This is a genomic window from Streptomyces griseorubiginosus, assembly GCF_001514195.1.
Classification (GTDB): domain Bacteria; phylum Actinomycetota; class Actinomycetes; order Streptomycetales; family Streptomycetaceae; genus Streptomyces; species Streptomyces griseorubiginosus.
Window position 1 is genome coordinate 289,091 of sequence record NZ_KQ948735.1, and the last position, 115,343, is coordinate 404,433.

General features: G+C 71.4%; 98 protein-coding genes and 2 tRNA genes (2 of these 100 running past the window's edge). 75 read left to right on the top strand and 25 right to left on the bottom strand.

Annotated features, from left to right (window positions below; genetic code table 11):
• The 15 genes from AQJ54_RS07875 to AQJ54_RS07945 all read left to right on the top strand — a co-directional run.
• Window positions 1-723, top strand: partial view of a TIGR03936 family radical SAM-associated protein gene (locus AQJ54_RS07875; protein WP_062027621.1) — the 3' portion only. The gene continues 42 nt to the left of window position 1, outside the view; the window shows 723 of its 765 coding nt (coding positions 43-765); its start codon lies off the left edge, out of view; its stop codon occupies window positions 721-723.
• Between the two features lie 263 nt (window positions 724-986).
• Window positions 987-5,108, top strand: a complete 4,122-nt coding sequence (locus tag AQJ54_RS07880) for an Rne/Rng family ribonuclease (RefSeq protein WP_062235422.1) — start codon at window positions 987-989, stop codon at window positions 5,106-5,108.
• A 264-nt stretch (window positions 5,109-5,372) separates the two neighbouring features.
• The gene (locus AQJ54_RS07885; RefSeq protein ID WP_062235425.1) at window positions 5,373-6,440 is read left to right on the top strand and encodes a glucose-1-phosphate thymidylyltransferase; all 1,068 of its coding nucleotides are present in this window, start codon (window positions 5,373-5,375) and stop codon (window positions 6,438-6,440) included.
• The gene (rfbB, locus tag AQJ54_RS07890) at window positions 6,437-7,423 is read left to right on the top strand and encodes a dTDP-glucose 4,6-dehydratase (protein ID WP_030314622.1); all 987 of its coding nucleotides are present in this window, start codon (window positions 6,437-6,439) and stop codon (window positions 7,421-7,423) included. Before AQJ54_RS07885 ends, rfbB begins: the two co-directional genes overlap by 4 nt.
• Window positions 7,420-8,316, top strand: a complete 897-nt coding sequence (gene rfbD / locus AQJ54_RS07895; RefSeq protein WP_062235428.1) for a dTDP-4-dehydrorhamnose reductase — start codon at window positions 7,420-7,422, stop codon at window positions 8,314-8,316. Before rfbB ends, rfbD begins: the two co-directional genes overlap by 4 nt.
• Window positions 8,313-10,310 (top strand): glycosyltransferase family 2 protein, encoded by a 1,998-nt coding sequence (locus AQJ54_RS07900; RefSeq protein WP_062235431.1) that lies wholly within the window; start codon window positions 8,313-8,315, stop codon window positions 10,308-10,310. The genes rfbD and AQJ54_RS07900 overlap by 4 nt, the downstream gene beginning before the upstream one ends.
• 7 nt (window positions 10,311-10,317) lie before the next feature.
• Entirely contained in the window at window positions 10,318-10,911 is a 594-nt protein-coding gene (rfbC, locus tag AQJ54_RS07905) for a dTDP-4-dehydrorhamnose 3,5-epimerase (protein ID WP_062027630.1), read from the top strand.
• 206 nt (window positions 10,912-11,117) lie between these two features.
• Entirely contained in the window at window positions 11,118-11,438 is a 321-nt protein-coding gene (gene rplU / locus AQJ54_RS07910) for a 50S ribosomal protein L21 (RefSeq protein ID WP_007381993.1), read from the top strand.
• Between the two features lie 14 nt (window positions 11,439-11,452).
• Window positions 11,453-11,707 (top strand): 50S ribosomal protein L27, encoded by a 255-nt coding sequence (rpmA, locus tag AQJ54_RS07915; protein WP_015660411.1) that lies wholly within the window; start codon window positions 11,453-11,455, stop codon window positions 11,705-11,707.
• Between the two features lie 117 nt (window positions 11,708-11,824).
• Window positions 11,825-13,261, top strand: coding sequence for a GTPase ObgE (gene obgE, locus AQJ54_RS07920; RefSeq protein ID WP_062235434.1), 1,437 nt, complete (start codon window positions 11,825-11,827; stop codon window positions 13,259-13,261).
• Between the two features lie 154 nt (window positions 13,262-13,415).
• Window positions 13,416-14,924 (top strand): FG-GAP-like repeat-containing protein, encoded by a 1,509-nt coding sequence (locus AQJ54_RS07925; RefSeq protein WP_062235438.1) that lies wholly within the window; start codon window positions 13,416-13,418, stop codon window positions 14,922-14,924.
• Between the two features lie 202 nt (window positions 14,925-15,126).
• Complete coding sequence (locus tag AQJ54_RS07930) at window positions 15,127-16,677, top strand: alkaline phosphatase D family protein (protein WP_062027635.1); 1,551 nt, start codon at window positions 15,127-15,129, stop codon at window positions 16,675-16,677.
• Between the two features lie 320 nt (window positions 16,678-16,997).
• On the top strand, window positions 16,998-18,497 hold the full coding sequence (locus tag AQJ54_RS07935; protein WP_062027637.1) for a bifunctional cytidylyltransferase/SDR family oxidoreductase: 1,500 nt from the start codon (window positions 16,998-17,000) through the stop codon (window positions 18,495-18,497).
• 111 nt (window positions 18,498-18,608) lie between these two features.
• Complete coding sequence (locus AQJ54_RS07940) at window positions 18,609-20,657, top strand: CDP-glycerol glycerophosphotransferase family protein (RefSeq protein WP_243659735.1); 2,049 nt, start codon at window positions 18,609-18,611, stop codon at window positions 20,655-20,657.
• A gap of 109 nt (window positions 20,658-20,766) precedes the next feature.
• The gene (locus tag AQJ54_RS07945) at window positions 20,767-21,960 is read left to right on the top strand and encodes a glycosyltransferase family 2 protein (protein ID WP_062027641.1); all 1,194 of its coding nucleotides are present in this window, start codon (window positions 20,767-20,769) and stop codon (window positions 21,958-21,960) included.
• Window positions 21,961-21,963: 3 nt separating this feature from the next.
• On the opposite strand, the gene AQJ54_RS07950 is transcribed toward AQJ54_RS07945, so the two are convergent.
• Complete coding sequence (locus AQJ54_RS07950) at window positions 21,964-24,000, bottom strand: hypothetical protein (protein WP_062237022.1); 2,037 nt, start codon at window positions 23,998-24,000, stop codon at window positions 21,964-21,966.
• Window positions 24,001-24,277: 277 nt separating this feature from the next.
• Between AQJ54_RS07950 and proB the strand changes: the two genes are divergently transcribed.
• From proB to AQJ54_RS07975, 5 genes are all read left to right on the top strand, one after another.
• Window positions 24,278-25,384, top strand: coding sequence for a glutamate 5-kinase (proB, locus tag AQJ54_RS07955; protein ID WP_062235445.1), 1,107 nt, complete (start codon window positions 24,278-24,280; stop codon window positions 25,382-25,384).
• A 193-nt stretch (window positions 25,385-25,577) separates the two neighbouring features.
• Window positions 25,578-26,045: a hypothetical protein gene (locus tag AQJ54_RS07960; RefSeq protein WP_062235448.1), complete on the top strand. Its 468-nt coding sequence runs from the start codon at window positions 25,578-25,580 to the stop codon at window positions 26,043-26,045.
• A gap of 115 nt (window positions 26,046-26,160) precedes the next feature.
• On the top strand, window positions 26,161-27,447 hold the full coding sequence (locus AQJ54_RS07965) for a glutamate-5-semialdehyde dehydrogenase (protein WP_062028060.1): 1,287 nt from the start codon (window positions 26,161-26,163) through the stop codon (window positions 27,445-27,447).
• Window positions 27,448-27,593: 146 nt separating this feature from the next.
• Window positions 27,594-28,160: an SCO2584 family spore wall biosynthesis protein gene (locus tag AQJ54_RS07970; RefSeq protein ID WP_391213535.1), complete on the top strand. Its 567-nt coding sequence runs from the start codon at window positions 27,594-27,596 to the stop codon at window positions 28,158-28,160.
• A gap of 89 nt (window positions 28,161-28,249) precedes the next feature.
• Window positions 28,250-29,320: an SCO2583 family membrane protein gene (locus tag AQJ54_RS07975; RefSeq protein ID WP_062235450.1), complete on the top strand. Its 1,071-nt coding sequence runs from the start codon at window positions 28,250-28,252 to the stop codon at window positions 29,318-29,320.
• A gap of 31 nt (window positions 29,321-29,351) precedes the next feature.
• Here AQJ54_RS07975 and AQJ54_RS07980 read toward each other — a convergent pair whose 3' ends face one another.
• Window positions 29,352-30,470, bottom strand: a complete 1,119-nt coding sequence (locus tag AQJ54_RS07980) for a M48 family metallopeptidase (RefSeq protein WP_062027649.1) — start codon at window positions 30,468-30,470, stop codon at window positions 29,352-29,354.
• A gap of 161 nt (window positions 30,471-30,631) precedes the next feature.
• Between AQJ54_RS07980 and AQJ54_RS46030 the strand changes: the two genes are divergently transcribed.
• The 10 genes from AQJ54_RS46030 to AQJ54_RS08015 all read left to right on the top strand — a co-directional run bounded on the left by AQJ54_RS46030 (window position 30,632) and on the right by AQJ54_RS08015 (window position 35,990).
• Window positions 30,632-30,790 carry a hypothetical protein gene (locus AQJ54_RS46030; protein ID WP_162952103.1) on the top strand — a complete coding sequence of 53 codons (159 nt, stop codon included), beginning with the start codon at window positions 30,632-30,634 and terminating at the stop codon, window positions 30,788-30,790.
• A 156-nt stretch (window positions 30,791-30,946) separates the two neighbouring features.
• The gene (locus AQJ54_RS46035; RefSeq protein ID WP_020136208.1) at window positions 30,947-31,111 is read left to right on the top strand and encodes a hypothetical protein; all 165 of its coding nucleotides are present in this window, start codon (window positions 30,947-30,949) and stop codon (window positions 31,109-31,111) included.
• A gap of 79 nt (window positions 31,112-31,190) precedes the next feature.
• Window positions 31,191-31,832, top strand: a complete 642-nt coding sequence (gene nadD, locus AQJ54_RS07985; protein WP_028809384.1) for a nicotinate-nucleotide adenylyltransferase — start codon at window positions 31,191-31,193, stop codon at window positions 31,830-31,832.
• 16 nt (window positions 31,833-31,848) lie between these two features.
• Entirely contained in the window at window positions 31,849-33,684 is a 1,836-nt protein-coding gene (locus AQJ54_RS07990; RefSeq protein WP_062235453.1) for an LCP family protein, read from the top strand.
• Between the two features lie 77 nt (window positions 33,685-33,761).
• Window positions 33,762-34,205, top strand: coding sequence for a ribosome silencing factor (rsfS, locus tag AQJ54_RS07995; protein WP_020136211.1), 444 nt, complete (start codon window positions 33,762-33,764; stop codon window positions 34,203-34,205).
• Window positions 34,202-34,861: a histidine phosphatase family protein gene (locus tag AQJ54_RS08000; protein WP_062027653.1), complete on the top strand. Its 660-nt coding sequence runs from the start codon at window positions 34,202-34,204 to the stop codon at window positions 34,859-34,861. The genes rsfS and AQJ54_RS08000 overlap by 4 nt, the downstream gene beginning before the upstream one ends.
• Before the next feature lie 105 nt (window positions 34,862-34,966).
• Window positions 34,967-35,039, top strand: a tRNA-Ala gene (locus AQJ54_RS08005).
• A gap of 369 nt (window positions 35,040-35,408) precedes the next feature.
• A complete protein-coding gene (locus AQJ54_RS44865) occupies window positions 35,409-35,582 on the top strand; it encodes a hypothetical protein (RefSeq protein ID WP_020136213.1) in 174 nt (57 codons plus the stop codon).
• A 3-nt stretch (window positions 35,583-35,585) separates the two neighbouring features.
• Window positions 35,586-35,819, top strand: coding sequence for a hypothetical protein (locus tag AQJ54_RS08010; protein WP_019523121.1), 234 nt, complete (start codon window positions 35,586-35,588; stop codon window positions 35,817-35,819).
• A 98-nt stretch (window positions 35,820-35,917) separates the two neighbouring features.
• Window positions 35,918-35,990, top strand: a tRNA-Ala gene (locus AQJ54_RS08015).
• A 130-nt stretch (window positions 35,991-36,120) separates the two neighbouring features.
• Here the strand turns inward: AQJ54_RS08015 and AQJ54_RS08020 are convergent.
• Together AQJ54_RS08020 and AQJ54_RS08025 are read right to left on the bottom strand one after the other, a co-directional pair.
• Window positions 36,121-37,734, bottom strand: a complete 1,614-nt coding sequence (locus tag AQJ54_RS08020) for an NADH-quinone oxidoreductase subunit NuoF family protein (RefSeq protein ID WP_030314664.1) — start codon at window positions 37,732-37,734, stop codon at window positions 36,121-36,123.
• The gene (locus AQJ54_RS08025) at window positions 37,731-39,068 is read right to left on the bottom strand and encodes a ferric reductase-like transmembrane domain-containing protein (RefSeq protein WP_243659736.1); all 1,338 of its coding nucleotides are present in this window, start codon (window positions 39,066-39,068) and stop codon (window positions 37,731-37,733) included. Before AQJ54_RS08025 ends, AQJ54_RS08020 begins: the two co-directional genes overlap by 4 nt.
• A 448-nt stretch (window positions 39,069-39,516) precedes the next feature.
• On the opposite strand from AQJ54_RS08025, the gene leuS reads away from it, so the two are divergent.
• The 9 genes from leuS to AQJ54_RS08070 all read left to right on the top strand — a co-directional run bounded on the left by leuS (window position 39,517) and on the right by AQJ54_RS08070 (window position 51,387).
• A complete protein-coding gene (leuS, locus tag AQJ54_RS08030) occupies window positions 39,517-42,390 on the top strand; it encodes a leucine--tRNA ligase (protein WP_062235456.1) in 2,874 nt (957 codons plus the stop codon).
• 151 nt (window positions 42,391-42,541) lie between these two features.
• The gene (locus tag AQJ54_RS08035) at window positions 42,542-43,276 is read left to right on the top strand and encodes a hypothetical protein (protein ID WP_079069783.1); all 735 of its coding nucleotides are present in this window, start codon (window positions 42,542-42,544) and stop codon (window positions 43,274-43,276) included.
• A gap of 96 nt (window positions 43,277-43,372) precedes the next feature.
• Complete coding sequence (locus AQJ54_RS08040; RefSeq protein WP_020136219.1) at window positions 43,373-44,218, top strand: DegV family protein; 846 nt, start codon at window positions 43,373-43,375, stop codon at window positions 44,216-44,218.
• Between the two features lie 153 nt (window positions 44,219-44,371).
• Complete coding sequence (locus tag AQJ54_RS42955) at window positions 44,372-45,538, top strand: ComEA family DNA-binding protein (protein ID WP_063806404.1); 1,167 nt, start codon at window positions 44,372-44,374, stop codon at window positions 45,536-45,538.
• 152 nt (window positions 45,539-45,690) lie between these two features.
• Complete coding sequence (locus tag AQJ54_RS08050; protein ID WP_062235465.1) at window positions 45,691-48,474, top strand: ComEC/Rec2 family competence protein; 2,784 nt, start codon at window positions 45,691-45,693, stop codon at window positions 48,472-48,474.
• Between the two features lie 4 nt (window positions 48,475-48,478).
• Complete coding sequence (locus AQJ54_RS08055; RefSeq protein WP_062235471.1) at window positions 48,479-49,333, top strand: arylamine N-acetyltransferase family protein; 855 nt, start codon at window positions 48,479-48,481, stop codon at window positions 49,331-49,333.
• Between the two features lie 56 nt (window positions 49,334-49,389).
• Window positions 49,390-49,635: a hypothetical protein gene (locus tag AQJ54_RS08060; RefSeq protein WP_078616656.1), complete on the top strand. Its 246-nt coding sequence runs from the start codon at window positions 49,390-49,392 to the stop codon at window positions 49,633-49,635.
• Between the two features lie 150 nt (window positions 49,636-49,785).
• A complete protein-coding gene (holA, locus tag AQJ54_RS08065) occupies window positions 49,786-50,775 on the top strand; it encodes a DNA polymerase III subunit delta (protein ID WP_199821175.1) in 990 nt (329 codons plus the stop codon).
• A gap of 213 nt (window positions 50,776-50,988) precedes the next feature.
• Complete coding sequence (locus AQJ54_RS08070) at window positions 50,989-51,387, top strand: nuclear transport factor 2 family protein (RefSeq protein WP_062028064.1); 399 nt, start codon at window positions 50,989-50,991, stop codon at window positions 51,385-51,387.
• 184 nt (window positions 51,388-51,571) lie between these two features.
• On the opposite strand, the gene rpsT is transcribed toward AQJ54_RS08070, so the two are convergent.
• A complete protein-coding gene (gene rpsT / locus AQJ54_RS08075; RefSeq protein WP_020136226.1) occupies window positions 51,572-51,832 on the bottom strand; it encodes a 30S ribosomal protein S20 in 261 nt (86 codons plus the stop codon).
• 230 nt (window positions 51,833-52,062) lie between these two features.
• Between rpsT and lepA the strand changes: the two genes are divergently transcribed.
• Window positions 52,063-53,931, top strand: a complete 1,869-nt coding sequence (lepA, locus tag AQJ54_RS08080) for a translation elongation factor 4 (protein ID WP_062027670.1) — start codon at window positions 52,063-52,065, stop codon at window positions 53,929-53,931.
• 236 nt (window positions 53,932-54,167) lie between these two features.
• Complete coding sequence (locus tag AQJ54_RS08085) at window positions 54,168-56,042, top strand: AMP-dependent synthetase/ligase (protein ID WP_062235474.1); 1,875 nt, start codon at window positions 54,168-54,170, stop codon at window positions 56,040-56,042.
• 91 nt (window positions 56,043-56,133) lie between these two features.
• On the opposite strand, the gene AQJ54_RS08090 is transcribed toward AQJ54_RS08085, so the two are convergent.
• Window positions 56,134-56,679, bottom strand: coding sequence for a response regulator (locus AQJ54_RS08090; protein ID WP_062235477.1), 546 nt, complete (start codon window positions 56,677-56,679; stop codon window positions 56,134-56,136).
• Window positions 56,680-56,692: 13 nt separating this feature from the next.
• On the bottom strand, window positions 56,693-60,823 hold the full coding sequence (locus AQJ54_RS08095; RefSeq protein ID WP_211278507.1) for a HAMP domain-containing protein: 4,131 nt from the start codon (window positions 60,821-60,823) through the stop codon (window positions 56,693-56,695).
• 100 nt (window positions 60,824-60,923) lie between these two features.
• On the opposite strand from AQJ54_RS08095, the gene AQJ54_RS08100 reads away from it, so the two are divergent.
• Entirely contained in the window at window positions 60,924-63,260 is a 2,337-nt protein-coding gene (locus tag AQJ54_RS08100) for an ATP-binding SpoIIE family protein phosphatase (protein WP_062235484.1), read from the top strand.
• A gap of 31 nt (window positions 63,261-63,291) precedes the next feature.
• Window positions 63,292-64,524, top strand: a complete 1,233-nt coding sequence (gene hemW / locus AQJ54_RS08105; protein ID WP_062237025.1) for a radical SAM family heme chaperone HemW — start codon at window positions 63,292-63,294, stop codon at window positions 64,522-64,524.
• Between the two features lie 195 nt (window positions 64,525-64,719).
• Here the strand turns inward: hemW and AQJ54_RS08110 are convergent, their stop codons facing one another.
• Window positions 64,720-65,526 (bottom strand): DUF3097 domain-containing protein, encoded by an 807-nt coding sequence (locus AQJ54_RS08110; RefSeq protein WP_062235487.1) that lies wholly within the window; start codon window positions 65,524-65,526, stop codon window positions 64,720-64,722.
• Between the two features lie 31 nt (window positions 65,527-65,557).
• Window positions 65,558-66,289 carry an MBL fold metallo-hydrolase gene (locus AQJ54_RS08115; RefSeq protein ID WP_062235490.1) on the bottom strand — a complete coding sequence of 244 codons (732 nt, stop codon included), beginning with the start codon at window positions 66,287-66,289 and terminating at the stop codon, window positions 65,558-65,560.
• A 151-nt stretch (window positions 66,290-66,440) separates the two neighbouring features.
• Here AQJ54_RS08115 and hrcA point away from each other — a divergent pair, with 151 nt between their 5' ends.
• From hrcA to AQJ54_RS08165, 10 genes are all read left to right on the top strand, one after another.
• Complete coding sequence (gene hrcA / locus AQJ54_RS08120) at window positions 66,441-67,457, top strand: heat-inducible transcriptional repressor HrcA (RefSeq protein ID WP_020136235.1); 1,017 nt, start codon at window positions 66,441-66,443, stop codon at window positions 67,455-67,457.
• Window positions 67,458-68,597 carry a molecular chaperone DnaJ gene (gene dnaJ, locus AQJ54_RS08125; protein ID WP_007381949.1) on the top strand — a complete coding sequence of 380 codons (1,140 nt, stop codon included), beginning with the start codon at window positions 67,458-67,460 and terminating at the stop codon, window positions 68,595-68,597.
• Window positions 68,598-68,831: 234 nt separating this feature from the next.
• Window positions 68,832-69,908: a nitronate monooxygenase gene (locus AQJ54_RS08130; protein ID WP_062027684.1), complete on the top strand. Its 1,077-nt coding sequence runs from the start codon at window positions 68,832-68,834 to the stop codon at window positions 69,906-69,908.
• Complete coding sequence (locus AQJ54_RS08135; RefSeq protein ID WP_062027686.1) at window positions 69,905-70,654, top strand: 16S rRNA (uracil(1498)-N(3))-methyltransferase; 750 nt, start codon at window positions 69,905-69,907, stop codon at window positions 70,652-70,654. Before AQJ54_RS08130 ends, AQJ54_RS08135 begins: the two co-directional genes overlap by 4 nt.
• Before the next feature lie 17 nt (window positions 70,655-70,671).
• Window positions 70,672-71,064 carry a VOC family protein gene (locus AQJ54_RS08140; protein ID WP_062027688.1) on the top strand — a complete coding sequence of 131 codons (393 nt, stop codon included), beginning with the start codon at window positions 70,672-70,674 and terminating at the stop codon, window positions 71,062-71,064.
• Window positions 71,065-71,153: 89 nt separating this feature from the next.
• On the top strand, window positions 71,154-71,687 hold the full coding sequence (locus tag AQJ54_RS08145) for a hypothetical protein (protein ID WP_062235493.1): 534 nt from the start codon (window positions 71,154-71,156) through the stop codon (window positions 71,685-71,687).
• Window positions 71,688-71,732: 45 nt separating this feature from the next.
• Window positions 71,733-74,948, top strand: a complete 3,216-nt coding sequence (locus AQJ54_RS08150; protein ID WP_062235495.1) for a S41 family peptidase — start codon at window positions 71,733-71,735, stop codon at window positions 74,946-74,948.
• Between the two features lie 31 nt (window positions 74,949-74,979).
• Window positions 74,980-75,333: a histidine triad nucleotide-binding protein gene (locus AQJ54_RS08155; RefSeq protein ID WP_020136241.1), complete on the top strand. Its 354-nt coding sequence runs from the start codon at window positions 74,980-74,982 to the stop codon at window positions 75,331-75,333.
• A gap of 6 nt (window positions 75,334-75,339) precedes the next feature.
• Window positions 75,340-76,245 carry a ribonuclease Z gene (locus AQJ54_RS08160; protein WP_062235498.1) on the top strand — a complete coding sequence of 302 codons (906 nt, stop codon included), beginning with the start codon at window positions 75,340-75,342 and terminating at the stop codon, window positions 76,243-76,245.
• Window positions 76,246-76,265: 20 nt separating this feature from the next.
• Complete coding sequence (locus AQJ54_RS08165) at window positions 76,266-77,255, top strand: adenosine deaminase (RefSeq protein ID WP_062235501.1); 990 nt, start codon at window positions 76,266-76,268, stop codon at window positions 77,253-77,255.
• A gap of 88 nt (window positions 77,256-77,343) precedes the next feature.
• Here the strand turns inward: AQJ54_RS08165 and AQJ54_RS08170 are convergent, their stop codons facing one another.
• Window positions 77,344-78,534, bottom strand: a complete 1,191-nt coding sequence (locus tag AQJ54_RS08170; protein ID WP_062235504.1) for an MFS transporter — start codon at window positions 78,532-78,534, stop codon at window positions 77,344-77,346.
• Between the two features lie 191 nt (window positions 78,535-78,725).
• Entirely contained in the window at window positions 78,726-79,508 is a 783-nt protein-coding gene (locus tag AQJ54_RS08175; protein WP_062235507.1) for an IclR family transcriptional regulator, read from the bottom strand.
• Between the two features lie 158 nt (window positions 79,509-79,666).
• Here AQJ54_RS08175 and AQJ54_RS08180 point away from each other — a divergent pair, with 158 nt between their 5' ends.
• The 3 genes from AQJ54_RS08180 (at window position 79,667) to AQJ54_RS08190 (ending at window position 83,132) form a co-directional block, all read left to right on the top strand.
• On the top strand, window positions 79,667-80,563 hold the full coding sequence (locus tag AQJ54_RS08180; RefSeq protein WP_062237028.1) for a 5-dehydro-4-deoxyglucarate dehydratase: 897 nt from the start codon (window positions 79,667-79,669) through the stop codon (window positions 80,561-80,563).
• Entirely contained in the window at window positions 80,560-81,849 is a 1,290-nt protein-coding gene (locus tag AQJ54_RS08185) for a glucarate dehydratase family protein (protein ID WP_062235510.1), read from the top strand. The genes AQJ54_RS08180 and AQJ54_RS08185 overlap by 4 nt, the downstream gene beginning before the upstream one ends.
• 170 nt (window positions 81,850-82,019) lie before the next feature.
• On the top strand, window positions 82,020-83,132 hold the full coding sequence (locus AQJ54_RS08190) for a carbohydrate kinase family protein (RefSeq protein ID WP_062027702.1): 1,113 nt from the start codon (window positions 82,020-82,022) through the stop codon (window positions 83,130-83,132).
• Between the two features lie 223 nt (window positions 83,133-83,355).
• On the opposite strand, the gene AQJ54_RS08195 is transcribed toward AQJ54_RS08190, so the two are convergent.
• Window positions 83,356-84,078, bottom strand: a complete 723-nt coding sequence (locus AQJ54_RS08195) for an FAD binding domain-containing protein (protein ID WP_062235512.1) — start codon at window positions 84,076-84,078, stop codon at window positions 83,356-83,358.
• Between the two features lie 236 nt (window positions 84,079-84,314).
• Between AQJ54_RS08195 and AQJ54_RS08200 the strand changes: the two genes are divergently transcribed.
• The 4 genes from AQJ54_RS08200 to AQJ54_RS08215 are packed head-to-tail and all read left to right on the top strand — an operon-like array spanning window position 84,315 to window position 87,544.
• Complete coding sequence (locus AQJ54_RS08200; protein ID WP_079069786.1) at window positions 84,315-85,373, top strand: PhoH family protein; 1,059 nt, start codon at window positions 84,315-84,317, stop codon at window positions 85,371-85,373.
• Between the two features lie 13 nt (window positions 85,374-85,386).
• Window positions 85,387-85,884, top strand: a complete 498-nt coding sequence (gene ybeY, locus AQJ54_RS08205) for an rRNA maturation RNase YbeY (protein ID WP_062027708.1) — start codon at window positions 85,387-85,389, stop codon at window positions 85,882-85,884.
• On the top strand, window positions 85,881-87,188 hold the full coding sequence (locus AQJ54_RS08210) for a hemolysin family protein (protein WP_062027710.1): 1,308 nt from the start codon (window positions 85,881-85,883) through the stop codon (window positions 87,186-87,188). Before ybeY ends, AQJ54_RS08210 begins: the two co-directional genes overlap by 4 nt.
• Complete coding sequence (locus AQJ54_RS08215) at window positions 87,185-87,544, top strand: MmcQ/YjbR family DNA-binding protein (protein WP_062027712.1); 360 nt, start codon at window positions 87,185-87,187, stop codon at window positions 87,542-87,544. Before AQJ54_RS08210 ends, AQJ54_RS08215 begins: the two co-directional genes overlap by 4 nt.
• Here the strand turns inward: AQJ54_RS08215 and AQJ54_RS08220 are convergent.
• Window positions 87,506-88,939: an MFS transporter gene (locus AQJ54_RS08220; RefSeq protein WP_062235515.1), complete on the bottom strand. Its 1,434-nt coding sequence runs from the start codon at window positions 88,937-88,939 to the stop codon at window positions 87,506-87,508. The genes AQJ54_RS08215 and AQJ54_RS08220 overlap by 39 nt on opposite strands.
• A 142-nt stretch (window positions 88,940-89,081) precedes the next feature.
• On the opposite strand from AQJ54_RS08220, the gene AQJ54_RS08225 reads away from it, so the two are divergent.
• The 5 genes from AQJ54_RS08225 to AQJ54_RS08245 all read left to right on the top strand — a co-directional run bounded on the left by AQJ54_RS08225 (window position 89,082) and on the right by AQJ54_RS08245 (window position 93,450).
• On the top strand, window positions 89,082-89,897 hold the full coding sequence (locus tag AQJ54_RS08225) for a helix-turn-helix transcriptional regulator (protein ID WP_062028071.1): 816 nt from the start codon (window positions 89,082-89,084) through the stop codon (window positions 89,895-89,897).
• Window positions 89,898-89,925: 28 nt separating this feature from the next.
• Window positions 89,926-90,279: a cytidine/deoxycytidylate deaminase family protein gene (locus AQJ54_RS08230; protein WP_062027716.1), complete on the top strand. Its 354-nt coding sequence runs from the start codon at window positions 89,926-89,928 to the stop codon at window positions 90,277-90,279.
• 199 nt (window positions 90,280-90,478) lie between these two features.
• Window positions 90,479-90,952: a hypothetical protein gene (locus AQJ54_RS08235; protein WP_062027718.1), complete on the top strand. Its 474-nt coding sequence runs from the start codon at window positions 90,479-90,481 to the stop codon at window positions 90,950-90,952.
• A 156-nt stretch (window positions 90,953-91,108) separates the two neighbouring features.
• Window positions 91,109-92,428: a WxL domain-containing protein gene (locus AQJ54_RS08240; RefSeq protein WP_062027720.1), complete on the top strand. Its 1,320-nt coding sequence runs from the start codon at window positions 91,109-91,111 to the stop codon at window positions 92,426-92,428.
• Window positions 92,429-92,487: 59 nt separating this feature from the next.
• A complete protein-coding gene (locus AQJ54_RS08245) occupies window positions 92,488-93,450 on the top strand; it encodes a WxL protein peptidoglycan domain-containing protein (protein ID WP_062235521.1) in 963 nt (320 codons plus the stop codon).
• On the opposite strand, the gene AQJ54_RS08250 is transcribed toward AQJ54_RS08245, so the two are convergent.
• Together AQJ54_RS08250 and AQJ54_RS08255 are read right to left on the bottom strand one after the other, a co-directional pair.
• The gene (locus AQJ54_RS08250) at window positions 93,447-93,785 is read right to left on the bottom strand and encodes a P-II family nitrogen regulator (RefSeq protein ID WP_062027724.1); all 339 of its coding nucleotides are present in this window, start codon (window positions 93,783-93,785) and stop codon (window positions 93,447-93,449) included. The genes AQJ54_RS08245 and AQJ54_RS08250 overlap by 4 nt on opposite strands.
• Window positions 93,782-95,089, bottom strand: coding sequence for an ammonium transporter (locus tag AQJ54_RS08255; protein ID WP_079069830.1), 1,308 nt, complete (start codon window positions 95,087-95,089; stop codon window positions 93,782-93,784). The genes AQJ54_RS08250 and AQJ54_RS08255 overlap by 4 nt, the downstream gene beginning before the upstream one ends.
• Before the next feature lie 174 nt (window positions 95,090-95,263).
• Between AQJ54_RS08255 and era the strand changes: the two genes are divergently transcribed.
• Window positions 95,264-96,223 (top strand): GTPase Era, encoded by a 960-nt coding sequence (gene era / locus AQJ54_RS08260; protein ID WP_062235527.1) that lies wholly within the window; start codon window positions 95,264-95,266, stop codon window positions 96,221-96,223.
• Window positions 96,224-96,249: 26 nt separating this feature from the next.
• On the opposite strand, the gene AQJ54_RS08265 is transcribed toward era, so the two are convergent.
• Complete coding sequence (locus AQJ54_RS08265) at window positions 96,250-97,104, bottom strand: helix-turn-helix transcriptional regulator (RefSeq protein WP_062235530.1); 855 nt, start codon at window positions 97,102-97,104, stop codon at window positions 96,250-96,252.
• A gap of 118 nt (window positions 97,105-97,222) precedes the next feature.
• On the opposite strand from AQJ54_RS08265, the gene AQJ54_RS08270 reads away from it, so the two are divergent.
• Window positions 97,223-98,077 (top strand): NAD-dependent epimerase/dehydratase family protein, encoded by an 855-nt coding sequence (locus AQJ54_RS08270; protein ID WP_062235533.1) that lies wholly within the window; start codon window positions 97,223-97,225, stop codon window positions 98,075-98,077.
• Between the two features lie 90 nt (window positions 98,078-98,167).
• Here the strand turns inward: AQJ54_RS08270 and AQJ54_RS08275 are convergent, their stop codons facing one another.
• The 4 genes from AQJ54_RS08275 to AQJ54_RS08290 all read right to left on the bottom strand — a co-directional run bounded on the left by AQJ54_RS08275 (window position 98,168) and on the right by AQJ54_RS08290 (window position 102,195).
• Window positions 98,168-99,406: an MFS transporter gene (locus AQJ54_RS08275; protein ID WP_062027733.1), complete on the bottom strand. Its 1,239-nt coding sequence runs from the start codon at window positions 99,404-99,406 to the stop codon at window positions 98,168-98,170.
• Window positions 99,403-100,725 (bottom strand): GH1 family beta-glucosidase, encoded by a 1,323-nt coding sequence (locus AQJ54_RS08280; RefSeq protein WP_062235536.1) that lies wholly within the window; start codon window positions 100,723-100,725, stop codon window positions 99,403-99,405. The genes AQJ54_RS08275 and AQJ54_RS08280 overlap by 4 nt, the downstream gene beginning before the upstream one ends.
• Window positions 100,726-100,783: 58 nt before the next feature.
• Window positions 100,784-101,050 carry a protealysin inhibitor emfourin gene (locus AQJ54_RS08285; protein ID WP_062027737.1) on the bottom strand — a complete coding sequence of 89 codons (267 nt, stop codon included), beginning with the start codon at window positions 101,048-101,050 and terminating at the stop codon, window positions 100,784-100,786.
• 74 nt (window positions 101,051-101,124) lie between these two features.
• Window positions 101,125-102,195: a M4 family metallopeptidase gene (locus AQJ54_RS08290; RefSeq protein ID WP_062235539.1), complete on the bottom strand. Its 1,071-nt coding sequence runs from the start codon at window positions 102,193-102,195 to the stop codon at window positions 101,125-101,127.
• A 303-nt stretch (window positions 102,196-102,498) separates the two neighbouring features.
• Between AQJ54_RS08290 and leuA the strand changes: the two genes are divergently transcribed.
• The 5 genes from leuA (at window position 102,499) to AQJ54_RS08315 (ending at window position 109,262) form a co-directional block, all read left to right on the top strand.
• Window positions 102,499-104,220: a 2-isopropylmalate synthase gene (gene leuA, locus AQJ54_RS08295; protein ID WP_062235542.1), complete on the top strand. Its 1,722-nt coding sequence runs from the start codon at window positions 102,499-102,501 to the stop codon at window positions 104,218-104,220.
• A 185-nt stretch (window positions 104,221-104,405) separates the two neighbouring features.
• Window positions 104,406-105,101, top strand: a complete 696-nt coding sequence (locus AQJ54_RS08300) for a TerB family tellurite resistance protein (RefSeq protein WP_062027742.1) — start codon at window positions 104,406-104,408, stop codon at window positions 105,099-105,101.
• Between the two features lie 137 nt (window positions 105,102-105,238).
• Window positions 105,239-107,311 (top strand): MMPL family transporter, encoded by a 2,073-nt coding sequence (locus AQJ54_RS08305; protein ID WP_107121028.1) that lies wholly within the window; start codon window positions 105,239-105,241, stop codon window positions 107,309-107,311.
• Entirely contained in the window at window positions 107,308-108,600 is a 1,293-nt protein-coding gene (locus AQJ54_RS08310; protein WP_062235545.1) for a sensor histidine kinase, read from the top strand. Before AQJ54_RS08305 ends, AQJ54_RS08310 begins: the two co-directional genes overlap by 4 nt.
• A complete protein-coding gene (locus AQJ54_RS08315) occupies window positions 108,597-109,262 on the top strand; it encodes a response regulator (RefSeq protein ID WP_062235548.1) in 666 nt (221 codons plus the stop codon). The genes AQJ54_RS08310 and AQJ54_RS08315 overlap by 4 nt, the downstream gene beginning before the upstream one ends.
• 15 nt (window positions 109,263-109,277) lie before the next feature.
• On the opposite strand, the gene AQJ54_RS08320 is transcribed toward AQJ54_RS08315, so the two are convergent.
• The 3 genes from AQJ54_RS08320 to AQJ54_RS08330 form a co-directional block, all read right to left on the bottom strand.
• Window positions 109,278-110,213: a dihydrodipicolinate synthase family protein gene (locus AQJ54_RS08320; RefSeq protein WP_062027748.1), complete on the bottom strand. Its 936-nt coding sequence runs from the start codon at window positions 110,211-110,213 to the stop codon at window positions 109,278-109,280.
• A gap of 118 nt (window positions 110,214-110,331) precedes the next feature.
• A complete protein-coding gene (locus AQJ54_RS08325) occupies window positions 110,332-111,261 on the bottom strand; it encodes a hypothetical protein (protein ID WP_062235551.1) in 930 nt (309 codons plus the stop codon).
• Window positions 111,258-111,785, bottom strand: coding sequence for a SigE family RNA polymerase sigma factor (locus tag AQJ54_RS08330; RefSeq protein ID WP_030314817.1), 528 nt, complete (start codon window positions 111,783-111,785; stop codon window positions 111,258-111,260). Before AQJ54_RS08330 ends, AQJ54_RS08325 begins: the two co-directional genes overlap by 4 nt.
• Before the next feature lie 81 nt (window positions 111,786-111,866).
• Between AQJ54_RS08330 and AQJ54_RS08335 the strand changes: the two genes are divergently transcribed.
• Window positions 111,867-112,292: a protein-tyrosine phosphatase family protein gene (locus tag AQJ54_RS08335; protein WP_062235553.1), complete on the top strand. Its 426-nt coding sequence runs from the start codon at window positions 111,867-111,869 to the stop codon at window positions 112,290-112,292.
• Between the two features lie 18 nt (window positions 112,293-112,310).
• On the opposite strand, the gene AQJ54_RS08340 is transcribed toward AQJ54_RS08335, so the two are convergent.
• On the bottom strand, window positions 112,311-113,792 hold the full coding sequence (locus tag AQJ54_RS08340) for an alpha/beta hydrolase (protein ID WP_062237031.1): 1,482 nt from the start codon (window positions 113,790-113,792) through the stop codon (window positions 112,311-112,313).
• Between the two features lie 303 nt (window positions 113,793-114,095).
• Between AQJ54_RS08340 and AQJ54_RS46625 the strand changes: the two genes are divergently transcribed.
• Window positions 114,096-114,368: a hypothetical protein gene (locus AQJ54_RS46625; RefSeq protein ID WP_079069833.1), complete on the top strand. Its 273-nt coding sequence runs from the start codon at window positions 114,096-114,098 to the stop codon at window positions 114,366-114,368.
• Here the strand turns inward: AQJ54_RS46625 and AQJ54_RS08345 are convergent.
• Complete coding sequence (locus tag AQJ54_RS08345) at window positions 114,259-114,639, bottom strand: hypothetical protein (RefSeq protein WP_211278508.1); 381 nt, start codon at window positions 114,637-114,639, stop codon at window positions 114,259-114,261. The genes AQJ54_RS46625 and AQJ54_RS08345 overlap by 110 nt on opposite strands.
• 143 nt (window positions 114,640-114,782) lie before the next feature.
• On the opposite strand from AQJ54_RS08345, the gene recO reads away from it, so the two are divergent.
• Window positions 114,783-115,343 carry the 5' portion of a DNA repair protein RecO gene (gene recO / locus AQJ54_RS08350; RefSeq protein WP_062027757.1) on the top strand. The gene runs 192 nt beyond the window's last position, so 561 of the gene's 753 nt are visible here — the first part of the coding sequence; its start codon is at window positions 114,783-114,785; the stop codon falls past the right edge of the window.

Genomic DNA, 115,343 nt, shown 5'->3' on the forward strand with positions numbered 1-115,343 from the left:
CGGTTCACCAGCCACCGCGACTTCCAGCGCGCCTTCGAGCGTGCGTTGCGCCGCGCCGAGGTGCCCATGGCGTACTCGGCGGGGTTCACACCGCATCCGAAGGTGTCGTACGCCAATGCCGCACCCACCGGCACGGGCAGTGAGGCGGAGTACCTGGAGATCGCGCTCACCCAGGCGCGCGACCCGGAGAAGCTGCGGCTCCTCCTCGACGAGTCGCTGCCCACCGGGCTCGACGTCGTCGACGCGGTCGAGGCCAGGACCTCGGGGCTCGCCGACCGGCTCACGGCTTCCGTCTGGGAGCTCAGGCTGGACGGAGTGGAGCCGGCCGAGGCCGAGCAGGCGGTCGCCGCGTTCAACGCCGCCGAGGCGGTGGAGGTCCAGCGCACCACCAAGAACGGCCTCCGGACCTTCGACGCCCGCCCCGCGGTCGTACAACTCGAAACGCACAGTGAACCTGCTGATAGGCCGACGGACCAGCCCTGTGCGATACTGCGGCTGGTTGTTCGGCACGTGACGCCTGCCGTACGACCCGACGACGTCCTGTCCGGTCTCCGCGCCGTGGCCGACCTGGCGCCGCCGGTCCCCGCTGCGGTGACCAGGCTGGCGCAGGGGCTGCTCGATGAAGAGACCGGCACGGTGACCGACCCGCTCGCGCCCGACCGCGAGGCGGTCGAGGCCCCCTCAACGGCCGAACCGACCGCCACCGCGAAGGCGCCGGCGTAGGGAAGGTCCCGCGAAGGACGGGCGTCGTAGCGCAGCCCTCGTACTCGGGAGCCACCTGGGTCGGGCAGCGCACCCACACAGAAGACTTTCGCCAGGCCGTAGCCAAGAGGGCGTACGGAACCGGCGAGACAGGACACAGAGAGCTCCCGTGCGGCGCCCGCGCCCCGGACGGCGGCACCGCGCATCGCGCGAGCCGCGGACGTCACCGGCAACTCCGCCGGACCAGGCGCGGCGCCCGGGAGCCTGACGGGAGACAAGCCCGCATGCTCGAACCGACCGAAGCCGCAGAGTCCGCCACGGACTCCGAAGCCAACACCACCCCTAGCGACACCCTGCCGCCGCGCCGTCGGCGCCGTGCCGCGTCCCGGCCGGCGGGTCCGCCGACCGACGCCGCCGCCCCGGCCGAGGAGGTCGTCGCCCCGGCCATACCGGCCGCGGAGGCCGAGGACCTCGTCACCGACGAGGAGGAGAAGCTCGACGAGAGCGTCGACACCGTCGACTCCGTCGAGAGCACGGAGACCGAGGCACCGGCCGAGGCCGCCGCGCCCGCCGCGCGACCGCGTCGGCGTGCCACCCGCCGGGCGTCCGCGCCCGCCGGTTCCCCCGCGGCGGCCGAGGCCGCCGAGACCGTGGTGCCCGTGGCCGCCGAGGCGCCCGCCGAAGACGTGACCGCGCAGAGCGCACCCGCCGTCGAGGCCACGACCGAGGACGCGGCTCCGGCGCGCCCGCGTCGGCGTGCGACCCGCCGTGTGTCGGCGCCGGCCGCGGCTCCGGCCGAGACCGCGGCAGCCGAGACCGGGACCGAGACCGAGGCCGTGGTGCCGGTCGTCGCCGCCACCGAGGCCGCCGACGAGACGCCCGCCGCGGAGACCCCCGCCCCCGCCGCGCGCACCCGGCGCCGGGCCACTCGGCGTGCCGCCGCGCCCGCCGGGGCCCCTGAGACCGCCGAGCCGGTGACCGCGGAGGCGCCCGCCGAGGCCCCCGCGCCCGCCGAGGCCCCCGCGCCCGCCGAGGTCGCGGAGGCCGAGGACGCGGCTCCGCGTCGCCGCCGCCGTGCCACCCGTCGCGTGTCCGCCCCGGCCGCCGAGAGCGCCGCGCCCACGGAGAGCGCCGCGCCCGCCGAGAGCGCTGCCGAGGAGAAGCCCGCCGCCGAGGCGCCCGCCGAGCCCGTCACGGAGGCTCCCGCCGCGGAGGCCACCGTCGAGGACGCCGCCCCCCGTCGTGGCCGTCGCCGGGCCGTGCGCCAGGCCGCCACCGGATTCTCCGAGCCCGCGCGGCGAGCCGCCGGCACCGGGGACGAGGAGAACGGCTCCCGGCGCCCCGCGCGGCCCGCGGTCGCCGTGTTCCAGGCCCCCGTCTTCACCGAGCCGCAGTTCCAGACCCCGCAGCGGGCGGCCGCCGAGGCCGCCGCCGAGGCGGAGGCCGGTCGGGACGAGCAGGCCGAGGCCGTCGCGTCCGCCGAGCCCGTCGAGGCCCTGGAAGCCGTCGCGGAGACCACCGAGGAGCAGACCGGGTCGCGGCGCCGCCGCCGGCGCCGTGGTGCCCCCGAGGAGCCCGAGGCGCGGGAGACCGCCGTGTCCGCCACCGAGGCCGTCGTCGAGGAAGAGGAGACGGACGAGGGCGCCGAGGACTCCGTCGACGAGGACGAGACCGAGGACACCGGTTCGCGTCGGCGCCGTCGTCGCGGTGGCCGTCGCCGCCGCCGGGGCGAGTCCGCCGAGGCCTCCGGTGACGAGGACTCCGACGACTCGGACGAGCCCGCCGCCGAGCAGTCCTCCCAGGACGACGAAGAGGACGAGGACGACGAGGACGCCCGTTCCGACGAGTCCGGCGGGTCCAGCTCCAGCAGCCGTCGCCGCCGTCGCCGCCGGCGCCGGGCCGGGGACGCGTCCACCGACGCCGAGCCCGGTGACGGCGACCCCGAGCGGACCGTCGTCAAGGTGCGCGAGCCCCGTCCGAAGGCCGAGCCCTCCGACGAGGTGCAGTCCATCAAGGGCTCGACCCGTCTGGAGGCCAAGAAGCAGCGCCGTCGCGAAGGCCGTGAGCAGGGCCGCAGGCGTGTGCCGATCATCACCGAGGCCGAGTTCCTCGCCCGCCGCGAGGCCGTCGAGCGGGTGATGGTCGTGCGCCAGCACGGCGAGCGCACCCAGATCGGCGTGCTCGAGGACGGCGTGCTCGTCGAGCACTACGTCAACAAGGAGCAGGCCACCTCGTACGTCGGCAACGTCTACCTGGGCAAGGTCCAGAACGTCCTGCCGTCCATGGAGGCCGCCTTCATCGACATCGGCAAGGGCCGCAACGCGGTCCTCTACGCCGGTGAGGTCAACTTCGAGGCGCTCGGCATGGCCAACGGGCCGCGCCGCATCGAGAGCGCGCTGAAGTCCGGCCAGTCCGTGCTCGTCCAGGTCACCAAGGACCCGATCGGGCACAAGGGCGCGCGTCTGACCAGCCAGGTCTCCCTGCCGGGCCGCTACCTCGTGTACGTCCCCGAGGGTTCGATGACCGGCATCAGCCGCAAGCTGCCCGACACCGAGCGGGCGCGTCTGAAGACCATCCTCAAGAAGATCGTCCCCGAGGACGCGGGCGTCATCGTCCGCACCGCCGCCGAGGGCGCCTCCGAGGACGAGCTGCGCCGCGACGTCGAGCGGCTCCAGGCGCAGTGGGAGGACATCCAGAAGAAGGCCAAGAGCGGCAACGCCCCGACGCTGCTCTACGGCGAGCCGGACATGACCGTCCGGGTCGTCCGCGACATCTTCAACGAGGACTTCTCCAAGGTCGTCGTCAGCGGTCAGGACGCCTGGGAGACCGTCCACGGATACGTCTCCCACGTCGCCCCCGACCTCGCCGAGCGGCTTCAGAAGTGGACCTCCGAGGTCGACGTCTTCGCCACGTACCGGATCGACGAGCAGCTCGCCAAGGCGCTGGACCGCAAGGTCTGGCTGCCCAGCGGCGGCTCGCTGGTGATCGACCGGACCGAGGCGATGGTCGTGGTCGACGTCAACACCGGCAAGTTCACCGGCCAGGGCGGCAACCTGGAGGAGACGGTCACCAGGAACAACCTGGAGGCGGCCGAGGAGATCGTGCGTCAGCTGCGGCTGCGCGACCTCGGCGGCATCATCGTGATCGACTTCATCGACATGGTCCTGGAGTCCAACCGGGACCTGGTGCTCAGGCGTCTGCTGGAGTGCCTGGGCCGGGACCGGACCAAGCACCAGGTCGCCGAGGTCACCTCGCTGGGTCTGGTCCAGATGACCCGCAAGCGGGTCGGCCAGGGCCTGCTGGAGTCCTTCTCCGAGACCTGCGTCCACTGCAACGGCCGCGGCGTCATCGTGCACATGGAGCAGCCGAGCTCCGCCGGTGGCGGCGGCAAGCGCAAGAAGCGCGGGCGCGGCGGCGACGGGCACGAGCACACCCACGAGGCCGCGGTCGCCGTGGAGGCTCCCGAGGCTCCGGAAGAGGTCGAGACCGAGGCCGAGCTCGCCGCCGAGGTGGCCGAGCCGATCTCTCTGGCCCCGACCGAGTTTGCGCCGGACGAGGAGCTGTACAGCAGCGTCGCCGAGGCGGAGGCCGCGGCCACGCGCGGACGGGGTCGTCGCAGGACGAGCCGTCGGGCGTCGGCTCCGGCCGGTGCGCCGCGCGGCGGGTCGCGCAGGTCGGGCGGGACCGAGGAGCCGGCCGTCGAGGAGGGCCCGGTCTCCGAGAGCACCGAGGTGCCGACCGCTCAGACGGTGCCCGCCGAGGTCGAGGCCGAGCGTCCCGTGCAGCCGGAGACGGCCGCCGAGGCCCAGGCCGCGCCGGCCGCCGCGGAGGACCCGGTGGTCGAGGCGGCTCCCGCGGCCGAGGAGGCGGCACCGAAGGGCCGTACCCGTCGTCGGGCCACCCGCAAGGTGTCCGCACCCGCCGGGTCGCCCGCCGGGGCGGAGGCCACCGTGGTGACGGTCGCCGAGGCCGCGCCCGAGCCGCAGGCGGAGGAGGCCCCGGTGGCCGCGCCGACCGAGGCCGAGGCCGAGTCCGAGCCGGTCGCCGAGAGCGCCGCCCCGGCACGTCCGCGTCGCCGGGCCGTCCGCAAGGCCACCGCGCCCACCGCGTCCGAGGAGGCGGCCGTCGTGGTCGTGCCTTCCGCGGAGGCCCCGGCCGAGCCGGCGGAGCCCGTCGTGGAGGGGGAGTCCGCCGAGGAGGCGGCTCCGGCCAAGAAGACGGCCCGCAAGACGGCCAAGAAGGCCACGGCGAAGAAGGCCGCGACCAAGAAGACCGTCGCCAAGAAGACGGCGGCGAAGAAGACCGCCGCCAAGAAGACGACCGCGAAGAAGGCGGCGTCGAAGAAGACGGTGGCGGCCGAGCAGTCGTCGCAGCCGTCCGTCTCGTCCCAGACCGACGAGGCCTGACGGACGAGGCCTGACGGACGAGGCCTGACGGACGAGGCCTGACGGACGGTCACCGCATGATTTCGGCCAACTGAAGATCGTCCGGAGATCGAATTCCGCCCCCGGTTCGCCGGGGGCGGATTTCGTGATTCTGTGGCTATTGCGTCCGACAGACAGTTGTCAACCGGTGATCGCTCATGTGAATGGCCGGTGAATCCCCGGCCTGCCCCCAGGGTTATGATGTGAGCCGAGATTGACGCTTAATTTAGACAAATAGGGATTTTCGTGAAGGCTCTCGTGCTCTCCGGGGGAGCGGGCACCCGCCTCCGCCCGATCACCCACACCTCCGCCAAGCAGTTGGTGCCGGTCGCCAACAAGCCCGTGCTGTTCTACGGCCTGGAGGCGATCGCCGAGGCCGGGATCAGCGAGGTCGGCATCGTGGTCGGCGACACCGCGGACGAGATCCGCGAGGCGGTCGGCGACGGCTCCCAGTTCGGGATCAAGGTCACCTACATTCCGCAGGACGCGCCGCTGGGCCTCGCCCACGCCGTGCTCATCGCGCGGGAGTTCCTCGGTGACGAGGACTTCGTCATGTACCTCGGCGACAACTTCATCGTCGGCGGTATCACCGGTCTGGTGGACGAGTTCCGCGCCGAGCGCCCCGAGGCGCAGATCCTGCTGACCAGGGTCCCCAACCCCACCTCCTTCGGTGTCGCCGAACTCGACGCCGACGGCCGGGTGGTGGGCCTGGAGGAGAAGCCGAAGCAGCCCAAGAGCGACCTCGCCCTCGTCGGCGTCTATCTCTTCACGCCGGCCATACACGAGGCCGTCCGCTCCATCGAGCCGTCCTGGCGCGGGGAGCTGGAGATCACCCATGCGATCCAGTGGCTGATCGACCAGAAGCGTGACGTCCGCTCCACGACCATCTCGGGCTACTGGAAGGACACCGGCAACGTCACCGACATGCTGGAGGTCAACCGGTCGGTCCTGGAGACCGTCGATCCGGTGAACGAGGGCACGGTCGACGAGTCCAGCGAGATCATCGGCCGGGTCCGCATCGAGGCGGGCGCCAGCGTCAGTGGCAGCCGGATCGTCGGGCCTGCCATCATCGGCGCCGGCACGGTCGTCAACGACGCCTACATCGGCCCGTTCACGTCCGTCTCCGAGGACTGCCGGATCGAGGACAGCGAAATCGAGTACTCCATCGTGCTGCGCGGCTCGTCCGTGACCGGCGTGCGCCGCGTGGAGGCCTCCCTCATCGGACGTGACGTCGAGGTCACGCCCGCGCCCCGTAACCCCAAGGCACACCGGCTCGTGCTCGGTGATCACAGCAAGGTGCAGATCTCTTCATGACCACTCGGATTCTGGTGACCGGCGGTGCCGGCTTCATCGGCTCGCACTACGTCCGTACCGTGCTCGGCCCCGAGGGCCCCGGTGACATCTCCGTCACCGTCCTCGACAAGCTGACCTACGCGGGCAACCCGGCCAACCTCGACGAGGTGCGCGAGCACCCGGGCTTCGCCTTCGTGCAGGGCGACATCTGCGACCCCGAGCTGGTCGGCAAGCTGATGGCCGAGCACGACCAGGTGGTGCACTTCGCCGCCGAGTCGCACGTGGACCGCTCCATCGACGGCGGCGCCGAGTTCGTGCGCACCAACGTGGTCGGCACCCACACCCTCATCGACGCGGCCCACCGCGCGGGCATCAAGACCTTCGTGCACATCTCCACCGACGAGGTCTACGGCTCGATCGACGAGGGCTCCTGGCCCGAGACGCACCCGCTGGAGCCCAACTCGCCGTACTCCTCGGCGAAGGCGTCCAGCGACCTGATCGCGCTGTCGTACCACCGCACCCACGGCCTGGACGTGCGCGTGACCCGCTGCTCCAACAACTACGGGCACCACCACTTCCCCGAGAAGGTCATCCCGCTCTTCGTGACCAACCTCCTCGACGGCAAGAAGGTCCCGCTGTACGGCGACGGCGGCAACGTCCGCGACTGGCTGCACATCGACGACCACGTCCAGGGCATCGAGCTGGTGCGCACCAAGGGCCGGGCCGGCGAGGTCTACAACATCGGCGGCGGCACCGAGCTCTCCAACAAGGAGCTCACCGGCCTGCTGCTGAAGGCCTGCGGCGCCGACTGGGAGACCAGCGTCGAGTACGTCGAGGACCGCAAGGGCCACGACCGCCGCTACTCCGTCGACTGCACCAAGATCCGCGAGGAGCTCGGCTACGAGCCCCGCAAGTCCTTCGAGCAGGGCCTCGCGGAGACCGTGCAGTGGTACCGCGACAACCGTGCCTGGTGGGAGCCGCTGAAGGAGCGGGCCGCGCTGTGACCGACAACCGCACCTGGCTGGTCACGGGCGCGGGCGGCATGCTGGGCCAGGACGTCCTGGCCCGGCTGGACCGGTCGGGGGAGCGGTATGTCGCCCTCGACCGCAAGGCGCTGGACCTCACCGACGCCGACGCCGTGAGCGCGGCTCTCGAAGAGCACCGGCCCGCCGTGGTCGTCAACTGCGCGGCCTGGACCGCCGTCGACGACGCCGAGACCCGTGAGGACGAGGCCCTCGCCATCAACGGCGACGGCCCGCGCCACCTCGCCGAGGCCTGCGCCCGCACCGGCGCCGTCCTGCTGCACGTCTCCACGGACTACGTCTTCGCCGGGGACGCCACCACGCCCTACGCCGAGGACGCGCCGACCGCGCCCCGCAGCGCCTACGGCCGCACCAAGCTGGCCGGGGAGAAGGCGGTCCTCGCGAACGAGCGCGGTTACGTCGTCCGCACCGCCTGGCTCTACGGCACCGGCGGCCCCAACTTCGTCAAGACGATGATCAAGCTGGAGGGCGTCAAGGACACCCTCGACGTCGTCGACGACCAGCGCGGGCAGCCCACCTGGAGCGCCGACCTCGCGGGCCTGCTGGTCGAGCTGGGCCGCGGCGCCCTGGCCGGCACCGCCCCGGCCGGCGTCTACCACGGCACCAACTCCGGCGAGACCACCTGGCACGGCTTCACCCAGGAGATCTTCCGGCTGCTCGGCGCCGACCCGGACCGGGTCCGCCCCACCACCAGCGAGGCCTTCGTGCGCCCCGCGCCCCGCCCCGCCTACAGCGTCCTCGGCCACGGCCGGTTCGCCGAGGCCGGCATCGAGCCGCTGCGCGACTGGCGTACGGCCCTCACCGAGGCCTTCCCGGAGATCCACCGGGTCCATCTGAAGGAGAACACGGCGTGACGGTCAAGGTCAGCGTCGTCATCGCGGTCTACAACCCCGGCAAGTACGTCGAGGACTGCATCACGGGCCTGCTCCGGCAGAGCCTGACCCCGGACGAGTTCGAGGTCTTCTTCGTCGACGACGGCTCCACCGACGAGACGCCGGCCCGCCTGGACCAGCTCGCCGCCGAGCACCCGCACTTCCACGTCATCCACCAGGAGTCCTCCGGCTGGTCGGGCAAGCCCCGCAACACCGGCATCGAGGCCGCCCAGGGCGAGTACGTCATGTTCGTCGACCACGATGACTGGCTGGGCGACGAGGCTCTCGAGCGGATGTACGACTACGGCAAGGCCAACGAGGCCGACGTGGTCGTGGGCAAGATGGCGGGCATCGGACGCCCGGTCCCGCAGGAGCTGTTCCGGGTCAACCGGCCGCGCGCCACCGTGTCCAACGCGCCGCTGATCGACAGCCTCACCCCGCACAAGATGTTCCGGCGGGAGTTCCTCAACGAGCACAACATGCGCTTCAAGGAGGGCCGTCGCCGCCTTGAGGACCACGTCTTCGTCGTCGAGGCCTACCTGCGCGCCAAGAGCGTCGCCGTGCTCGGCGACTACCTGTGCTACTACCACATCACCCGGGACGACGGCTCCAACGCCGGCTTCCAGCGCTTCGACCCGGTCGGCTACTTCGGCAACCTGCGCGAGGCCCTCGACGTCGTCGAGGAGCTGACCGAGCCGGGCGCCCTGCGCGACAAGCTGTTCAGCCGCTGGCTGCGCAACGAGATGGTCGAGCGGCTGCGCGGCCAGCGCCTCCTCAAGCTCCCCGAGGACTACGCCGAGGAGCTGTACACCGAGATCCACAAGGTGGTCACCGAGCGCTTCGGCCCCGGGGTCGTCGCCCGTCTCGGCCTGACCCAGAAGGTGGTCGCCGGGCTGATCTTCGCCGACCGCTACCAGGACATCCGCACGCTCGCCGAGTGGGAGGCCGGGATCAAGCCCACCGGCGAACTCACCTCGCTGGAGTGGCAGGACGGCACCCTGAAGGTCGGCTTCGACTCCGAACTCCAGATCGACGGCGAGCCGATGACGTTCCGTCGGGACGGCGAGCGGCAGCTGCTCGGGCTGCCGCTGTCCGACGAGGCGCTGAAGGTCCTCGACGACCAGGGCATCAAGCTGGACGCCCCGCTCGCCAAGAGCGACGTCGACCTGGTGGTCCGGCACCGCGAGGACGCCCGGCAGTTCTACCTGCCCGTCACGAGCGAGCTGCACGAGATCGCCGCCGGTGACGGGGTCTTCCGGCAGCGGATCTCCGCCCGCGCCGAGCTCGACCCCGAGACCGCGGCCTCGGGCGCCCCGCTCGACAAGGGCCTGTGGGACCTGCACCTGAGGATCAAGTCCTGCGGCTGGAGCAAGGAGACCCGGCTCGGCGCGGTGCGCGGCCAGGGCGTCGAGGCCGGCCGCCTGGCCGCCCTCACCGGCGAACCCAAACGGCTCGTGCTGCCGTACTGGACCGAGGGCCCCGGCAACCTCTCGCTCGACGTGGACCAGCACACCAACAAGCTGGAGGGCGAGGCGGTCGCCTTCATGCCGCCCGCCCAGGGCACGGTCGAGGGTTCCGCCGTACGGCTGCCCCTGCCGCTGCACATCGCCGCGACCGGCGGGGACACCGTCCAGCTGCGCTTCGAGCGCAAGAACGTCGGCAAGTACCCGGCCGACGCCACGCTCGACGGCCGCATCGCCACCGCCACGCTGCCGCTGGAGAAGCTCACCGGCATGCGCTGGGCGGTCCGGGTCGGGGTGCCGTCCGCGGCCCGCGGGGAGCGCAAGTGGACGCGGCTGCCCGTGGACGTCGTGGTGGACGCCGACGGTGCCGCCAAGGTGATCGACCGGCACACGGCGCCCGCGAAGCCCGCCGCGAAGAAGGCCGCCGCCCCCGTGAAGAAGGCACCGCGCCCCTTGTGGCGCCGGGCCGCCGGGCGCATCAAGCGCGCCCTGACCAACCAGAAGAAGGGCTGAGACCGCGATGCGACCCCTTTCCATCTCCGGTGCCTGGGTGTTCGAGCCGAAGGTCTTCCCCGACGGCCGCGGCAGCTTCCACGAGTGGTTCAAGGCCCCGGTCTTCGCGGAGGCGGCGGGTCACCCGCTGAGCCTGGCCCAGGCCAACATGTCCATCTCCAGCCGGGGCACCCTGCGCGGCATCCACTTCGCCGACGTGCCGCCCGGGCAGGCCAAGTACGTCAAGTGCGTGCGCGGTGCGGTCCTCGACGTGATCGTGGACATCCGGGTGGGCTCGCCGACCTACGGCCAGTGGGAGATCGTCCGCCTGGACGACCAGGACCACCACGCCGTCTACCTCTCCGAGGGGCTCGGTCACGGGTTCATGGCGCTCACCGACGACGCCACCGTGGTCTACCTGTGCTCCGAGGGGTACGCCCCCGAGCGCGAGCACGGAGTGCACCCGCTGGACCCGGAGATCGGCATCGAGTGGCCCGAGGGCATCGAACCGCTGCTGTCCCCCAAGGACGAGCAGGCGCCGACCCTGGCCGAGGCGCGCGAGCAGGGGCTGCTGCCCTCCTACGAGGAGTGCGTGGCCTACCGGCAGGGCCTCGGCGGCTGAGCCGGGGTTTGAACGAGGCGGGGCCCGGTTTGACCCGTTCGGCCGAGGCCCCGTACTCTTGACCGTCGGCGTGTCCACTGGTGACACGCCACATCCCCGTAAACCTCTTCCTCTCGGGTCTGCTGTTCTGGCCGGGAGAGGCCGTTCGCTCTGCCGGGCGGCTGGACTGCGGGGGTGCCGTTCCCGAGCGAGAGAGTGAGATCCGCGTGTACGCCATCGTGCGCAGCGGTGGTCGCCAGCACAAGGTTGCTGTCGGCGACATCGTTGAGGTTGACAAGATTTCCACTGCCAAGGTTGGCGACACGGTCGAGCTCTCGACCCTGCTCGTTGTCGACGGCGACGCTGTGACCAGCGACCCGTGGGTCCTGGCCGGCATCAAGGTCCAGGCCGAGGTCGTGGACCACCACAAGGGCGTCAAGATCGACATCCTTCGCTACAAGAACAAGACCGGCTACCGCCGTCGTCAGGGCCACCGCCAGCAGTACACGGCGATCAAGGTCACTGAGATCCCCGCGGCTGCGAAGTAAGGGACTGAGGAGAGATGGCACACAAGAAGGGCGCATCGTCCACCCGTAACGGTCGTGACTCCAACGCTCAGCGCCTCGGCGTGAAGCGCTTCGGTGGTCAGGTCGTCAGCGCGGGCGAGATCCTGGTCCGCCAGCGCGGTACCCACTTCCACCCGGGTGCGGGCGTCGGCCGTGGCGGCGACGACACGCTGTTCGCGCTGAACGCCGGTGCGGTGGAGTTCGGTACCCACCGTGGCCGCAAGGTCGTGAACATCGTTCCGGTCGCCTGAGCTCACGCTTAGACCGAACTTTTCGCGAGGCGGACCTCACTTCCCTGGTGGGAAGGCGGGTCCGCCTTTCGCGTGTTACTGAAGTAGTACTCGTACCGTTTTTGGAGGCACCGAACCATGACCACCTTCGTGGACCGCGTCGAACTGCATGTCGCCGCGGGTAACGGAGGTCACGGCTGTGCCTCCGTCCACCGTGAGAAGTTCAAGCCGCTCGGCGGACCCGACGGCGGCAACGGCGGCCGGGGCGGCGATGTGATCCTCACCGTCGACCAGTCCGTCACCACGCTGCTCGATTACCACCACTCCCCGCACCGCAAGGCCACCAACGGCAAGCCCGGTGAGGGCGGCAACCGCTCCGGCAAGGACGGCCAGGACCTGGTCCTGCCGGTGCCGGACGGCACCGTGGTCCTCGACAAGGCGGGCAACGTCCTCGCCGACCTCGTCGGACACGGCACCTCCTACGTCGCCGCCCAGGGCGGTCGCGGCGGCCTCGGCAACGCGGCGCTGGCCTCCGCCCGCCGCAAGGCCCCCGGGTTCGCGCTGCTCGGCGTCCCCGGCGACCTCCAGGACATCGTGCTGGAGCTCAAGACCGTCGCCGACGTGGCCCTCGTCGGCTACCCGAGCGCCGGCAAGTCCTCGCTGATCTCGGTGCTCAGCGCGGCCAAGCCGAAGATCGCCGACTACCCCTTCACCACCCTCGTCCCGAACCTGGGCGTGGTCACCGCCGGCGAGACCGTCTACACCATCGCCGACGTGCCGGGCCTGATCCCGGGCGCCAGCCAGGGCAAGGGCCTCGGCCTCGAGTTCCTGCGGCACGTGGAGCGGTGCAGCGTCCTGGTGCACGTCCTGGACACCGCCACCCTGGAGTCCGACCGCGACCCGGTCTCCGACCTCGACATCATCGAGGCCGAGCTGCGGGAGTACGGCGGCCTCGGCGACCGTCCGCGGATCGTCGTCCTGAACAAGATCGACGTACCGGACGGCAAGGACCTCGCCGAGATGGTGCGGCCGGATCTGGAGTCGCGCGGCTACCGCGTCTTCGAGGTGTCCGCCGTCGCCCACATGGGGCTCAAGGAGCTGTCGTTCGCGCTCGCCGACCTGGTCGGCAGGGCGCGGGCCGCGAAGCCCAAGGAGGAGGCGACCCGGATCGTCATCCGGCCCAAGGCCGTGGACGACACCGGCTTCACCGTGGTCCGCGAGGAGGACGGCCTGTTCCGGGTGCGCGGCGAGAAGCCGGAGCGCTGGGTGCGGCAGACCGACTTCAACAACGACGAGGCCGTCGGCTACCTCGCCGACCGCCTCAACCGCCTCGGTGTGGAGGAGGAGTTGATGAAGGCGGGCGCCCGTTCGGGCGACGGCGTGGCCATCGGCCCCGAGGACAACGCGGTCGTCTTCGACTGGGAGCCGACCGTCATGGCCGGTGCCGAGATGCTCGGCCGGCGTGGCGAGGACCACCGCTTCGAGGCACCCCGCCCGGCCGCCCAGCGCCGCCGCGACAAGCAGGCCGAACGGGACGAGGCCTCCCAGGAGTTCGACGACTTCGAGCCCTTCTAGAGCCGACCGGCCGGCGTCCCCGGTCCCCGGGTGAACGCCGGCCGACGTCTGCCCCACCGCCGGCCGACGTCCTGGCCTACTGCAGGACAACCAACCGCCCTTCCTGTGAGTCGTACCGGGCACATCTGTACGACCGTCACAGAAGGGATGCGGCATGCGCGTTCAACGAAGAGGGTGGCGTACGGCGCTTGCCGTGGCCCTGGCGCTCGGCGGTGCGGTCGCTCTGCCCACCGCCGCGGGAGCCGCACCTCACCAGGTGCGGGACGACTTCAACGGGGACGGGTACGCCGACCTCGCGGTGGGGGCGCCCGACGGAACCGTGGCCGGGCGGGCGAAGGCCGGGTTCGTCGGTGTGCTGTACGGCTCGCCGAGCGGTCTGAAGACCTCGACGAAGCGGGTGTTCAGCCAGAACACCGCGGGTGTTCCGGGCTGCTCCGAGGCGGGCGACCGGTTCGGCAGCGCGCTCACCACCGGCGACCTGGACCGGGACGGATACACCGACCTGGTCGTGGGCGTGGGCGGCGAGAACGCCGGGTCCGGCCTGGTGCAGGTCCTGTGGGGCGGCCCCCGCGGCCTGTCCGGCGGCGCCTCCCTCGCCTCCGGCAGGGCCCACGACGCGCTCGGCAGCAAGGGCCACCTCGCGGTGGGGGACGTCGACGGGGACGGTTCGCTCGATCTGCTGACCGCGGTGGACCAGTACGGCCTGGTGGCGACCGGCGGCCCCTTCACCCGCTCCGGCTCGGCCAGGGGGGAGCGCCAGGTGGTGAAGGACCGGTACCCCAGCACGGTCCTCGACCTCGACGTCGGCGACCTCAACGGCGACGGGATCACCGACGTCGTGGCAGCCCAGACCGGCGAGAACTTCGACTCCCGGCGGACCGCGTACTGGTGGGGCACCAAGGACGGCCTCACGGACTGGACCCTGGTCTGGGACATCGACGGCGCCACGCTCCAGGGCGGCGAGAACCTCGCCGTCGGGGACGTGAACCGGGACGGCTACGCCGACATCGTGGTGGGCCGGGCCGTCGACGGCTACGCGAGCGACTACGACGCCTACCGGGCCAAGGGCGGCCGGGTCACCTGGATACCCGGCACCGCGGGCGCTCCTGACGGAGTGGCGGAGCAGGCCGTCAACCAGGACAGCCCCGGGGTGCCCGGCACCGCCGAGAAGGGCGACCGCTTCGGCACCGACGTGCAGCTCGCGGACGTGAACGGCGACGGATACCTCGACGTGGTCACCGGGGTGCCCGGCGAGGACCTCGGCCCCGCCACCGCCCCGAACTCCGTCAAGGACGCGGGCTCGGTCGTCGTGCTGAGCGGAGGGGCCGGCGGGCTGACCGGTGTCGGTTCCCACCAGGTGGTCACGCAGGACAGTCCGGGGGTGCCGGGGGCCTCCGAGAAGGGCGACGCCTTCGGCGGAGCCGTCCATGCGGGTGACGCGAACGGCGATGGGCTGGCCGACGTCTCGGTCGGCGCGCCCGGCGAGAACGCGAGCGCGGGGTCCGTGTGGTCCTTCCGCTCCAAGGGGGAGCACGTCGTCTCGCCCGGAGGAGTACCGATTCCGGCCACCATCCTGGGGCCGAACGGGACGTTCACGTTCGGCCACACGCTCCTCGGCACCACCGCGGCGAAGGCCCGTCTGGGCTCGGGCTTCGCCAACTAGAAACCAAAAGATCGTCAGTCGGCGGTGTCCTGAAGGCCGTTGCGCCGGAGTCATGTTCATCATGTGATTTCCGAGTCGCAACGGCTCTTCTGTTGTCTACCTATTTGTCATGCACGCGAACACCCTGGTTCAACGCCCGGATCACCCCGAAGCGTGAGCTTCCAGGGTGTCCACGAGGTAAGCGACGCAAGGGAGTTCGCCCATGTACGGAGCAGCATCGCCCGGCCGACGCCGCTTTCTGACCGCATCCGCCGCCCTGCTCGGCGCAGCCGCCTCCGCCCAGCTGTGGCTGCCGGCCACCGCGCGCGCTGCGGACACCCCGCTGCCCGACGGCGTGTTCAGCCTCGGCGTGGCCTCCGGCGACCCGCTGCCGGACGGCATCGTGCTCTGGACCCGGCTCGCCCCCGACCCGCTCAACGGCGGAGGCATGCCCGACAGAGTCGTCAGCGTGGACTGGCAGCTCGCCGAGGACGAGAACTTCACCAAGGCCGTCGTCCAGGGCACCGCCCAGGCCCTGCCCGAATACGGGCACAGCGTCCATGTCGACGTACGGGGCCTGCGCGCGGGCTGCACCTACTGGTACCGCTTCCGCGCCGACGGCCAGCTCTCCCGCACCGGCCGCACCCGCACCGCCCCCGCCGAGCACACCACCATGGGCACCCTGCGGGTGGCGCTCGCCTCCTGCCAGAACTGGCAGAACGGCTACTTCACGCCGTACGCCGACATGCTGGACCAGGACCCCGACGTCGTGCTCTTCGTCGGCGACTACATCTACGAGTCGGCGCCGTCCTCGGCCGGTCCGCGCCGGCACGAGGGCGCGGGGGAGCCGTACACCCTCGCGCAGTACCGCAACCGGTACGCCCAGTACCGCACCGACCCCGACCTCGCCGAGCTGCACGCGAACGTGCCCTGGGTGGTCACCTTCGACGACCACGAGGTCGACAACGACTGGGCGGGCGAGATCCCGCAGGACCCCGACAAGCAGCCGCACGACGCGTTCGTGGCCCGGCTCACGGCGGCCTTCCAGGCCTACTACGAGCACATGCCGGTACGCGCCGAGGCGGTCCCGAACGGGCCGCACATCCAGATGTACCGGCGTCTGGAGTTCGGCCGCCTGGTCCGGCTGAACGTCCTCGACACCCGGCAGTTCCGCAGCGACCAGGTCACCAGCCAGGCCGCCGCCCAGGACCCGGCGCTCACCATGCTCGGCGCCGAGCAGAAGCAGTGGCTTCTGGACGGGCTGACCGACTCGCCGGCCCGCTGGAACCTCGTCGCCTCGCAGATCATGATGGCCGAGACGGACATCCTGCCCGGCGACGGCAAGCTCTGGTACTACGACGCCTGGGACGGCTACCAGGTGGAGCGCAACGCCCTCCTGGAGGAGTTCCGGAACGTGAGCAACCCGGTCGTGCTCTCCGGGGACCGCCATCTGACGATGATCAGCGACCTGAAGGCGGACTACGCCGACCCGTCGTCCGACGTCGTCGGCGCCGAGTTCGTCGGCACGTCGATCTCCAGCAACGGCGACCAGGACCAGGCCGCCTTCCACGCCCAGTGGGACCCGCTGAAGGCCGACAACCCGCACTGGAAGTTCATCGACGCCCACCGCGGCTACCACCTCTTCGACATCGACCGGTTCGGCATCGACGCGCAGGTCAGGGTCGTCGACACCGTGGTCCGGCCGCAGGCGACGCCGAGCACGATCGCCCAGCTGCGGGTGGAGGAGGGCGAGCCCGGGGTCCAGCTCGTCTGAGGACGGTTCGTGAGGGGGGCGTGGTCTCGTCGTGGACCACGCTCCTCTTTCGTTCTCTTGCCCGCGCCGAGACCGAAAAGCTGCGGAATCTTCACAAGGAATTCCCTGGTAAAGGGGCACGAGGGCGCGGGCCGTAAGTGATCCCGGTCTCCTCTTCGCGGTGCCGAGGACGCCTGCCCCCGACAACATCCCCGTCACCGGCAGTGCAAGATGAATGACAGGTAGCGCGTACATATGCGGTGAACGGCGGTCACCTTGCACTGCGGTAACCGCAAGTGGGACCATTTCCCCGTTCCCTGTCGCCCCGAGGTAGGTCTTCTGTGTCCCAGCACATCGCCAAGCCCCGTACCACCGCAGTGATCCTGGCCGGTGGCACCGGTCAGCGCGTGGGTCTCTCGATCCCCAAGCAGCTGCTGAAGATCGCCGGCAAGGCAGTCATCGAGCACACACTGACCACCTTCGAGAAGGCCGACTCCATCGACGACATCATCGTCCTGATGGCGCCCGGCTATGTGCCCGACATAGAGAAGATCGTGGCCAAGGCTGGATTCACCAAGGTCAAGAAGATCATCGAGGGCGGCTCCACCCGCAACGAGACCACCGAGCGCGCCATCGAGGCCCTCGGCGAGGGCCTGGCCGAGGGCGAGGACCTCAACGTCCTGTTCCACGACGCCGTCCGTCCGCTGCTCGGCCGGCGCGTGATCGACGACTGCGTGGCCGCCCTGGAGCGCTACCAGGCCGTCGACGTGGCCATCCCGTCCGCGGACACCATCATCGTCACGCGCACCCACGGCGAGGACGGCGAGTTCATCACCGAGATCCCGGACCGCTCCCGGCTGCGCCGCGGGCAGACCCCGCAGGCCTTCAAGCTGTCCACCATCAAGCGGGCCTACGAGGTCGCCGCCGGTGACCCCAACTTCCAGGCCACGGACGACTGTTCGGTCGTGCTCAAGTACCTGCCGGACGTGCCGATCCACGTCGTCGCCGGTGACGAGTACAACATGAAGGTCACCCAGCCCGTCGACGTCTTCATCGCCGACAAGCTCTTCCAGCTCGCCTCCACCGCGGCCCCCGAGCAGAACGGCGACGAGGCCTACCGCGAGCTCCTCACCGGCAAGACCTTCGTCGTCTTCGGCGGCTCCTACGGCATCGGCAAGGACATCGCCGAGCTCGCCGAGTCCTACGGCGCGAAGGTGTACGCGCTGGGCCGCTCCACCACCGGCACCCACGTCGAGAACCCGGAGGAGGTCGACGACGCGCTGTCCAAGGCGTACGGCGAGACCGGGCGCATCGACTACGTCGTCAACACCGCCGGCGTGCTGCGCATCGGCAAGCTCGCGGAGACCGACAACGCCACCATCGAGGAGGCGCTGAAGGTCAACTACCTGGCCCCGGTGCAGATCGCGCGGTCGAGCTACAAGTACCTGGCGGAGACCAAGGGCCAGCTGCTGCTGTACACCTCCAGCAGCTACACCCGCGGCCGCGCCGAGTACAGCCTGTACTCCTCGACCAAGGCCGCGATGGTCAACCTCACGCAGGCCCTGTCCGACGAATGGGCGGGTGACGGCATCCGGGTGAACTGCATCAACCCCGAGCGCACCGCCACCCCCATGCGCACCAAGGCCTTCGGCCAGGAGCCCGCGGGCACCCTGCTCTCCTCCGAGGCGGTCGCCCGCACCTCGCTCGACGTGCTGCTCTCCGAGCTGACCGGCCATGTCATCGACGTCCGCCAGCAGGACCCGACGGCCTCCGCGGGCACGGCCTCCGGTTTCGAGGCGGCGCTCGCCAGCGTCCTCGACCGCCAGGACGGCGTGGCATAATCAAGGCAAATAGACTCCCGTAATTCAGGCCTCTGTGGCTGCCCGTTCATGGTGCATTCGCAGGGGCCTGAATCCGTAAACAACCGGCATCCCTCCCAGAGCAGGTTTTCAGTGATAAGCACCGCTATTCGCGTCGCCCGGGTGGGCAGTGCGGCCGAGCTGGCCGCGGCGGTCCTCATGCTGGCGGGATTCCCCGCCATAATGGTGGCCGCGCTCATCCCGAGCGTCCCCGCCTTCGCGGCCGCGACCGCCGTCACGTACCTTGCGGACCACTATCTGCACCGCCAGGGCAGTTATCTGATCAACCGCCTCAGCAAGGTCCGCGCCGGTCTGTCGATCCGCTTCCTGATCAGAGAGCTCCTGCTGATCCTGCTGCTGGCCCGGCTCGACCTCTCGAACAACCTGATCTTCTACGGGGCCACCGCCTGCTTCATCGCGTTCTACGGCCTCCAGGCCCCGCACGGCGCGCTGGTCACCCTGATCCGCAACCGCCGCCGGCTCCCGGTCGCCACCCGCAACGTCGACCTGGCCTCCCGCATCCGCATCCCGGACGCCCCGCGGTTCGGCCTGCTGAACCGGTCCGCCGAGAAGATGCTGCACCTCGACCTCGCGGCCGTGGTCGGCATACTCGTCGCCGCCCAGCTGGACACCGCGACGCCCGGCTTCATCGGCATCGGCGTGACCATAGGGCTCGGTTCCCTGTACGTCGTCGCGCTGATGCCGTACGTGCGGGGCAAGAAGGTCCCGCCGAACGCCGACAAGGTGCTCGCCAAGGTCGACGAGTGGCTGCGCGACTACAAGCCGGAGACCGTGCTGTACTTCTCCGGCTCCAAGGACTCCGCCTACCAGGTCAACATGTGGCTGGAGACCATGGAGCAGCTGGACTCCAAGCCGCTGATCCTGCTGCGTGAGCGGGTCATCCTCCAGAACCTCGCGCCCACCACGGTCCCCGTCATCTGCGTGCCCGGAGGGGTGCACCTGATGAACATGGACCTGTCCTCGGTGCGGGTCGCCCTGTACGCGGCCAACGTCGGCAAGAACATCCACCTGCTGCGCGTGCCCACCATGAAGCACGTCTTCATCGGCCACGGCGACAGCGACAAGCTGGCGAGCGTCAACCCGTTCAGCAAGGCGTACGACGAGGTGTGGGTCGCGGGCCGGGCCGGCCGGGACCGCTACGCCATCGCCGACGTCGGCGTCCGCGACGAGGACATCGTCGAGGTGGGCCGCCCGCAGCTGGCGCCGATCCAGGACTGGCAGGGCGTGCCCGAGGGCCGTATGCCGACCGTGCTGTACGCGCCCACCTGGGAGGGCTGGGACGGCGACCCGGGCAACACCTCGCTGATGCTGGCCGGCGAGAACATCGTGAAGAAGCTGCTCAAGGCCGACCCGCCGGTCCGTGTCCTCTACAAGCCGCACCCCTTCACCGGCACGGTCCTCGCCAAGGCGGGTGCCGCGCACGACAAGGTCACCGCGCTGATCGAGAAGGCGGCGGCCGAGCGTGCCGCCGACCCCCGATTCCAGGCCGACGCGGCCGCGGTGGCCGCGGCCAAGGCCGAGCTGGCCCGGATCGAGGCCCGGCTCACGGTCCTCGTCGGCAGCGGCGGCGGTGAGAAGGGCGACGAGGCCGAGGCCACCCGTGACGGCGTGGTCGACGTGGCCAGGTACGAGGAGATCGCCCGGCTGCGCGGCGAGTGGAACGACGCCTACTGGCGCTCCTTCCCGGTGTGGGAGCACCGCGTGATCACCGGTTCCGAGCCGCGGCTGTACGACTGCTTCAACGTCTCCGACGCGATGGTTTCCGACATCTCCAGCGTGGTCTCCGACTTCATCGCGAGCGGCAAGCCGTACGCGGTCACGGACTCCGCCGGGCTCGGCGTGGAGGAGTTCAAGCGGCAGAACACCGCGGTGCGGGCCGCCACGATCCTGTCCAACAAGGCCTCCGAGCTCGGCGGGCTGCTGGACGCGGTCCGCGACCCGGCGGGCGACCCGCTGGCCGAGGACCGGGTGGAGCTCAGGCAGTACCTGCTCGGCCCCGACGAGCCCACCTCCATCGAGCAGTTCAACACCGCGGTGGCGAACCTCGCGATCAAGGCCGAGGCGCGCAACGTCGGCCAGGAGTCACGGGCGGCGGCCTCGGCCGCGGAGACCGTGGTCTGACCTCGGGTTGGTAAAGAAACGGCCCGGTTTTCGGTGGTGATCCCCGAAAACCGGGCCGTTCCTGCGTATCCCTGGGCATCGGAACAACCCACCGTGCCTAGGGGGAACAGTGTCCCTTGCCCAGCCGGACGTGACCGTGGTCGTCGGCGCGTACGAAGCCATGCCCTACCTGGTGGCCTGCCTGGACTCCGTCGAGGCGCAGACCCTCGGCCACGACCGCATCGAGGTCATCGCGGTCGACGACGGCTCGACGGACGGCACGGGGGAGTACCTGGAGGAGTTCGCCGCCCGCACGCCCCTGGACGTCATGGTGATCCGGCAGGACAACTCCGGCGGCCCCGGCGGCCCGCGCAACGTCGGTCTGGGCAAGGCCACCGGCCGGTACGTGTTCTTCCTGGACGCCGACGACCGGCTCGGCCCCGAGGCGCTGGAGCGGATGGTCGCGATGGCCGACCGCAACGGCACCGACGTCGTCCTCGGCCGGGTCGAGGGCGTCAACCGCAAGCCGCCGACCTCGATGTGGGGCCGGACGCTGGAGCGCACCGACGTCTTCTCCTCGAACATCAAGTTCACGCTGAGCGCCCAGAAGCTGTTCCGCCGCGCCTTCCTGGAACGGCACGGCATGCGCTTCGACGAGTCCCTGTGGACCGGCGAGGACGCGCTGTTCACCATGGAGGCCTATCTGCGCGCCGACGGCGTCTCCGTGATCGCCGACCACACCTGCTACTACCTGGTGGGCCGCGAGGACGGCAAGCACGTCACGAAGACCGGCAGCCACACCCTGCGCTTCGACTCCGCGCGCGCCCTGATGAACCTGATCGCCGACATGGTCCCGGCGGGCGCCCGGCGCGACGCCCTGATGGTGCGCCCCTTCCTCGTCACCCTGCTCCCGCAGTTCGGCCCGAAGTTCCTGAAGGACAGCGAGGCGGTACGGAGGGAGAAGCTGGCCCTCGCCAAGCCGCTGATGGACGCCCACTGGACGGGCGAGGTGGCCCACCGCCTCCGCGTCCACGAACGCCTGCGCCTCCAGTTCGTCGCGTCGGAACGCCCCGATCTCCTGCTGGAGGTCCTGGAGTTCATGAGGACGACGAAGACGCCGGAGCCGGTGCTGGAGAAGGGCGGCCGCCGGGTGTACTTCGCCTACCCGCACTTCCGGGACCGCGCGACGGGCCTGCCGGACTCGCTCTACCTGGCCGAGCCGCGGGAGGCCCGGGAGGTGTCGGGCTACCGGGAGGTCGGCGTCGACCAGTTGCTGCGGCGGGCGGTCCGCAAGGCACGCAGGGTCCTCATCCCGGCAGCGTGAGCCTCATCCCGGCAGCGTGAGCCTCCCGGAGGCCGACACGGTCTCCTGCTCCCGGCGCTGCCCCGGCAACCCCCGCCTGCGCGCCGCCGCCGCGAGCGCCTGTACGGCCCTGTCGAACCGTTCCTGCGCGGACGGCTCGTCCGGCCCCAGCAGCCGCCGCTTCAACTCGGCCCGCGCCGAGCGGAGTTCGTCCCGCTCCGGCTGCCGTACGGCATCCAGCAGCCCCGGCACGCCCACCGCGTCCGGCGTCAGCACGGTCGCCGCTCCCGCCGTGGGGAACGCGGCCCGGAACGCCTCCTCGCCGAGCCCGCTGGTGTTCGCCACCGCGTACGGCTTGCCGCTCGCCAGGAAGTCGCTGACCACGCTCGACACATCGCTGATCAGCAGGTCGGCCCGGTTGAAGCAGGCGTACAGCGTCGGCCGGGCGTCGGTGACGACCTGGTGCTCCCACGCGGGCAGCGAGGCCCAGTAGGCCCGCTCCCAGGCCTCGGTGGCCCGGGTGAGCGCCGTCGCGCGGCCCGGTTCCGGCGTGGACTGGAGCAGCATCCGCTCGACCGAGTCGGCGGCGGCCCGGAAGCCGGTGGTGGTGAGCCGGTCCAACTCCCGCGTACAACGGACGAGTTCGCCGTCGTCGGCGGGTCGCTGCCCGGCCCGCTCCCGGTTCGCGGCCCGGATCAGCTCACGGATCCGCCGGTCCGCCGCGCCCGCCCGCGGATCCACCGAGCCGGTCAGCGGATGCGGCTTGTACAGCAGCCGGACCCCGGGGTCCGCCAGCAGCGCCCGCACGATGTTCTCGCCCGCCGCGATCACCGAGGTGTTGCCGGGGTTGCCGTCCCAGCCCTCCCAGGTGGGCGCGTACAGCACGGTCACGGGACCGGTGGGCGGGCCCGCGTACGGCCGTACGGCGTCCAGCTGGGGGCGGCCGATCTCCACCACGTCCTTGTCCTCGACGCCGACCTCGGCCGCCGCGTACCGCTCCCGGGCGGCGGGACCGGCCACCCACACCTCGTCGTAGGCCTTCGCGTACGGGTTGCAGGAGGACAGCTTGTCGCTCTCGCCGTGGTTGACGAAGGTGTGCTTGATCGTCGGGATGCGCAGCACCTGCGAGGTCTTGCCGGAGTTCGAGGGGTGGATCAGGACCTGGAGCGTGGACTGCTCCAGGCGCAGCAGCGTGGAGACCTTGGGCAGGCAGACGATCGGGACGTCGGTCGCGGCGATCTTCTGCATCATGAACCGCTCGCGCAGGACGATCAGTGGCTTCCCGCCGGCCTTGGCGAGCGGCTCCAGCCACATGTTCGCCTGGTAGGCGGAGGAGACCCCGCCGGAGAAGTACAGGCCGACGGTCGGCCGGTACTCGGCCAGCCACGCGTCGAACCACTCCAGCACCTCCTGCTCGCCCGCCGGCCGACGGCTCGGCAGCAGTCGTACGAGAAGGTCGGCGAGGCCCATGAGGGCGAGCCCCAGGGACATCGCGATGCCGAAGGCCGCGCACCGGGGCTCACCGGTGGCCGCGGTGACCAGCAGGCCGGCGGTGGCGGGCAGGCCGTGGACCAGGAGGCGGGGGCCGGGGTGGCGCAGCAGGGCGGGCGGGGCCGGGGTGAGGCGGAGCGCCGAGGCGTCGATGTTGCGGGTGACCACCGGGAGGGTGCGGGTGCGGCGGACCAGGACGGAGACCGCCTGGACCGCGCAGTGCAGGGCGTAGAAGGCGAGCAGACCGGCCACCAGGACGGTGTACGCCGTCTCCTCGTCCTCCGGGGTCAGCCGCAGCAGGCCGAGCACCAGCAGCAGGTCGCGCAGGACGTGCCGCACGGTGATGTCGGCGTGCGACTTGGCGAACAGCGAGACCATGCCGCGCTGCCAGCGGTGCAGGACGCCCTCCACGGCCCAGGACGCGGCGGTCGCGGCGAGCAGCAGCGGGACGTGCGGACGCAGGGCGGCGACGGCCTGGGTGACGACGGCGGCTGCCAGGACGGCGGCGACGAGGACTCTCGTCGTGGTCTGCCGGCCCGGCAGCCGCACCGCGGAGCGGAGGCGGGACAGGGGTTTTCGCACGGGGGTCACTCCAGGGTCGTCGCGAGACGGACGCCTTGGTTAACGCGAGTCGAGCTACGGACGACACGCGCGTGTACGTGTGCGGGCGGGGCGGGGAGGTGGTATGCGGGCGACGGGCGGGATGCGGCGGCCAGGTCGTCCGTCCGGTTCGGGTCCGGGGACTGGACGGGCGCGCGTCACCGCGTCCCCTTCGCGTACATTGCGGGCGAGGTACCCACAGTGGCGCGAGGGGGCAGGACACAAGGTGGCAGGGGCAAGGCAGGCCGTGGGCGAGGCCCGCAGGATCGTCGTCAAGGTCGGTTCCTCGTCGCTGACCACCGCCTCCGGCGGCCTCGACGCCGACCGGGTCGACGCGCTCGTCGACGTCCTCGCCAAGAGCCGCAGCGGGGGAGAGCGCGAGATCGTCCTGGTCTCCTCCGGCGCCATCGCCGCCGGACTCGCCCCGCTGGGCCTGCGCCGCCGCCCGCGGGACCTGGCCCGGCAGCAGGCCGCCGCCAGCGTCGGCCAGGGCCTGCTCGTCGCCCGCTACACCGCCTCCTTCGCCCGCTACGGCGTCCGGGTCGGACAGGTGCTGCTGACCAGCGACGACATGAGCCGCCGCGCCCACCACCGCAACGCCTCCCGCACCCTCGACAAGCTCCTCGCGATGGGCGCCTTCCCGATCGTCAACGAGAACGACACCGTCGCCACGGACGAGATCCGCTTCGGCGACAACGACCGGCTCGCGGCCCTGGTGGCCCACCTGGTCCACGCCGACCTGCTCGTCCTCCTCTCCGACATCGACGGCGTCTACGACGGCGACCCGAGCAAGCCGGGCACCTCGCGGATAGCGGAGGTGCGCGGTCCGGAGGACCTGGCGGACGTCGAGATCGGCAGCGCGGGCAAGGCGGGCGTCGGCACCGGCGGCATGGTCACCAAGGTCGAGGCCGCCCGGATCGCCGCCGCCGCGGGCATCCCCGTGGTGCTGACCAGCGCGATCCACGCGGGCGAGGCGCTGTCCGGCGGCGACACCGGCACGTACTTCCACCCGACCGGCAAGCGTTCCGCCGACCGGCTGCTGTGGCTCCAGCACGCGTCCACCCCCCAGGGGTCGCTGACCCTGGACGACGGGGCGGTCAAGGCGGTCGTGGATCGCCGCACGTCGCTGCTGCCTGCAGGGATCGCCTCCGTCGAGGGCGAGTTCGTCGCGGGCGACCCCGTCGAACTGCGGGACGGCGCCGGGCGCGCGGTGGCCCGCGGGCTCGTGAACTTCGACGCCAAGGAGATGCCCCGGCTCATCGGCCGCTCGACGCGGGAGCTGGCGCGGGAACTGGGGCCGGCGTACGAGCGGGAGGTCGTCCACCGGGACGATCTGGTGATCCTGCACCCTTGAGGGCCACCCGGTGCCTTTCGGGGGCGGTGTGCCCGAAAACGGGGTGAACGCCCTGCCAAGGGCGTCGCCCTGAGGTGGACGTTCCGCAAAATCGCCCCGCGAGCCCTTGCGGCCTGCTCAACTTTGTCCCAGGGACACATTCCGCCCGGCCCGTGGGGTCGATCTGTGCTTGAAGGAGGCCGTCGTGAGACGAGTGCGCCCTGGGGCGGCGGCTTCCCGCGGCGGGTCCGGCAACGCCGTGGCGAAGCCGGCCGGTGAGGAGCGGACCCTGACGAGCGTCGCCGCGGGCGACCAGTTCGAGACGAAGCAGCCCGAGGACCTGCCCCGCCTGTGGCACGTCACCCTCAGCGTCTCCGGCGAGGAGGCCCCGCTGAAGGAGGTCCGGCGCGCCCTCGAACAGCTCGCCCACGACCATCCCTTCCTGCTGACCAGCCGCTACGCCAACGACCACGCGGAGATCCGGTACTGGGAGGAGGCCCGCGACCTGCACGACGCGGCCGCCGTCGCCCTGCGCCTGTGGGGCGAGCACCGCCAGACCGCGGGCCTGCCGCCCTGGGAGATCGTCGGCCTGGAGGTCATCGACCGCCAGACCTACCATCAGCGCATCGCCGAGGGGTACGGGCCGGCTCCCGCGTCGCCGGTCGGGGTGCATCCGTACTGACCACGGTGATCTCGGGTGCGCCCCGGGGCGAGTCCCCGGGCATGTCCCTTTGATCCCGTCTCGCGCTGTGGAATGCGCGGTGTTCGTCCCCGTCCGGCGCACTACCCTTTCCCTCATGACCTCGCTCTCGCCGTACGACTCCATGACCCCGGTCGTCCAGGCCGCCTACCGGGCCAAGGCCGCCGCCGCCGACCTCGCCCCGCTGCCGAGGTCCGAGAAGGACGACGCGCTGCTCGCCATCGCCGACGCGCTGGAGGTCCGTACGAGCGAGATCGTCGAGGCCAACGCGAAGGACGTCGCCAAGGCCCGCGAGGCCGGGACCAGCGAGTCGGTCGTCGACCGGCTGACGCTCACCCCGGAGCGGGTGCGCGCCATCGCCTCCGACGTCCGGGACGTCGTGGCGCTGCCCGACCCGGTCGGCGAGGTGGTCCGCGGCTCGACCCTCCCGAACGGCATCGACCTGCGCCAGGTCCGGGTCCCGCTCGGCGTGGTCGGCATCATCTACGAGGCCCGCCCGAACGTCACCGTGGACGCCGCCGCCCTGTGCCTGAAGTCCGGCAACGCCGTCCTGCTGCGCGGCTCGGCCTCCGCGTACGAGTCGAACACCGCCCTCGTCCGGGTCCTGCGGGACGCCGTGGGCGGTGCCGGACTGCCCGCCGACGCCGTCCAGCTGGTGCCCGGCCAGTCCCGGGAGAGCGTGCAGGAGCTGATGCGCGCCCGTGGCCTGGTCGACGTGCTGATCCCGCGCGGCGGCGCCTCGCTGATCCAGACCGTCGTGACGGAGTCGACCGTCCCCGTCATCGAGACCGGCACCGGCAACTGCCACGTCTACGTCGACGCCCACGCCGACATCGACATGGCGATCGACATCCTGATCAACTCCAAGGCCTCGCGGGTCAGCGTCTGCAACGCCGCCGAGACCCTCCTGGTCCACCAGGACATCGCCCCCGAGTTCCTGCCGCGGGCCCTGGACGCCCTCGCCGAGGCCGGGGTCACCGTGCACGCCGACCCGCGGGTGCTGGCCTACGCGAAGGACACCAAAGCGACCCTGGTCGAGGCCACCCTCGACGACTGGGACACCGAGTACCTCTCCTACGACATCGCCGCCGCCGTGGTCGACTCGCTGGACAAGGCCGTCGAGCACATCCGGCTGTGGACCTCCGGGCACACCGAGGCCATCGTCACCACCTCCCAGCAGGCGGCCCGCCGGTTCACCCAGCTGGTGGACTCCACGACCGTCGCGGTCAACGCCTCCACCCGCTTCACCGACGGCGGCCAGTTCGGCTTCGGGGCGGAGATCGGCATCTCCACGCAGAAGCTGCACGCGCGCGGCCCGATGGGCCTGCCGGAGCTCACCAGCACGAAGTACATCGTCACCGGGGACGGCCACATCCGCCGCTGAACCGGCTCGCCCCGGGGCGCGACCTGGGCATATGCGTCCGGCAGGCGCCCCGGGCCCTTTTTCCGTGCCGTGCCGGGGCGTCTCATCAGGCGGATGAATTTCCCTGTCGTCTGCCCAAAATGACCCCCCAGGTCTACTCTGGATCCGTGCCGGAGGACGTGGGGGGTACGCCGTTCCCTGACGGCTGGGAGCCCGACGACGACCACGACCGCGGGGTGTCGGACGAAGAGTTCGCCTCCGTGGTCTTCGACGAGGCCTTCGTACGGGCGGCCGTGGTGCACGAGCCGACCGCCGTCGAGCGCCTCCTGGCCGCCGCCAAGGCGAGAGCGGAGGCCTCCGAGGCCGAGGCCCGCCGCGCCCACCCCGGAGCCGACCGGTACGAGGACGGATACGGCCCCGGCCGTTTCGGCCATGATCCCGAGCTCGACGAGCTGGACGACACCGAGATCCTCGAAGGCCGCTACGGCGCCCCCGGCGCCTACGGCAAGCAGGTCCGCTGGCACCGCCCGGTCGCCTGGATGCTCGCCCTCGTCATGGGCATCGGCATGGTCGCGCTGGCCTTCACCGCGGTCTACCGGGGTTCCTCCTCGGGCAGCCGCGACCGGGTACCGCCCCCCGCCTCGACCGGCCTGGAACAGGGGAGCACGGTGACGCCCTCGGCGTCCGCGGACTACTCCCCGCCGGCCGTGTCCGCCGTCCCGCGCACGCCCTGAGCGATCCATTTCGGACCTGGTGAGAACCTGTCAGAAGTTGTCGTGCGGCAGGGCGTTTACCTGAGCTTCCCGAGACCTACTCTGAAGATATGGGAGCGCCAGGAGACCCGCCTGAGGGGACACCCGAGGGCGGCCCGGCAGGTGGAGAGGACGAATACCGATCCGTCGTGTTCGACGAGTCGTTCGTTCGTGCTGCCCGCCTCCAGGAGTTCTCCGCGCAGGAGCGCATGGCCGACCACGCGCCCGCCGTCCGCCGCCGCCCGCCCCTCAGGCGGGGCCTGTCCCGGCAGGTGCTGATCCTGGTCCTGCTGATCGCCGTCGCCTTCGGCACGGCGATCTACATGGGTGTACGGCACCCGTACCAGAGCTCCGCGCTCCGCCAGCCCGTCGAGCCGCTGCGGATGACCGTCATCCCGCTGGCCCCCGAGGGCCGGGTCCCGGGGCACCCCGACGCCGAGTACCTGTACGCGCACAGTCCCGCCGCGCAGTACCGCGCCGGCGCCGAGGGCATCCCGCTGCCGGCCTCCCGCCGCACCGAGCACTTCTCCGACAGCCAGGTGGTGAGCGCGCTGACCACCGCCAAGGACTACATCGTGCGGTCCTCACTGGACCCCGACGTCCTCACCGGCCACCAGGTCCGTGCCGTACGGGTCCTGCTCGACACCGACCAACTCGACCAGTTCGACCAGAGTTTCGCCCACCCGGCGGCGGACGGACGGCACGCGCCGACCGGCTGGCTGGTCCGCTTCGACCCCGCCGAGGCGCGGCTGGCCGACGCGCGGATCCGGGTGCAGGGGAGCCTCCAGGCCGCCGAGACCGACTCCTCGACGCTGGAGGTCACGGCGGACCACACGTTCGTGTACGCGCTGCGGTCCGCCGCCCCGATGACGTCGAGCGAGGTCTCGCTGTTCACCGTCCGGCGGGAGCTGCACTTCCGGTTCGACCGGGACGACCTGCGGATGCACACCGCCCAGCTGGTCGTGTCGTACGTCCAGGCCGGCCCGCTGTCCTGCGCGGAGGACTCCACGAACCAGCTGCATCCGCTGCTGGCCGGACAGACCGCGAAGGCGGGCGGACCCGCGGGGACCGATCCCTATGCGACCGGCAGTGCCACGGCCCTCTGCGGGTCGCTGGCCACCAGCGCGCAGCCGAAGGTGTGAGCCGCCTGCGTTCCGACTGCGGTCTCAGGTGTCAGCCGCCTTCGTCGTCCCGCGGGGTGTCCCTCGGGGGCTCGCCGTTCCTCGGGGTCTCACCGTCCCGCGGGGACGAACTCGCGAAACCGCCGAAGCCCCTGCGCACCCTGCCGCCCAGGTCGCCCGCCCCGCCCGCGATGTCGTTGACCAGCTTCATCAGCGGGTCCTTGGAGCTCTTCACATTGCTCGCGTAGCTCGCCGCCGACTCACGGAAGCTGTCGGAGACCGAGGTGTCCTTGTCCTCGGAGCGGCGCGGGTAGTGGCCGTCCATGATCCGCTGGTAGTCGCGGGACTCCGACCACTTCTTCAGCTCGGCGGCCCGGATCGTGGTGAAGGGGTGGGTGCGCGGCAGGACGTTGAGGATCTTCAAAACCGAGTCGCGCAGGTCGCCGCCCGCCTCGTACTCCTCGGCCTGCTTCAGGAACGCGTCCACGTTCATCTCGTGCAGGTGGTGGCCGCCGGCCAGCTTCATCAGGCCGCGCATCGAGGCCCGCAGGTCCTGGCCGACCAGCAGGCCCGCGCGGTCCGCCGACAGCTCCGACTTGCGGAACCACTCCCGCAGCGCGGTCACGATCGCCATGATCGCGAGGTTGCCCAGCGGGATCCACGCCACCCTGAGGGCGAGACTGGTCAGGAACAGCAGGATGGTCCGGTAGACCGAGTGACCGGAGAGGGCGTGGCCCACCTCGTGGCCGACGACGGCCCGCATCTCCTCCTCGTCGAGGAGGTCGACCAGGCCCGTGGTGACCACGATGATCGGCTCGTCCAGGCCGATGCACATCGCGTTGGGCTGCGGGTCCTGGGTGACGTACATCGGCGGGACCTTCTCGAGGTCCAGGATGTAACAGGCGTCCCGCAGCATGTCGTTGAGGTACGCGAACTGCTGGTCGGAGACGCGCACCGAGTCGGACAGGAACAGCAGCCGCAGGCTCCGCTCGGGGAGCAGACCGCTGAGCGCCTTGAACACCGTGTCGAAACCGCTCAGCTTGCGCAGCGCCACCAGGGCGGAGCGGTCGGCGGGGTGCTCGTAGGCGCGCGAGGAGATGCCCGGGAAGCGCCGGCGCTGCCTGCTCGGTACGTGCTCGTGCCCGTTGTTCTGATGGCCGTCGTCGGACATGTCTTCCCCCACATGCGTCTTTGGCGGTGCCGTCTGTGGCCGTGCCCCTTCGACCGCGGTGATCCTTTGCGGACCCTTGTGCGGCCCTTTGCGCCCCCGAAGCAGAGCCCAGCCTAGGCGGAGATAGCGTGGACGGGCAGTACAGCGAAGGAGTCCACGTCATGGAGCACACCCGGGCCGCCTGGCTCACCGAGGCCGCAGGCGCCGCCGAGCAGCAAGGGGCCGGAAATCTGCTCCGGATCGTACTGGTCGTGATGTTCGTGGGCTGTGCGTTCACCGCGTGGTTCCTGCTGCGGGGGTACAAGCGGAAGGACGAGTGAGCGGGGGCGAAGGTTCCCGGCCCTCTCCCGGACCTTCCCGGGGGCCCCGACGACGGCCCCCAATGGTGGAGTCGGGGTGATCGCCCTCACCGGGCCCGCTTACCATGGGCCGACGTCGTTGTCCCGTCCCTCCTCCATCGGATAGGTCTGCCGAAGATGAGCTTCCACAGCACCGCTGCCCAGTTGGTCACCCTCGCCGCAGAGGGCGAGGAGCACGGCGGCAACCACGAGAGCCTCGACCCCCTGGTGACCGGCGGCGCCGCCTTCATCATCCTGCTGCTCCTGCTGTGGATCACCACCCGTTTCAACCGCGACCGCTGAGGCACCGGGTGCCCGTCGCGGGGCACTCCGGGCCCGTGCCGTCCGGGCCCCTCAGGTCGGGCCGGTAGGGTCTGCACGCATGGGAGAGCAGGACATGCCTACCGGCCCGGGCGACCACGGCCCCTCGAACCCCGGCAAGCGCCGCCTCGGCGTCATGGGCGGAACGTTCGACCCGATCCACCACGGACACCTCGTGGCGGCCAGCGAGGTCGCCGCGCAGTTCCACCTGGACGAGGTCGTGTTCGTACCGACCGGCCAGCCGTGGCAGAAGACGCACCGCAGGGTGTCCGCGGCCGAGGACCGCTATCTGATGACGGTCATCGCGACCGCCGAGAACCCCCAGTTCTCGGTCAGCCGGATCGACATCGACCGCGGCGGTCCCACCTACACCACGGACACGCTGCGCGACCTGAAGTCCCTCAACGCCGACACCGACCTCTTCTTCATCACCGGCGCCGACGCCCTGGGCCAGATCCTCACCTGGCGGGACGTGGAGGAACTGTTCTCCCTCGCGCACTTCATCGGAGTCACCCGGCCCGGCCACACCCTGGCCGACCCCGGGCTGCCCGAGGGCGGGGTCTCGCTCGTCGAGGTCCCGGCCCTGGCGATCTCCTCCACCGACTGCCGGGCGAGAGTCGCCAAGGGCGACCCCGTCTGGTACCTGGTGCCGGACGGCGTCGTGCGTTATATCGACAAGCGCGAGCTGTACCGCGGCGAGTGAGCCGAGAGGGGCACCGGTGAACGACCGATACGACGCGGGTTACGGCGGCGATCACGAGAACCAGTACGAACTCGTCGGCTACGACGAGTACGGCCGGCCGGTGTACCAGCAGGTCCCGCCGCAGCAACAGGCTCCGCGCCAGCAGCCCCAGCACCCTCAGCAGCAGTACGACCCGTACGCACAGCAGGGCTACGGCTACGACCCGTACGCCACGGGCACCGGGAACCAGGTCCCGCCGTACGACCCCTACGCCGCCGGTGACACCGGTCAGCAGGCGCCGACCCCGCCCTACGACCCGTACGGCGACGGGAGCGGGGCCGGACAGGGCACCGGTCCGGGGACGGCGTACGACCCCTACGGACAGGCCGCCACGAGCGGGCGGCAGCAGCGGGTCACCGAGCAGACGGCCTACATCCCCCAGCAGGGCGGACCCACCGGCGACGCGCCGCAGACCCCGCCGACCGGCCGGGGCTACGGCAGCGGGCAGGACACGGGAACCCGTCCCGGACACGGCGACGGCGCACAGGCCGGTGGCCGTCCCGCTGCGGGCGCCGGTGACGACGACGAACGGCAGTACCACACCGCCCAGTTCGCCTTCGTGGAGGAGCCCGACGGGGACTCCGAGGACGTCATCGACTGGCTCAACTTCACCGAGAACCGCACCGAGCGCCGCGAGGAGGCCAAGCGCCGCGCCCGCAGCCGGCTCGTCGCCCTGGTCGTCGTCCTCGCCCTCGTCGCGGTCGGCGGTGTCGGCTGGCTCTGGTACGCCGGGAAGCTGCCCGGCCTGTCGGACCCGGAGAGCAAGAAGGGCACCTCGATCGCGGCGAGCGCCCAGAACCGTGACGTGATCGTCGTCCACCTGCACAACACCGGGAAGGGCGGCACCTCCACCGCACTGCTCGTCGACAACACCACCACCGACCGGGGCACCACCGTCCTGATCCCCAACTCCCTCACCCTCACGGCCGACGACGGCACCACGACCACCCTGGCCAAGTCCGTCGACGACGACGGCTCCTCCGGGACCCTCGACGCCCTCGACACCGTGCTCGGCACCGACATCGAGGGCACCTGGCGCCTGGACACCCCCTACCTCCAGAACCTCGTCGACCTCGTCGGCAACATCGACATCGACACCGACACCGCCGTGCCCGACCCGGCCGCCAAGAAGAAGGGCCAGGCGCCCCTGGTGAGCAAGGGGAAGGACCAGACCCTCAGCGGCAAGATGGCCGTCGCCTACGCCACCTACCGCGCTCCCGGCGAGTCCCAGGACGCTCAGCTGGAGCGCTTCGGGCAGGTCATGCAGGGCGTGCTGCGCAAGCTGTCCTCCGACCCGACGGCCGCGACCACCACCGTGCAGACCCTGGCCCAGATCCTCGACCCGTCCCTGACCGACAAGGACCTCGGCACCTTCCTCGCCAAGCTCGCCGACCTCGCCAAGGGCGGCGACTACCGGACCACGCTGCTGCCCGTCCAGCAGGACGGCACCCTGAGCGCGGCGGCCAGTGCGAGCGTGGTCAAGGACGTCCTCGGCGGCAAGGCGAAGAGCCCCGACAAGGACGCGGCCGTGAGCGTCTCCGTCCAGAACGCCACCGGCACCAAGGACAACACCGAGAAGGCCCGGGTCGTCCTCCTCAACGGCGGCTTCACCTTCCTCGACGGCGGCACGCCCTCCGGTACGCAGACCACCTCCAAGGTCGTCTACGCCGACGCGGGCGACAAGGCCAACGCCGCCGAGGTCGCCAAGACCCTCGGCCTGCCCGCAGGCGCCGTGACCAAGGGCACGGTCTCCTCCAGCGCGGACGTGGCCGTGATCCTCGGCCGGGACTACAAGCCGTCCTCGGGGTCCTAGCGGGACAATCACGTGGGGTGCCGTCGGCGGTCCGTGAGACCCTTGAGGTCAAGTGACCGCCGACCGAAAGCCTTGTAGTGACCGCGACTGACCGTTCCCTCGAGCTCGTCCACACCGCCGCGCAGGCGGCCGCCGACAAGCTCGCCCATGATGTGATCGCCTACGACGTCAGCGACGTCCTCTCGATCACCGACGCCTTCCTGCTGGCGTCCGCGCCCAACGACCGCCAGGTCAAGTCCATCGTCGACGAGATCGAGGAGCGGCTCTCCAAGGAGCTCGGCGCCAAGCCGGTGCGCCGTGAGGGCGACCGCGAGGCCCGCTGGGTCCTCCTCGACTACGTGGACATCGTGGTCCACGTCCAGCACAGCGAGGAGCGGGTCTTCTACGCCCTGGAGCGGCTCTGGAAGGACTGCCCCGAGCTGGAGCTGCCCGCCGACGCCAAGGCGACCCGCGGCAAGGGCGAGGAGCACGCCAAGCTCCGGGCCGAGGAGGACGACGCCGAGTTCGGGGAGCAGCGGTGACCGCTGCCGACGGCCGCAGGGGCCGGGGCCGCCGCGTCATCCTGTGGCGGCACGGCCAGACCTCCTGGAACGTGGAGCGCCGCTTCCAGGGCAGCACCGACGTCGCCCTCACCGAGACCGGCGTCGGCCAGGCCCGCCGTGCCGCCCGGCTGCTCGCCTCGCTCCAGCCCGACGCGATCGTCGCCTCCGACCTCCAGCGGGCCGCGAACACGGCCGCCGAGCTCGCCGCGCTCACCGGCCTGGAGGTGGCCCACGACGAGGGGCTGCGCGAGACCTACGCGGGCGTCTGGCAGGGGCTCACGCACGAGGAGATCATCGCCCGGCACGGCGAGGAGTACACCGCGTGGAAGCGCGGTGAGCCGGTCCGCCGCGGCGGCGGCGAACTGGAGACCGAGGTCGCCGACCGCGCCGCTCCCGTGGTGCTCCGGCACGCCGACAAGCTTCCCGAGAACGGCACCCTCGTGGTGGTCAGCCACGGCGGCACGATCCGCACCACCATCGGACGGCTGCTCGGTCTGGAGCCCCGGCACTGGGAGAGCCTCGGCGGCCTCTCCAACTGCTGCTGGTCCGTCCTCGGCGAGGGCGCGCGCGGCTGGCGCCTGCTGGAGCACAACGCCGGCACCCTTCCGGAGCCGGTGCTCGGGGACGACGACTGAGCGGCGGTGGAACCGGCGCCCACCAGGCACGGACCCGGATTTCACTTTCCGGCAGGTCGCAGGCTAGAGTTCTTCTTGTTCGCCCGCCGAGCGGGAAGAACGCAAGGGGCTATAGCTCAGTTGGTAGAGCGCCTGCATGGCATGCAGGAGGTCAGGAGTTCAATTCTCCTTAGCTCCACAGATCGACACTCGGTCGAGTGGTCAAAGATCGTGACGAGGATCCCGTCTCCTTCCGGAGGCGGGATTTTCTGTTGCTCTGTCCTGCTTGATCCTCTTCGGCGGTCACGCGTCACGGCGGCGCGGCGCGTGATCACCGGGCGCAGTGCGTGCTTCAGAACACTCTTCTTCGACCGACTTGAGTCACTCGGCCCCTCCGAGGCGTATACCTCTGCGAAGGCGCTGTTGGCGTGCAAGTTCGCGCCGGCCGGGACCCGTGGCGACGGGTCCCGTGTCCGGACTGGTACTCAGGCGTCGCTGACCGTATTGGTCCGGCCGTGGCAGAATCAAACGGCCGGAAGGGGGCGCGGCCCGACGGGAGGGAGTAGTGATGCCTGCGAGCATCCTCGTGGAGGTCGGCCACCTCCACGAAGCGGCGTCGACAAGGGACACGACGGTCCGCCTCATCTGCCCTTCCTGCGGTTCCGTCCACGTGGCGCAAGTACTCGGCGACAACGGCGGGGTCTCCTACGTGTGCACGGCCTGCGGCCACAGCTGGAGCTGATCGATGGGTGCACACAGGCGAAAGTGCGACTGGTGCGGCAGCGGGACACCGATCGTGCGCGACATGGAGCCGCTCAATCCCGACTACCAGTACTGGTGCGAGGAATGCGCGCGGGCGCTGATCATAAAAGGCGACCCGATCGAGACGTACCGCGAACTGGAGGGCGAGCCGATCTACGGCCGCCTCCTCGAGGAACACTGCACGCTCAAACGGTTCTACTCGTTCGTCACCGCATGAGCGTCACTGCCTGAGCCGGGAAACGATTTGGTGTTCCACCCCGGAGACCGTGTAATGTTGGCTCCGCCGCCGGGGAAACCGGGCGGAACACCAAGCAAGGGGCTATAGCTCAGTTGGTAGAGCGCCTGCATGGCATGCAGGAGGTCAGGAGTTCAATTCTCCTTAGCTCCACAGCAAAGATCCCGCCGGATCATCTCGATCCGGCGGGATCTTCTTGTTTCCAGGGCCAGTTACGCCGTTGCGGGGCCAGTCACGACGAAGGGGCCGCCCGAATCCCGGGCGGCCCCTTCGTGACGTCGGCTCAGCGGCCCAGCGCTCGCCGCCCACGGCCCTGGGAGAGGACCGGGAGGTTGCGGGCGGGGCCCTTGTCGCGCGGCGACTCCTCCTCCAGGCGCAGGGCCAGCGCGGGGCAGCGGCGCACCGCACGCAGCGCCTTCGCCTCGGCGTAGCGCGGCACTTGCGCCTGCGCGACGGTCGGGAAGCCGTCGGCGCCGAGTTCGAAGACCTCGGGGAGGATGTCGGCGCACAGGCCGTGGCCCCGGCACAGCGTCCAGTCGACGTAGATCTTCTGACGGCTGGGGCCGTTCTCCTCGGCCTCGCCGCCGCCCGGGATGCCCGTCGGCATCTTGCCGCCCTCGAAGAGCGGCAGAACGCCCTCCACGGGCCGTCCGCAGCCGTTGCCGAGGACATGGGCAGCCAGGTCGTCCGTGAACGCCTTGATGGTCGACTCCAGGAACATTGCGGAGCCGTCCGGGTGCGAGCACGCGCCGCGCCGCTTCACGTTCTTGGCGACCTGCTTGAGCGCCTCCAGGGCGGCCGGACCGCCGCCGTTGAGGATGTCCTCCATGCCGCGCGCGGCGGCCGGCAGACCCAGGTAGCAGGGCCCGCACTGGCCCGCGCTCTCCTCGGCCAGCCACTGCGCCACCCGCAGCGACTCGCCCAGCGGGCAGGTCTCCTGAGTGATCGGCAGGATCGCGCCGGCGCCGAGCGCGCCGCCCACGGCGTCCAGGGAGTTGCGGGAGACGATCGCCTCGTTGACGGTCGCCGCGTCGATCCACTTGCCGTGGTAGCCACCGGTCAGCACGCCCTGGGGGACCGGCGGGGCGCCGGCCAACTGGAGGACGTAGCGCAGCGGTACGCCTGTCGGGACCTCGATCACCATGGGGCGCGCGACGGCACCGGAGACCGTGAGCATGACGGTGCCCGGCTCGTCGTACAGACCGGTGTTGCCGTACCGCTCCGGACCGATGCGCGCGGCGATCGCCAGCTGCGCGAAGGTCTCCGCGTTGGACAGCAGGGTCGGTGCGCCGCCGACGCCGTTCTGCGAGGCGCTGACCTTGCGGCCGGGCGGGATGGCCGGGCCGCCGTCGATGGAACGGATCAGCGAGGCCGCCGCTCCCGTGACCATACGGACGGGATTGCGCTGCACGCGCGCGCGGAGGGCCGATCGCCGGCCGTTGCTGAGGCCGCGCTCGGCGAGGGCGGCCTCCATGGAGCGCTGGGTCGACTCCCGGGTGACCCCGATCACGAGGGTCCTGGCTCCCAGCGCCTCGGCGGCCAGGAGCGCGCCGTCCAGGATGAGGTGGGGGGCACGGTTGATGAGGACCGTGTCCTTGCGGCAGGCCGGTTCGTCCTCGCTGCCGTTGACGACGACGACCGGCCGGATGCCGCGCTTGATCGCCGCTTCGGCGACCGAGCGCAGCTTCTTGTGGAAGGGGAAGCCGGCACCGCCGCGCCCCTTCAGGTTGATGGCCTCGGAGAGCTTCGCGAGCTGCTCCCCGCCCATGGGTTCGAGCGGCCCGTGCACCTTCAGGTGCATGGGCAGGTCAAGTCGTTCGACAAGGTCGAAGCCCGACGTGAGCTGGGGAAGCCCGACCACGCGGACTTCCGGGACGTCGGGCAGGGCCTCGTTCACCTATAGCCTCCGGAAGGCGTGTTCCAAGGTTCGCCCGAGCCCGGCGAGTCGTAGGACTGGCCGGACGTCTGATCTGTGGCGGGACCGCTGTTGTACGTGTCGTTCGGGTTGTACGCGCCATACATGGTGTTTGACTCACCGGTGTCGCGTACATCACCCGTCAAATAGCTGGCCGTGCCCGAATTGCCGCCATAGGTGGGGATGTTGTACCCCGTGTCCTGGAGCGGGTCGTAGGCGGACGGGGGTGCCTCGCCGACCGGCGGCGGGGAGGGGATCGGCCAGTTGCCCGAGGTGCTGCCGATGCCTTCCGCGCGCGCGATGGGCTCGGTGGCGGCCTGCATGTCCATGGGCATGTCCATGCGCGCGGTCTGGCCGGTGTCGTAGGGCTGCTGCCCGCCCGGGGACATGGCGCGGTAGGCGGCGGCGAAGCCGCTGCCCGCGGGCTCGGGGGCCGGGGTCTGGTAGATGGGGTTGGAGCCGGTCTGCGACAGGCCCTCGTAGCCGGGCAGGGCGGACTCCGAGCGCCGGCCGCCGGACTCGGCGCCCCTGCGGCCCTCGCCGCGGCTCTCGCGGCCCGGCGCGGCCGTCTCCGCGGCCCGCCTGGCCCGCGAGGCCTCCAGTTCCTCGGCGCGGCCCCCGCGCTCCTCGGCGCCGAGGAGCACGGCGACCCGGTCGGTGATCCTGCGCTTGAAGGGGCGCGGGGCCGCGCGCAGGGCGAGCGCCACGATGACGCCGAGCACGCAGAGCGCGTACAGGTAGGTGAAGATCGGGGCCTTCACCGCGCGACCCGCGTAGAGCCCGTGGACCAGGCCGGCGCACCAGGCGGGGTAGGCCAGCATGTGCATCGCCCGCCAGCGGGCCGCTACCGGGGCCGGGGAGGCGAACCGGTTGCGCAGCGCACCGGTGATGCCCACGAAGATCATGAGCTGGCCGGCCAGGGTGCCGAGTCCTATGAGGCCGCCGCTGCTGCTGAAGCCGAGGCCGAACGGGATGAACGCGGCGATCCACGTGGTGTGTTCGAGGGTGAGTTTGATCCCGATGTGCAGCAGGAGGAACGCGATCGAGCCCACGGCGGTGATCCGGTGCACGCCCTGGGCGACGATCCGCTGCCGGGTGTTGAGGATCAGCCGGTCCTGTGCGACGAGTCCCCAGATCACGGAACAGGTCAGGAGGACGAGCGTCACCACGCCCGCTCCGAAGTTGAGGAAGTCCTGGAGCCAGACACCTCCGTACACCACGACCAGAGGGATGGCCAGCAGGAAGACGGCCGTCGCCACCCCATAGGCCGACCGGCCCGTCCTGGGGAGCGTGCTGTTGCTACTACGAGGGTTCATGGGGGCAACTCCGAGCGGTTCGGGAAGGCGGTCCCGCTGCCGCACTCTAAGTGGCGCCATACCGATGGGTACGGCGTTTGAGTTATTGCGTTGTTATCAAACGGTCGTGGGGCCGTTGTGATGCCCCTTAGCGGCTGTTACGCGAAGTAACCTCTGGCCTTGCTCCAGTTCCTCTCGGGTGGATACGGTGCGGCTCGACTGCGGCGGCGAGTGCGGCACCCGGTGCCAAAGAGGCATACGTAAGCTCGTCGCGGCTTGCTCAACGGCTGCGGTACCCTAACGCCATGCGTGCCGTACGCCTTCTGCTTAGCGAGCCGCGCTGATCAGTCCCGACCACCGGTGAAGACGTGGTCGGAATCGGCGCGGCGTCCCCTCCTGTGCGAGGGGATTTTTCGTTTCCGGACGACACCAGCCGCTGGCAGAGACGATCGATGGAGCTTTGAGGACCATGAGCGAGACGAACCCCGCTGCCGCCGAGCCGGCCGCGCCGCACCGCTACACGGCCGCCGTCGCGGCCGAGATCGAGGCACGCTGGCAGGACTTCTGGGACGCCGACGGCACCTACGCGGCGCCGAACCCCAAGGGCGACCTGGCGGGCGACCCGGAGGTCGTCGCCCGGCCCAAGAAGTTCATCATGGACATGTTCCCCTACCCGTCGGGCGCGGGCCTGCACGTCGGCCACCCCCTGGGCTACATCGCCACCGACGTCTACGCCCGCTTCCAGCGGATGACGGGTCACAACGTCCTGCACACCCTGGGCTTCGACGCCTTCGGCCTGCCCGCCGAGCAGCACGCCGTCCAGACCGGCGAGCACCCGCGGATCACCACCGAGGCCGCGATCAACAACATGAAGTCCCAGCTGCGCCGGCTGGGCCTGGGCCACGACAAGCGCCGGTCGTTCGCCACGATCGACCCGGACTACTACAAGTGGACCCAGTGGATCTTCCTGCAGATCTTCAACTCCTGGTACGACGACGAGGCGAAGCAGGCCCGCCCGATCTCCGAGCTGATCGCCCGCTTCGAGTCCGGTGAGCGCCCGGTGCCCGGCGGCGGCTCCTGGAGCGAGCTGTCCGAGGCCGCCCGCGCCGACATCCTGGGCGAGTACCGGCTGGCCTACGCCTCCGACGCACCCGTCAACTGGTGCCCCGGGCTGGGCACCGTGCTGGCCAACGAGGAGGTCACCGCCGACGGCCGCTCCGAGCGCGGCAACTTCCCGGTCTTCAAGGCCAAGCTGCGCCAGTGGAACATGCGGATCACCGCGTACGCCGACCGGCTGCTGGACGACCTGAACGAGCTGGACTGGCCCGAGGCCATCAAGCTGCAGCAGCGCAACTGGATCGGCCGCTCCGAGGGCGCCCGCGTCGACTTCCCGATCGACGGCGAGCACATCACCGTCTTCACCACCCGCCCCGACACCCTGTTCGGCGCGACCTACATGGTGCTGGCACCCGAGCACCCGCTGGTCGAGAAGTTCACGCCCGCCGTCTGGCCGGAGGGCACCCACGATGCCTGGACCGGGGGGCACGCGACCCCGGGCGAGGCCGTCGCCGCCTACCGTGCGCAGGCCGCCTCCAAGTCCGACGTCGAGCGCCAGGCCGAGGCCAAGGACAAGACCGGCGTCTTCACCGGCTCCTACGCCACCAACCCGGTCAACGGTGAGCCGGTCCCCGTCTTCATCGCGGACTACGTCCTGATGGGCTACGGCACCGGCGCGATCATGGCCGTCCCCGCCCACGACTCCCGCGACTTCGCGTTCGCGCGCGCCTTCGAGCTGCCCGTGGTGTGCGTCGTCGAGCCGACCGACGGCCGCGGCACCGACACCGCCACGTGGGAGGACGCCTTCGTCTCCTACGACGCGAAGATCGTCAACTCCACCGGCAAGGGCGTCTCCCTGGACGGCCTGGGCGTCGTCGAGGCCAAGGCGCGCATCACCGAGTGGCTGGAGAGCGAGGGCGTCGGCGAGGGCACCGTCAACTTCCGCCTGCGCGACTGGCTGTTCAGCCGCCAGCGCTACTGGGGCGAGCCCTTCCCGATCGTCTACGACGAGGACGGCATCGCCCACTCGCTGCCCGAGTCGATGCTGCCGCTGGAGCTGCCCGAGGTCGAGGACTACTCGCCGCGCACCTTCGACCCGGACGACGCGGACACCTCCCCGGAGACGCCGCTGTCCCGCAACGAGGACTGGGTGAACGTCACCCTGGACCTGGGCGACGGACGCGGCCCGCGCGCGTACCGCCGTGAGACCAACACCATGCCCAACTGGGCCGGTTCCTGCTGGTACGAACTGCGCTACCTGGACCCGCACAACTCCGAGAAGCTGGTCGACCCGGAGATCGAGCGGTACTGGATGGGCCCGCGCGAGGGTCAGCCGCACGGCGGTGTCGACCTGTACGTCGGCGGCGCCGAGCACGCCGTGCTGCACCTGCTGTACGCGCGCTTCTGGTCCAAGGTCCTGTTCGACCTGGGGCACATCTCGTCGCCCGAGCCGTTCCACAAGCTGTTCAACCAGGGCATGATCCAGGCCTTCGTCTACCGCGACAGCCGGGGCTTCCCGGTGCCGGCCGCCGAGATCGAGGAGCGGGACGGGAAGTTCTTCTTCCAGGGCGAGCCCGTCAAGCGCGAGCTGGGCAAGATGGGCAAGTCCCTGAAGAACGCCGTCACCCCGGAGGCGATCTGCGAGGAGTACGGCGCCGACACCCTGCGCCTGTACGAGATGGCCATGGGTCCGCTGGACGTCTCGCGGCCGTGGGACACCCGCGCGGTGGTCGGCCAGTACCGGCTGCTGCAGCGGCTGTGGCGCAACGTCGTCGACGAGACGACCGGCGAGGTCACCGTCGTGGACACCGAGCCCGACGAGGCCACGCTGCGCGCCCTGCACAAGGCGATCGACGGTGTGCGGCACGACCTGGAGGGCCTGCGCTTCAACACGGCCATCGCCAAGGTCACCGAGCTGAACAACCACCTGACCAAGGCGGGCGGCCCGGTGTCGCGCCAGGTCGCCGAGGCGCTGGTGCTGCTGGTCACGCCGCTGGCCCCGCACATCGCCGAGGAGCTGTGGCGCAGGCTGGGCCACACCGACTCGGTCGTCCACCAGGACTTCCCGGTCGCCGACCCGGCCTACGTCGTGGACGAGACCGTGACCTGCGTGGTCCAGGTCAAGGGCAAGGTCAAGGCCCGCCTGGAGGTCTCGCCGGCCATCTCCGACGAGGAACTGGAGAAGGTCGCGCTGGCCGACGAGAAGGTCGTGGCGGCGCTGGACGGGGCGGGCATCCGCAAGGTGATCGTGCGGGCGCCGAAGCTGGTGAACATCGTTCCGGCGTAGTGCCGGTCCGGCGCTGTGCGCGGGTTCCGTCTCGGCCCCCTAGGGGTTGCGTGCGGGCAGGTTCGGGGTTCCTCCGGAACTCCGGGCCTGCCCGTTGCGTTTACCTTGGAAGAGCGGCGCGGCGCGTGCCGTGCCGGTCGGAGGAGGAGACGTGGAAGCAGTGATCGCGATCGTGGCCCTGCTCTTCGTGCTCTTCGTGGTGCTCGGCGTGTACGCGACGGTGAAGGTGGTCGGCGCCGCCAAGCGAGGCGTGGACCGCACCCTCACCCAGGCCCGGCGCACGGTCGAGGACCACACCCTGCGCGCCAAGTCCTTCGCCCAGGTCGGCCCGGCGGGCGAACTGGCCCAGCTGCGGCTGAAGCTGCGCACCTCGATGCGCGCCACCCAGGAGGCGCTGAAAGCGGGCGCCCCCGAGGACGAGTCCCTCAAGGAGTCGATCGGCCTCTTCCAGCGTCTCAGCGCCCACGGCCATGAATTGGACGGCGAGCTCAAGCGCCTGGAGTCCGAGCCCGACCGTACGAAGCTCGCCGAGCGCCTACCCGGCCTGCGGGAGCGCACCGAGCGCATCACACAGTCGGCCGACTCCCTGCGCTGGGCGGCCCGTGACCGCGCCCGCCGGTTCGCCGACGACGACCTGGACACCCTGAGCGCGCAGATCGACGTCGAGTCCGGAGCCCTGCGGCACTGGACCAAGGCCGAGCCCACCGCGACACCGCCGCCGTGGCCCGAGGCCTCCGCCGCGGAGGGCGGCACCGAGCAGCAGACCTGGCCCGAGACACCCCGCTCCCGCACCGCCGAGGAACCGACGCGGCCCGCGATCACCCCGCCCGGCGTCCGCCCGGCCTACCCCTGGCAGAAGAAACCCCGTCCGGAGAGCACGACTTGATGCCCGGCCCGGCACCCGCCCCGAACCTGCCACGGCAGCCCCGGGCGACAGGGGCCGGGCTGCCGCCCGCACGCTACGGCAGGTAACCTCCAGCTCATGTCCCGCCATGTCGCGATCGTCACGGATTCAACGGCCTACCTGCCGCAGGGGACGATGGAGCGGCACGGCATCACAGCGGTCCCCCTGACCGTGGTCCTCGGTGACCGCGCCCTGGAGGAGGGCACCGAGATCACGGCCCGCTCGCTGGCCCAGGCGCTCCAGAAGCGACGTCCCGTCACCACCTCACGGCCCAGCCCCCAGGCCTTCGCCGAGCACTACCGCAAGGTCGCCGAGTCCGGCGCGACCGGGATCGTGTCGCTGCATCTGTCCGCCGAGCTCTCCGGCACCTACGACGCGGCGGTCGTGGCGGCGCGAGAGGCGCCGGTGCCGGTGCGGGTGGTCGACACCGGAATGATCGCCATGGCCCTCGGGTTCTGCGCGGTCGCCGCCGCCGAGGCCGCCGAGACGGGCGGCACGGTGGACGAGGCGGTCACCGCCGCGGAGAAACGGGCCGCGGGCACGGCCGCCTACTTCTACGTCGACACCCTCGACTATCTGCGCCGCGGGGGCCGGATCGGGGCCGCGCAGGCCCTCCTCGGCTCCGCGCTCGCGGTGAAGCCGCTGCTGAAGCTCGACGGCGGCCGGATCGAGCCCCTGGAGAAGGTGCGGACGGCGTCGAGGGCCATCGCCCGCCTGGAGGAGATCGCCGCGGACCGGGCCGGCAGCGCGCCGGTCGACATCGCGGTGCACCATCTCTCCGCCCCCGACCGGGCATCCGCCCTCGCGGACCGCCTGCGGGCACGGGTGACGGGGCTGGCCGATCTGCATGTGAGCGAGGTCGGGGCGGTGATCGGGGCGCATACGGGGCCTGGGTTGCTGGGGGTTGTGGTCTCGGCTCGGTGACGGGGCAGTACGGCCCGAGTTGCTGGGGATATGTGGGCTGTGCGTGAGGGCGGTTCACTCGTGCGGGTGGCGGAGTTGTCCACAACCGGTGGGTAGTCCACGGGAATTGACCAAGATCATCGCGAGAGCGCGGGTCTGGTCGATCCTCGGCGCATGGCACTTCGATCACGTTCACGCACAGCGACGGCAACCAGCGGACCGGGCCGCGGCCCCCGCTCCGACGGACGCTCACGGCATCGCCGACCGCCCGCCCCCCGAGGTGCAGGAGGCGGCCGGGCTCGGCACCGGCATGCCGCCTCGGCGGACGAACTCCGGCGGCGGGCGGAGGTGTTGTTCGCCGAACGGGTGGGCGCTCGGAGGGACTCGGGCAAGGGACCGCCGACGGGTGGGCGTGACCTGGCCGGGGAAGGGGCGGATGTCGATGCCGTCGATCTCGTCGGGGGCGGTTCCGGTTCGCCGATCGACGGGGTTGGTGCCGGGGACGGGTACGAGGCTCGGCGTGACGGCTCTGCCGGGTACGAGGCTCGTCTTGATGGTTCCGCCGGGGACGGTGCCTGGCGGGAGCGGGCCGGGATGGCTCTGCGGGAGCGGTTGCCGGTGTGGTTGCAGGCGCGGTACGGGCTGGAGCGGCGGAACGTAGTAGCACTCTCCGTACTGCTGGTCGTGGCCGCGGTGTTCGCCGTGCAGCACTTCTGGACCGGCCGCACGCAGTCGGTCCAGGCGCCCGAAGTCGTCCGGGCGGCGGCTCCGTTCGGGGAGAGCGGGTCGGTCGAGGCCGGTGCGGGCGAGGGCGGCGGTCGGGGCGGTCAGGGCGGGGAGCAGCCGGCGGTCTCGGGCGGGATGCCCAACACCCCGGGCGCGGCGGGCGCCGAGATCGTCGTGGACGTCAGCGGCAAGGTCCGTGAACCCGGCGTCCATCGGTTGCCGGCCGGATCCAGGGTGGCCGACGCGCTGAAGGCGGCGGGCGGTGTGCGGCCGGGCACGGACACGGACGCCCTCAACCGCGCGCGGTTCCTGGTGGACGGCGAGCAGGTCGTGGTCGGCGGCCCGGCTCCCGCGCCCGGCGCGGGAGGCGTACCCGCCAACGGTGCTCCGGCCGCTCCCGGTGGCGGCCCGGCCGGTGCGGCGGCCCCCGTCTCCCTGAACACGGCCACCGTGGACCAGCTCGACACCCTGCCCGGTGTCGGCCCCGTGCTGGCCCAGCACATCCTCGACTACCGCACCCAGCACGGTGGCTTCCGCTCGGTGGACGAGCTGCGCGAGGTCAACGGCATCGGCGACCGCCGCTTCGCCGACCTGCGGAATCTCGTACGGCCATGAGGTACGGCTCGGAGGTCCGGCGAGGGGACGAGAGCGAGACACGCGGGCCGGGCGAGGCGCGCAGGTCAGGCGAGGCGCGCAGGTCGGGCGAGGCACGCAGGTCGGGCGAGACACGTGGGCCGGCCGGAGTCGGACGGGGTGGACGGTCCGCCGTGCACGCCGCCTCCGGGAAACGGCTCGGGGACGCCCATCCCCGGCAGGAGGGCCCCACGGACCTGCGACTGGTCCCCGCGGCGCTGGCGGCGTGGGTGACGGCCGCGGTCGCCCTGGGGCTGCCTGCGGGGTGGGTCACCGGGCTTGCGGCCGGGTGTCTCGTCGTCGCCTGCGTGCTGTTGTCGGGACGGTGGCGCCGGGTGAGGAGTGTCGGGGGGAGGGGTGTCGGCGGAAGTGGCGGGGTCCCTGTGCGGGGCGTCGACGGCAGGGGCAGGGGCAGGGGCAGGGGCAGAGGCAGGGGCAGGGTCCCGGTCGCCGCTGTGCTGCTCTGTGTCGCGGCGGCCGCCGTGTCCGCGGGGCTGCACGGGGCGGATCTGCGGCGGGGACCGGTACCGGAACTGGCCCGGCGGTACGCCACCGTGACCGCCGAGGTCGAACTGACCGCCGACCCCCGTCTCACCCGGCCCCGGATCACAGGGGACCACGCGGCACCCACCGCCGTGGTCGTCGAGGCCGACGTGCGGCGGGTGGAGACAGTGGGCGGGAGCGCCGTGGCGACCCGGACGCCGGTGCTCGTGATCGTCGATGTGCGTGCGAAGGCGAGGAAGGGAGCTTGGCGTCCCGGTGTCGGTGGGGTGACGTCCGGGCCGCCGTACGCGTCGGGCGGCTCGGTCACGTCGGCCACGTCGGACGCCTCGGCCGCGGACGAGCCCTCGCGGTCACCCTGGCTAGGACTGCTGCCGAGCACGCGTGTGCGGGTGGTCGCCCGGGTGGTGCCGCCGCTGATCGGGGGAGACCGGGTCGCGGCCGTGCTGCGGGTGCGGGATCGGGCGGGACCCGAGGTCGTGGGGGAAGCGTCGGCGGCACAGCGGTTCGCGGGGCGGCTGCGGGCCGGACTGCGCGAGGCCACCGACGGGCTGCCGGCGGATGCCCGGGCCCTGTTGCCGGGACTGGTCGTGGGGGACACCTCGCGGATCACACCGGAGCTGGACGAGGCGTTCAAGGAGACCGACCTCGCGCACACGCTCGCCGTCTCCGGCAGCAACCTCACGATCCTGCTCGTCCTGCTCATCGGGCCGCCCGGACTCGCCCAGCTCGTCGAACGACGGGGACTGGCACCGCGGCTCGGGATGTCGCTGCGGACGACCGCGCTGGCCGGCGGTGGGCTCACGCTGGCGTTCGTCGTCGTGTGTCGGCCGGACCCCAGTGTGCTGCGGGCCGCGGCCTGCGGGGCCGTCGCGTTGCTCGCCCTCGCGACCGGTCGCCGCAGATCGCTGATCCCGGCGCTGGCGACGGCCGTCCTGCTGCTGGTGCTGTACGACCCGTGGCTGGCCCGCAGTTACGGGTTCCTGCTCTCCGTCCTGGCCACCGGGGCCCTGCTGACGCTGGCGCCGCGCTGGAGCCTGGCGTTGCGGCGGCGCCGGGTGCCGCCCCGGCTGGCGGAGGCGTTGGCGGCGGCGTCAGCAGCCCAGGCCCTGTGCGCTCCGGTGGTCGCCGTGCTGTCGGCGCGGGTGAGCCTGGTCGCGGTGCCGTGCAATCTGCTCGTGGAGTTCGCGGTCGCACCGGCCACGGTCCTGGGCTTCGCGGCGCTGGCGACGGCGCCTGTGGCGATGCCGGTGGCCAAAGGCCTGGCCTGGTGTGCGAGTTGGCCCGCCGGATGGATCGCGGAGGTCGCCCGCACCGGGGCGTCGCTGCCCGGCGGGGGCGTGGACTGGCCGGGGAGCTGGGCGGGGGCCGCGCTCCTCGCCCTCGCCACCGCACTCGTGCTGCTCGTGGGGCGACGGCTGCTCGGACACCCCTGGTGGTGCGCGGTGTGCGCGCTGCTGTTCGCACTGGCGGTGGTGCAGCCGCCGCCGCTGACCAGGGTGGTCACGGGATGGCCGCCGCCGGGGTGGCGGCTGGCGATGTGCGATGTGGGCCAGGGGGACGCGGTGGTGCTGGCGGCGGGCGAGGGCACGGGCGTGGTCGTGGATGCCGGGCCCGATCCGGGGCTCGTCGACGGCTGCCTCCGCACCCTCGGCGTCACCAGGGTGCCCCTCGTGGTCCTGACCCACTTCCACGCCGACCACGTGGCGGGCCTGCCCGGGGTGCTGCGGGGGCGGTCGGTGGGGGCGATCGAGACGACGGGGTTCGAGGAACCGCTGGACCAGGCCGAGTCCGTACGGCGGCAGGCGGCGGCCCGGGGGATCCCGGTGACGCGGGCGGCGGCCGGGGAGCGGCGGCGTACGGGGACGCTGGACTGGGAGGTCCTGTGGCCGCCCGCGGGCCCGACGCCGGCGGTGGCGGCGGACGGGCCGAACGACGCCAGTGTCACGATGCTGGTCCGTTCGGCAGGGCTGCGCTTCCTCCTGCTCGGGGACCTCGAACCCCCGGCGCAGCAGGAGCTGTTGAGGTCGCCGGCGGGGGCGCGGCTGGCGGGGGTGGACGTGCTCAAGGTCGCTCACCACGGTTCGGCCTACCAGGACCCGGAACTGATACGCCGGGCCGCCCCGCGGCTGGCGCTGATCTCGGTCGGGGCCGACAACTCCTACGGTCACCCGGCGCCCAGCACGGTCGCCGCGCTGCGGGCCGGGGGTGCGGTGGTGCTGCGGACGGACCGGGACGGGGCGTTGGCCGTCGTCGGGTCCGGCGGCGACCACGGCGACCGTGGGGACCGTGGTGGCCATGGTGAAGGGGGCGCGGGGGGCGGGGCCGAGGGGGCCGGAGGCAGTGCGGGCGGGAACATCGAGGGGGGAGGAGGCCGTGGTGCTCGCGGTGGGGAGCTGTGGGTGGCGCGAGACTGAGGGCATGAATCCCACACAGGTTGACGCCTATCTCCGCCGCCTGGGAGTCCAGCACCCGGCATGGCCCACGGTGGAGGTCCTGCGCGAGCTGCATCTGCGCCATCTCCAGACCGTGCCCTTCGAGAACCTGTCGGTCCACCTCGGCGAGGAGATCGTGCTGGAGGAGGAGCGGCTGGTGGAGAAGGTGGTGGGCGACGGGAGAGGGGGTTTCTGCTACGAACTGAACGGGGCGTTCGCAGGCCTGCTGGCCGCGCTCGGCTTCGATGTGACGCTGCTCGCGGGGCGGGTGTACGGCGACGAGGGGCGGCTCGGGATCCCGTACGACCATCTGGCTCTGCGGGTGCGGACCGTGGACGGGGGCGAGTGGCTGGCCGACGTCGGGTTCGGGGCGCACAGTCACTATCCGCTGGCGTTCGGAGCGCGGGACGAGCAGGAGGACCCCGGCGGCACCTTCCGGATCGTGGAGGCGGGGCCCGACGCGGCGGGAGTGCGGGGCGGGGACGGCGCGCCGGCCAAGGGCGGGGGTGAGGCCGCGGATCTGGAGGTCGTCGTGGGCGGCAGGAGCCAGTACCGGCTGGAGGTGCGGCCACGGGTGCTCGGGGACTTCGTGGCCGGGGCGTGGTGGCACAGCACCTCGCCGGCCTCGCACTTCACCCAGTCCCTGGTGTGTTCGAGGGTGACGGAGGACGGCGGCCGGATCACGCTCAGCGGGCGGGTCCTCAAGGTGACGGGGGCGGACGGGGAGCGCGAGGAGCGGGAGTTGGGGACGGACGAGGAGGTGCTGGAGGTGTACCGGGAGCGGTTCGGCGTCGCGCTGGACCGGGTGCCGGTGGTGCGGAACGCCGGTCGGGTCGGATAGCGGCAGGTACGAGGTGGGGTGGGGTGGGCGGTGGCGGTGACCTGGAAAATGGTTCCGTGAGCGATGTGAGACATGTGCTGGTGCTGCCTGACCGGGATGCCGCGGAAGAGGTCGTCGAGGCGCTGCGGGAGCGGTTCGCGGTGGCCGAGGAGCCGCAGGTCGTCCGGGACGCGCTGGCGGGTGAGGACGACGCGGAGGACGCGCAGTGGCTGGTCGTGCTCCGCGACGAGGCGGGACGGCTGGATCCGGGGGAGCTGGACGCGTTCGCGGGGGAGTGGGAGGGGTGGCGGGAGGAGCCGTAGGTCCGCGGCCGGTGCGGTGTGCCGGGCCTGGGCGGGGCCGGCTCGCGGCGCCATCCCACCGGCACCCCGACGACGGGCAGTCCGGCCTCGGGCACCGACGGCCCCTCCGCTGCTGCCGGGCTGTCAGTGGCGCGTGCCATGCTGTACGCGATGGCCAAGAAGAGTGCTGATGACGACCTGCTCGCTCCTGTGACCCTTGCCGTGGGGCAGGAGGAGCTGCTGCTCGACCGGGCTGTGCAGGAGGTGGTCGCAGCGGCTCGGGCCGCTGACGCCGACACCGATGTACGGGACCTTGCTTCGGAGCAGTTGCAGCCGGGGACGCTCGCCGAGCTGACCAGTCCGTCGCTGTTCGCGGAGCGCAAGGTCGTGGTCGTGCGCAACGCGCAGGACCTGTCGGCCGACACGATCAAGGACGTGAAGGCGTATCTCGGCGCCCCCGCCGAGGAGATCACCCTGGTGCTGCTGCACGCCGGCGCGGCGAAGGGCAAGGCGCTGCTCGACGCCGCGCGCAAGGCGGGGGCGCGGGAGGTCGCCTGCCCCAAGATGACCAAGCCGGCGGACCGGCTGGCCTTCGTGCGCCAGGAGTTCCGGGCGACCGGGCGGTCCGCCACGCCCGAGGCGTGCCAGGCGCTCGTCGACGCCATCGGGAGCGACCTGCGGGAGCTGGCGTCCGCGGTCTCGCAGCTCGTCGCCGATGTCGAGGGGACGATCGACGAGGCCGTCGTGGGGCGGTACTACACGGGGCGGGCCGAGGCCTCCAGCTTCACCGTCGCCGACCGGGCCGTGGAAGGACGGGCCGCGGAGGCGTTGGAGGCGCTCAGGTGGTCGCTCGCGACCGGGGTCGCACCGGTCATGATCACCAGTGCGTTGGCGCAGGGGGTGCGGGCCATCGGCAAGCTGTCCTCCGCGCGGGGCGGGCGTCCCGCCGATCTCGCCCGGGAGCTGGGGATGCCGCCGTGGAAGATCGACCGGGTGCGGCAGCAGATGCGGGGGTGGACGCCGGACGGGGTGGCGTTCGCGCTGCGGGCCGTGGCCGAGGCGGACGCGGGGGTGAAGGGCGGCGGGGACGACCCCGAGTACGCGCTGGAGAAGGCGGTGGTGGCGATCGCCCGGGCGGCGCGGTCCCGGGGACGGGGCTGAGGGGCGCGGTTCGGGGGTGCCGGGTGAGGTTGTTCGGCGGGTGCGGGTTGGTTGTGGCTGGTCGCGCCCACGCGGCGGAGCCGCATATCCATACAGCCCCGCGCCCCTGGGTAGGTGGTCACGACCGCGCCTGCCTGGACCCCGTGTCTCCCTCCGAGGAGAATCGGACTAGTCAGCCGAACATCGCCGGAACACGGAAAGGTGGCGGTCGTCATGGCTGAGCATCCGCATGCGGCGCTTGTACGCAAAGGGTTCGAGGCGTTCACCCGAGGGGACATGGACACCCTGCGGGAGTTGATCGCGAAGGACGCCACGCACCATGTGCCCGGTAGTCACCCGCTCTCGGGGGACTTCAAGGGGCAGGACGCGATCATCGACATGTACCAGAGGATCGGGGAGGCCACCGGCGGCTCGATGCGGCTCGAGATGCTGGGGATCGCCGTCGACGGGCGCGGCCACGCGGTCGGCATGTGCCGGATCACCGCGGAGCGCAAGGGCCGGCGCCTGGACGACACGGGATGCATCGTCTTCCGGATCGTCGGGGACAAGGTCACCGACCTCGACGAGTGCGTCGAGGACATCGACAAGAGCAACGAGTTCTGGGCCGACTGAACACCGAAGGCCCCGATGCCGTCGTCCTGGGGAAGGGCGAGGGCGTCGGGGCCTCGGTTCAAGCTTTCGGAGACCACGCCCGCGTGGCGAACGCAGGCCGCGCGTGGCTCCTGGGTGCCGGTCGGGAGCGGATGAGAGAGGGCCCGCTCGGGTCCTTCCGGCGTCAGATCAGAAGAGGGAGGCCTTAGAGGGCCGCGACCTTCGAAGCAAGCGCCGACTTCTTGTTGGCGGCCTGGTTCTTGTGGATGACGCCCTTGGAGACGGCCTTGTCGAGCGCACGCGCAGCAGCGCGCTGGTACTCGGTGGCCTTCTCGACGTCACCCGCGGCAGCGGCCTCGCGGGCCTTGCGGATCGCGGTCTTCAGAGAGGACTTGACGGCCTTGTTGCGCAGCCGGGCCTTCTCGTTGGTCTTGTTCCGCTTGATCTGGGACTTGATGTTCGCCACGAATGAGCCTCTACAGGTTCAGGCACGGGACCATGCTGGACCCGTACCGGTGATTTTCAGAGTGTGTGCCTCGCGCTGAGAGGGCATGAGACACAGCTGCCCAGACTACCAGCGGCCCCGCACGTGGCCCAAACCGGTCGCCGGTCCCCGCCCGTGGGACCATGGAGGCTACGTATCGATCCGACCCGAGACCGCAGACACTGCGGACGCCTCAAGAATCAGGACCCTGCGTGCCCGCGATCCCCAGCCACGTGCCCGAGCCGAGCCGTACCGACCCGGCTCTGATCCGCAACTTCTGCATCATCGCGCACATCGACCACGGCAAGTCCACGCTCGCCGACCGGATGCTCCAGCTGACCGGTGTGGTCGAGCAGCGCCAGATGCGCGCTCAGTACCTCGACCGCATGGACATCGAGCGCGAACGCGGAATCACGATCAAGTCGCAGGCGGTGCGTCTGCCGTGGGCTCCGACCCACGACAAGGACAGCACGCACATCCTCAACATGATCGACACCCCCGGGCACGTCGACTTCACCTACGAGGTCTCGCGGTCGCTCGCCGCCTGTGAGGGCACCGTCCTCCTCGTCGACGCCGCCCAGGGCATCGAGGCCCAGACCCTCGCCAACCTGTACCTGGCGATGGAGAACGACCTCACGATCATCCCCGTGCTGAACAAGATCGACCTGCCGGCCGCGCAGCCCGAGAAGTTCGCCGAGGAGCTCGCGAACCTCGTCGGCTGCGACCCGTCCGACGTCCTCAAGGTCTCCGCCAAGACCGGGCTCGGTGTCGACGCGCTCCTCGACCGGGTCGTCAAGGACGTCCCGGCCCCGGTCGGTGTCGCCGACGCCCCCGCCCGCGCGATGATCTTCGACTCGGTCTACGACTCCTACCGCGGTGTCGTGACGTACGTCCGTGTCATCGACGGTCAGCTCAACAAGCGCGAGCGCATCAAGATGATGTCGACCGGCGCCACCCACGAGCTGCTGGAGATCGGCACCAACTCGCCCGAGATGCTGGGCGCCGACGGTCTCGGAGTCGGTGAGGTGGGCTACCTCATCACCGGTGTGAAGGACGTCCGCCAGTCCAAGGTCGGTGACACCGTCACCAGCCAGCAGAAGGGGGCCACGGAAGCCCTGGGCGGGTACAAGGACCCCAAGCCCATGGTCTTCTCCGGCCTGTATCCGCTGGACGGCTCCGACTACCCCGAGCTGCGCGAGGCCCTGGACAAGCTCCAGCTCAACGACGCCGCCCTCGTCTACGAGCCGGAGACCTCCGCGGCCCTCGGCTTCGGCTTCCGTGTCGGCTTCCTCGGCCTGCTGCACCTCGACGTGATCCGTGAGCGCCTGGAGCGCGAGTTCGGGCTCGACCTGATCGCGACCGCGCCCAACGTGGTCTACCGGGTCGTGATGGAGGACGGCACCGAGCACACCGTCACCAACCCGAGCGAGTTCCCCGAGGGCAAGATCAACGAGGTGTACGAGCCCGTCGTACGCGCCACGATCCTCGCCCCGACCGAGTTCATCGGCTCGATCATGGAGCTGTGCCAGACCCGGCGCGGCACCCTGCTCGGCATGGACTACCTCTCCGAGGACCGCGTCGAGATCCGCTACACGCTGCCGCTCGCGGAGATCGTCTTCGACTTCTTCGACCAGTTGAAGTCCAAGACGCGCGGTTACGCCTCGCTGGACTACGAGCCCACCGGTGAGCAGACGTCGTCCCTGGTCAAGGTCGACATCCTGCTGCACGGCGACAAGGTCGACGCCTTCTCCGCGATCACCCACAAGGACGCGGCCTACGCCTACGGAGTGCGGCTCGTCGCCAAGCTGCGCGAGCTCATCCCACGGCAGGCCTTCGAGGTGCCGATCCAGGCCGCCATCGGCTCCCGGGTCATCGCCCGCGAGACCATCCGCGCCATCCGCAAGGACGTCCTCGCCAAGTGCTACGGCGGTGACATCTCCCGTAAGCGGAAGCTGCTGGAGAAGCAGAAGGAAGGCAAGAAGCGGATGAAGATGGTGGGTTCCGTGGAGGTTCCGCAGGAGGCCTTCATCGCCGTCCTCTCCAGCGATGACAGCGCGGGATCGGGCAAGGGCAAGAAGTAACCGCGGGTTACACCCGGTTACGGGCCGAATCGGATGGAAAGGGGTCCGTCGTGCGAAAGTGCGGCGGGCCCCTACGCGTGCGTAACGTCGCGCTCTGTAGGAAGTGACAGGCCGCCGCCCCTTACGAACGGGTCGGCCGCGCTTTACTCTGATCTCTGCTCGATAGTTACTCGCGAGTTAAACAACAGCCGCAACCAGAGCCAGCCGCCGCACTGTCGCGGGCCCCGGAGGATGTCGTGAGCGACACACAGACACTGATCGAGAACCGTCCGCCGAGTGTGGCGAGCCTCTTCCTGGAGCGCGTGGCGAGCACACCGGAAGCCGAGGCGTACCGCTACCCGGTGCCGGCGGCCTCGGGCGAGGGCCCGGACGAGTGGAAGTCGCTCAGCTGGGCGCAGGCCGCGGAGCGGGTGCACGCCATCGCCGCCGGACTGATCGAGCTGGGGGTGCAGCCCGAGCAGCGGGTCGCCCTCGCCTCCTCGACCCGGCTCGACTGGATCCTCGCGGACCTCGGCATCATGTGCGCCGGCGCCGCCACGACCACGATCTACCCGCAGACCAACGCCGACGAGTCGGCGTTCATCCTCTCCGACTCCGAGAGCCGGGTGCTGATCGCGGAGGACGCGGCGCAGCTCGCCAAGGCGGTCGAGAAGCGCGGTGAGCTGCCCGCGCTGACGAACGTCGTGGTGATCGACTCCGCCGGTGTCGAGACCAGCGACTTCGTCCTCACCCTGGCCGAGCTGGAGGCCCGGGGCACCGCCCGCCTGGAGAAGGACCCCGACCTGATCAAGGAGCGGGTCGGCGCGATCACCAAGGACCAGCTCGCGACCCTGATCTACACCTCCGGCACCACGGGCCGTCCCAAGGGCGTACGGCTGCCGCACGACAACTGGTCCTACATGGCGAAGGCGATCGCCGCGACCGGACTGGTCGGCCCCGAGGACGTGCAGTACCTGTGGCTGCCCCTCGCCCATGTCTTCGGCAAGGTGCTCACCTCCGGGCAGATCGAGGTCGGTCACGTCACCGCCGTCGACGGCCGAGTCGACAAGATCATCGAGAACCTCCCGGTCGTCAAGCCGACCTACATGGCCGCCGTGCCGCGCATCTTCGAGAAGGTCTACAACGGGGTCGCCGCGAAGGCCCGTGCGGGCGGTGGCGCCAAGTACAAGATCTTCCAGTGGGCCGCCGAGGTGGGGCGCGCCTACGCCAAGGAGAGCCAGGACAACTTCCGGCGGACCGGGGTCGCCTCCGCGTCCTTCGGGCTGAGCGCCAAGCACAAGGTCGCCGACGCGCTGGTCTTCGCGAAGATCCGGGAGGCGTTCGGCGGGAACCTGCGGGCCTGTGTCTCCGGGTCCGCCGCGCTCGCCCCGGAGATCGGCTACTTCTTCTCCGGCGCCGGCATCCACATCCTCGAGGGCTACGGCCTCACGGAGTCCTCGGCGGCCTCCTTCGTCAACCCGGGCGAGGCCTACCGCACCGGCACGGTCGGCAAGCCGCTGCCCGGCACGGAGGTCCGCATCGCCGACGACGGGGAGATCCTGCTGCGCGGCCCCGGGATCATGGAGGGCTACCACGGGCTGCCCGAGAAGACGGCGGAGGTGCTGGAGGCCGACGGGTGGTTCCACACCGGGGACATCGGCGAGCTGTCGCCCGACGGGTACCTGCGGATCACCGACCGCAAGAAGGACCTCATCAAGACGTCCGGCGGCAAGTACATCGCGCCCGCCGAGGTCGAGGGACAGTTCAAGGCGGTGTGCCCGTACGTGTCCAACATCCTCGTGCACGGGGCGGACCGGAACTTCTGCACCGCGCTCATCGCGCTGGACGAGGTGTCGATCCTGGAGTGGGCCAAGGAGAACGGGCTCGAAGGGAAGTCGTACGCGGAGGTCGTCGCCGCGCCCGTGACCGTGTCCATGGTCGAGGGGTATGTGAAGCAGCTCAACGAGGGGCTTCAGCGGTGGCAGACGATCAAGAAGTTCCGGTTGCTGCCGCGGGATCTGGATGTGGAGCACGGGGAGATCACGCCGAGTCTGAAGCTGAAGCGGCCTGTTGTTGAGCGGGAGTACAAGGCGCTGATCGAGGAGATGTACGCGGGGTCTCGGGAGGCCTAGCGCGTGAGCGGAGGGGTGGCGGGGGCTGCTTGGCGGCTTGCGGTCCGTTGTGGCTTGTCGCGCAGTTCCCCGCGCCCCTAAAGGAACAATCTCACCGCTTCTCCAGGAGGTGCCGGAGTTCCTTCACCTGGGTGCGCTGAGCCTCCGTCAATTCGTCCTCCAGGGACGCCAGTCGCTTGCTCACCTCCTCGTAGTCCGACCGCTGCCGGGCCAGTAGCCGCTCCAGCTGCTGGTTCTTGCGGTGCAGGTCCAGGAAGACGGTGACCTTCGCTCGTAGCACCCAGGGGTCGAACGGCTTGGTCAGGTAGTCCGCCGCGCCGGTCGCGTAGCCGCGGAAGGCGTAGCCGGAGTCGTCCTCCGCTCCCGTCAGGAAGATGATCGGGACGTCCTTCGTCTGGTCCAGGCGCTTGATGTTGGCGGCGGTCTCGAAGCCGTCCATGCCCGGCATCCGCACGTCCAGGAGGACCAGGGCGAACCGGCGGCGGAGCAGGGCCTTCATCGCCTCCTCTCCCGAACGGGCGCGTACCAGTGGTTCGTTGAGGGACCCGAGGACCGCCTCCAGCGCTGTCAGGTTGTCCTCCATGTCGTCGACCAGGAGGATGCCGGCACCGTCGTCGGTCGTTGCCTCAGTGCTCATGTGACTGCCTCATTCAGTCGTCGGTGGGCCGGACCACGGCTTCCTCGGCGTCGGTCCGCTCCTCCGTCTCCGTGCCCTCGGGGTCGAGGAGGGCGCAGACGACGGTCAGGAGCTGGTCGACGTCCACCGGCTTCGGTACGTAGTCGTTGGCGCCGCGCGCGATGGACTTCTCGCGGTCCCCGGGCATCGCCTTCGCGGTGAGCGCGACGATGGGCAGTCCGGCCCAGCGGGCGGTGCGGCGGATGGCGGCGATGGTCTCGTAGCCGTCCATCTCCGGCATCATGATGTCCATCAGGACGAGTTCGACGTCCGGGTTGCGCTCCAGGGTCTCGATGCCCTCGCGGCCGTTCTCCGCGTACAGCACCGGCATGCCGACCCGGCCCAGCACATGGGTGAGCGCGAAGACGTTGCGGATGTCGTCGTCCACGATCAACACCCTTCGCCCGGACAGCACTTGGCCCGCCCGTCCGGTCTGCCACGCCTCCAGCCTGGTGGGCGCGGGCCAGGAGTCCTCGGCGTCGTGGGCGGTCGGGTAGGGCTCGCCGGCCAGGTCGTCGGGGTCGGGCAGGGCGCGGTCCTCGGCGGTCGGGCCGGTGGCCGAGTGCCCGGGGCTGACCACCGGGACGTAGAGCGTGAAGGTGGAGCCCTTGCCGGGTTCGCTCTCTGCGACGATACGACCGCCCAGCAGACCCGCGATCTCGCGGCTGATGGAGAGGCCGAGCCCGGTCCCGCCGTACTTGCGGTTGGTGGTGCCGTCGGCCTGCTGGAACGCCTCGAAGATCACCGGGAGTTTCTCCCGCGCGATGCCGATGCCGGTGTCGGACACCGCGAACGCGATGACGTCGTCGCTGTCGCGGACGTACCGGTGCTCGGGGTCCTTGATGCGGTTGACCCGCAGCTCGACCCGGCCGCTGGCGGTGAACTTGATCGCGTTGGAGAGCAGGTTGCGCAGGATCTGCTGGAGGCGCTGCTCGTCGGAGTACATCTCGCGCGGTACGGCCTCGCCGACCGCCACCTCGAAGGCGAGCCCCCGGTCCAGGGTGAGCGGGCGGAAGGTGGCGTGGACGTAGTCGAGCAGCTTGATGAGCGGCAGCTTCTTCGGGCGTACGTCCATCCGGCCGGCCTCGATCTTCGACAGGTCGAGGATGTCGTTGATCAGTTGGAGGAGGTCGCTGCCCGACCGGTGGATCGTCGTCGCGAACTGCACCTCCTGGTCGGAGAGATGGCCGTCCGGGTTGTCGGAGAGCAGCCTGGCCAGGATCAGCAGGGAGTTCAGCGGGGTGCGCAGTTCATGGGACATGTTCGCCAGGAACTCCGACTTGTACTGCGAGGAGGTGGCCAACAGGGCGGCCTTGTCCTCCAGTTCGGCGTTCGAGCGCTGCAACTCCGCCTGCTGCATCTGGAGTTCGTCGGAGCGCTCCTGGAGCTGCATCGCCAGGCGCTGGGACTCGCCGAGCAGGGACTCGGTGCGGGAGTTGGCGATGATGGTGTTGATGGCCACGCCGATGGTGTTCACGAACTGGTCGAAGAACGCCAGGTGGACGTCGGAGAAGCGGGAGAAGGAGGCGAGTTCGATGACGCCCAGGAGCTTGTCCTCGAAGAGGATCGGGATGATGACGACACTGCTCGGGGCGGCCTCGCCCAGCCCGCTGTTGATCTTGATGTAGTCCGGCGGGGCCTCCTCCACCAGGATCCGCTTCTTCTCACGGGCCGCCTGCCGGACCAGACCGTGCACCGGCATGCCCCCGGTGTCGACGGTCGCGCCCTGCGCCGAGCCGTAGCCCGCGATGAACGCCAGTCCCTTCGCGGGAACGGTGGTGCGCAGCGAGGACCCGTCCTCGTCCGGGTCCGCGAGGAAGAAGGCGCCGTACTGCGCGTTCACCAGCGGGGTCAGCTCGCGCAGGATCAGGTCGGCGACCTCCATCAGGTCCCGGTGGCCCTGCATCAGGGCGGCCAGACGCGCGAGGTTGGACTCCAGCCAGTCCTTGGCGCGGGTCGTCTCGCGCAGGTTGGCCACCATCAGGTTGATGTTGTCCTTCAGCTCGGCGACCTCGCCGCGTGCCTCCACCGTGATCGAGCGGGACATGTCGCCCTGGGCCACCGCGGAGGCCACCTCGGCGATCGCGCGGACCTGGGTGGTCAGGTTGGAGGCGAGTTCGTTCACGTTGGTCGTCAGGCGCTTCCAGGTGCCGTACACGCCCTCGACCCGTGCCTGGCCACCGAGTTGGCCCTCGGAGCCGACCTCGCGGGCCACGCGGGTCACCTCGGAGGAGAACGAGGAGAGCGTGTCGACCATGGTGTTGATGGCGGTCTTCAGCTCCAGGATCTCGCCGCGCGCGTCCACGTCGATCTTCTTGGAGAGGTCGCCGTTGGCCACGGCGGTGGTCACCTGGGCGATGTTGCGGACCTGCGAAGTGAGGTTGTCCGCCATGTAGTTGACGTTGTCCGTCAGGTCCCGCCAGACGCCGGAGACGCCCAGCACCTGGGCGCGGCCGCCGAGTCGGCCGTCGGTGCCGACCTCGCGGGCCACGCGGGTCACCTCGTCGGCGAAGGCGCGCAGTTGCTCCACCATCGTGTTGACGGTGTCCTTCAGTTCGAGGATCTCGCCGCGCGCGTCGACGGTGATCTTCTTGGAGAGGTCGCCGTTGGCCACGGCCGTGGTCACCTGGGCGATGTTCCGCACCTGTGACGTCAGGTTCAGGGCCATGAAGTTGACGTTGTCGGTGAGGTCCTTCCAGACGCCCGAGACGCCCCGCACCTGCGCCTGGCCGCCGAGGTTTCCCTCGGTGCCGACTTCGCGGGCGACGCGGGTGACCTCGTCGGCGAAGGCGGAGAGCTGGTCGACCATGGTGTTGATGGTCGACTTCAGCTCCAGGATCTCGCCCTTCGCCTCCACGGTGATCTTCTTGCCGAGGTCGCCCTGGGCGACGGCGGTCGACACCAGGGCGATGTTGCGGACCTGCGAAGTGAGGTTGTCGGCCATGAAGTTGACGTTGTCGGTGAGGTCCTTCCAGACGCCCGACACACCCCGCACCTGGGCCCGGCCGCCGAGGTTTCCCTCGGTGCCGACTTCGCGGGCGACGCGGGTGACCTCGTCGGCGAAGGCGGAGAGCTGGTCGACCATGGTGTTGATCGTCGACTTCAGCTCCAGGATCTCGCCCTGGGCGTCCACGGTGATCTTCTGGGACAGGTCGCCGTTGGCCACCGCGGTGGTGACCTGGGCGATGTTCCGGACCTGGGACGTCAGGTTCGAGGCCATGAAGTTGACGTTGTCCGTGAGGTCCTTCCAGACCCCGGAGACGCCCCGCACCTGGGCCCGGCCGCCCAACTGCCCCTCGGTGCCCACCTCGCGGGCGACACGGGTGACCTCGTCGGCGAAAGCGGAGAGCTGGTCGACCATCGTGTTCACGGTCAGCTTCAGTTCGAGCAGCTCGCCGGTCGCCTCGACGGTGACCGTGCGGGTCAGGTCGCCGCGGGCCACCGCCGTGGTCACCAGGGCGATGTCCCGGACCTGGGCGGTCAGCCGGGACGCCATGGTGTTGACCGCCTCGGTCACGTCCCGCCAACTGCCCGACAGGCCGGTCACCTTGGCCCTGCCGCCCAGCCGGCCCTCGGTGCCCACCTCTCGGGCCACCCGGGTCACCTCGCCGGTGAACAGGGAGAGCTGGTCGACCATCTTGTTCACGGCCCGGCCGAGCCGCCGCAGATCACCGCGCAGTTGGCGGTTGCCGTCGTGCAGGTCCACGCGCTGGGTCAGATCGCCACCGGCGACCGCGTCCAGGACCCGGGTCGCGTTGGCGGCCGGGGCCACCAGGGCGTCGAGCAGCTGGTTCACGTCGTTGACCCGGGAGGTCCAGGTGCCCTGCCCGGGGCTGGGGGAGAGCCGCTCGTCGAGCCGGCCGTGCCGCACCAGCTCGCGCTTCACCCGGTTGACCTCACCGGTGAAGTGGATGTTGCGGTCGACGAGTTGATTGAAGACGGCCGTCAGTTCGGCCACGATCCCGTCGCCGGACTCCGGCATCCGGCGGAAGTCGCCGTCCCGGGCAGCGGTCATTGCGGCGAGCAGAGGGCGCAGGTCCGATGCTCGAATCCAGGCTTCTTTCTGTCCTTCTTCGAACACAGGCGTACCACTGTTCTCACTCATGGCGGCCCACTTCGGTAACTCGGCGCTTATGGGCTGGGCCAGTCTGTCACTCTGTCCGCATTCAGAGGCGCAATCGTCCGAACTGCCCGGGGAGACGGACATGGGGGCCATTCCTGCGCAACGGGAATCCGTTGCCCATGGGGCCGACACGCACGCGCTCGCTCCGGTGCGGGTCCGTGCCACCTTCCCCGGCACCCCGCTCACTCCGGGCGCGGCCCGGGCGCTGTTACGGGCCACGCTGAGCGAATGGGCCGAACTGGCCCTGCCCGGAACCGAGTTCCTGACTCCCCGGCAGTCGGACGACGCGGTGGTGGTCGTCAGCGAGCTGGTCACCAACGCCGTCGTGCACGCCGGTACCGAAGTCGAACTGGACGGCCGGCTGGAGGCGCACACCGGTGCCCTCGTCATCGAGGTCCTCGACCACCACCCCTCGCGTGCCCCACGTGACGGCGACACCGAGACGCCCTACGGCATACCGGAGTACGGGCGGGGGCTCCGCCTGGTCGCCGCGCTCGCGGAGTCCTGGGGCATCACGTATCGCACGGGCGCCAAGACGGTGTGGGCGCGACTGCCGGCCGGGGGCAAGGAGGCGCTGGAGGGGATCCAGGCGTATGCGGGGGAGTACGGGGAGGGGAACGGGGGCGGGGACGGGGACGGAGACGTGGACGGGTATGAGCGGGGGCTGCCGGGCTCGGATTCGCCCCCTGGCCTGCCCGGGCTTCTGGCGCCCGCCCCACAGCCGCGCGCCCGCGTGGAACAGGACCGCGACTGGCTCAACCGCGGAGCGCTCTCCTTCCTGGCCGAGGCGTCCGATCTGCTCGCCGGGCAGCTGGACGAGAACCTCGTCGCCGCGCTCGCCGGTCAGCTGATCGTGCCGCGGCTGGCCGACTGGTGTGCGGTGTGGTTGGAGGACGAGGTGGCGGGCCGGTGGGGCTCTCCCCGCCCGGGTGAGGCCGAGGGGGGTGGCGGGGGCCGGGGCGACAGCGGTGCTTCCGGGCCCCGTCTGGCCCGGGTCTGGCACGCCAGCGAGACGCGTATCGAGGAGCTGCGGCGGGCGCTGGAGAAGGAGCCACCGCAGTTGCACGGCGGCCCGGACGGCACGGGGCCCGTCCCGTTCCCCTGGCCGACAGAGGCCCTGGGCGCGGCCGGATCCGGGTCCGGGCATGAGCACGGCTCCGACACCGGTTCCGGGCCCGGTTCCGAGGCCAATTCTGGGTCCGGTTCCGAGGCCGGCGCGGCCTCCGGCTTGGAGTACGGCTCCGCCTCCGGCGCCGAGCGCGGTTCCGGCTCCGGGTCCGCCTCCACTCCGGCCACCGGCCCCGGCTCCGGTCACGGCCCTGGCTCCGGTCACGGCCCCGGCCACAGCTCCGATGGTGACTTCGCACCCGCCCCTGGCCGCCGACCCGCCCCTGGCCACCAACCCGCCCCCGGCCACCAACCCGCCCCCGGCCACCAACCCCTCCCCGCCACCCCACCCGGCTCCGCCCTCGCCTACCGTCTGACCGCCGGGGGTCGTCCCCTCGGGACGCTCGTCATCGGGCGGGCCGGAGTGGGGTCCCTTCCCGACGAGATCACCGGGCTCGTCGAGGACCTCAGTCGTCGGGTCGCGCTCGCCATCGGGGCCGCCCGGCAGTACGCGCGCCAGGCCACCATCAGCGCTGTGCTGCAGCGCGGGCTGCTGCCGGGCGCCGTCGCCGAGATACCCGGCGTGCGGAGCGCCCTCGTGTACGAGCCGTGCGACAAGGGCGGGCCCAGCGGCGACTTCTACGACCTCTTCCCGGCCGGCGACGGCCGCTGGTGCTTCGCCGTCGGTGACGTGCAGGGCAAGGGCCCCGAGGCCGCCGTGGTGATCGGCCTGGCCCGCCCCTGGCTCCGGCTGCTGGCCCGCGAGGGCTACCGCGTCGCCGACGTCCTGGACCGCCTCAACCAGCTGCTCCTCGACGACGCGACGGAGGCCGCGGACGCGGCGGCGCGGGCACTGGCCTCCGCCGGCGGACGCCCCCCGCACCCCGGCGACGGCCCGCAGACCCGCTTCCTGTCCCTCCTCTACGGCGAGCTGGTGCCCTTCGAGGGCGGAGTGCGCTGCACCCTCGCCTCCGCGGGACACCCGCTCCCGCTGCTGCTCGGGGCACGGGGCGAGGTCCGTACGGTCGCCCGCCCGCAGACCCTGCTCGGGGTCGTCGAGGACGAGACGTACACCAGCGAGACCTTCGAGCTGCGGCCCGGCGACAGCCTGCTGTGCGTCACCGACGGGGTGACCGAGCGGCGCAGCGGCAGCCGGCAGTTCGACGACGAGGACGGGCTCGCCGAGGCGCTCGCGGGGTGCGCCGGGCTGGACGCCGAGCTGATCGCAGAGCGGATCAAACGGCTGGTCCACGAGTTCGGGGCCCGGCCGCCCGAGGACGACCTGGCGCTGCTGGTCCTCCAGGCGGAGTAGCTCCGCGCCCGGGTGCTGGACAATGGAGGACATGCCCTCCGCACTCCCCGACGGCGAACCCGTCCCCGACGACGGCTCGCTCCCCGCGTCCGCGCTCCCCGGTTCCGCCGACCGTCCCCTCGGCTTCTACCTGCACGTCCCGTACTGCGCGACCCGCTGCGGCTACTGCGACTTCAACACCTACACGGCGACCGAGCTGCGCGGCACGGGCGGGGTGCTGGCCTCCCGGGACAACTACGCGGAGACCCTGATCGACGAGATCCGGCTGGCCCGGAAGGTGCTCGGCGACGACCCGCGGCCGGTGCGCACGGTGTTCGTCGGGGGCGGTACGCCGACGCTGCTGGCCGCCGGGGACCTCGTACGGATGCTCGCGGCGATCCGTGACGAGTTCGGTCTCGCCGAGGACGCCGAGGTCACCACCGAGGCGAACCCGGAGTCCGTCGACCCGGCGTACCTGGCCGCGCTGCGCGAGGGCGGCTTCAACCGGATCTCCTTCGGGATGCAGAGCGCCCGGCAGCACGTACTGAAGGTGCTGGACCGCACGCACACCCCGGGTCGGCCCGAGGCGTGCGTGGCGGAGGCCCGGGCGGCGGGGTTCGACCACGTCAACCTCGACCTGATCTACGGCACCCCGGGCGAGTCCGACGACGACTGGCGGGCGTCCCTGGAGGCGGCGCTCGGAGCCGGGCCCGACCACGTGTCGGCGTACGCGCTGATCGTCGAGGAAGGCACCCAGCTGGCCCGGCGCATCCGTCGGGGCGAGGTGCCGATGACCGACGACGACGTGCACGCGGACCGGTATCTGATCGCTGACTCGGTGCTGGCGGAGGCGGGGTTCGACTGGTACGAGGTCTCCAACTGGGCCACCTCGGAGGCGGCCCGCTGTCTGCACAACGAGCTGTACTGGCGGGGCGCCGACTGGTGGGGCGCGGGCCCCGGAGCGCACTCGCACGTGGGCGGGGTGCGGTGGTGGAACGTGAAGCACCCGGGGGCGTACGCGGCGGCGCTGGCTGCGGGGAAGTCGCCGGGGGCGGGGCGTGAGCTGCTCTCGGACGAGGACCGGCGGGTGGAGCGGATCCTGCTGGAGCTGCGGTTGCGGGAGGGGGTGCCGCTCGCTCTCCTGCGCGAGGAGGGGTTCGCCGCGTCGAAGCGGTCACTCGAAGAGGGGCTGCTTGAGCGAGTGCCTTTTGAGCAGGGGCGGGCTGTGTTGACGCTGCGGGGGCGGTTGCTGGCGGATGCGGTGGTGCGGGACCTGGTGGACTGAGCGCCTAAGGGGGTGGGGGCTGCGTCGTCGGGCGGCTGCGGGTTTGTTCGTGGCTTGTCGCGCAGTTCCCCGCGCCCCTGAGTAGGTTGCGGCTGCCATCAGTGACACGCCGACCTGGCTGCAACCACCCAAGGGACGCGGGGAACTGCGCGACCAGCCCCCCACCGGCCCGCAGACGCACGACCACCCGCTTGCTCACGGCGCCGTGACGAAATCGATCAGCTCTTCCACTCTGCCCAACAACTCCGGCTCCAGGTCCCTGTAAGAGCCCACCCGCTTCAGGATCGCCTGCCACACCGCGCCCGTGTTGTCCGACGGCCAGCCCAGTGCCTTGCACACGCCCGTTTTCCAGTCCTGGCCGTGGGGGACGCGGGGCCACGCCTCGATGCCCAGGGACGACGGCTTCACCGCCTCCCAGATGTCGATGTACGGGTGGCCCACGACCAGGGCGTGTTCGCTGGTGACCGATGCGGCGATACGGGACTCCTTGCTGCCCGGCACCAGGTGGTCCACCAGGACGCCCAGCCGTGCGTCCGGGCCGGGTGCGAACTCGGACACGATCGCGGGGAGGTCGTCCACGCCCTCCAGGTACTCCACGACCACGCCCTCGATGCGCAGGTCGTCGCCCCAGACCTTCTCGACCAGTTCCGCGTCATGGCGGCCCTCGACGTAGATACGGCCGGCGCGGGCCACGCGTGCGCGTGCGCCGGGCACGGCCACCGAGCCGGACGCGGTGCGGGACGGTCGTACGGGAGCCGCCGCCGAGGGTCTCACCAGGGTCACCACCCGGCCCTCCAGCAGGAAGCCGCGGGGCTCCAGCGGGAACACCCGGTGCTTGCCGAAGCGGTCCTCCAGGGTCACCGTGCCGGCCTCGCAGCGGATCACCGCGCCGCAGAAGCCGGTGCCGGGCTCCTCGACCACCAGGCCGGGCTCGGCCGGGATCTCCGGTACCGGCTTCGGCTTCTTCCACGGAGGGGTCAGGTCGGCGGAGTACTGGCGCATTCGGATGACGATAGGAGAAGCTCGCCCCGGGCTAACGCGACACGCCGAAGCTTCCCGCCAGGGCGTCCCGCTGGCGTCGTACGAACTCCGCGTCCACCACCGCTCCGTGACCGGGCACGTACAGTGCGTCCTCGCCGCCCAGGTCGAGGAGGCGGTCCAGGGCCGCGGGCCACTGCCGGGGTACGGCGTCCGGGCCCGCCTGGGGTTCGCCGGACTCCTCGACCAGGTCGCCGCAGAAGACCACCTCCGGGGAGCCGGGGACGAGGACGGCGAGGTCGTGGGCCGTGTGCCCGGGGCCGACGTTCGCCAGCAGGACCTGGCGGCCGTCGCCCAGGTCGAGTGTCCACTCGCCGGAGACGTGATGCCGGGGGGAGGCCAGGGCGTCCACCGCCTCGTCGGCCGCCGCCGGCTCCAGGCCGTTGCGGACCGCGTCCGCCCGCAGTTCCGCGCGGCCGAGGCGTCCCGTCAGCACCGTCTCCACGCCCACCGCGCCGAACACCTCCGCCCCCGCGAACGCCGCAGCCCCGAAGACATGGTCGAAGTGGGGGTGGGTCAGCGCGAGATGGGTCACACGGTGGCCGGCCAGTTCCTCCGCCTCGGCACGCAGCCGTGCGCCCTCGGCGCGGTCGGCGCCCGCGTCGATCAGGAGGGCCGTGCCCGCGCCGATCACCAGGCCCGCCGTACAGTCCCAGCGGGGCAGCCGGCACCGCCCGACCCCGGTCGCGACCCGCTCCCACCCGAGCTCTTCCCAAGTCACCGTCATACCGCGACGCTAACGGCAGGAACCCGCCCCACGGGACCGACCTTGCCCTGGGAGCACCCCACCGCCGTACACTGGGCCGGGGAGCGCTGGCACTCGGACGGACAGAGTGCCAGGCGAGGTACCGAGGGAACGCATTCTGGAGGTGTGCGCGATGCTGAGTGAACGCAGGCTCCAGGTGTTGCGCGCCATCGTCCAGGACTACGTCGGCACCGAGGAGCCGGTCGGGTCGAAGGCCCTGACCGAGCGGCACAACCTCGGAGTCTCCCCGGCGACCGTCCGCAACGACATGGCGGCCCTGGAGGACGAGGGGTTCATCGCCCAGCCGCACACCAGTGCCGGGCGCATCCCCACCGACAAGGGCTACCGGCTGTTCGTCGACAAGCTGGCGGGCGTCAAGCCGATGACCGCCCCGGAGCGGCGCGCCATCCAGAACTTCCTCGACGGCGCCGTGGACCTCGACGACGTCGTGGCCCGGACCGTGCGGCTGCTCGCGCAGCTCACCCGGCAGGTCGCCGTCGTGCAGTACCCCTCCCTCACCCGGTCCACCGTCCGGCACGTCGAACTGCTCTCGCTCGCGCCCGCCCGTCTGATGCTCGTGCTGATCACGGACACCGGCCGGGTCGAGCAGCGGCTGGTCGACTGCCCGGCGCCGTTCGGAGAGGCCTCGCTGGCCGATCTGCGGGCCCGGCTCAACAGCCGGGTCGCGGGGCGGCGGTTCGCCGATGTGCCCCGACTGGTCGAGGACCTGCCCGAGGGCTTCGACGTCGAGGATCGGGGTACGGTCGCGACAGTGCTCTCCACTCTCCTGGAGACACTCGTCGAGGAGAACGAGGAGCGGCTGATGATCGGCGGCACAGCCAATCTCACCCGCTTCGGACATGACTTTCCCCTCACCATCCGGCCCGTCCTGGAGGCACTGGAGGAACAGGTCGTCCTCCTCAAACTCCTTGGAGAGGCCGGGGATTCGGGCATGACCGTGCGTATCGGTCACGAGAACGCCTACGAGGGACTCAACTCCACTTCCGTGGTGTCGGTCGGCTACGGTTCGGGCGGCGAGGCAGTCGCCAAGCTCGGCGTGGTCGGACCGACCCGCATGGATTACCCGGGAACGATGGGAGCGGTACGCGCAGTGGCACGGTACGTCGGACAGATCCTGGCGGAGTCGTAAGTGGCCACGGACTACTACGCCGTTCTCGGCGTGCGCCGCGACGCGTCGCAGGATGAGATCAAGAAGGCGTTCCGCCGGCTCGCACGCGAGCTGCACCCGGACGTCAACCCGGATCCGAAGACCCAGGAGCGGTTCAAGGAGATCAACGCCGCTTACGAGGTGCTGTCGGACCCGCAGAAGAAGCAGGTCTACGACCTCGGCGGCGACCCGCTCTCGCAGGCCGGCGGCGGAGGCGCGGGCGGCTTCGGGGCCGGTGGGTTCGGGAACTTCTCGGACATCATGGACGCGTTCTTCGGTACGGCCTCGCAGCGGGGTCCGCGTTCGCGCACCCGGCGCGGCCAGGACGCGATGATCCGGCTGGAGATCGAGCTCGACGAGGCGGCCTTCGGCACCACGAAGGACATCCAGGTCGACACGGCGATCGTCTGCACCACGTGCAGTGGTGAGGGCGCCGCGCCGGGTACCTCCGCGCAGACCTGTGACATGTGCCGCGGTCGCGGTGAGGTGTCGCAGGTGACGCGGTCCTTCCTGGGCCAGGTCATGACGTCCCGTCCCTGCCCGCAGTGCCAGGGCTTCGGCACCGTCGTCCCGACCCCGTGCCCGGAGTGCGCCGGCGACGGCCGGGTCCGCTCGCGCCGCACCCTCACCGTGAAGATCCCGGCGGGTGTGGACAACGGCACGCGGATCCAGCTCGCGGGCGAGGGCGAGGTCGGTCCCGGTGGCGGTCCCGCCGGTGACCTCTACGTCGAGATCCACGAGCTGCCGCACTCGCAGTTCCAGCGGCGCGGTGACGACCTGCACTGCACGGTCACGCTCCCGATGACGGCGGCGTCGCTCGGCACGAAGGTGCCGCTGGAGACGCTGGACGGCATGGAGGAGGTCGACATCCGGCCCGGCACCCAGTCCGGCCAGTCGATCCCGCTGCACAGCCGGGGCGTCACGCACCTGCGCGGCGGCGGCCGGGGCGACCTCATCGTCCACGTCGAGGTCCAGACCCCGACGAAGCTGGACCCGGAACAGGAACGACTGCTCCGCGAGCTGGCCAAGCTGCGCGGCGAGGAACGGCCTACGGGGCAGTTCCAGCCGGGGCAGCAGGGGCTGTTCTCGCGGTTGAAGGACGCGTTCAACGGGCGTACTTGAGCTGTGGGAGGACGACTGCCGGGGGTCCGGGGGTCGTCCCCCGGGCAGACACGGTCAGCCGGGGCAGCAGGGGCTGTTCTCGCGGCTGAAGGACGCGTTCAACGGGCGTACCTGAGCCTGCTGAAGGGCCTGTGCTCGGCCGTATCTGAGCCTGGTTCCTGGTCCGTGCCGTTGGCCCATGCCAACGGGGCGGCCGGATTCGGACTTGTTCGGAGGACGTGACAACATGCCGTCATGTCCTCCGCACTGACCGATCTCTTCCCTCATCCGATCGTGCAGGCCCCCATGGCGGGCGGCGTCTCCGTGCCGCAGCTCGCCGCCGCCGTGTCCGAGGCGGGCGGGCTCGGATTCCTGGCCGCCGGGTACAAGACGGCCGACGGGATGTACCAGGAGATCAAGCAGCTGCGCGGCCTCACGGGGCGGCCCTTCGGCGTCAACCTCTTCATGCCGCAGCCGGAGTACGCGGACCCGGCCGCCGTAGAGGTCTACGCCCACCAGCTGGCCGGCGAGGCCGGCTGGTACGACACCGAGCTAGGCGACCCCGACAGCGGACGGGACGACGGCTACGACGCCAAGCTCGCCGTCCTCCTCGACAACCCGGTCCCCGTGGCCTCCTTCCACTTCGGCATCCCGAGCGCCGAGACCCTGGAGTCCCTGCGCCGGGCCGGCATCTTCACCCTCGTCACCGCGACCACCCCCGAAGAGGCCCTCGCCGTCCAGTACGCGGGCGCCGACGCCGTGATAGCCCAGGGCGTGGAGGCCGGCGGCCACCAGGGCACCCACCGGGACATCCCCGAGCAGGACGGCTCCGGACTCGGCCTGCTCTCCCTCGTCGCGCAGATCCGCGAGACCGTGACCCTCCCGATCGTCGCCGCCGGCGGCATCATGCGGGGCAGCCAGATCGCCGCCGTCCTCGCCGCGGGCGCGTGCGCGGCCCAGCTCGGCACGGCGTTCCTCGCCACCCACGAGTCCGGCGCCCCCGACGTGCACAAGCAGGCGCTGACCAACCCGCTCTTCGTCCGCACCGAGCTGACCCGCGCCTTCTCCGGCCGCCCCGCCCGGGGCCTGGTCAACCGGTTCCTGCGCGAGCACGGCCCCTACGCGCCCGCCGCCTACCCCGAGGTCCACCACCTCACCGCGCCGCTGCGGAAGGCCGCCGCCAAGGCGAAGGACGCCCAGGGCATGGCACTGTGGGCGGGACAGGGCCACCGCATGGCCCGCGACCTGCCCGCGGGACAGCTGGTGGAGCTCCTCGCGGCCGAACTCGCGGACGCTCGGACAGCGTTGTCGGCCAAGGGAGGACTGCGATGACCGCGCCCGTATTCGTCGTCGACCACTTCGACGCGGGAGGCGGCGGACACTACGTCCTCGACGGCCCCGAAGGCCGGCACGCCGTCTCGGTGAAGCGGCTCCAGCCCGGCGAGGACGTCATCCTCACCGACGGGACCGGTCGGTGGGCCGACTGCGTGGTGCTCGCCGCCGAGGGCAAGGACCGGCTGGTCGTCCAGCTGGACTCGGTGTCCGAGGAGCCGCAGCCCCAGCCCCGCATCACCGTCGTCCAGGCCCTCCCCAAGGGCGACCGCGGTGAACTCGCCGTGGAGACCATGACCGAGGTCGGCGTCGACGCCGTCGTGCCGTGGCAGGCGGCCCGTTGCATCACCCAGTGGCGGGGCGAGAGGGGCCTGAAGGCGCTCGCCAAGTGGCGGGCCACCGCCCGCGAGGCCGGCAAGCAGTCCCGCCGGGTCCGCTTCCCCGAGGTCGCGGACGCGGCGAGCACCAAGCAGGTTGCCGCACTTCTCGCCAAAGCGGACTTCGCCGCGGTGCTCCACTCCGACTTCGATCGCGGCAGCGAGCCGCTGGCCACCGCCGAACTGCCAGACGAGGGCGAGATCGTGCTGGTCGTCGGCCCCGAAGGCGGCGTCGCCAAGGACGAGTTGGCGCTCTTCGAGGAGGCCGGCGCGCGGCCCTATGTCCTCGGGCCGACCGTGCTGCGCACCTCGACCGCCGGGACCGCGGCGACCGCCCTGCTCCTCGGCCGCACCGGCCGCTGGTCCTGACCTCCTGGAGGACGGCTGTGGAACTCGCCCAAGTACGCCTGCTCGTCACCGACTTCGCCGCCTGCTACCGCTTCTACGCCGACGTCCTCGGCCTCAAGCCCCAGTCGGGCGCGACGGACGGACCGTACGAGAAGTTCAGCCCCGCCACCGGCTCGGCCGGCATCGCGCTCCAGGACCGCTCGATGATGGCCGAGGTCCTGGACGAACTCGGCGGCACGGCCACCGGTCACCGCTCCCTGGTGGTGCTCCGCGTGGACGACCTGGACACCTACTGCGCGCAGCTCACCGCCCGCGGCGCGACCCTCCTGAACGGCCCCGCCCCCATGACGGACCGCATGCGCGTGGCCCACCTCAAGGACCCGGAGGGCAACCTGGTGGAACTCCAGGAGTGGCTGCTGCTGCGCGGCTGAGCGCGGGCGCACGGTCCGGGGAGCGCCCGGCGCGCGCGTGGCCGTATGCGCTCTTCCGTCGGACGGTGCGCGGTGGCAGTCTGCTGTCCATGGGGGCGTTGAGGCAGATCTGGCGTCGGCCGCGCGGGGTGCGGACGGTGGGTGCGGTGGTGCTCGCCGTGCTGGCCGTGGGCGGGCTCTCCGCCTGCGATCCGGCCGGTGCGGTCAGTTCCGCGACCGTGTCCTACACCACCGACCAGCTGGTCACCAAGGAGCTGAACCGGCAGAAGGCCGACGTGAGTTGGCTGACCTGTACGGCCTCGTACGACAACGGCGACCGGACGCCGAGCGCCAGTGTGAACACCGTGGCCACCGTCGACTGCGAGGGGAAGACGAGGGACGGCAAGGACATCACCGTCAAGGGCAAGGTGACCCGGACCGTGAGCGGGGCGTGTGTGCGGGGGAACCTGACCGCCACCGTCGGCGGCAAGCAGTGGTTCCGCGTGGACGGACTCGGGAACTGCAACGCCACGCCCACCCCGCCGGTCAACAACCCGAACCAACCCGGCCCCACCGTCACCGTGACCGTCACCAAGACCATCTGGTGCCAGCGGGACCCGCAGTGCTGGCCCGACGGCAAGTGATCGAAACCTCTGTGCACGGCGACCGCGCGTGCATAGGGTGATCGGGTGACACAGCCTGCGACGTCTGCATATCTCCGGTTTCCGCATCTGCAGGGCGACTTGGTGGCCTTCACCGCCGAGGACGACGTGTGGCTCGCGCCGCTCGACGGCGGCCGCGCCTGGCGGGTCAGCGCCGACAACGTCCCGGTCACCCACCCCCGGATCTCGCCCGACGGCACCACCGTCGCCTGGACCTCGGCCCGCGACGGCGCCCCCGAGGTGCACATCGCCCCGGTCGACGGCGGACCCACCAGGAGACTGACGTACTGGGGCAGTTCCCGCACCCAGGTGCGCGGCTGGACCCCCGACGGCGAGGTCCTCGCCATCACCACTCACGGCCAGGCGAGCCTGCGCCGCAGCTGGGCGCACACCGTCCCGCTCGACGGCGGCCCCGGCACCACCCTGCCGTACGGGCCCGTCGGCCATGTCGCGCACGGCCCGGCGACCGTGCTCCTGTCCGCCCCCATGGGTCGCGAGGCCGCGTGGTGGAAGCGCTACCGGGGCGGTACCGCGGGCAAGCTGTGGATCGACCGCGAGGGCGACGGGGAGTTCGTACGGCTGCACGACGACCTCGACGGCAACATCGAGTACCCGGTGTGGGCGGCGGACCGGATCGCCTTCCTCTCCGACCACGAGGGCACCGGCGCGCTCTACTCCTCGCTTGCCGACGGCTCCGACCTGCGCCGTCACACTCCCCTCGACGGCTACTACGCCCGGCACGCCTCCGGAGACGGCACCCGGGTCGTCTACTCCTCCGCCGGCGAGCTGTGGATCCTCGACGATCTCGACGGCGCCGAACCCCGCCGCCTGGACGTCCGGCTCGGCGGCCAGCGCGTCGACCGGCAGCCGTTCCCGGTGAACGCCGCCCACTGGTTCGGCTCGGCCGCCCCCGACCACACCGCGCGCGGCAGCGCGGTCGCCGTGCGCGGAGCCGTCCACTGGGTCACCCACCGCGCCGGACCGGCCCGCGCCCTCGCCGTCGAACCCGGCGTGCGGGCCCGGCTGCCCCGCACCTTCCGCACCGAGGGCGAGGAGTGGGTGGTGTGGGTGACGGACGCCGAGGGCGACGACGCCCTGGAGTTCGCACCCGCCACCGGCCTCGCCCCCGGCGCCACCCCGCGCCGCCTCGCCGCCGGACAGCTCGGCCGGGTCCTGGGCCTCGCCATGGCCCCCGACGGCAGCCGGGCCGCGGTCGCCGCGCACGACGGCCGGGTCCTGCTCGTCGAGCGGGAGACCGGCGAGGTCCGTGAGGTCGACCGCTGCGAGGACGGCGACGTCCGCGGCCTGACCTTCTCGCCCGACTCGGCCTGGCTCGCCTGGACGCACCCCGGCCCCGGCCCGCTCTCCCAGCTCCGCCTCGCCAACACCACCGACCTCTCGGTCACCGAGGCCACCCCCCTGCGATTCCAGGACTACGCCCCCGCCTTCACCCTGGACGGCAAGCACCTGGCGTTCCTGTCCAACCGCTCCTTCGACCCGGTCTACGACGAGCACGTCTTCGACCTGGCCTTCGTGGTCGGCGACCGCCCGCACCTGATCACCCTCGCCGCGACCACCCCCTCGCCCTTCGGGCCCCAGCGCCACGGCCGCCCCTTCGAGACCCCCGACAAGGACGAGACCCCCGACAGCGAGGGCACCCCGACCACCCGCATCGACCTGGAGGGCCTCGCCGACCGGATCGTGCCCTTCCCGGTCGAGGCGGGCCGCTACTCCAACCTGCGCGCGGCCAAGGACGGCGTCCTGTGGCTGCGCCACCCCGTCCAGGGCGTCCTCGGCGCCTCCCGGGCCACCCCGGACGACCCCGACCCCAAGACCGACCTCCAGCGCTACGACCTCGCCCAGCAGCGCCTCGAACACCTCGCGGGCGACGCCGACCACTTCGCCGTCAGCGGTGACGGCAAGCGGGTGCTGCTGTGGACCGACGGCCGGCTGAAGGTCGTACCGAGCGACCGGCGGGCCTCCGGCGACGAGGACAGCGACACCAACATCACCGTCGACCTCGGCCGGATCCGCCAGACCGTCGACCCGTCGGCCGAGTGGCGGCAGATGTACGACGAGACCGGCCGCATCATGCGGGACCAGTTCTGGCGCCCGGACATGAGCGGCGTCGACTGGGACGGCGTCCTCGACCGGTACCGGCCCGTCCTGGACCGCCTGGCCACCCACGACGACCTCGTCGACCTCCTGTGGGAGGTGCACGGCGAACTCGGCACCTCGCACGCCTACGTCACCCCGCGCGGCGGCCACGGCCACGGGCCCCGGCAGGGACTCCTCGGCGCCGACATCTCCCGCCACGAGGACGGTCCGGGGGGATCGCCGCTGTGGCGCATCGACCGCATCCTGCCGAGCGAGACCTCCGACCCGCACGCCCGTTCCCCGCTCGCCGCACCCGGGGTCGCGGTCCGCGCCGGGGACGCGATCGTCGCCGTCGGCGGCCACCCGGTCGACCCGGTCACCGGCCCCGGACCGCTGCTCGTCGGCACGGCGGACAAGCCCATCGAGCTGACCGTCTCCCCGTCCGGCGGCGGCGAGCTGCGCCACGCCGTCGTCGTGCCGATCTCCGACGAGGAGACCCTGCGCTACCACGCCTGGGTCGCCGACCGCCGCGCCTACGTCCACGAGAAGTCGGGGGGACGGCTGGGATACCTCCACGTCCCCGACATGCAGGCCCCCGGCTGGGCCCAGATCCACCGCGACCTGCGGGTGGAGGTGGCCCGCGAGGGCCTCGTGGTGGACGTGCGCGAGAACCGCGGCGGCCACACCTCCCAGCTGGTCGTGGAGAAGCTGGCCCGCAGGATCGTCGGCTGGGCGGTGCCCCGCGGGATGCGGCCGTACAGCTACCCCTGGGACGCGCCCAGGGGGCCAGTCGTGGCGGTGGCCAACGAGTTCTCCGGCTCCGACGGCGACATCGTCAACGCGGCGATCAAGGCGCTGGGCATCGGCCCGGTCGTCGGCACCCGCACCTGGGGCGGTGTCATCGGCATCGACAGCCGCTACCGCCTGGTCGACGGCACGCTGATCACCCAGCCGAAGTACGCGTTCTGGCTGGAGGGCTACGAGTGGGGCGTGGAGAACCACGGCGTCGACCCGGACGTGGAGGTCGTACAGCGGCCGCAGGACCACGCGGCGGGGAGGGACGTACAACTGGACGAGGCGGTGCGGCTGGCTCTGGAGGCGCTGGAGGAACGGCCGGCGAAGACTCCGCCGACCACGCCTCGTTAAGATGCCTCAGGACCTCTACGGAAGGAACCGCATGGCAGGGGAACCCCAGGACGACTGCCTGTTCTGCAAGATCGTCGCAGGTCAGATCCCGGCGACCATCGTCCGCGAGACGGACACCACCGTCGCCTTCCGGGACATCAACCCGCAGGCCCCCACCCACGTCCTGGTGATCCCCAAGGCCCACTACGAGAACGCCGCGGCCCTCGCCTCCGCCGCCCCGGAACTCGCCGCGGACGTCCTGCGCGAGACCCAGGCCGTCGCCGACGACGAGAAGCTGGAGAGCTACCGCACCGTCTTCAACACCGGCAGCGGTGCGGGCCAGACCGTCTGGCACGCCCACGCCCATGTGGTCGGCGGCCGCGGCCTCCAGTGGCCCCCCGGATAACTCCCCATGTCCGTACGTGAACTGGTCGTCCTCGGCACCGCCAGCCAGGTCCCCACCCGGCACCGCAACCACAACGGCTACCTGCTGCGCTGGGACGGCGAGGGCCTCCTCTTCGACCCCGGCGAGGGCACCCAGCGCCAGATGCTGCGCGCCGGGGTCGCCGCCCACGACCTCAACCGCATCTGCGTCACCCACTTCCACGGCGACCACTCACTCGGCCTCGCCGGAGTGATCCAGCGCATCAACCTCGACCGGGTCCCGCACGAGGTCACCGCCCACTACCCGAAGTCCGGGCAGCGCTTCTTCGACCGCCTGCGGTACGCGACGGCGTACCGCGAGACGGTCGCGCTCACCGAGGCACCGGTCGCCGAGGACGGGGTGATCGCACGGACCGCCGGCTACACCCTCGAGGCCCGCAAGCTCTCCCACCCCGTCGAGTCCTACGGCTACCTCCTGACCGAGCCCGACGGCCGCCGCATGCTCCCCGACCGGCTCGCCGCGCACGGCATCAAGGGACCCGACGTCGGCCGGATCCAGCGCGAGGGCTCACTGAACGGCGTCTCGCTCGACGACATCAGCGAGGTCCGCCGCGGCCAGCGGTTCGCGTTCGTCATGGACACCCGCCTCTGCGACGGCGTGCACGCGCTCGCCGACGGCGCCGACATGCTCGTCATCGAGTCGACGTTCCTCGACGAGGACGAGCAACTCGCCGTGGAGCACGGTCACCTGACGGCTGGTCAGGCGGCGCGGGTCGCCCGGGACGCCGGTGTGCGGCATCTCGTGCTGACCCACTTCAGCCAGCGCTACTCCGACCCGGACGAGTTCGAGCGGCAGGCGCGGGCCGCCGGGTACGAGGGCGAGCTGACCGTGGCCCACGACCTGCTGCGGGTGCCGGTTCCGAAACGGCGGTAGAGCAGCCGTACGATGCTTTGATGTCCCTCCCCAAAGCTGAACTGCACCTGCACATCGAAGGCACCCTGGAGCCGGAGCTGGCTTTCGAGCTGGCCGCGCGCAACGGCGTCGAGCTGCCCTACGCCGCCACGGACGAGCTGCGCAAGGCGTACGCCTTCGAGGACCTCCAGTCCTTCCTGAACCTGTACTACGAACTCATGGCCGTCCTGCGCACCGAGCGGGACTTCGAGGACCTGGCGAACGCGTACCTCGCCCGGGCCGCCGCGCAGGGGGTGCGGCACGCGGAGATCTTCTTCGACCCGCAGGCGCACATCGCGCGGGGCGTGGGGATGGGGACGGTCGTCGAGGGGCTGTGGCGGGCGCTGGGCAGCAGCGTGGAGAACCACGGGATCTCCACCCAGTTGATCATGTGCTTCCTGCGGGACGAGTCCGCGGAGTCCGCACTGGAGACGCTGGAGGCCGCGAAGCCGTATCTCGACCGGATCGTCGGGGTCGGCCTCGACTCCGCCGAGGTGGGGCATCCGCCGGTGAAGTTCCGCGAGGTGTACGAGGCCGCGGCGGCGCTCGGGCTGCGGCGGGTGGCGCATGCGGGGGAGGAGGGGCCGCCGTCGTACATCGTCGAGGCGCTGGACGTGCTCGGGGTGGAGCGGATCGATCACGGGCTGCGGTGTGTGGAGTCGCCGGAGCTTGTCGCGCGGCTGGTGCGGGATCGTGTGCCGCTGACCTTGTGTCCCCTGTCCAACGTGCGGCTGCGGACGGTTGACGTGCTGGGTGATCATCCGTTGCCGGCGATGTTGGATGCGGGGCTTCTTTGCACGGTGAACTCTGACGACCCTGCGTACTTCGGGGGGTATGCGGGGGACAACTTCGAGGCGGTGCGGGTGGAGTTGGGGTTGGGGGAGGAGCGGTTGCGGGAGCTTGCCCGGAACTCCTTCCTTGCGGCGTTCCTTGAGCATGATGAGGAGCTGCGGGGTCGGTATCTTGCGGAAGTTGATGCGTACGAGTTCTGAGGTGCGTTGTCGGGTGCGGGTGCTTCGTGGCTTGTCGCGCCCACGCGGCGGAGCCGCATATCGACACAGCCCCGCGCCCCTGACCGTCTTAAGCAGCCGTTGCTTTGTCGTAGGCCTGGGTTTCCACCTGGATCTCCACCACCGGCAAGGTCCTGCGGCCGGCACCCAGCGCTACCGCCGTCATCGGGGCCGCGATCAGCAGCAGGCCCGCTGCCAGGACCGTGCCCATCACCGGGAAGCCTGCCTGGGATGCGAGGACACTGCCCGTCAGGGGGCCCGCTGCTGTGCCCAACGACGACGCCGAGCCGACCAGGACCGCCCAGCGGCCCCGGGGGTCCAGGGAGGCGGCCAGGCCTATGACGTACGACAGGACGATCGGGTAGAGGGTGTTCCACGCGATCTCGCCGGTCGCGAAGGTCGTGAGGTCCGTCGCCGAGGCGCTGAGGGTGATGCAGGCGGCGATGAGGACCGTGCCGCCGCCGATGGGGAGGGCGCGGCCGAGGCGCGGGCCGAGGGCGCCCGCGCCGACGACTCCCAGCAGGCCCGCGCCGAGGGCGATGGCGAAGACCGCGCCGACCGTCGTCTCGGAGAGGTGGGCCTGGGTGAGGCCGATGCGGCCGCTGACGCCCCAGAGGGCGTTCTGGGTGAGGGACCAGCAGGGGGCGGTGGCGGCCAGGAGGAGGCCGGCACGCAGGTGGGGGAGGGGAGCGGTCGCCGTGTCCCGGCTGGGGGCGGGGGTCGTGGCGAGCGGGAGACGGCCCGTCAGGGGCCAGACCGCCAGGGCGGTGAGGGCGATCGCCGCGAGCGGCTGGCCGTGGCCCTGGCCCAGGTGGGGGACGGTCAGGTAGACGACGCCCGCGAGGGCGGAGACGCCCAGCAGGCCGGCCGTGGTGGTGCGGTGCGGGTCGGGCTGGGCGGCGATGCCGGTGGCGGCCACCGCGGTCGCCGTACCGGATCCGAAGCCGCCGATCAGGGCACCCACGACGACCGCGGGGACGGCGTGGGCCAGGGCGGCGCCGCCGTAGCCGAGGACGGCGAGGGCCAGGCCGACGCGGGCGAGGGTGCGGGGGCCGAGGCGGTCCACGCGGGAGGCGAGCAGGAAGCCGGCCGAGGCCGAACTCAGCAACAGGGCACTGCCGACGGCGCCCGCCTCGGTGGCGGTCAGCGAAAGACCCGAGTCGAGTCTGCCGACGGTGGTGGGGAGGAGATAGGGGGCGAGGTACCCGGCCGTGAAAAGGGCGACGAGGGGCCAGGGCAGGGTGGAGCGACGGGCGAACACGGGCGTTCCCAGGGCATGCGAAAGAAGCGGCTCAAAAAAAAAGGGGGGTGGGCGCAGGCCGTCGACGGACAGGAACGCGCGAAGAATTTGTATCAAGCACGCGGTTGCGGAGACAGCCCGGAGGGCGTGATCTGGATCACGATCCGTTTGGGGTGGGTGATGCCGGGTAGGCGAGCCGCTTTTCGGTGTGGCTAGCGCCAGTTCGGGGCGCCTCCCGTGCCCGGTGCCGTCGCCTCGATCTTGCCCCTGATCTCCCGCATCACCGTCACGATCTGCCGCTCGTGCTCCGGCGTCAGCCGGGCGACCGGCACCGAGCAGCTGATGGCGTCCTGGGCGGGGGAGTCGTAGCGCAGACAGAACCCGAAGCCGACGATGCCGAGGACCCCCTCCTCGCGGTCGACGGAGTAGCCCCGGGCCCGGGTCTCGGCGAGGTCGGCCAGCAGGGAGTCGCGGGTCGTGCGGGTGTTCGGGGTCAGTGCCTCGTAGGGCCCCTCGGGGAGCCGTTCGTCGGGCCACTCGGCCAGCAGTGCCTTGCCGAGCGCGCCCACGTGCGCGGGCAGACGGCGGCCCACCCTGCTGATGGTCCGCAGGTATTCGTGGGACTCCCGGGTCGCCAGGTACGCCACGTCCCGGCCGTCGAGCCGGCCCATGTGGATCGTCTCGCCGAGCGCCTGGGACGCCTCGTCGAGATACGGGCGTACGGCCCGCACGCGCGGGTCGGAGTCGAGGTAGCTGGTGCCGGCGAGCAGGGCGTGGATGCCGATGCCGTAGAGGGAGCCGGTGAGGTCGGTGCGCACCCAGCCGCGCGAGATCAGGGTCTGGAGCAGCGCGTACATCGAACTGCGGGGCACGCCCAGCTCGTCCGCGAGCTCCTGGAGCCGGGCCGGGCGGTCCCCGCGCGCGGCCAGCAGTTCGAGCAGCTCGACCGTGCGGGCCGCCGACTTCACCTCGCGGACGCCACCTGTCTCCGACATGCGCCGATGGTAGTCGGGGCGTCCGACCCGAAGCCGACCCCATTGACGAGAACGGTTCGCCTATCTAATCTCCATCTCCATACGTGGATGACATCTACATGGGGAGATGAGCAGTGGGGACCCTCCACGCGGACACGGTCCGACGGCTGCGGGACGGCATGGCACGCGGTGTGCTGTCGTTCCCGCTCACGAGCTTCCACGACGACGGCACCCTCGACCCGGACGGCTTCCGTGCCCATGTCGCGGCCCAGATCGCCACCGGACCCGGCGCGGTCTTCCCCGCCTGCGGCACCGGCGAGTTCTTCTCGCTCGACGAGGACGAGTACCGGCAGGTCGTCACCGTCGCGGTCGAGGAGGCCGGCGGACGCGTGCCCGTCGTCGCCGGGGTCGGCTACGGCTGGGCGCAGGCCGCCCGGTTCGCCCGGATCGCCGAGGAGGCGGGCGCCGACGCGCTGCTGGTGCTCCCGCACTACCTGGTCGCCGCCCCGCAGGACGGGCTCGTCGCCCAGCTGGAGCAGCTCGCCGCCCGCACCCCGCTGCCGCTCATCGCCTACCAGCGCGGCCAGGTCTCCTTCGGCGTGGCCGCCTTCCGCCGGATCACCGCGATCCCCGGGGTCATCGGGCTCAAGGACGGGCACAGCGACCTCGACCGGCTCCAGCGGCTCACCCTCGCCGCCCCCGAGGACTTCCTGTTCTTCAACGGCGCCGCCACCGCCGAGATCCAGGCCCGCGCCTACGCCGCCGTCGGCGTCCCCGCCTACTCCTCGGCCGTCCACGCCTTCGCCCCCGAGATCGCCGACGCCTTCTTCACGGCCCTGTCCGACGGCGACGACGGGACCGTGGAGAAACTGCTGCGCGACTTCTACGTCCCGCTCGTCGAGCTCAGGGACCGGGTGCCCGGATACGCGGTGTCGCTGGTGAAGGCGGCGGCACGGCTGCGGGGCCGCCCGGTGGGACCCGTACGCGCCCCCCTCACCGATCCGACGGCCGCCGACCTCGCGGAACTCCGGCAGCTGCTGACCACCGGCCTCGACCTCGTAGGAGCCGCACTGTGAACCTCACGATCACCGACGTCCGGCTGACCCCGATCCTCGTCGCCGACCCGCCCCTGCTGAACACACAGGGCGTGCACCAGCCCTACACGCCCCGGCTGATCGTCGAGGTGGAGACCGCGGACGGGGTGACCGGCGTCGGGGAGACCTACGGCGACACCAAGTACCTCGAACTGGCACGGCCGTTCGCCGCGAAACTGGCCGGGCGCAAGGTCAGCGACCTCAACGGCCTGTTCACGCTCGCCGACCAGGTGGCCGTCGACTCCTCCCGCATCTCAGGACAGGTCGACGTCGGAGGACTGCGGGGCGTGCAGACCGCCGACAAACTGCGCCTGTCCGTGGTCTCCGCGTTCGAGGTGGCCTGCCTCGACGCCCTCGGCAAGGCGCTCGGGCTGCCCGTGCACGAGCTGCTCGGGGGCAAGGTGCGCGACGCCGTGGAGTACAGCGCCTATCTCTTCTACAAGTGGGCCTCCCACCCCGAGGGCGTGGCCGCCGAGAAGGACGACTGGGGAGCGGCCGTCGATCCCGCGGGAGTCGTCGCACAGGCCCGGCTGTTCACCGAGCGGTACGGATTCACCTCCTTCAAGCTCAAGGGCGGGGTGTTCCCGCCGGACGAGGAGATCGCGGCGATCCGGGCGCTCGCCGAGGCGTTCCCGGGACATCCGCTGCGGCTCGACCCCAACGGGGCGTGGAGCGTGGCGACCTCGCTGGAGGTGGCCCGGGAACTCGGGGACGTCCTGGAGTACCTGGAGGATCCCGCGCTCGGCACGCCGGCGATGGCCGAGGTCTCCGCGGGGACGACGGTGCCGCTGGCCACCAACATGTGCGTGACCACCTTCGCCGAGATCGAGGAGGCGTTCACCCGGGACGCCGTACAGGTGGTGCTCTCGGACCACCACTACTGGGGCGGGCTGCGGAACACCCAGCAACTCGCCGCGATCTGCCGGACGTTCGGGGTCGGGATCTCCATGCACTCCAACACCCACCTGGGCATCAGCCTCGCCGCGATGACCCATGTCGCGTCCACCGTGCCCGACCTCCACCACGCCTGCGACTCGCACTACCCGTGGCAGTCGGAGGACGTGCTGACCGAGCGGCTGGAGTTCGAGGGCGGGTCCGTGACCGTCTCCGACGCGCCCGGCCTCGGCGTCGAGCTCGACCGGGAGAAGCTGGCGTTCCTGCACCGGCGGTGGCTCGACGACGACGGCTCCATGCGGGAGCGGGACGACGCGGCGGCGATGCGGGTGGCCGAGCCGGGGTGGGTCACGCCGGCGGTTCCCCGCTGGTAGCGGTGCGGGCGCTGGTGGCGGTGCGGGCGCCGGTAGGGGTGCGGCGCTGGTAGGGGTGCGAGGCTGGTAGGGGTGCGGGGCCGAACCTCTGGAGGCTGACGTGGCACGCGGCTGGTTGTCGGTCCCGTGGTGCAGACTGGGCTGATCGGCACCACCGCAGGGAGCACACCGTGAGCGCGTCCACCGGGAAGGGACCGTCGTACAAGGCCCAGGTCGACCCCCTGGCCGCAGTGCGCACACCCGGAGATCCGCCCTGGGACGTCTATCTCACCGGCACCGTCTTCCTCGACATCGTCTTCACCGGACTCGGCTCCGCCCCGGTGCGCGGGACCGAGTCCTGGGCCCGCGGCATGGGATCCAGCCCCGGCGGAGTGGCGAACATGGCGACCGCGCTGGCCCGGCTCGGCCTGCGCACCTCGCTGGCGGCGGCCTTCGGCGACGACCACTACGGCGAGTACTGCTGGGACGCGCTGGAGCAGGGCGAGGGCATCGACCTCTCACCGTCCCGCACCGTCGCCGGCTGGCACTCACCGGTCACCGTCTCCATGGCCTACGAGGGCGAGCGCACCATGGTCTCCCACGGCCACGAACCGCCCCCGGAGGAACCCGCCCCGGACTGCCCGCCCCGCGCGCGGGCCGCGATCGCCTCGCTGGAGCCCGGCCGACGCGCCCCCTGGATCGCCCAGGCCGCCCGTGGGGGCACCCGGATCTTCGCCGACGTCGGCTGGGACGAGACCGGGGCGTGGGACCTCGCCGGCCTCCCCGACCTCGCGCACTGCGAGGCCTTCCTGCCCAACGCGGAGGAGGCCATGCGGTACACCGGTGCCACCGGCCCCCGGGAGGCCGCCCACGCCCTCACCGAGCATGTGCCGCTCGCCGTGGTGACCCTGGGCGCGGAGGGCGCGTACGCCGTGGACCGGCGCACCGGTGAGACCGCCGAGGTCCCGGCCATCGAGGTCGAGGCGATGGACCCGACCGGCGCCGGGGACGTCTTCGTGGCCGGCTTCGTCACCGGCACCCTCGCGGGGTGGCCGCTGGCGGACCGGCTGGCCTTCGCCGGCCTGACCGCCGCGCTCTCCGTCCAGGAGTTCGGCGGCTCGCTGTCCGCGCCGGGCTGGTCGGAGATCGGCGCCTGGTGGCGCCGGGTCCAGTCCGTCGCCACCCAGGACCCGGCCGCCCTGCGCCGGTACGCGTTCCTCGCCGGCCTGGTCCCGGAGGAGGAGACCCCGGCCTGGCCCTTGCGCAGGGCGGTGCCGACGATCGGGTTCGGCAGATCGGCGTGACGTGCTGGGGCGGCGCGGGTTCGGTGGCGGGGTGAGCCCCGGGGCGGCGTGGGTTCGGTGGCGGGGTGAGTCCCGGGGCGGCGCGGATTCATTGACGGCGTGCGCCCCCGTCTCGACGTGCGCCTCAGGTTCGCGTGAGCCCCTGGTCGGCTTGCGCCCCCGCTGGCCTGGGGCCCGGCCGGTGGTAGCCGCCCGGCCGGTATGAGCACCCGGTGGCTTGGGGTCAGAGCTCCGGGGCCCGCTCCAGCACTGAGATCACCTGCTCCCGGACCACCTCGCCGGCCTCGGCCGGGAGCGCCCCGACCGCCGTGCCGCCCAGGGCGTCGAGCACCCTGTCCGCTTCCCCTGAACAGGGCACGCTCTCGCTGAGGAAGTCGTAGCCGTCGCGGACGGCGACCCGTAGCACGCGACCGCCCTCCCCGGTCGCGTGCACGGCCGTCGCGACGACCAGCGGCGGCGGTCCGCCCGCCGCCTCGGCCACCTTGCGGTAACCGCTGACCAGCGGTTCGTCCCAGTGCAGGCTCAGCAGCAGCGGCTTCTTGGCGAGCACCTCGGCGAGGTCCGTCTCGAAGAGACCCTCCGCCGCCAGCACCCGCGCCCGGGCGTCCAGGACGAGTGCCGCGGGCAGCAGACAGCGCAGGGTGCTGCCGACGACGTTCCCGCCGACCGTCGCGGTCCGCCGCACCGCCCCCGTGCCGATGCCCGACGCGGCCCGGTGCAGCACCTCCGGCACCCGCTCGTCGATCCGGTGCAGCAGGACCGCCGCCCCGACCTCACCGGCCCCGAGGACGTTCGCCTCCGGGACCTCGCGCAGCGACACGGCCTGCTCCGGGAAGCCGTCACGTTGCCAGGCGGCCCACACCAGCGTCGCGCCGCCGACGGGTATCGCCCCGTCGCTCAGACACTCCTGTGCCTCGGGCAGGGTCGTGGGCAGACGCAGCAGCACGGGCTTCCCGCTTTCTCCATGGGCCTTCGCCACCGTCTTCGAACACGCGTGGCAGCGAGCGCATTCTCCCCAGGGCCCGGGGGGAGCATGCAGGGCTCACCGCGGCAACCAGGGCGCTCCGGCCCTCGAAAAGCCCTACGGCGTTGTCGGTGCACCGTCGTACCCTTGGAACCGCGAGGCCGCCTTCCACGGTGCGGCCCTGACAAGGAGGAACCGCAGGCCTTAAGCGCCGGCCCATGACTCAGACACCCACAGGTCACACCCCCGCGCAGGGGCAGGCGAGAGCACAGTTCACCGTCCCCGCCCAGCACCCCATGGTCTCGGTCCTGGGGTCCGGAGACTCCCTGCTGCGCGTGATCGAGAAGGCCTTCCCGGCGGCCGACATCCATGTCCGGGGCAATGAGATCAGCGCGACCGGCGCGGTGGCGGACGTCGCCCTCGTGCAGCGCCTGTTCGACGAGATGATGCTGGTGCTCCGCACCGGACAGCCGATGACGGAGGACGCAGTGGAACGCTCGATCGCCATGCTGCGGGCGAGCGAGAACGGGACGAGCGACGGCCAGGAGACCCCGGCCGAGGTGCTCACACAGAACATCCTGTCCTCGCGCGGCCGCACCATCCGCCCCAAGACCCTCAACCAGAAGCGGTACGTCGACGCGATCGACAAGCACACGATCGTCTTCGGCATCGGCCCCGCCGGTACCGGAAAGACCTACCTCGCGATGGCCAAGGCGGTCCAGGCCCTCCAGTCCAAGCAGGTCAACCGCATCATCCTGACCCGCCCGGCGGTGGAGGCGGGGGAGCGGCTCGGCTTCCTGCCCGGCACGCTGTACGAGAAGATCGACCCGTACCTGCGCCCGCTGTACGACGCCCTGCACGACATGCTGGACCCGGACTCGATCCCGAAGCTGATGGCTTCGGGGGTGATCGAGGTGGCGCCGCTGGCGTACATGCGTGGGCGCACCCTCAACGACGCCTTCATCATCCTGGACGAGGCCCAGAACACGAGCCCCGAGCAGATGAAGATGTTCCTCACCCGGCTCGGGTTCGACTCGAAGATCGTGATCACCGGTGACGTGACGCAGGTCGACCTGCCCAACGGGACCAAGTCGGGGCTGAGGCAGGTGCAGGACATCCTGGAGGGTGTGGAGGACGTGCACTTCTCCCGCCTGTCGTCCCAGGACGTCGTACGGCACAAGCTGGTCGGCCGTATCGTCGATGCGTACGAGAAGTACGACACCGAGAACGGTACGGAGAACGGCACCCACAAGGGCGGCCGGAACAAGCGGAAGTAGACAAGCCAGCACCATGTCGATCGACGTCAACAACGAGTCCGGAACCGAGGTCGACGAGCAGGCGATCCTCGACATCGCCCGCTACAGCCTCGCCCGGATGCGCATCCACCCGCTCTCCGAGCTCTCGGTGATCGTCGTGGACGAGGATGCCATGGAGCAGCTGCACATCCAGTGGATGGACTTGCCGGGGCCCACCGACGTCATGTCGTTCCCGATGGACGAGCTCCGGCCGCCCAGCAAGGACGACGACGAGCCCCCGCAGGGCCTCCTCGGCGACATCGTGCTGTGTCCCGAGGTCGCCAAGAAGCAGGGCGAGGAGGCCGAGACGCAGCACTCCATGGACGAGGAGCTCCAGCTCCTGACCGTCCACGGCGTGCTGCACCTGCTCGGCTACGACCACGAGGAGCCCGACGAGAAGGCCGAGATGTTCGGCCTCCAGGCGGCCATCGTGGACGGCTGGCGGCAGGAGAAGGGGCTCACCGGCCCGTCCCCCGCGCCGACCGTCTCATGAGCCTGCCCCTCGTCTCGGGCGCGATCGCCCTGGTCGTCGTCGCGTGGCTCGCCGCCTGCGCGGAGGCGGGCCTCGCGCGCGTCTCCAGCTTCCGCGCCGAGGAAGCCGTACGGAACGGGCGGCGGGGCAGTGCCAAGCTCGCGCAGATCGCCGCCGACCCGACCCGCTATCTCAACGTGGCGCTGCTGGTGCGCGTCGCCTGCGAGATGGCGGCGGCCGCCCTGGTCACCTACGCCTGCCTCCAGGAGTTCCCGGGCACCACCCGGGCGCTGCTGGTCGCGATCGGTGTCATGGTGCTCGTGTCGTACGTCGCCGTCGGCGTCTCCCCGCGCACCATCGGGCGTCAGCATCCCCTCAACACGGCGACCGCGGCGGCGTACATCCTGCTCCCGCTGGCCCGGATCATGGGCCCGATCCCGTCGTTGCTGATTCTCATCGGCAACGCGCTCACCCCCGGCAAGGGCTTCCGCCGGGGCCCGTTCGCCTCCGAGGCGGAGCTGCGGGCGCTGGTCGACCTCGCCGAGAAGGAGTCGCTGATCGAGGACGACGAGCGCCGGATGGTGCACTCGGTCTTCGAGCTGGGCGACACCCTGGTGCGGGAGGTCATGGTGCCGCGCACCGATCTCGTCGTCATCGAGCGGTACAAGACGATCCGTCAGGCGCTGACCCTGGCCCTCAGGTCCGGCTTCTCGCGCATACCCGTCACCGGGGAGAGCGAGGACGACGTGGTGGGGATCGTGTACCTGAAGGACCTGGTCCGCAAGACGCACATCAGCCGGGACGCCGAGTCCGAGCTGGTCTCCACGGCCATGCGGCCCGCCGCCTTCGTGCCCGACACCAAGAACGCCGGTGACCTGCTGCGCGAGATGCAGCAGGACCGCAACCACGTGGCCGTCGTCATCGACGAGTACGGCGGCACGGCCGGCATCGTCACCATCGAGGACATCCTCGAGGAGATCGTCGGCGAGATCACCGACGAGTACGACCGTGAACTCCCGCCGGTGGAGGAACTCGGCGACGACCGCTTCCGGGTGACCGCCCGCCTCGACATCACCGACCTCGGCGAGCTGTACGGGCTGGACGAGTACGACGACGAGGACGTGGAGACGGTCGGCGGACTGCTCGCGAAGGCGCTGGGGCGGGTGCCCATCGCCGGGGCGTCCGCGGTCGTGGAGCTGCCCGACGGCCGCTCGTTGCGGCTCACCGCGGAGGCCGCCGCCGGACGCCGGAACAAGATCGTGACGGTGCTGGTGGAGCCGGTGGCCGTCCTGGAACCCGCCGAGGCGGAGAAGGAGTCGGAGTGACCGCCGAGGAACTGCGCGCCCTGTGCCTGTCGTTCAACGCGGCGGTGGAGGACTTCCCGTTCAGTCCGGAGGTGTCGGTCTTCAAGGTGCTCGGCAAGTTGTTCGCCCTGAGCTGGCTGGACAACCGCCCCCTGAAGGTCAACCTCAAGTGCGACCCCGAGGACGCGATCCGGCTGCGCGCCGACCACCCCGGGCTGATCATCCCCGGCTACCACATGAACAAGCGCCACTGGAACACCGTCACCGTCGACGGCGAGCTCCCGGACCGGCTGGTCCGGGAGCTCGTGGAGGACTCGTACGACCTGGTGGTGGCCGGTCTACCGCGCGCCGAGCGACTGCGTCTCGACCGCCCCTGAGCGCACCCGCAGCCCCACGGCGACCAGCACCGCCGCCGCCAGCACCAGCACCGCGTCCAGGGCGAGGACCGTGTGGACGCCGGTCAGCAGGTCGGGGGAGGTGGTGGCGAGGACGCCGAGCAGCGGGATGCCGACGGTGATGCCGACCTGCTGGGTGGAGGTGACCAGGCCGGTGGCCAGGCCCTGCTCCTCGTCGGGGACGCCGGAGGTGACCGTGATGCCGTACGAGATGATCGCGCCCAGGTGGCACATGCTGGCCAGGGAGACGGCGGCCGTGGCGAGCCACACCGACCAGTGCCCGGTGCCCAGGCCCAGCAGGGCGGCGATCAGGGCGCCCTGGCCGACGAGCGAGCCGACCAGGGTACGGCGGGGGCCGTAGCGGCCGATGACCCTGGGGGCGTAGACGCCGGCCACCGCCGACAGGACGCCCTGGACGCCGAAGACCAGGCCGGTCTCGAAGGCGGACAGGTGCAGGACCTCCTGGAGGTAGAGGGTCAGCACGAAGACGACCGTCGACATCATCGAGAAGGTGACCAGGCCGCCGAGGTTGCCCCACGCCACCGTGCGGCGGCGCAGCATGGGCAGGGACACCAGGGGCTGTGCGGTGCGGGACTCGACCGTGACGAAGGCGGCGAGGAGCAGCAGGCCCGCGATCAGGGTGATCACGACGTCGGCGCGGCCGAAGCCGTGGTCGGCGGCCGTGGAGAGGGCGTAGATCAGGGCGAGCAGGGCGCCGGTGACGGTGACCGCGCCGGGCACGTCCAGGCGCGGGCGGTCCGGGGTGCGGGACTCGGGGAGGAGTCCGGGGGCGAGCGGCAGCACGATCAGGGCGAACAGGGAGAGCAGGCCCATCGTGGAGCGCCAGCCGAAGGTGTCGGTGAGGGTGCCGCCGGCCACCATGCCGACGGTGAAGCCGAGCGAGAGCAGCGTGCCGGAGATGCCCAGGGCGCGGTCGCGGGCCGGGCCCTCCGGGAAGGTCGTGGTCAGCAGGGACATGCCGGTCGGCACGATCGCCGCCGCGCCGAGCCCCTGGAGGGCGCGGCCGGTGAGGAAGGACGCCGGGTCCCAGGCGAGGGTCGCGAGGACGGAGGCCGCGCCGAACAGGGCGAGGCCCGCGAGGAACAGCCTCCTGCGGCCGAAGAGGTCGCCGACGCGGCCGAACAGGAGCAGGAAGCCGCCGGAGGGCAGCGCGAACGCGGTGACCGCCCACTGGAGGGCGGAGCGGCTCATGCCGAGGTCCGTGCCGAGGACGGGCAGGGCGACGTTCAGGACGGAGAAGTCCAGCGCCACCATGAACTGGGCGGCGCACAGGACGAACAGGACGAGCTTGTCGCGCGTCGACAACCGGGGGGTGTCGAGCGCGTCGGGGAGGGTGTCGGTGGTGTCGATCGCCATGGGCAAGAGCCTGCGTCCGCCGGAATAGCCTTGGGGAGCCGGAAGTTGTGCTGGTGGTGGCACCACCAGGCTAGGACGAGGGGGACGTGTGCCCGAGGTCGTACCCAAGAGTGAGCGGCACCGTGAGCTGCGCGAGTTCCTGATGAGCCGGCGGGCCCGGGTCTCGCCCGCCGAGGCCGGGCTGCCGGACGGCGGGGCGCGGCGCCGCACCCCGGGTCTGCGGCGCGAGGAGGTCGCGGTGCTCGCGGGCGTGGGGGCCTCCTGGTACCAGTGGCTGGAGCAGGGCCGGGACATCTCGGTCTCCCCGCAGGTCCTCGACTCCGTCGGGCGGGTGCTGCGGCTCAGCAACGCCGAGCGGCGGCATCTGTACGTCCTCGCCGGGCTGAACCCGCCCGCGCCCGAGCCGGCCGCCGACCACGGCTGCGAGGGGCTGCGGCGGCTGATCGACACGTGGATGCCGTACCCGGCGCACATCATGGACGCGTACTACAACTGCGTGCTCTACAACGACGCGGCCGGGTGGGTGCTCGGGATGCGGCCGGAGAACACCCAGAACTGTCTCGTGGACTTCTTCACCGACCCGCTGTACCGGTCGCGTTCGCACAGCTGGGAACAGAACGCGCGGACCGTCGTCGCCCAGTTCCGGGCGGCCTCCTCGGCGCGCCCCGACGACGAGGGGTACCAGGAGGTGCTGGCCCGGGTCATGGCGGCGAGCGCCGAGTTCACCGAGCTGTGGCAGCGGCGGGACATCGAGGACGCCGGGGTGATCCGCAAGGAACTCGACCATCCGCTGGTCGGGCTGCTGTGCGTGGAGTCCACGGCGCTGAAGGTGCCGGCCCGCTCCGATCTGACGGTCGTCCTGCACACCCCGCTGGACGAGGCGAACACCGCCGCCAAGCTGGAGTGGCTGGCCTCACCGGAGGGGCGGCGCGGGGCGATGTACCCCGTGGCGGGATGACCGGGGGCCCGGTTCGTATGCTCCTGTCATGACCGACAACAGTGCGCTTGACCCCGAGGACCGCAAGATCGTCACCCTGGCCCGTTCGGCGCGGGCCCGGAACGGGGTGCCGGAGGGGGCAGCCGTACGGGACGACACCGGGCGGACGTACGTGGCCGCGACGGTGGAGCTGCCCTCGCTGCGGCTGAGCGCGTTGCGGACGGCGGTGGCCATGGCGGTGGCGTCCGGGGCGAAGTCGCTGGAGGCGGCCGCGGTGGTGACGGACGCGGAATCGGCCTCCGAGCAGGACCTGGCCGCGGTCCGGGATCTGGGCGGGCCGGGGACGCCGGTACTGGTGGCGGGCGCCGACGGGACCGTGCGGAGTACCGTCACCGCTGGCTGATACCACCGGTAACACTTGGCCGGAAATCCCGCTTGCCGGTCCCCCTTCCCTCGCGCATCAATGGAACCGGGAATTCCGACGGACCGTCAGATCCCGGCCCGTGAGGCGTCCCGCACCACGCCCGCGCAGGCCGGCCGTCGGACCGCACCTCCCCGTCCGTCCCCACATGGCAGTCCCCACGGGAAGGGAACCGGATTCCATGAACGGCACACGCATCAGTACCGGTGCGGCACTGGTGGTCGGCGCGCTCGCGGCCACCGGGCTCGCGTTCGCACCCGCCGCCCTCGCTGTCACCCCGGACACCGCGACCATCAACGCCGACTGCGGCTTCTTCGGCAGCGGCCAGGCCACCCTCACCGCGACGCAGGACGGCACCGCCGCCACCGTCACCGTCACCTCGGCGATCAACGCCCCGCTCCCGCTCGCCGAGGACTCGATCGCCTCGACCCTGACGTTCGTGAACGCGAACGGCACCACCACCACCTTCACCGGCACGGAGAACCCCGCCATCGCCACCGGCGACCCGGTGACCGTCGGCCCGCTCAGCGGCACCGTGAACTCCGGCGACAGCCTCGAGTCGTACGGCGGTTCGCTCCAGATCGTCGTCTTCGGCATCACCGTGACCTGCTCGGCGACCGCTCCGCAGGCGCCCGGCCCGTTCGTGTTCGACTGACCCCGTACCGGACCGCTCGGGCCAAGTCCCGCAGTTGCCGCAGGAACTGACATGTCGTCAGGTTTCTGCGGCAACTCCATTGACTTCTCACGCTATCCACACATCAATGCCCCCTGTCGGCACAGGACTTCAGGAGCTTCCGGAGGGGGCACATCCATGGGTTCGACGACTCGAAGAAGACGCCGTCTGGCGTCGTTTCTCGGGGCGACCGCGCTCGCGGTCACCGCGGGAGGCGCACTGGCCTGTCCGGCCGGTGCCGCCACCGACGTGGACTACGGCACACACTGCATCCCGCCCGCCGTCGCGGGCATCCCGCCGATCGACGGCACCACCACGGGCAGGATCGCCGTCGACAACAAGAACCCCAAGGTGGGCGACACCGTCACCGTGACCTACACGGTGGTCAAGCCCGCCGCCAGCAACCCCACGGCCATCGCCCTGCCGGCCGACATCATGACGCCGACCGGCAAGGTCACCCTCGGCGGCGCCCAGACCGGTGCCGTCACCGTCGCCGGCCCCAAGAAGAACGACCCGGTGCCGGGCAACGGCGCCTTCCCGTCGTTCTCCATGACCGGCACCTTCAAGGTCACCTCACCCGGCGCGATCACCCTCTCGCCGAGCGACTACAACATCCACACCAGCTACATCCTCGAACTGGACACCCCCTGCACGGTGATCACCCCGCCCGCCCCGGTCTCCGAGACGGTGACCGCGACGGACACCACCCCCGTCAACCAGCGGGACATCACCCTGGGTGCGGCCTCCGGCAAGCCCGGTGCCGCCGTCACCGTCACCGGCAGCAAGTTCACCCCCGGCGCCACGGTCACCCTGGCCGGGCGGGCGGGCTCCGCCCAGACCGCGGACACCGCCACGGTGACCGCCGACTCCACGGGCGCCTTCAGCGGCTCGCTCGTCGTCAACGACAAGACGACGACCGGGATCGTGGCGTACGAGGGCAGCGCGTGGAGCGACACCAAGGGGACCGGGCCCAAGGCGTACGTCGTCATCGACGACACACCCGTCCCGGCCGGCAGCCAGAAGATCACCACCACGGTGAAGGCCGGCACTCTGTCCATGTCCCAGGCCGGGGACACCGTCAGCCTCTCGGCGGTGGACTACGGCAAGGGCGGAGCCTCGACCGGCAACCTCAACCAGGTCACGGTCAAGGACTTCCGCGGCGGCCCCGCCGGCTGGTCCCTCACCGGCAAGGTCACCGACTTCACCGGACCCGGCGCCAAGATCGACGCCGGTGCGCTGAGCTGGAGTCCCTCCTGCGCCACCAAGGCCGGCAGCCCGAGCACCTGCCAGGCCGGCTCCGCCGGCGCGGTCGGATCCTCGGGAGCGACCCTCGCGTCCACCCCCAACGCGGCGCTCACCGGCGGTGAGTTCACCGTGGACGCCGGACTCTCCCTGAACGTACCGGCGTTCACCCCGGTCGGCACGTACTCCGGAGTCCTCACCCTCACGCTCAGCTGAACCGTACGGGCGCCCGCACCCGCCCGTCCGTCCCTCTCCACCCGTGGGGGTCCGCACCCATGCGCAAGCTGTACGTCCTCCTCCTGAGCCTGTTCCTGGCCGCCGCCGCGCCCGTGCCCGCGCACGCCGCCGACAACGGCAGCTGGTCCGTCTACCCGGCCGCCTCCCAGATCGGGGCGCGCCCCTACTTCTACCTCTCCGCCGATCCCGGGCAGAGCATCGACGACAAGGTCGTCGTCACCAACAAGACCGGCGAGCCACTGAGTTTCCGGCTCTACGCCGCCGACGCCTACAACACCGCCCGCGACGGCGGTTTCGCCGTGCGCACGGTCGCCGAGAAGCAGCGCGGGGTGGGCACCTGGGCGAAGCCCGCGAAGTCCCGGGTGACCGTCCCCGCCCACGGCAAGGTCACCGTTCCCTTCACCCTGTCGGTACCCGAGGGCGCCGAACCCGGGGACCATCCCGGCGCGTTGGTGGCGCTCGACGAACGGGTCGACAAGGGCGACGGCACGGTGGCGCTCGGAGTGCAGCGGGCCGTCGCCGCGCGGGTCTACCTGCGGGTCGGCGGGCCGACCGTCCCCGCGATCACCGTCGAGGACGTGCACGTCAGCCATCACCAGCCGCTGGTCCCCGGGTTGGGGGACAGCGGGGCGACGATCTCCTACACCCTGCGCAACACCGGCAACGTCACGCTGAACCCGAAGGTGGAGCTGCGGGCGACGGGGCTGTTCGGGCGGACCCTGCTGGCGCGCGACCTCGTGCGGATCCCCGGTGAGCTGCTGCCCGGGCAGCGGGTGCGGCTGAGCGAGCCGTGGCGCGGGGCGCCGCAACTGGACTGGGGGGACGTGAAGTTGACGGCGAGCGCGAAGGACACGCGGGAGTCGGCGAGTGCGGGGTTCTTTGCTTTGCCGTGGTTGGTCGCGGTGGTGTTGCTCGTGGCCGGGGGTGTGGGAGGGGGGCTGGCTGTGCGTTTTCGTCTGCTGCGCCGTCGTGGCTTGTTGCGCAGTTCCCCGCGCCCCTAAAGGGCGTCCGGGCCCCGCTCGCCCGTGCGCACCCGTACGACCGTCTCCACCGGCAGCGCCCACACCTTGCCGTCGCCGATCTTGCCGGTCCGGGCGGCCTTGACGACCGTGTCGATGACCGTGTCCGCGTCGGCGTCGTCCACGACCACCTCGATGCGGACCTTGGGTACCAGGTCGACCTGGTACTCGGCGCCGCGGTACACCTCGGTGTGGCCGCGCTGACGGCCGTAGCCGCTGGCCTCGGTCACGGTCAGACCGTGGACGCCGATCTCCTGGAGCGCGGTCTTGACCTCGTCGAGGCGGTACGGCTTGACGATCGCGGTGATGAGCTTCACTGGGTCTTGGCCTTCTGGGCGGAGGGGACGGTGGACGCGCTGACCGGGGCACCGTGGCCCAGGACGCCGTGATCGTATGCGGTCTCGGCGTGCACCGTAAGGTCCAGACCGGTGTGCTCGTGCTCCTCCTCGGCCCGGAAGCCCATCACCTTGTCGATCACCTTGCCGAGTCCGTACGTCACGGCGAAGGCGTACGCCCCCACGGCGACCACGGCCACCAGCTGCTTGCCGAGCTGGCCGAGCCCGCCGCCGTACAGCAGGCCCTCGGTGCCGCCGGTCATGGCCTTCTCGGCGAAGACGCCGATCAGCAGGGTGCCGATGACACCGCCGACCAGGTGCACACCGACGACGTCGAGCGAGTCGTCGTAGTTCAGCCGGAACTTCCAGCCCACCGCGTAGGAGCAGACGACACCGGCGGCGAGGCCGACGACCAGCGCGCCCAGCAGGGAGACCGAGCCGCAGGACGGGGTGATCGCGACCAGGCCCGCGACCGCGCCGGACGCGGCGCCGAGCGTGGTGGGGTGGCCGTCGCGCTTCTGCTCGACGAAGAGCCAGCCGAGCAGGCCGGTGCAGCCGGCCGCGAGGGTGTTGAGGAAGGCGGCCGCGGCCAGTCCGTTGGCGCCCAGCGCCGAGCCCGCGTTGAAGCCGAACCAGCCGAACCAGAGCAGGCCCGCGCCGAGCACGACCATCGGGAGGTTGTGCGGGCGCATGGCGTCCTTCTTGAAGCCCAGCCGGGGGCCGAGGACCAGTGCGAGGGCGAGACCGGAGGCGCCGGAGGTGATCTCGACCGGCAGACCGCCCGCGAAGTCGAGCGCGCCGAGCTTGTCCAGGACCCAGCCGCCCGGGCCCCACACCCAGTGGGCGACGGGAACGTATACCAGCAGCGCCCAGACGGGCACGAACACCAGCCAGGCCGCGAACTTCGCGCGGTCCGCGATCGCGCCGCTGATCAGGGCGGCCGTGATGATCGCGAAGGTGAGCTGGAAGGTCGCGAAGAGAAGGGTGGGGACGGTGCCGTGGACGCTGTCGGGGCCGAGGCCCTCGAAACCGGCGTGCTCCAGGCCGCCGATCAGTCCGGCGAAGCTGTCCTCGGAGAACGCCAGGGAGTAGCCGGCGGCCAGCCACACCACCGTGACCAGGGCGATCGACACGAAGCTCATCATCAGCATGTTGAGGACGCTCTTCGTGCGGACCATGCCGCCGTAGAAGAGGGCGAGGCCCGGGGTCATCAGCAGGACGAGGGCGGTGGCGGCGAGCAGCCAGGCGGTGTCGCCGGTGTCGATGCCTTGCGCGGCGAGGGTCACGGTCGTCTCCAACGGTGTGGGGGCTCGTCAGAGGTTCACCGGCCTGCGTTTCCGGCCGGGCACGCCGGTGTTTCCGCGATGTTTCGTTGCGTGGAGGTTTCTGGAAGCTCACGGGGAGGTGGATGGTCGGGCGTCTGTGCGGCGGGGGTCTGTGGATCAGGGAGAATGGGGCGCATGAGCGTTCGCAGTCAGTCATCCGAGCCGTCGGCGTCGTCGGAGGCCCCCCACCGCGCCGGCTTCGCCTGCTTCGTGGGTCGCCCCAACGCGGGCAAGTCCACCCTCACGAACGCTCTGGTCGGCCAGAAGGTCGCGATCACCGCGAACCAGCCGCAGACCACGCGGCACACGGTACGGGGGATCGTGCACCGGGAGGACGCCCAGCTGATCCTGGTCGACACCCCCGGGCTCCACAAGCCGCGCACGCTGCTGGGCGAGCGGCTCAACGACGTCGTCCGCACGACCTGGGCCGAGGTCGACGTGATCGGCTTCTGCCTGCCGGCGAACGAGAAGCTCGGTCCCGGTGACCGTTTCATCGCGAAGGAGCTGGCGTCGATCAAGAAGACGCCGAAGATCGCGATCGTCACCAAGACCGACCTGGTGGACTCCAAGGCCCTCGCCGAGCAGCTCATCGCGATCGACCAGCTGGGCAAGGAGCTGGGCTTCGAGTGGGCGGAGATCGTGCCGGTCTCGGCGGTCGCCGACAAGCAGGTGGGTCTGCTGGCCGACCTGATCGTCCCGCTGCTGCCGGAGGGCCCCGCGCTCTACCCCGAGGGCGACCTCACGGACGAGCCCGAGCAGGTCATGATCGCCGAGCTGATCCGGGAGGCCGCGCTGGAGGGGGTCCGGGACGAGCTCCCGCACTCCATCGCGGTGGTCGTCGAGGAGATGCTCCCCCGCGAGGACCGCCCCGCCGACAAGCCCCTCCTCGACATCCACGCCTTCGTCTACATCGAGCGCCCCAGCCAGAAGGGCATCATCATCGGCCCCAAGGGCAAGCGCCTGAAGGAGGTCGGCATCAAGAGCCGCAAACAGATCGAGGCCCTGCTCGGAACACCGGTCTTCCTGGATCTCCACGTAAAGGTCGCGAAGGACTGGCAGCGGGATCCTCGGCAACTGCGGAAGCTGGGGTTCTAGGGGCCGGGGCTCCCGGGGTCGGGGTTCTAGTAGGCCGTTTCCTGTGGGGACAGGTCCTGGAGGCCCAGCACTCTGAGCAGTTGGAGGCGTTCGTACGACTCCGTTCCCGGGCGGGCCGTGTGGACGACCAGGAGGTGGTGGTGCTCGTGGCTGAGCATCACCTCGCAGTCGAGTTCGAGCAGGCCCACCACCGGATGCAGGAACCGCTTCGTGGCCCGGTTGCGCTGGGACACCTCGTGCGCGTCCCAGAGCCGGGCGAACTCCGCGCTGCCCGCCCGCAGTTCGGCCACCAGCGCGGCCGGTTCCGGATCGTCGGGACGGGCCGCGGCCACCGCCCGCAAGGTCGCCACATGGGCGCGCGCGTGGTTCGCGACATCCTCCTCGGGGAAGAGCGAGCGGGCGGTCGGGTCCAGGAAGAACCGGCGGGTCAGATTGCGGTCGCGACGCGGGCGGGACATCACGTCGCCCACCATCGCCTTGGCCATCGCGTTCTGCGCCAGCACCTCCCCGCAGTCGCTCACCACCTGCGCCGGGGTGTCGTGCAACCGGTCCAGGATCAGCAGCAGCCCCGGCCGGACATGCCCCGACGCCGTCTCCCGCCGCGGCGGCTCCTCCCCGGCCAGGTGGAACAGATGGTCCCGCTCCACGTCGGTCAGACGCAGTGCCCGGGCCAGCGCCGTCAGCATCTGACGGGACGGCCGCGGTCCACGTGACTGCTCCAGCCGCGTGTAGTAGTCCACCGACATCCCGGCCAGCTGCGCCACCTCCTCGCGCCGCAGCCCCGGCGTACGGCGGCGCGCCCCGGCCGTGAGGCCCACGTCGGAGGGGTCCAGGCGGGCGCGGCCACGGCGCAGGAAGTCGGCGAGTTCGGCACGGTTCACCCCTCCAGCCTGCGCCACCCCGCCCGGCTTATCCAGGGACTGCCGATCCCCCGATCGAGAGGTCTCTCCCGGTGCGCCTCCAGCCGTCCCACGCTGGTCGGGACGAGAGGAGCAGAACATGCTGACACTGGTGACAGGTACGACGGGACAGGTCGGCCGGCGCTTCGTCCCGAGGCTGCTGGCCCAGTCCCGGCCGGGGGAGCGCGTACGCGTCCTCGTACGGGACGCCTCGCGCGGTGAGCCCTTCGCCGAACTCGGCGCCGAGGTCGTCACGGGAGATCTCCGGGACGCCGAGGCGCTCGGCAAGGCCGTCGCCGGCGTGGACGCGGTCGTGAACGTCGCCGCGGCCTTCCGGGGCGTACCCGACGAGGAGGCGTGGGCCGTCAACCGGGACGCGGCGGTGGAACTGGGCCGTGCCGCGGCGGCCGCGGGTGTCGAGCGGTTCGTGCAGGTCAGCACCGGTCTGGTGTACGGCACCGGACGGGGCCGGCCGGTCACCGAGGAGGACGAGAGCCGGCCCGGCGGGTCCATGTGGGGCGCCTACCCGGCGTCCAAGGCGGAGGCCGAGCGATCGCTGCTGGCGATGGAGGGGCTGGACGTACGGATCGCGCGGCTGCCGTTCGTCTACGGCGAGGGGGATCCGCATCTCGCGCAGTCCCTGATGTGGGCGAAGAACTGGTCTTCGGCGCAGCGGTTGCACATGGGGCACCATGCGGATGTGGCGCAGGGGCTGCTGCGGGTTCTTCATGCGCCGGGGATCTCGGGACGGGTCTACAACATCGCCGACGACGCTCCTGTGACGGCGGTCGAGTTGCACCAGCTCAACGGGGCGGAGATTCCGGGTGAGTTGTACGAGCGGGTGGATCCGGATCCGTGGCTGGTGATCATGTCTACGGAGCGGATTCGGCGGGAGCTGGGGTATCGGCCGGTGTATCCGTCTGTTTATGCGGCTCGGGAGGCAGGGGCGCTCTGAGGCCGGTGGGCGGGTGCGGGTCCGTTGTGGCTGGTCGCGCCCACGCGGCGGAGCCGCAAATCGATACAGCCCCGCGCCCCTAAAAAGCCTCTAATCGACGTTCTTTATACGGTCGACCAGTACCGCCCCCGCCAAGCCCACCACCGCCGCCACCCAATACAGCACCCGGTATCCCCCCAGATGTGTCACGATCGGGGCGGCCAACGCCGGGGCCGCCACCTGAGGCAGGGAGTTCGCCACGTTGATGATGCCCAGGTCCTTTCCGCGGTCCAGGGCCGTCGGCAGGACGTCCGTCATCAGGGCGAAGTCGACCGACATGAACACCCCGAGTCCGACCCCGAGCAGCGCCGCCACGATGATCGCGCTCGGCCAGGTCTGCCACACGGCGAGCAGGGCCGTCGCCACCGCCATCACGATGCCCGACCAGCGCACGAACGGCTTGCGGCGGCCCACGCGGTCGGACCAGACGCCGCCCACCACGACCGTGGCCAGCAGCGCCACGCTGTCCACCGCGGTGAGGATCAGGACGCCCTGTTCGGGGTCGTGGTGGTGGAGCTGGTCCCGCAGGTAGTAGAGGAGGTAGAGGATCACCAGCGCGTTGCTGAGGTTGATCAGGAAGCGGGTCAGCCAGGCCCAGGCGAAGTCGGGGTGGCGGCGCGGACTCAGCCAGAAGCCGCGCACGAACGACCGCCAGGACCAGGGTGGTTGGTCCGCGGCCGCCAGTCTCAGGTCCCGGTGGCGCAGCACGTACGGCAGCACACCCGCGAGCGTGAACACCGCGCACGCCGCATAGCCCGCCGCGATCCCGCCGGCCGCCGTCGCGAGGCCCGTGCCGACGACCGCGCCCAGGATCTGGGCCGCCCCGATCCAGCCGCCCACCACGCCCCGCTGGAGGCGCGGCACCCGGTCCGGCACCGCCGCCGTGACCGCCGCGAAGGCCGCGTTCAGGGTCAGCTGGACCAGGCACCAGGCGAACGCCATGAGCCAGAGCCCGTGCGCGCCCGCGAGCAGCAGCAACGACAGCGCGCCGCCCGCGGCCCCGGCCACGATCCAGGGGCTGCGGCGGCCCCAGCGGGCCGTGGTGCGGTCGGACAGGGCGCCGAACAGCGGGTTCGCCGCCAGCGACACCACCGCGCCCACCCCCGTCACCCAGGCCAGCAGCGTCTCCTTCGACATGCCGGTGCCGGGCGCGAAGTCCTCCGCCTGGCGGGCCAGCAAGATCTGGAGCGGGCCGTACCAGCCCACCCAGATCGCCACGTTGGCGAGGGACAGGGAAGCCGTCCAGCCCTTGCCGACCCGCTCCACCGGCTCCGCGAGGGCCGTGCTCACCTCTGGGCCCGGAGCAGGTCCCGGTACCAGCCGTACGACGCCTTCGGGGTCCTCGCCTGCGTCTCGAAGTCGACGTGCACCAGGCCGAACCTGCGCGCGTACCCTTCGGCCCACTCGAAGTTGTCCAGCAGCGACCACACGAAGTACCCGCGGACGTCCACCCCCGCCTCGACCGCCTTGTGCAGGGCGCGGACGTGGCTGTCCAGGTAGGCGATCCGGTCCTGGTCGTCGACGCCCTCGTAGGAGCAGCCGTTCTCGGTGACGACGACGGGCGGGAGGCGGTCGCCGTAGCGCTCGTGGAAGGTCGTGAGGAGCTCGGTGAGGCCCTCCGGCACCACCGGCCAGCCGAAGTCCGTCACCGGGACGCCCTCGATCTGCTCGACGGAGAAGGGGAGTTCGGCGGGGATGGTCAGTCCGCCGAACTCGGCGTCCTCGCCCTTCGGGGCGCCGACGCGGGTCGGGGCGTAGTAGTTGATTCCGTAGAAGTCGAGCGGCTCGGAGATGACCTTGAGGTCCGCCGCCACGTCACCCGGCATCAAGTCGCCCAGCCCGGACGGGTATTCGCCCAGCAGGATCGGCTCGGCGAACAGCCGGTTCAGCAGCAGGTCGTAGAAGTCCGCCGCCTCCACGTCGGGTTGGTCCTGGGAGGCCGGCCAGGTCGGCCCGTGCGAGTTGGCGATCCCGATGTCCGTCGCACCGGCCGCGCGCAGCGCCTGTACGGCCAGGCCGTGGCCCAGGAGCTGGTGGTGGGCGGCGGGCAGCGCGTCGAACATCAGCTGCTTGCCGGGGGCGTGGGCGCCGATCGCGTGCCCGAACAGGGTGTGCTCGGCGGGCTCGTTGATGGTGATCCACCGGTCGACGCGGTCGCCGAGACGGTCGGCGACCGCGGACACGTACTCGGCGAACCGGGAGGCGGTGTCCCGCTCCAGCCAGCCGCCCTTCGCCTCCAGGGCCACCGGCAGGTCCCAGTGGAAGAGGGTCGGGACCGGACGTACGCCCGCCGCGACCAGTTCGTCCACGAGACGGTCGTAGAAGTCGAGGCCCTTGTCCGTGCGCACGCGTGGCCAGGAGACCGAGAAGCGGTACGCGTCCACGCCCAGCCCCGCCAGCAGGGAGACGTCCTCGCGGTAGCGGTGGTAGTGGTCGCAGGCCACCTCCGCCGTCGAGCCGTCCTTCACCCGGCCCGGTTCGGCCGTGAACGTGTCCCACACGGACCGCTCGCGCTCGTCCGCCGCGCCCTCGATCTGATGGGCCGAGGTCGAGACGCCCCACAGGAAGCCGTCGGGGAACCGGGGGATCGCATGCTCTTCAGTCGCCATGCGCCGGATCATGGGTACTGGCGGGTAGGGAAGTCAACGGGCAAGCGGGAACTGCCAGTTAGGCGCCCTCTTTGAGCACCTTCGAGATCAGTTCGCGCTGCTCCTGCGTCAGCCGGGGATCGGCCGCGTACACCGTCCTGCCGTCCACGGTGATCTCGTAGCTGAAGCCGTCCGGGACGCCGATCGGGCGGGTGCTGCTCCCGGCGGCGAGTGCCTTCTCGGCCAGGGCCTGCCACTCGTGGGCATCGGGCCGCCCGGAGGTGTCGACCTCCTTGTGCCGCTCGATGCCCGCGAACCCGCCCGTGCGCCTCACGTCAATACGCATGGGTCCCTGTCTAGTACGGATGCCGCGCTATGTCGCGGACACGGGTGTTCCCGTGTCATCCGATGCGCACGGACTCACAGGATCCGCACCCCGACCTGCTCCCAGGCCTTCGACACGGCCTGGAGCTCCTCGCCGCCGTCGCCGAAGCGCTCGCGGGCGGCCTTGACGGTGAGCCCCGCGAAGTCGTTGAACAGGGCGCGGTCGGAGAGTTCCCCGCCGGTCAGGACGTCGTACCAGATCTGGCCCGCGCGCTCCCAGGCATGGCCGCCCAGGGCGCTGGCGACCAGGTAGAAGGCGTGGTTGGGGATGCCGGAGTTGATGTGCACGCCGCCGTTGTCGCGGCCGGTGCGGACGTAGTCGTCCATCGTCGCGGGCTGCGGGTCCTTGCCGAGCACGTCGTCGTCGTACGCGGTGCCCGGCTCCTTCATGGACCGCAGGGCCTTGCCGGTGACACTGGGGGCGAGGAGCCCGGCGCCGATCAGCCAGTCGGCCTCGGCGGCGGTCTGGCCGAGCGTGTACTGCTTGATGAGCGAGCCGAAGACGTCGGACATCGACTCGTTGAGGGCGCCCGACTGGCCGTAGTACGTGAGGTTCGCCGTGTACTGCGTGACGCCGTGGGTGAGTTCGTGGCCGATGACGTCGATCGGGATGGTGAAGTCGAGGAAGATCTCGCCGTCGCCGTCGCCGAACACCATCTGCTCGCCGTTCCAGAAGGCGTTGTTGTAGTTCTCGTCGAAGTGCACGGTCGCGTCGAGCGGGAGGCCGTCGCCGTCGATGGAGTGGCGGGCGTACGCCTTCAGATAGAGGTCGAAGGTGGCGCCGAGACCGGCGTAGGCGCGGTTGACGGTGGCGTCCTGGCCGGGGTCGGAGCCCTCGGCGCGGACCTCGGTGCCGGGCAGGGCGCTGCCGTGCCCGGCGTCGTAGATCGTCCGCAGTGGCTGGTCCGACGGTGCCTTCGCCGTGGGTGTGGCCGCGAGGCCGAACTCGGTGGTCACGCGGCGGCGGCCGCGCAGTTCGCTGTCGCGCATCAACGTCTGCTGCGCGGGACCGGAGAGCGCGGGGTCGTCGTTACGGGCCAGTTTGTCCAGGACGTGTGGCGGTACGACGGTGCAGAAGACGGGCTCGAAGCCCCCGTTGGTCGTCATGTCCGGCACCCTTGCACTGCGTTATGTGCTTGTCACTAGGTGCAACCATGATTGGTGAAATGTAGGGATACGGAGGACCGTCTTCGGTTGCTCTGTGCTACCGGGTCGGCGGTGGGTCCCGCATACTGATACGGAACCGCCCATCCGGATCGGCTCGGCTAGAGTGGCTCGCATCATGCGTTTCGGGCTGCTTCTTCTTAGCTGCCGCGGCGAGGGCCTGTAGTCCAGGTCGACTCCCTCCCCGCGGAGCTTCGTGTTGCGTGTCGGCCGTCCTTTCCGGACATCCCTAGGAGCCCCGCAATCATGGCGAACCGCCAGCAGCCCAGTTCCATGCCGATCCACAAGTACGGCCGGTACGAGCAGGTCGACATCCCGGACCGCACCTGGCCGGACAACCGGATCACCGTCGCCCCCCGCTGGCTCTCCACCGACCTGCGCGACGGCAACCAGTCCCTGATCGACCCGATGTCGCCCGAGCGCAAGCGCCGGATGTTCGACCAGCTGGTCAAGATGGGCTACAAGGAGATCGAGGTCGGCTTCCCGGCGTCGGGTCAGACGGACTTCGACTTCGTGCGGTCGATCATCGAGGAGCCGGGCGTGATCCCGGACGACGTGACGATCTCCGTACTGACCCAGGCCCGCGAGGACCTGATCGAGCGGACCGTGGAGTCCCTGAAGGGTGCCAAGCGGGCCACCGTCCACCTGTACAACGCCACCGCGCCGGTCTTCCGCCGGGTCGTCTTCCGGGGCTCCAAGGACGACATCAAGCAGATCGCCGTCGACGGCACCCGCCTGGTCATGGAGTACGCGGAGAAGCTGCTGGGCCCGGAGACCGAGTTCGGCTACCAGTACTCCCCGGAGATCTTCACCGACACCGAGCTGGACTTCGCGCTGGAGGTCTGCGAGGCGGTGATGGACGTCTACCAGCCGGGTCCGGGCCGCGAGATCATCCTCAACCTGCCCGCCACGGTGGAGCGTTCGACCCCGTCCACGCACGCGGACCGCTTCGAGTGGATGCACCGCAACCTGTCCCGCCGCGAGTACGTGTGCATCTCGATCCACCCGCACAACGACCGCGGCACCGCCGTCGCCGCCGCCGAGCTGGCGCTGATGGCAGGCGCCGACCGCGTCGAGGGCTGTCTGTTCGGACAGGGCGAGCGCACCGGCAACGTCGACCTGGTCACCCTGGGCATGAACCTGTTCTCGCAGGGCGTCGACCCGCAGATCGACTTCTCCGACATCGACGAGATCCGTCGTACGTGGGAGTACTGCAACCAGATGGAGGTCCACCCGCGCCACCCGTACGTGGGCGACCTGGTCTACACGTCCTTCTCCGGCTCCCACCAGGACGCCATCAAGAAGGGCTTCGACGCCATGGAGGCCGACGCGGCCGCCAAGGGCGTCACCGTCGACGACATCGAGTGGGCGGTGCCCTACCTGCCGATCGACCCGAAGGACGTCGGCCGCTCCTACGAGGCCGTGATCCGGGTCAACTCGCAGTCCGGCAAGGGCGGGATCGCGTACGTCCTGAAGAACGACCACAAGCTGGACCTGCCGCGCCGGATGCAGATCGAGTTCTCGAAGATCATCCAGGCGAAGACGGACGCCGAGGGCGGCGAGGTCACCGGCTCGGACATCTGGGCGGTCTTCCAGGACGAGTACCTGCCGAACCCCGAGAACCCCTGGGGCCGTATCCAGGTCAGGAACGGCCAGTCGACCACGGACACCGACGGCGTGGACACGCTGAAGGTGGAGGCCACCGTCGACGGCGTCGACACCGTCCTGACCGGCTCCGGCAACGGTCCGATCTCCGCCTTCTTCGACGCGCTGGCGAAGGTCGGCATCGACGCCCGGCTCCTGGACTACCAGGAGCACACGATGAGCGAGGGCGCCTCCGCGCAGGCCGCCTCCTACATCGAATGCGCGATCGACGGCAAGGTTCTGTGGGGAATCGGCATCGACGCGAACACGACGCGTGCGTCGCTCAAGGCGGTCGTCTCGGCCGTCAACCGCGCCGCTCGATAATCCCCCTGACCGGGGGTTTTGGGGCCTTGATCGCTGTATACGGCGATCAAGGCCCCGTTGTTTATCGGCCATCGGCACGTGGAGGTCACGAGTAGGTATCGTCCGAGGTGCTGACGCCGCCTCCCTCATGTGGCTAACATCACGCAAGCGCGGCGATGTTGCCGCGGCGTTACGGAGGTGCTGACGTGCTGCCTGGACGGGGACGAAACGGCCGTGCCGACAGGCCTGCGCGCCTCCTGGGCACCCGTACCGCGTGGACGACCGTCGGTGACGGCGAGTTCTTCTGCCCCGGGTGCGGAGGCGACCGCAACTACCAGCGCCTGTCGGGCCGCCGCCGCCTCACGCTGCTGGGCGTGCCGGTCCTGCCGCGCGGCGAGACCGGTCCGGTGGTGGAGTGCGCGGCCTGCCGGCACCACTTCGGCACGGACGTCCTCGACCACCCCACCACGACCCGCTTCTCGGCGATGCTCCGCGACGCCGTCCACACGGTCGCCCTGGCGGTCCTCACGGCGGGCGGCACCTGCTCCCGCACCTCGCTGGAGGTCGCGGCCGGCGCGGTCCGCGCGGCCGGCTTCGAGGACTGCACGGAGGACCAGCTGGAGACCCTGGTCGAGGCCCTCGCCGAGGACACCGGGGGCGTCTACGACCGCCCCTGCGGAGCGGGCCTCGCCATAGAGCTCCACGAGGCCCTGGACCCCCTCGCCCCGCACCTCGCCCCGGCGGGCCGCGAATCGATCCTCCTCCAGGCGGCCCGCATCGCCCTGGCGGACGGCCCCTACACCCCGGCGGAACGCGACGCCCTCTCGACGATCGGCACCGCACTGACGATCTGCGCGGACGACGTCACAAGACTGCTGGCGGCGGCGCGGACACCGTCCTGATACTCCCCGGGGAGTAGTCGGCCCCTCGGGTCACCCCGGGCAGTAGCCGCCAACTCGCCCTCCCGTCCGACGAACGCGCCCCTTTCCGGCGGAAGTCTGGAAGCGACTCAGACGTCCGACCGGAGGGAGGCCCGTTGATGGGGGCCGTAGAGAAGAGTGTGCGGCGACGGGCCGTGCCCTGGCTGGTGCTGGGGCTGTGGATCGCCGTCCTGGTGGTCATGGCGCCGTTCGCCGCCAAGCTCGCCGATGTGCAGCAGGACCGGGCCGTGGACTATCTGCCGGCGAGCGCCGACTCGACGCAGGTTGCGAAGGTCCAGGAGCGGCTGCCCGGGGGCGAGGCCACCGAGATGGTCGTCGTCTACCACCGGGAGGGCGGGCTGACGGCCGCCGACCGGGCCACCGCCGCCCGGCAGATCGGGCGGATCGCCGACGCGCACGCACTCACCGCCGAGCCGCGGGGCATTCCGTCCAAGGACGGGACCACCATGATGTATCCCGTCGCCAGCACCGAGCCCGGCAGCAACGAGAAGGCCCGCGACCGGCTCGTGAAGGAGGTGCGGAGCGTCGCGAAGGGCGAGGACGGGCTCGGCGTCGACGTCGGCGGGGAAGGAGCCCTCGGCACCGACGCCGGCGAGGTCTACGACTCGCTCGGCGGGCCGCTGCTCTACACCACCGCCGGGGTCGTCGCCCTGCTGCTGATCCTCATCTACCGCAGTCCGCTGCTGTGGCTGGTGCCGCTCGGCGTCGCGGGCATGTCGGAGTTCCTGGCGCAGGGCGTGGCCTACGGGCTCAACCAGGGGTTCGGGACCTCCGTCACCGGCCAGAGCGCCGGCATCATGACCATCCTCGTGTTCGGCGCCGGCACCGACTACGCGCTGCTGCTGGTGTCCCGGTACCGGGAGGAGCTACGGCGCATCGAGCGGCCCTACGACGCCATGGTCGCCGCGCTCAGGGGCTGCGGGCCCGCCGTGCTCGCCTCCTCCGGGACCGTGGCCGCGGGACTGCTGTGCCTGCTCGCCGCCGACCTCAACAGCAGCCGCGGCATGGGCCCGTTGGGCACGGTCGGGGTGCTGGTCGCGCTCGCCGCGATGATGACGCTGCTGCCCGCGGTCCTCGTGCTCCTCGGCCGCCGGGTGTTCTGGCCCCTGGTGCCCCGCTACGGCAGCATCCCCAAGGCCCGCCGGTCGCTGTTCGCCGCGATGGGCAGCTCGGCCGGGCGGCGGCCCCTCACCGTGCTGGCCGGCGGGGCCGTGCTGCTCGGGGCGCTCGCGCTGGGCGTGCTGAACCTGCCCGGCAGCCTCAAGCAGGAGGACTCCTTCACCACCAGGCCCGACGCCGTCGCCGCCATGCGGACGCTCGCCGCGGCCTACCCGGAGCAGGGCACCCAGCCCATCGCCGTCATCACCCCTGCCGACCGCGCCGACGCCACCCTCGCCACGATCCGCGGCACCCAGGGCGTCGACGATGCGCAGAAGGGACGTACCGGGGACGGCTGGACCGAGATCTCCGTCACCGCCGTGAACGCCCCGGAGTCAGCCGGGGAGACCGCGACCATCAAGGCCCTGCGGGACCGGCTCGACGGCTCCTACGTCGGCGGGCCCAGCGCCGAGCAGCTCGACCTGAAGGACACCAACAGCCGGGACCGGAAGATCGTCGTGCCGATCGTCCTCGTCTCGGTGCTGCTGATCCTGATCGCCCTGCTGCGGTCGCTCGTCGCACCGCTGATCCTGGTGGTCGCCGTGGTCGCCGTGTGGGGCGCCGCCCTCGGCATCGGGGGCCTGGTCTTCGGGCCGCTGTTCGGCTTCGAGGGCACCGACCCCGGACTCGGGCTGCTGTCCTTCGTGTTCCTGGTCGCCCTCGGCGTCGACTACGGCATCTTCCTGATGCACCGCATGCGCGAGGAGTCCCTGGCCGGCGCCGAACCGGACACCGCCGCCCTCACCGCGCTGCGGACCACGGGCGGGGTCATCGCCTCCGCCGGGCTCGTCCTCGCGGCCACCTTCGCGGTGCTCACCAACATGCCGCTGGTCCAACTGGTCGAGCTGGGCTTCGTGATCGCGGTGGGCGTGCTCCTCGACACCTTCCTCGTGCGCACCTACCTCGTCACCAGCGCGGCCGTCGCGCTGCGGCGCAAGGTGTGGTGGCCGGGCCCGCTGTCCCGGGCACCCGAGCCGCCGGTCCGCAACGAACCCCAGCCGGAACGCGTGTGACGAAGTCACTCCTGGGCGCCCTTCCTTCCCGGAAGGGCGCCCTCCGCCCCGAGGTCCCGGAAGATGACACCGTGCAGGAGACCACGAGGCCCCGGCTGGGCGAGCGGATCATGGCGGCCGTCAACCGCGACCCGCGGACCGCGCCGCACGGCACCCGCAACGACGTGCTGCTGGCCGTAGTGCTGGCGGTGGTCGCCGTGTGCCTCGGCCTGTTCGTCGACGACGGCCACCGCCCGGACGCCCTCGGCTGGACGCTGCTGTTCGCCGCCCATGTGCCGCTCGTGTGGCGCCGCCGTCGCCCGCTGCTCGTGCTGGCCGCGACGGTGGCGCTGTTCGTGCCCTACCACGCCCTCGACAACAACCACGCCGCCCCGACCCCGGCCGCGTTCGTCGCCCTCTACACGGTCGCCGTCACCGGTCGCCCCTTGCGCACGGTCCTGACGGGCGCCATCGTCCTCACGGTCGCCACGAGCGTCATGCTCACCATCAGCGCCCATCGGGCCGCCGAACTGCTAGGGACCTCCGGCTGGATCATCGCCGTCCTGTTCTGCGGCATCGACGTGCGCTACTACCGCCAGTACGTCGCCTCCATCGTCGACCGGGCCGTCCGCGCCGAGCGCACCCGCGAGGAGGAGGCCCGCCGCCGGGTCGCCGAGGAACGCCTGCGCATCGCCCGCGACCTGCACGACCTGCTCGCCCACAGCATCACCCTGATCGGCGTCCAGACCTCCGTCGCCGCCCACGTCCTGGCCGCCGACCCCGAGCGCCTGGACCGGGAGACCGTCGCCAAGGCCCTCGACGACATCACCGAGACCTGCCGCACCGCGCGCGGCGAACTCCGCACCACCCTGGAGGTGCTGCGCGACCACGACACCCCGGACGCCCGCGGCCCGCTGCCCGGCCTCGACGGCCTGCCCGACCTCGTCGCCGCCGCCCGGCTCGCCGGCGCCCGCGTCGACCAGGACCTGCGCGTCCGCGCCGATCCGCCGCCCGCGGTCGGCGCCGCCGCCTACCGGATCGTCCAGGAGGCCCTCACCAACGCGGTCCGGCACGCGGGGCCCCGGCCCGCCGTACGGCTGCGGCTGTACGACGAACCCGGCGCCCTGCGCGTGTCGGTGACCGACGACGGCACCGGGCCCGTCCCCGGCGGCACCCCCGGTTTCGGACTGCTCGGCATGCGGGAGCGGGCCCGCAGCGTGGGTGGCACACTCGACGCAGGACCACGGCCGGACGGCGGCTTCGAGGTGACGGCGGCCCTGCCGTTCGCCCTGGGGGAGGGAACCGTATGACCATCCGCGTGCTGCTCGCCGACGACCAGACCCTGGTGCGGGCCGCGTTCGCCATGCTCGTCGCGTCGGCCCGGGACATGGAGGTCGTGGGGGAGGCGGGCAGCGGACGGGAGGCCGTGGGCGCGGCCCGCGAGGTCCGGCCCGACCTGGTGGTGATGGACATCCGCATGCCCGACCTGGACGGCATCGAGGCGACCCGGCTCATCGCCGCCGACGAGACGCTCGCCGGGGTGCGGGTGCTGGTCCTGACCACCTACGACACCGACGAGAACATCGTCGAGGCGCTGCGGGCGGGGGCCTCGGGATTCCTGGTGAAGGACACCCGGCCGGCCGAACTCCTCGACGCCATCAGGACGGTGGCCGCCGGTGAGGCGCTGCTCTCCCCGGGGCCCACGGCCCGGCTGATCGAACGGTTCCTGCGCAGCCCGTCACCGGCCGTCGCGACGGGCGGTCCCGAATGCCTCTCCGACCGGGAGCGCGAGGTGCTGGCCCTGGTCGCGCGGGGCCTCAACAACACCGAGATCGCCGAGGCGTTGGGACTCAGCCCGCTCACCGCGAAGACACACGTCAGCCGGATCATGGGGAAGCTGGGGGCCCGGGACCGGGCCCAACTGGTCATCGTGGCGTACGAGTCGGGGATGGTGACGCCGGGGGCGGGGTGACCCGCGGCCGACTCCCTACAGCAATCCCGCCCGGGACAGGAAGATGCCCACCCGCTCGACCTCGTCCTCGGACAACGGCACCTGCGGCTCCGCCGTCGCCGGGCACGCGATCACGCCCCGCAGGTGCAGCGCCGCCTTGAAGGCGCCCAGCGCCGACGACGAGGCGCCCATACGGGCCGGGTCGCCCACGCCCACCATGCCGAACAGGGCGCACAGCCGCTCCTGTTCGGCCCGCGCCCCCTCCAGGTCACCCGCGCGGAACAGCCGGTCGAGACGGACGTACCCCTCCGGGTCGACGTTGGCGAGACCGGGCACCGCCCCGTCCGCGCCCACGGCGAGGGCCGCGTCGACGAAGGCCTCGGAGCCGGTCAGGACGCTGAAGCCGGTGATGTCGGAGCGGCCGCGGGCGCCGGATGCGACCGTGCGAAAGCCCGCGAGGTCACCGCTGGAGTCCTTGAGCCCGGCCAGGACGCCCTCGCCGGCCAGGTCCAGGACGAGGTCCGCGGGGAGCTTGGTGTGCACGCCCGTCGGCAGGTCGTAGGCGAGGACGGGGACGGGGCTGCCCGCCGCGACCAGCCGGTAGTGGCGGGCGATCTCCGCCGGGTGGGTGCGGGTGTAGAAGGGGGCCGTGACGACGACCGCGTCGGCGCCCGCCGCGGTGACCGCCCGCACATGGTCCAGGACCCGGGCCGTCGTCATGTCGATCACCCCGGCCAGCACCGGGAGTTGACCCCCGACATGCCCGGTCACCGTCTCGACCACCAGCCTGCGCTGGGCGTCGGTCAGGAAGGCCGCCTCCGACGAGGTGCCGAGCACGAACAGTCCGTGCACCCCGCCCGCGACCAGATGGTCGACGAGCGCGAGCAGCGAGGGCACGTCCACCTCGCGGTCCGGTGTCAGAGGCGTGCAGACGGGCGGGACGACACCGGTCAGCGGGGCGGGAAAGGTCATCGGGGCTCCTCGGGATCGGCCGTCCACCGATCTTCCCGCAAACGACGAGGGGGCGCCGACCCCTGTACGGCGCCCCCGGTCCCGGTCGTCCTTCCCCTGCACCTGCTGGTGCGTCCTGCTACTGCACCTGCTGGTACGACTTGTCCTCGTCGGAGTCGTAGATCAGCTTGCCGTTCTTGTCGTAGCCCTTGACGTGCGGGTTCCTGGTGACCTGCTCGTTCAGGGTGCCCCCGGCGACGAACCAGCCGTGGTCGAGGACGGCCTGACCGCTGGAGTCGCCGTAGGAGACGGTCACCTTGGCCACCGTGGGTTCGACCGTGCCGATGAGGCCCCAGCCGAACGGGAGTTTCCAGTGGCCCTTGTCGATGAAGGACTGCTGGTAGAGCTTGCCGCTGTTGATGTCGGCCAGCACGGGCGGGGAGTCCGGCAGGCGGTCGCTGCCGGTGCTGATGTTGGCGCCGACGGCTTTGCCGTCCTTGATGTTGCACATCAGCCGTGTCTGCGTCGGCTGTTCCTTCACCGCGACCACCCAGATGCCGTCGCCGGGCGCGTTGGAGTCACCGGTGCTGTTCAGTGCCAGGATGATCCGGTACTCGCGGGTCTGGCCCAGGTCCGGGCTGTGGGACCCCGCCTCCGTGTTCTCCCTGTTGTACGCGAGGCACTTGTCCAGCCCGTCCACGGCCTGCTCCAGCGTGATCCCGTCCCGCAGCTGTCCCGCAGTCGCCGGTCCGGCGGGCCCACTGGGTGTGGGGGACGGGGTGGGGGAGGGCGTGGACGCGGCCGTGGGGCTGGTGGACGCCGCGGCCGGTGTCGACTGCTCCGCCGCCCCCGCTCCCGAGCCGCCCAGCGTGATCGCCGCCACCGGCACCGCGGCCAGCGTCACCAGGGCCGCCCCGGCCAGCACCATCCGCCGGCGCCGCTCGGCCACGCCCTGGCGGCGGATCTGCGGGTACGGCACCGACGAGGGCCGGATCGTGTAGGCGTCCTCGCTGAGCAGCTCCCGCAGTTGCTCCTCGAAGTCCCGCTCCCCTTCGCTCATCTCGCTCATCTCGTGCCTCCCTGCGGGGCGCGGTCCACGACCTGCGCGAGCCCCGGATACGTACGCAACTTCGCCAGTCCCTTGGACGCCTGGCTCTTGACCGTGCCCTGCGAGCAGCCGAGCACCTCGGCGACCTCCGCCTCCGACAGGTCCTCCCAGTAGCGCATGACGACCACGGCCCGCTGCCGGGGCGGCAGTTGGGCCAGGGCGGCCATCAGCGCCCCTCGTTCGTCGACCCGGGCCACGGCCTCCTCCCGGCCCGCCCGCTCCGGTGGCGCGTCCGTCAGCGACTCCTTGACCCGCCGCTTGCGGAAGCGGTCGCTGTTGCACGTGACGAGCATCCGCCGGACGTACGCCTCCGGGTTGTCGCTGCCCGACACGCGCCGCCAGGAGCGGTACGCCTTCGCCAGCGCCGTCTGCGTCAGATCCTCGGCATGGTGTGCGTCGCCGGTGAGCAGATAGGCGGTCCGCACGAGGTGCGACCATCTCGCTCTGACGAATTCCTGGAACCGATCCTCTTGTTCGGCCTGCATCAAGCACCCTCCCTCGCCCCTCAGACCACAGGGCGAGCGGATTCGGTTGCCCGTGCGACCGTGGCGGGTTCGAATGTCTTCATGAACGGGTGGGACGAACAGGGGCCGGGCGTCCTCCGGTTGCCGTCGGGGCGTCTGGTGCGGGGCCGTGGCCTGCGGCACCCGCTGGATCCGGCCGCGCCGACCCCGTCGTACGGCGTCTATCTGCTCGGCCGGACACCTCCCGAGGTCCCCTGGGAGTCGCACTGGCTGCGCTGGCCGGACTTCCGGCTGCCCGCGGACCATGCGCAGGCCCGCGCGGTGCTCACCGAGGTCTGGCGCCGGGCGGCCGGCGAACGGGTGGAACTCGCGTGCGGGGGAGGCAGGGGCCGCACCGGAACGGCCCTCGCCTGTCTGGCGGTTCTGGACGGGGTGCCCGCCGCGGAGGCCGTGGCGTACGTCCGGGCGCACTACGACCGGCGGGCGGTGGAGACCCCGTGGCAGCGCCGGTACGTCCGGCGCTTCTGAGCCGCACCGCCCCGTGGCTCAGCGGCAGTAGGTGTCCCGGGCCGGACGCACCCCCGTCGCCAGGAAACGGGACACCGTCGCGTCGCCGCACGCGGTGCCGTTGCCGAGGTAGGCGTCATGGCCGGTGGAGTCGTTGACGACCATCACGGCCCGCCGGCCGAGCGCCTCGCGGAGCTTCAGGGCGCCGCTGAGCGGGGTGGCGGGATCCCGTTCGTTCTGGACCATCAGGACGTTGGAGGGGCCCCGGTCGGTGACGTGCACCGGTGCCTCCCTCGGCTCCCACGGCCAGGCGGTGCACGGCATGGTGTTCCTCGGCATGCCCCCGGTCAGCGGGAACGCGGCACGGCTCCTCGCCACGTCCCGGCGGTAGAGGGCCGGATCGCCCGGCCAGTCGACGTCGTTGCAGATGGTGGCCGCGGCGACCGCGGTGACGTTCTGGAGGACGGCCTCGGGCGGCCCGGCGGGGGCGGCCGGCAGCGTGCCCTGGCGTGCGGCGCGGATCAGCCGGGCCAGCGCAGGATAGTCGTCGGGGTCGTAGAAGGAGTCGAGCATCGTCTGGCGCAGGACGTTGCCGTTGAGCTCCTCCGGGTTGGCGCCCGGCCAGGGGATCGGCTCGCGGTCGAGACGGGCGGCGAGCTCCAGGAACAGGGGGCGCACCTCGGCGGCCGTGTCGGCGAGGCGGTCCGGATTGCCGGGCGCGGAGGCCCACTTGGCGAACTCCGGGAAGTTGTCCTCGGCGCCCCGCTCGAACGCGGCGAGCCAGGCGCGCTCCGCGAGCACGGGGTCCGGGTTGTCGTTGCTGTCCAGGACGACCCGGTCGGTGCGGTGCGGGAACAGTTGGAGGTAGGCGTCGGCGACATAGGTGCCGTACGACACGCCCCACAGGGATACCTTGCGCTCACCGAGCGCCACCCGGACGCGGTCGAGGTCGCGGGCCTCGTTGAGGGTGCTGATGTGCCGGATCAGTTCGCCGCCGTTGCGGGCGCAGGCGTCGGCCAGGCGCTTGCCCGCGGCCAGGTTCGCGTCGACGGAGCCGTCCGCCGCGGGCCAGGGCAGCAGGGTCGTCCGGGCCAGGTCCCGGTGTTCGAGACCGCAGTCGACGGCGGTCGAGGGCGCCATCCCGCGGGGCGCGAACCCGATGAGGTCGTAGGCCTCGCGGACCTCCTTCGGCAGCCGCTGCCCCTTCTCGGAGGGGTCGTTCATGCTGTCGCCGCCGGGTCCGCCGGGGACCAGCAGCAGGGCACCGCGCCGGGCGGCCGGGTTCTCGCCGGGGATGCGGGAGACGGCGATCTCGATCTTCGGGCCGTTCGGGTCGGCGTAGTCCATGGGCACGGCGACGGTCGCGCACCGCTGGCGCGGATCGAGGCCGCTGCCCTCGCACTTGGTCCATTTCAGTGCCTGGGCGCCGGGGGCCGCCGAGGCGGACAGCGGGGTCATGACACCGAGCACGACACCGGAGGCGGCAGCGACCAGAGTGAGGCTCTTCGCCAGCGGCAGCATCTGCGTCCTCTGCGTCCTGTGCTTCATCTGCTTCTTCTGCTTCTTCATGCGAGGAGCCTTGCGGACCGCGCGCCGGCGCCCCATCCGGTCAACTGCCGGATTCTCCGGGGGGTTTACCCCCGGGTCGGGTGCAACGTCGGCGTTCCGCCGCGGGATATTCGGCCGAGGTTTTCGAAGAACCTGCTCGAACTGCCCGATATAAATGCCGAAGACGATAATGCGACCATGGACAAGGGAGGAGTGAAACCCGAAAAGGCGGGGGAGTTCCGTGTAATCGGAGTCTGGAGGTAATCGGTGGCGAAAATGCCCGTGGGTTCGTACGTCGTGGACACCCGGACCGGGAAGGTCGGCGTCGTGATGGGGCACGAGGGCCCGTACGTCCAGCTCAGACCGTACGGCGGCGGCAGGGAATGGGACGCGGCACCGGACGCGGTACGGGAAGCCACCCCGGTCGAGCAGCCCACGGTCACCGCACCGGCCACTCCAGCATCCGCCCCTCGTAAAGACGGGGAATCCGGGGGACAGAGGTCACCGGGATCCCCTTCTCGACTGCCTCGCACAGATCCGCGAGCATGAGATCCATGCGCGGCCACAGCAGACGGTACTCGGGGTCGCCGAACGAGATTTCCCCGATTTCCCCCGCGTGGTGCGACCGGTGGTTCACGAACAGCAGATCCCCGGAGATGTTCCGGGCCGGCGGAACCCACCGGACATCGGCCGTGCGACTCTGAAGCTGCACGACGGGGTCGTCATGCGGCGGGCCAGTACCGAAGCCGGCGCCTTCCTCCGCACGTCGTCGTGCACGGCGCTGCCACGACTCGACGGGATCAGACGGTCCGGAGGTCATGGGAGCCGTTGTACCGGACCGCGGCGGGCAGGGTTCCGGGTGGGCGAGAATGGGGGCATGCATCTGTTCCGCGACGACGCCATCGTGCTGCGCACCCGGACGCCGGGTGAGGCGGACCGGATCGGTGCCCACGGGGGTGGGCGATGAGTCTCTTCCGGGACGACGGGATCGTCCTGCGCACCCAGAAGCTCGGGGAAGCGGACCGGATCATCACGCTCCTCACCCGGGGGCACGGGCGGGTGCGGGCCGTGGCCCGCGGGGTGCGGCGCACCAAGTCCAAGTTCGGCGCCCGGCTCGAACCCTTCTCCCACGTCGACGTGCAGTTCTTCGCGCGCGGGAGCGAGCTGGTGGGCCGCGGGCTGCCGCTGTGCACCCAGAGCGAGACCATCGCGCCGTACGGCGGCGGGATCGTCTCCGACTACGCCCGGTACACCGCCGGGACGGCCATGCTGGAGACCGCCGAACGCTTCACGGACCACGAGGGCGAGCCCGCCGTCCAGCAGTACCTGCTGCTCGTGGGGGCCCTGCGGACCCTCGCCCGGGGTGAGCACGCCCCCCACCTGGTCCTCGACGCCTTCCTGCTGCGCTCGCTCGCGGTCAACGGCTACGCGCCCAGCTTCAGCGACTGCGCGAAGTGCGGGATGGCCGGCCCGAACCGTTTCTTCTCGGTGGCCGCCGGAGGCTCCGTCTGCGTGGACTGCCGG

What these genes read in the sequence shown, in the direction of transcription:
- AQJ54_RS08145 (WP_062235493.1), top strand. Translation starts at nt 71,154, where the DNA reads ATGGGGGCGTTGAGGCAGATCTGGCGTCGGCCGCGCGGGGTGCGGACG.
- AQJ54_RS08335 (WP_062235553.1), top strand. Translation starts at nt 111,867, where the DNA reads ATGAACGGGTGGGACGAACAGGGGCCGGGCGTCCTCCGGTTGCCGTCG.
- AQJ54_RS08305 (WP_107121028.1), top strand. Translation starts at nt 105,239, where the DNA reads ATGGGGGCCGTAGAGAAGAGTGTGCGGCGACGGGCCGTGCCCTGGCTG.
- AQJ54_RS08110 (WP_062235487.1), bottom strand. Translation starts at nt 65,526, where the DNA reads ATGCGCCAGTACTCCGCCGACCTGACCCCTCCGTGGAAGAAGCCGAAG.
- AQJ54_RS07925 (WP_062235438.1), top strand. Translation starts at nt 13,416, where the DNA reads ATGCGCGTTCAACGAAGAGGGTGGCGTACGGCGCTTGCCGTGGCCCTG.
- AQJ54_RS08200 (WP_079069786.1), top strand. Translation starts at nt 84,315, where the DNA reads ATGACTCAGACACCCACAGGTCACACCCCCGCGCAGGGGCAGGCGAGA.
- ybeY (WP_062027708.1), top strand. Translation starts at nt 85,387, where the DNA reads ATGTCGATCGACGTCAACAACGAGTCCGGAACCGAGGTCGACGAGCAG.
- AQJ54_RS08155 (WP_020136241.1), top strand. Translation starts at nt 74,980, where the DNA reads ATGGCAGGGGAACCCCAGGACGACTGCCTGTTCTGCAAGATCGTCGCA.
- AQJ54_RS08225 (WP_062028071.1), top strand. Translation starts at nt 89,082, where the DNA reads ATGAGCCGGCGGGCCCGGGTCTCGCCCGCCGAGGCCGGGCTGCCGGAC.
- AQJ54_RS08115 (WP_062235490.1), bottom strand. Translation starts at nt 66,289, where the DNA reads ATGACGGTGACTTGGGAAGAGCTCGGGTGGGAGCGGGTCGCGACCGGG.
- AQJ54_RS08315 (WP_062235548.1), top strand. Translation starts at nt 108,597, where the DNA reads ATGACCATCCGCGTGCTGCTCGCCGACGACCAGACCCTGGTGCGGGCC.
- AQJ54_RS07980 (WP_062027649.1), bottom strand. Translation starts at nt 30,470, where the DNA reads ATGTCCGACGACGGCCATCAGAACAACGGGCACGAGCACGTACCGAGC.
- nadD (WP_028809384.1), top strand. Translation starts at nt 31,191, where the DNA reads ATGGGAGAGCAGGACATGCCTACCGGCCCGGGCGACCACGGCCCCTCG.
- AQJ54_RS08100 (WP_062235484.1), top strand. Translation starts at nt 60,924, where the DNA reads ATGGGGGCCATTCCTGCGCAACGGGAATCCGTTGCCCATGGGGCCGAC.
- AQJ54_RS08270 (WP_062235533.1), top strand. Translation starts at nt 97,223, where the DNA reads ATGCTGACACTGGTGACAGGTACGACGGGACAGGTCGGCCGGCGCTTC.
- AQJ54_RS46030 (WP_162952103.1), top strand. Translation starts at nt 30,632, where the DNA reads ATGGAGCACACCCGGGCCGCCTGGCTCACCGAGGCCGCAGGCGCCGCC.
- AQJ54_RS07975 (WP_062235450.1), top strand. Translation starts at nt 28,250, where the DNA reads ATGGGAGCGCCAGGAGACCCGCCTGAGGGGACACCCGAGGGCGGCCCG.
- AQJ54_RS08175 (WP_062235507.1), bottom strand. Translation starts at nt 79,508, where the DNA reads ATGTCGGAGACAGGTGGCGTCCGCGAGGTGAAGTCGGCGGCCCGCACG.
- AQJ54_RS46035 (WP_020136208.1), top strand. Translation starts at nt 30,947, where the DNA reads ATGAGCTTCCACAGCACCGCTGCCCAGTTGGTCACCCTCGCCGCAGAG.
- AQJ54_RS08230 (WP_062027716.1), top strand. Translation starts at nt 89,926, where the DNA reads ATGACCGACAACAGTGCGCTTGACCCCGAGGACCGCAAGATCGTCACC.
- AQJ54_RS08235 (WP_062027718.1), top strand. Translation starts at nt 90,479, where the DNA reads ATGAACGGCACACGCATCAGTACCGGTGCGGCACTGGTGGTCGGCGCG.
- AQJ54_RS08130 (WP_062027684.1), top strand. Translation starts at nt 68,832, where the DNA reads ATGTCCTCCGCACTGACCGATCTCTTCCCTCATCCGATCGTGCAGGCC.
- leuA (WP_062235542.1), top strand. Translation starts at nt 102,499, where the DNA reads ATGGCGAACCGCCAGCAGCCCAGTTCCATGCCGATCCACAAGTACGGC.
- AQJ54_RS08180 (WP_062237028.1), top strand. Translation starts at nt 79,667, where the DNA reads ATGGCACGCGGTGTGCTGTCGTTCCCGCTCACGAGCTTCCACGACGAC.
- AQJ54_RS08340 (WP_062237031.1), bottom strand. Translation starts at nt 113,792, where the DNA reads ATGCTGCCGCTGGCGAAGAGCCTCACTCTGGTCGCTGCCGCCTCCGGT.
- AQJ54_RS08095 (WP_211278507.1), bottom strand. Translation starts at nt 60,823, where the DNA reads ATGAGTGAGAACAGTGGTACGCCTGTGTTCGAAGAAGGACAGAAAGAA.
- AQJ54_RS08330 (WP_030314817.1), bottom strand. Translation starts at nt 111,785, where the DNA reads ATGCAGGCCGAACAAGAGGATCGGTTCCAGGAATTCGTCAGAGCGAGA.
- hrcA (WP_020136235.1), top strand. Translation starts at nt 66,441, where the DNA reads ATGCTGAGTGAACGCAGGCTCCAGGTGTTGCGCGCCATCGTCCAGGAC.
- AQJ54_RS08090 (WP_062235477.1), bottom strand. Translation starts at nt 56,679, where the DNA reads ATGAGCACTGAGGCAACGACCGACGACGGTGCCGGCATCCTCCTGGTC.
- AQJ54_RS46625 (WP_079069833.1), top strand. Translation starts at nt 114,096, where the DNA reads ATGCCCGTGGGTTCGTACGTCGTGGACACCCGGACCGGGAAGGTCGGC.
- AQJ54_RS44865 (WP_020136213.1), top strand. Translation starts at nt 35,409, where the DNA reads ATGCCTGCGAGCATCCTCGTGGAGGTCGGCCACCTCCACGAAGCGGCG.
- rfbB (WP_030314622.1), top strand. Translation starts at nt 6,437, where the DNA reads ATGACCACTCGGATTCTGGTGACCGGCGGTGCCGGCTTCATCGGCTCG.
- AQJ54_RS08240 (WP_062027720.1), top strand. Translation starts at nt 91,109, where the DNA reads ATGGGTTCGACGACTCGAAGAAGACGCCGTCTGGCGTCGTTTCTCGGG.
- hemW (WP_062237025.1), top strand. Translation starts at nt 63,292, where the DNA reads ATGCCCTCCGCACTCCCCGACGGCGAACCCGTCCCCGACGACGGCTCG.
- AQJ54_RS08345 (WP_211278508.1), bottom strand. Translation starts at nt 114,639, where the DNA reads ATGACCTCCGGACCGTCTGATCCCGTCGAGTCGTGGCAGCGCCGTGCA.
- AQJ54_RS08025 (WP_243659736.1), bottom strand. Translation starts at nt 39,068, where the DNA reads ATGAACCCTCGTAGTAGCAACAGCACGCTCCCCAGGACGGGCCGGTCG.
- rpmA (WP_015660411.1), top strand. Translation starts at nt 11,453, where the DNA reads ATGGCACACAAGAAGGGCGCATCGTCCACCCGTAACGGTCGTGACTCC.
- AQJ54_RS08280 (WP_062235536.1), bottom strand. Translation starts at nt 100,725, where the DNA reads ATGGCGACTGAAGAGCATGCGATCCCCCGGTTCCCCGACGGCTTCCTG.
- AQJ54_RS08160 (WP_062235498.1), top strand. Translation starts at nt 75,340, where the DNA reads ATGTCCGTACGTGAACTGGTCGTCCTCGGCACCGCCAGCCAGGTCCCC.
- AQJ54_RS08320 (WP_062027748.1), bottom strand. Translation starts at nt 110,213, where the DNA reads ATGACCTTTCCCGCCCCGCTGACCGGTGTCGTCCCGCCCGTCTGCACG.
- AQJ54_RS08290 (WP_062235539.1), bottom strand. Translation starts at nt 102,195, where the DNA reads ATGACGACCAACGGGGGCTTCGAGCCCGTCTTCTGCACCGTCGTACCG.
- AQJ54_RS08285 (WP_062027737.1), bottom strand. Translation starts at nt 101,050, where the DNA reads ATGCGTATTGACGTGAGGCGCACGGGCGGGTTCGCGGGCATCGAGCGG.
- AQJ54_RS08055 (WP_062235471.1), top strand. Translation starts at nt 48,479, where the DNA reads ATGAATCCCACACAGGTTGACGCCTATCTCCGCCGCCTGGGAGTCCAG.
- AQJ54_RS07965 (WP_062028060.1), top strand. Translation starts at nt 26,161, where the DNA reads ATGACCTCGCTCTCGCCGTACGACTCCATGACCCCGGTCGTCCAGGCC.
- AQJ54_RS07880 (WP_062235422.1), top strand. Translation starts at nt 987, where the DNA reads ATGCTCGAACCGACCGAAGCCGCAGAGTCCGCCACGGACTCCGAAGCC.
- AQJ54_RS07930 (WP_062027635.1), top strand. Translation starts at nt 15,127, where the DNA reads ATGTACGGAGCAGCATCGCCCGGCCGACGCCGCTTTCTGACCGCATCC.
- era (WP_062235527.1), top strand. Translation starts at nt 95,264, where the DNA reads ATGAGCGTTCGCAGTCAGTCATCCGAGCCGTCGGCGTCGTCGGAGGCC.
- obgE (WP_062235434.1), top strand. Translation starts at nt 11,825, where the DNA reads ATGACCACCTTCGTGGACCGCGTCGAACTGCATGTCGCCGCGGGTAAC.
- AQJ54_RS08210 (WP_062027710.1), top strand. Translation starts at nt 85,881, where the DNA reads ATGAGCCTGCCCCTCGTCTCGGGCGCGATCGCCCTGGTCGTCGTCGCG.
- AQJ54_RS08245 (WP_062235521.1), top strand. Translation starts at nt 92,488, where the DNA reads ATGCGCAAGCTGTACGTCCTCCTCCTGAGCCTGTTCCTGGCCGCCGCC.
- leuS (WP_062235456.1), top strand. Translation starts at nt 39,517, where the DNA reads ATGAGCGAGACGAACCCCGCTGCCGCCGAGCCGGCCGCGCCGCACCGC.
- AQJ54_RS08165 (WP_062235501.1), top strand. Translation starts at nt 76,266, where the DNA reads ATGTCCCTCCCCAAAGCTGAACTGCACCTGCACATCGAAGGCACCCTG.
- holA (WP_199821175.1), top strand. Translation starts at nt 49,786, where the DNA reads ATGGCCAAGAAGAGTGCTGATGACGACCTGCTCGCTCCTGTGACCCTT.
- AQJ54_RS08220 (WP_062235515.1), bottom strand. Translation starts at nt 88,939, where the DNA reads ATGGCGATCGACACCACCGACACCCTCCCCGACGCGCTCGACACCCCC.
- AQJ54_RS08325 (WP_062235551.1), bottom strand. Translation starts at nt 111,261, where the DNA reads ATGAGCGAGATGAGCGAAGGGGAGCGGGACTTCGAGGAGCAACTGCGG.
- AQJ54_RS08010 (WP_019523121.1), top strand. Translation starts at nt 35,586, where the DNA reads ATGGGTGCACACAGGCGAAAGTGCGACTGGTGCGGCAGCGGGACACCG.
- AQJ54_RS08135 (WP_062027686.1), top strand. Translation starts at nt 69,905, where the DNA reads ATGACCGCGCCCGTATTCGTCGTCGACCACTTCGACGCGGGAGGCGGC.
- AQJ54_RS42955 (WP_063806404.1), top strand. Translation starts at nt 44,372, where the DNA reads ATGGCACTTCGATCACGTTCACGCACAGCGACGGCAACCAGCGGACCG.
- rfbC (WP_062027630.1), top strand. Translation starts at nt 10,318, where the DNA reads ATGCGACCCCTTTCCATCTCCGGTGCCTGGGTGTTCGAGCCGAAGGTC.
- AQJ54_RS08040 (WP_020136219.1), top strand. Translation starts at nt 43,373, where the DNA reads ATGTCCCGCCATGTCGCGATCGTCACGGATTCAACGGCCTACCTGCCG.
- AQJ54_RS08070 (WP_062028064.1), top strand. Translation starts at nt 50,989, where the DNA reads ATGGCTGAGCATCCGCATGCGGCGCTTGTACGCAAAGGGTTCGAGGCG.